Source organism: Mycolicibacterium novocastrense (assembly GCF_001499835.1).
GTDB classification, from domain to species: Bacteria; Actinomycetota; Actinomycetes; order Mycobacteriales; family Mycobacteriaceae; genus Mycobacterium; species Mycobacterium novocastrense.
In genome coordinates this window covers 1-85,083 of sequence record NZ_LQIH01000019.1, presented here as the reverse complement: position 1 = coordinate 85,083, position 85,083 = coordinate 1, and the positions used below count along the sequence as shown (strand labels likewise).

76 protein-coding genes and 2 pseudogenes are annotated in these 85,083 nt (G+C 65.4%); 52 read left to right on the top strand and 26 right to left on the bottom strand.

Annotated features, from left to right (window positions below; translation table 11 throughout):
- Window positions 1–65 precede the first annotated feature (65 nt).
- From AU072_RS15430 to AU072_RS15410, 5 genes are all read left to right on the top strand, one after another.
- Window positions 66–1,388, top strand: a complete 1,323-nt coding sequence (locus AU072_RS15430) for an MCE family protein (RefSeq protein ID WP_064414588.1) — start codon at window positions 66–68, stop codon at window positions 1,386–1,388.
- Between the two features lie 11 nt (window positions 1,389–1,399).
- Window positions 1,400–2,536 (top strand): MCE family protein, encoded by a 1,137-nt coding sequence (locus AU072_RS15425; protein WP_064414598.1) that lies wholly within the window; start codon window positions 1,400–1,402, stop codon window positions 2,534–2,536.
- Window position 2,537: 1 nt separating this feature from the next.
- Entirely contained in the window at window positions 2,538–3,989 is a 1,452-nt protein-coding gene (locus AU072_RS15420; protein WP_064414587.1) for an MCE family protein, read from the top strand.
- Between the two features lie 137 nt (window positions 3,990–4,126).
- Window positions 4,127–4,585, top strand: coding sequence for an Rv1363c family protein (locus AU072_RS15415; RefSeq protein ID WP_235629884.1), 459 nt, complete (start codon window positions 4,127–4,129; stop codon window positions 4,583–4,585).
- Between the two features lie 15 nt (window positions 4,586–4,600).
- Window positions 4,601–5,167, top strand: a complete 567-nt coding sequence (locus tag AU072_RS15410; protein WP_235629883.1) for an Rv1363c family protein — start codon at window positions 4,601–4,603, stop codon at window positions 5,165–5,167.
- Window positions 5,168–5,760: 593 nt separating this feature from the next.
- Here AU072_RS15410 and AU072_RS15405 read toward each other — a convergent pair.
- Together AU072_RS15405 and AU072_RS15400 are read right to left on the bottom strand one after the other, a co-directional pair.
- The gene (locus tag AU072_RS15405; RefSeq protein WP_064414585.1) at window positions 5,761–6,642 is read right to left on the bottom strand and encodes an alpha/beta fold hydrolase; all 882 of its coding nucleotides are present in this window, start codon (window positions 6,640–6,642) and stop codon (window positions 5,761–5,763) included.
- 541 nt (window positions 6,643–7,183) lie between these two features.
- On the bottom strand, window positions 7,184–8,659 hold the full coding sequence (locus AU072_RS15400; RefSeq protein ID WP_235629882.1) for a zinc-ribbon domain-containing protein: 1,476 nt from the start codon (window positions 8,657–8,659) through the stop codon (window positions 7,184–7,186).
- A gap of 940 nt (window positions 8,660–9,599) precedes the next feature.
- On the opposite strand from AU072_RS15400, the gene AU072_RS15395 reads away from it, so the two are divergent.
- The 4 genes from AU072_RS15395 to AU072_RS15380 all read left to right on the top strand — a co-directional run bounded on the left by AU072_RS15395 (window position 9,600) and on the right by AU072_RS15380 (window position 16,713).
- Window positions 9,600–10,622 carry an ATP-binding protein gene (locus AU072_RS15395; protein ID WP_133147294.1) on the top strand — a complete coding sequence of 341 codons (1,023 nt, stop codon included), beginning with the start codon at window positions 9,600–9,602 and terminating at the stop codon, window positions 10,620–10,622.
- 44 nt (window positions 10,623–10,666) lie between these two features.
- Window positions 10,667–13,156 carry a hypothetical protein gene (locus tag AU072_RS15390; RefSeq protein WP_133147293.1) on the top strand — a complete coding sequence of 830 codons (2,490 nt, stop codon included), beginning with the start codon at window positions 10,667–10,669 and terminating at the stop codon, window positions 13,154–13,156.
- Window positions 13,157–13,199: 43 nt separating this feature from the next.
- Window positions 13,200–16,076 carry an NACHT domain-containing protein gene (locus tag AU072_RS15385; RefSeq protein WP_064414581.1) on the top strand — a complete coding sequence of 959 codons (2,877 nt, stop codon included), beginning with the start codon at window positions 13,200–13,202 and terminating at the stop codon, window positions 16,074–16,076.
- Window positions 16,077–16,455: 379 nt separating this feature from the next.
- On the top strand, window positions 16,456–16,713 hold the full coding sequence (locus tag AU072_RS15380; RefSeq protein ID WP_064414580.1) for a DUF3297 family protein: 258 nt from the start codon (window positions 16,456–16,458) through the stop codon (window positions 16,711–16,713).
- A 340-nt stretch (window positions 16,714–17,053) separates the two neighbouring features.
- Here AU072_RS15380 and AU072_RS15375 read toward each other — a convergent pair whose 3' ends face one another.
- From AU072_RS15375 to AU072_RS28180, 3 genes are all read right to left on the bottom strand, one after another.
- Window positions 17,054–17,881 carry an SDR family NAD(P)-dependent oxidoreductase gene (locus AU072_RS15375; RefSeq protein ID WP_064414579.1) on the bottom strand — a complete coding sequence of 276 codons (828 nt, stop codon included), beginning with the start codon at window positions 17,879–17,881 and terminating at the stop codon, window positions 17,054–17,056.
- A gap of 79 nt (window positions 17,882–17,960) precedes the next feature.
- Window positions 17,961–18,530 (bottom strand): methyltransferase, encoded by a 570-nt coding sequence (locus AU072_RS27645; RefSeq protein WP_165595602.1) that lies wholly within the window; start codon window positions 18,528–18,530, stop codon window positions 17,961–17,963.
- On the bottom strand, window positions 18,419–19,048 hold the full coding sequence (locus AU072_RS28180) for a methyltransferase family protein (RefSeq protein WP_133147292.1): 630 nt from the start codon (window positions 19,046–19,048) through the stop codon (window positions 18,419–18,421). Before AU072_RS28180 ends, AU072_RS27645 begins: the two co-directional genes overlap by 112 nt.
- 315 nt (window positions 19,049–19,363) lie before the next feature.
- On the opposite strand from AU072_RS28180, the gene arr reads away from it, so the two are divergent.
- Window positions 19,364–19,786, top strand: a complete 423-nt coding sequence (gene arr / locus AU072_RS15360; RefSeq protein ID WP_064414576.1) for an NAD(+)--rifampin ADP-ribosyltransferase — start codon at window positions 19,364–19,366, stop codon at window positions 19,784–19,786.
- Window positions 19,787–19,922: 136 nt separating this feature from the next.
- On the opposite strand, the gene AU072_RS15355 is transcribed toward arr, so the two are convergent.
- Entirely contained in the window at window positions 19,923–20,390 is a 468-nt protein-coding gene (locus AU072_RS15355) for a DUF4262 domain-containing protein (protein ID WP_064414575.1), read from the bottom strand.
- Between the two features lie 296 nt (window positions 20,391–20,686).
- Between AU072_RS15355 and AU072_RS15350 the strand changes: the two genes are divergently transcribed.
- Window positions 20,687–21,817, top strand: coding sequence for a coiled-coil domain-containing protein (locus AU072_RS15350; protein ID WP_064414574.1), 1,131 nt, complete (start codon window positions 20,687–20,689; stop codon window positions 21,815–21,817).
- A 12-nt stretch (window positions 21,818–21,829) separates the two neighbouring features.
- Here the strand turns inward: AU072_RS15350 and AU072_RS15345 are convergent, their stop codons facing one another.
- A complete protein-coding gene (locus AU072_RS15345) occupies window positions 21,830–22,600 on the bottom strand; it encodes a DUF1906 domain-containing protein (protein ID WP_064414573.1) in 771 nt (256 codons plus the stop codon).
- A gap of 130 nt (window positions 22,601–22,730) precedes the next feature.
- Window positions 22,731–23,651, bottom strand: a complete 921-nt coding sequence (locus tag AU072_RS15340) for an LLM class flavin-dependent oxidoreductase (protein ID WP_133147291.1) — start codon at window positions 23,649–23,651, stop codon at window positions 22,731–22,733.
- A gap of 347 nt (window positions 23,652–23,998) precedes the next feature.
- Here AU072_RS15340 and AU072_RS15335 point away from each other — a divergent pair, with 347 nt between their 5' ends.
- Window positions 23,999–24,532, top strand: coding sequence for a TetR/AcrR family transcriptional regulator (locus AU072_RS15335; protein ID WP_064414571.1), 534 nt, complete (start codon window positions 23,999–24,001; stop codon window positions 24,530–24,532).
- 35 nt (window positions 24,533–24,567) lie between these two features.
- On the opposite strand, the gene AU072_RS15330 is transcribed toward AU072_RS15335, so the two are convergent.
- Window positions 24,568–26,706: a DNA gyrase subunit A gene (locus AU072_RS15330; protein ID WP_064414570.1), complete on the bottom strand. Its 2,139-nt coding sequence runs from the start codon at window positions 26,704–26,706 to the stop codon at window positions 24,568–24,570.
- A 9-nt stretch (window positions 26,707–26,715) separates the two neighbouring features.
- On the bottom strand, window positions 26,716–28,749 hold the full coding sequence (locus tag AU072_RS15325; RefSeq protein WP_064414569.1) for a toprim domain-containing protein: 2,034 nt from the start codon (window positions 28,747–28,749) through the stop codon (window positions 26,716–26,718).
- Between the two features lie 184 nt (window positions 28,750–28,933).
- Between AU072_RS15325 and AU072_RS15320 the strand changes: the two genes are divergently transcribed.
- The 4 genes from AU072_RS15320 to AU072_RS15305 all read left to right on the top strand — a co-directional run bounded on the left by AU072_RS15320 (window position 28,934) and on the right by AU072_RS15305 (window position 32,601).
- Window positions 28,934–30,232, top strand: a complete 1,299-nt coding sequence (locus AU072_RS15320) for a DUF2786 domain-containing protein (protein WP_064414568.1) — start codon at window positions 28,934–28,936, stop codon at window positions 30,230–30,232.
- An 86-nt stretch (window positions 30,233–30,318) separates the two neighbouring features.
- A complete protein-coding gene (locus AU072_RS15315; RefSeq protein ID WP_064414567.1) occupies window positions 30,319–31,707 on the top strand; it encodes an oxygenase MpaB family protein in 1,389 nt (462 codons plus the stop codon).
- Between the two features lie 76 nt (window positions 31,708–31,783).
- A complete protein-coding gene (locus AU072_RS15310) occupies window positions 31,784–32,110 on the top strand; it encodes an ArsR/SmtB family transcription factor (protein ID WP_064414566.1) in 327 nt (108 codons plus the stop codon).
- A gap of 2 nt (window positions 32,111–32,112) precedes the next feature.
- Complete coding sequence (locus AU072_RS15305) at window positions 32,113–32,601, top strand: SRPBCC family protein (protein ID WP_064414565.1); 489 nt, start codon at window positions 32,113–32,115, stop codon at window positions 32,599–32,601.
- On the opposite strand, the gene AU072_RS15300 is transcribed toward AU072_RS15305, so the two are convergent.
- Together AU072_RS15300 and AU072_RS15295 are read right to left on the bottom strand one after the other, a co-directional pair.
- Window positions 32,570–33,823 (bottom strand): MFS transporter, encoded by a 1,254-nt coding sequence (locus AU072_RS15300; RefSeq protein WP_064416722.1) that lies wholly within the window; start codon window positions 33,821–33,823, stop codon window positions 32,570–32,572. The two genes, AU072_RS15305 and AU072_RS15300, sit on opposite strands and share 32 nt — an antisense overlap.
- Window positions 33,807–35,108 carry an FAD-dependent oxidoreductase gene (locus AU072_RS15295; protein WP_064414563.1) on the bottom strand — a complete coding sequence of 434 codons (1,302 nt, stop codon included), beginning with the start codon at window positions 35,106–35,108 and terminating at the stop codon, window positions 33,807–33,809. The genes AU072_RS15300 and AU072_RS15295 overlap by 17 nt, the downstream gene beginning before the upstream one ends.
- 157 nt (window positions 35,109–35,265) lie before the next feature.
- Between AU072_RS15295 and AU072_RS15290 the strand changes: the two genes are divergently transcribed.
- Window positions 35,266–35,904 (top strand): sigma-70 family RNA polymerase sigma factor, encoded by a 639-nt coding sequence (locus AU072_RS15290; RefSeq protein WP_082680851.1) that lies wholly within the window; start codon window positions 35,266–35,268, stop codon window positions 35,902–35,904.
- A 70-nt stretch (window positions 35,905–35,974) separates the two neighbouring features.
- Here the strand turns inward: AU072_RS15290 and AU072_RS15285 are convergent, their stop codons facing one another.
- Entirely contained in the window at window positions 35,975–36,241 is a 267-nt protein-coding gene (locus tag AU072_RS15285; protein WP_064414562.1) for a hypothetical protein, read from the bottom strand.
- Window positions 36,242–36,298: 57 nt separating this feature from the next.
- On the opposite strand from AU072_RS15285, the pseudogene AU072_RS15280 reads away from it, so the two are divergent.
- Window positions 36,299–36,541: pseudogene (locus tag AU072_RS15280) on the top strand (ArsR family transcriptional regulator); the annotation flags it as partial.
- Here the strand turns inward: AU072_RS15280 and AU072_RS15275 are convergent.
- Window positions 36,525–37,397: an SDR family NAD(P)-dependent oxidoreductase gene (locus AU072_RS15275; protein ID WP_064414560.1), complete on the bottom strand. Its 873-nt coding sequence runs from the start codon at window positions 37,395–37,397 to the stop codon at window positions 36,525–36,527. The pseudogene AU072_RS15280 and the gene AU072_RS15275 overlap by 17 nt on opposite strands.
- A gap of 179 nt (window positions 37,398–37,576) precedes the next feature.
- Here AU072_RS15275 and AU072_RS28610 point away from each other — a divergent pair.
- The 11 genes and pseudogenes from AU072_RS28610 to AU072_RS15225 form a co-directional block, all read left to right on the top strand.
- Window positions 37,577–37,808, top strand: a pseudogene (locus tag AU072_RS28610) (hypothetical protein); the annotation flags it as partial.
- Entirely contained in the window at window positions 37,805–38,248 is a 444-nt protein-coding gene (locus AU072_RS15270; protein ID WP_064414559.1) for a hypothetical protein, read from the top strand. The pseudogene AU072_RS28610 and the gene AU072_RS15270, both read left to right, overlap by 4 nt.
- 153 nt (window positions 38,249–38,401) lie before the next feature.
- Complete coding sequence (locus AU072_RS15265) at window positions 38,402–39,772, top strand: flavin-containing monooxygenase (RefSeq protein WP_064414596.1); 1,371 nt, start codon at window positions 38,402–38,404, stop codon at window positions 39,770–39,772.
- Window positions 39,762–40,391: a TetR/AcrR family transcriptional regulator gene (locus tag AU072_RS15260; protein ID WP_064346081.1), complete on the top strand. Its 630-nt coding sequence runs from the start codon at window positions 39,762–39,764 to the stop codon at window positions 40,389–40,391. The genes AU072_RS15265 and AU072_RS15260 overlap by 11 nt, the downstream gene beginning before the upstream one ends.
- Window positions 40,388–41,332, top strand: coding sequence for an alpha/beta hydrolase (locus tag AU072_RS15255; protein WP_064414558.1), 945 nt, complete (start codon window positions 40,388–40,390; stop codon window positions 41,330–41,332). The genes AU072_RS15260 and AU072_RS15255 overlap by 4 nt, the downstream gene beginning before the upstream one ends.
- 117 nt (window positions 41,333–41,449) lie before the next feature.
- The gene (locus AU072_RS15250; RefSeq protein ID WP_064414557.1) at window positions 41,450–42,598 is read left to right on the top strand and encodes an AI-2E family transporter; all 1,149 of its coding nucleotides are present in this window, start codon (window positions 41,450–41,452) and stop codon (window positions 42,596–42,598) included.
- 223 nt (window positions 42,599–42,821) lie between these two features.
- Window positions 42,822–44,126, top strand: coding sequence for a cation:proton antiporter (locus tag AU072_RS15245; protein ID WP_064414556.1), 1,305 nt, complete (start codon window positions 42,822–42,824; stop codon window positions 44,124–44,126).
- Between the two features lie 5 nt (window positions 44,127–44,131).
- Entirely contained in the window at window positions 44,132–45,886 is a 1,755-nt protein-coding gene (locus tag AU072_RS15240; protein ID WP_064414555.1) for an NAD(P)/FAD-dependent oxidoreductase, read from the top strand.
- Window positions 45,883–51,396 (top strand): type I polyketide synthase, encoded by a 5,514-nt coding sequence (locus tag AU072_RS15235; RefSeq protein ID WP_064414554.1) that lies wholly within the window; start codon window positions 45,883–45,885, stop codon window positions 51,394–51,396. Before AU072_RS15240 ends, AU072_RS15235 begins: the two co-directional genes overlap by 4 nt.
- A complete protein-coding gene (locus AU072_RS15230; protein WP_120271019.1) occupies window positions 51,393–52,241 on the top strand; it encodes an ABC transporter ATP-binding protein in 849 nt (282 codons plus the stop codon). The genes AU072_RS15235 and AU072_RS15230 overlap by 4 nt, the downstream gene beginning before the upstream one ends.
- Window positions 52,238–53,095 carry an ABC transporter permease gene (locus AU072_RS15225; protein WP_064414553.1) on the top strand — a complete coding sequence of 286 codons (858 nt, stop codon included), beginning with the start codon at window positions 52,238–52,240 and terminating at the stop codon, window positions 53,093–53,095. The genes AU072_RS15230 and AU072_RS15225 overlap by 4 nt, the downstream gene beginning before the upstream one ends.
- A 10-nt stretch (window positions 53,096–53,105) precedes the next feature.
- On the opposite strand, the gene surE is transcribed toward AU072_RS15225, so the two are convergent.
- Window positions 53,106–53,879, bottom strand: a complete 774-nt coding sequence (gene surE / locus AU072_RS15220; protein WP_064414552.1) for a 5'/3'-nucleotidase SurE — start codon at window positions 53,877–53,879, stop codon at window positions 53,106–53,108.
- A gap of 26 nt (window positions 53,880–53,905) precedes the next feature.
- Window positions 53,906–54,892, bottom strand: coding sequence for a 1-phosphofructokinase family hexose kinase (locus AU072_RS15215; protein WP_064414551.1), 987 nt, complete (start codon window positions 54,890–54,892; stop codon window positions 53,906–53,908).
- A 100-nt stretch (window positions 54,893–54,992) separates the two neighbouring features.
- On the opposite strand from AU072_RS15215, the gene AU072_RS15210 reads away from it, so the two are divergent.
- Window positions 54,993–55,619, top strand: a complete 627-nt coding sequence (locus AU072_RS15210) for a TenA family protein (RefSeq protein ID WP_064414550.1) — start codon at window positions 54,993–54,995, stop codon at window positions 55,617–55,619.
- Here AU072_RS15210 and AU072_RS15205 read toward each other — a convergent pair.
- Window positions 55,610–56,869, bottom strand: a complete 1,260-nt coding sequence (locus AU072_RS15205) for a CynX/NimT family MFS transporter (RefSeq protein WP_082680849.1) — start codon at window positions 56,867–56,869, stop codon at window positions 55,610–55,612. The genes AU072_RS15210 and AU072_RS15205 overlap by 10 nt on opposite strands.
- A gap of 47 nt (window positions 56,870–56,916) precedes the next feature.
- On the opposite strand from AU072_RS15205, the gene AU072_RS15200 reads away from it, so the two are divergent.
- Window positions 56,917–57,591 carry a FadR/GntR family transcriptional regulator gene (locus AU072_RS15200; RefSeq protein ID WP_064414549.1) on the top strand — a complete coding sequence of 225 codons (675 nt, stop codon included), beginning with the start codon at window positions 56,917–56,919 and terminating at the stop codon, window positions 57,589–57,591.
- Between the two features lie 2 nt (window positions 57,592–57,593).
- Here AU072_RS15200 and AU072_RS15195 read toward each other — a convergent pair whose 3' ends face one another.
- From AU072_RS15195 to AU072_RS15185, 3 genes are read right to left on the bottom strand one after another with little or no spacing between them, the layout of a single operon-like run.
- A complete protein-coding gene (locus AU072_RS15195; RefSeq protein ID WP_064414548.1) occupies window positions 57,594–58,919 on the bottom strand; it encodes an MFS transporter in 1,326 nt (441 codons plus the stop codon).
- Between the two features lie 2 nt (window positions 58,920–58,921).
- Window positions 58,922–59,521, bottom strand: coding sequence for a TetR/AcrR family transcriptional regulator (locus tag AU072_RS15190; protein ID WP_064414547.1), 600 nt, complete (start codon window positions 59,519–59,521; stop codon window positions 58,922–58,924).
- Window positions 59,522–59,525: 4 nt separating this feature from the next.
- A complete protein-coding gene (locus tag AU072_RS15185) occupies window positions 59,526–60,089 on the bottom strand; it encodes a hypothetical protein (protein ID WP_133147290.1) in 564 nt (187 codons plus the stop codon).
- 204 nt (window positions 60,090–60,293) lie between these two features.
- Here AU072_RS15185 and AU072_RS15180 point away from each other — a divergent pair, with 204 nt between their 5' ends.
- From AU072_RS15180 to AU072_RS15145, 9 genes are all read left to right on the top strand, one after another.
- Entirely contained in the window at window positions 60,294–61,661 is a 1,368-nt protein-coding gene (locus AU072_RS15180; protein ID WP_064414545.1) for an aromatic ring-hydroxylating oxygenase subunit alpha, read from the top strand.
- Between the two features lie 31 nt (window positions 61,662–61,692).
- Entirely contained in the window at window positions 61,693–62,217 is a 525-nt protein-coding gene (locus AU072_RS15175; protein ID WP_064414544.1) for a hypothetical protein, read from the top strand.
- A complete protein-coding gene (locus tag AU072_RS15170) occupies window positions 62,214–62,678 on the top strand; it encodes a hypothetical protein (protein ID WP_064414543.1) in 465 nt (154 codons plus the stop codon). The genes AU072_RS15175 and AU072_RS15170 overlap by 4 nt, the downstream gene beginning before the upstream one ends.
- Window positions 62,675–62,815, top strand: coding sequence for a hypothetical protein (locus AU072_RS28325; protein ID WP_165595603.1), 141 nt, complete (start codon window positions 62,675–62,677; stop codon window positions 62,813–62,815). The genes AU072_RS15170 and AU072_RS28325 overlap by 4 nt, the downstream gene beginning before the upstream one ends.
- 39 nt (window positions 62,816–62,854) lie before the next feature.
- Window positions 62,855–63,610: an SDR family NAD(P)-dependent oxidoreductase gene (locus AU072_RS15165; RefSeq protein WP_064414542.1), complete on the top strand. Its 756-nt coding sequence runs from the start codon at window positions 62,855–62,857 to the stop codon at window positions 63,608–63,610.
- Window positions 63,607–64,236 (top strand): carboxymuconolactone decarboxylase family protein, encoded by a 630-nt coding sequence (locus tag AU072_RS15160; RefSeq protein WP_064414541.1) that lies wholly within the window; start codon window positions 63,607–63,609, stop codon window positions 64,234–64,236. The genes AU072_RS15165 and AU072_RS15160 overlap by 4 nt, the downstream gene beginning before the upstream one ends.
- Window positions 64,237–64,430: 194 nt before the next feature.
- The gene (locus AU072_RS15155; RefSeq protein ID WP_064414540.1) at window positions 64,431–66,701 is read left to right on the top strand and encodes a catalase; all 2,271 of its coding nucleotides are present in this window, start codon (window positions 64,431–64,433) and stop codon (window positions 66,699–66,701) included.
- Between the two features lie 129 nt (window positions 66,702–66,830).
- Window positions 66,831–67,589 (top strand): response regulator, encoded by a 759-nt coding sequence (locus AU072_RS15150; protein WP_064414593.1) that lies wholly within the window; start codon window positions 66,831–66,833, stop codon window positions 67,587–67,589.
- Window positions 67,586–68,743: a sensor histidine kinase gene (locus AU072_RS15145; RefSeq protein ID WP_235629881.1), complete on the top strand. Its 1,158-nt coding sequence runs from the start codon at window positions 67,586–67,588 to the stop codon at window positions 68,741–68,743. Before AU072_RS15150 ends, AU072_RS15145 begins: the two co-directional genes overlap by 4 nt.
- A gap of 59 nt (window positions 68,744–68,802) precedes the next feature.
- On the opposite strand, the gene AU072_RS15140 is transcribed toward AU072_RS15145, so the two are convergent.
- Window positions 68,803–69,534, bottom strand: a complete 732-nt coding sequence (locus AU072_RS15140) for a DUF305 domain-containing protein (protein WP_407937606.1) — start codon at window positions 69,532–69,534, stop codon at window positions 68,803–68,805.
- A gap of 287 nt (window positions 69,535–69,821) precedes the next feature.
- Here AU072_RS15140 and lpqS point away from each other — a divergent pair, with 287 nt between their 5' ends.
- The 3 genes from lpqS (at window position 69,822) to AU072_RS15125 (ending at window position 72,716) form a co-directional block, all read left to right on the top strand.
- On the top strand, window positions 69,822–70,235 hold the full coding sequence (gene lpqS, locus AU072_RS15135) for a putative copper homeostasis (lipo)protein LpqS (protein WP_064402213.1): 414 nt from the start codon (window positions 69,822–69,824) through the stop codon (window positions 70,233–70,235).
- A gap of 112 nt (window positions 70,236–70,347) precedes the next feature.
- The gene (locus AU072_RS15130; protein WP_064414538.1) at window positions 70,348–71,457 is read left to right on the top strand and encodes a PLP-dependent cysteine synthase family protein; all 1,110 of its coding nucleotides are present in this window, start codon (window positions 70,348–70,350) and stop codon (window positions 71,455–71,457) included.
- The gene (locus tag AU072_RS15125; RefSeq protein ID WP_064414537.1) at window positions 71,454–72,716 is read left to right on the top strand and encodes an MDR family MFS transporter; all 1,263 of its coding nucleotides are present in this window, start codon (window positions 71,454–71,456) and stop codon (window positions 72,714–72,716) included. Before AU072_RS15130 ends, AU072_RS15125 begins: the two co-directional genes overlap by 4 nt.
- 24 nt (window positions 72,717–72,740) lie before the next feature.
- On the opposite strand, the gene AU072_RS15120 is transcribed toward AU072_RS15125, so the two are convergent.
- Window positions 72,741–73,202 carry a rhodanese-like domain-containing protein gene (locus AU072_RS15120; RefSeq protein WP_064414536.1) on the bottom strand — a complete coding sequence of 154 codons (462 nt, stop codon included), beginning with the start codon at window positions 73,200–73,202 and terminating at the stop codon, window positions 72,741–72,743.
- 102 nt (window positions 73,203–73,304) lie between these two features.
- On the opposite strand from AU072_RS15120, the gene AU072_RS15115 reads away from it, so the two are divergent.
- Complete coding sequence (locus AU072_RS15115) at window positions 73,305–74,018, top strand: DUF1326 domain-containing protein (RefSeq protein WP_064414535.1); 714 nt, start codon at window positions 73,305–73,307, stop codon at window positions 74,016–74,018.
- A 225-nt stretch (window positions 74,019–74,243) separates the two neighbouring features.
- On the top strand, window positions 74,244–74,477 hold the full coding sequence (locus AU072_RS15110; protein ID WP_407937605.1) for a hypothetical protein: 234 nt from the start codon (window positions 74,244–74,246) through the stop codon (window positions 74,475–74,477).
- Between the two features lie 14 nt (window positions 74,478–74,491).
- Here AU072_RS15110 and AU072_RS15105 read toward each other — a convergent pair whose 3' ends face one another.
- Genes AU072_RS15105 through AU072_RS15095 form a run of 3 tightly spaced genes read right to left on the bottom strand, consistent with a single transcriptional unit; the run spans window position 74,492 to window position 76,815 of the window.
- Window positions 74,492–75,346 carry an SDR family NAD(P)-dependent oxidoreductase gene (locus AU072_RS15105; RefSeq protein ID WP_064414533.1) on the bottom strand — a complete coding sequence of 285 codons (855 nt, stop codon included), beginning with the start codon at window positions 75,344–75,346 and terminating at the stop codon, window positions 74,492–74,494.
- Window positions 75,336–75,542 carry a ferredoxin gene (locus AU072_RS15100; protein ID WP_064414532.1) on the bottom strand — a complete coding sequence of 69 codons (207 nt, stop codon included), beginning with the start codon at window positions 75,540–75,542 and terminating at the stop codon, window positions 75,336–75,338. Before AU072_RS15100 ends, AU072_RS15105 begins: the two co-directional genes overlap by 11 nt.
- 1 nt (window position 75,543) lies before the next feature.
- Window positions 75,544–76,815, bottom strand: coding sequence for a cytochrome P450 (locus AU072_RS15095; RefSeq protein ID WP_064414531.1), 1,272 nt, complete (start codon window positions 76,813–76,815; stop codon window positions 75,544–75,546).
- A gap of 155 nt (window positions 76,816–76,970) precedes the next feature.
- Here AU072_RS15095 and AU072_RS15090 point away from each other — a divergent pair, with 155 nt between their 5' ends.
- Entirely contained in the window at window positions 76,971–77,564 is a 594-nt protein-coding gene (locus AU072_RS15090) for a TetR/AcrR family transcriptional regulator (RefSeq protein ID WP_064414530.1), read from the top strand.
- Window positions 77,565–77,573: 9 nt separating this feature from the next.
- Here the strand turns inward: AU072_RS15090 and AU072_RS15085 are convergent, their stop codons facing one another.
- Window positions 77,574–78,602 (bottom strand): fused (3R)-hydroxyacyl-ACP dehydratase subunits HadA/HadB, encoded by a 1,029-nt coding sequence (locus tag AU072_RS15085; RefSeq protein ID WP_064414529.1) that lies wholly within the window; start codon window positions 78,600–78,602, stop codon window positions 77,574–77,576.
- A 155-nt stretch (window positions 78,603–78,757) separates the two neighbouring features.
- Here AU072_RS15085 and AU072_RS15080 point away from each other — a divergent pair, with 155 nt between their 5' ends.
- From AU072_RS15080 to AU072_RS15055, 6 genes are all read left to right on the top strand, one after another.
- Window positions 78,758–79,744, top strand: a complete 987-nt coding sequence (locus AU072_RS15080; RefSeq protein WP_120271021.1) for a glycoside hydrolase family 6 protein — start codon at window positions 78,758–78,760, stop codon at window positions 79,742–79,744.
- Between the two features lie 38 nt (window positions 79,745–79,782).
- Window positions 79,783–80,358: a COG4315 family predicted lipoprotein gene (locus AU072_RS15075; RefSeq protein WP_064414528.1), complete on the top strand. Its 576-nt coding sequence runs from the start codon at window positions 79,783–79,785 to the stop codon at window positions 80,356–80,358.
- Between the two features lie 57 nt (window positions 80,359–80,415).
- Complete coding sequence (locus tag AU072_RS15070) at window positions 80,416–81,246, top strand: LLM class F420-dependent oxidoreductase (RefSeq protein WP_064414590.1); 831 nt, start codon at window positions 80,416–80,418, stop codon at window positions 81,244–81,246.
- 57 nt (window positions 81,247–81,303) lie between these two features.
- Window positions 81,304–82,497 (top strand): acyl-CoA dehydrogenase family protein, encoded by a 1,194-nt coding sequence (locus AU072_RS15065; RefSeq protein ID WP_064414589.1) that lies wholly within the window; start codon window positions 81,304–81,306, stop codon window positions 82,495–82,497.
- Complete coding sequence (locus tag AU072_RS15060) at window positions 82,490–83,644, top strand: acyl-CoA dehydrogenase family protein (protein WP_064414527.1); 1,155 nt, start codon at window positions 82,490–82,492, stop codon at window positions 83,642–83,644. The genes AU072_RS15065 and AU072_RS15060 overlap by 8 nt, the downstream gene beginning before the upstream one ends.
- A 121-nt stretch (window positions 83,645–83,765) precedes the next feature.
- Window positions 83,766–84,899, top strand: coding sequence for a glycoside hydrolase 5 family protein (locus AU072_RS15055; protein WP_064414526.1), 1,134 nt, complete (start codon window positions 83,766–83,768; stop codon window positions 84,897–84,899).
- The last annotated feature ends 184 nt before the right edge of the window (window positions 84,900–85,083 follow it).

Genomic DNA, 85,083 nt, shown 5'->3' with positions numbered 1-85,083 from the left:
GCCCTGCCCCCCGCACCGAACGAGCCCGCGGCGAACTCACCGCTCCCGAACGAAGGAGACCAGTGATGAGGTCCCGAGGCCTGCGCATCGGCGCCGCCGTCGTGCTCGTGGCGGCGCTCGTCGTCGGTGGTGTCCTTGCATGGCGAACCATAAATGCGCTCAATAGATTTCAAGTAGTCGCGTATTTCGACAACAGCAACGGGTTGTTCGTCAACGACGAAGTGCGCGTGCTCGGGGTCGCCGTGGGGCGCATTATGCGAATTGAACCTCAACCGCAGCGTGCGAAGATCACGTTCTGGGTGGACAAGAGTGTCTCGGTGCCCGCCGACGCCAGGGCCGCCATCGTGTCCCCGCAGTTAGTGACCTCACGAGCCATCCAGCTGACGCCTGCCTACACGGGTGGGGACAAGATGGCCGACGGCGCCGTGATCGAGGAGGACCGCACCGCGGTGCCACTCGAGTGGGACGATCTGCGCCTACAGCTCGAGAAGCTGACCGAAGCCCTGCAGCCCACGGAGCCCGGTGGGGTGAGCACACTGGGCGCGTTCGTGGACACCGCAGCCGACAACCTGCGTGGGCAGGGCGTGAACATGCACGACACGATCGTCAAGCTGTCGCAGGCGTTGTCGATCCTCGGCGACCACAGCACCGACATGTTTTCGACTGTCAAGAATCTGTCGATCATCGTCTCCGCGCTGCACGACAGTTCGTCGCTGCTGCGTCAACTGAACGTCAACCTCGCCTCGGCGACGGGAGCGCTCGCCAGCTCGCCCGATGCGGTCGGCAATGCCGTCAAGAACCTCAACGACGTCGTCGGCGTGACCACCGACTTCATCTCCGAGAACCGGGACGCAATCGGTGTCACCACCGAGAGGCTGGCGTCCATCACGACAGCCGTGCACGACAGCATCGACGACGTCGAACAGGCGCTCCACCTGTTCCCGAACACGCTGCAGAACTTCATCAACATCTACCAACCCACGCAACAAGGCATCACGGGTGCGCTCACGTTGCAGAACTTCGCCAATCCGATCTCGTTCCTGTGCGGCGGTATTCAGGCCGCATCGCGGTTGAATGGTGAACAGTCCGCGAAGCTGTGCGCGCAGTACCTGGCGCCGATCATCAAAAACCGGCAGTACAACTTCCTGCCCCTGGGGGCCAACTACATCGTCGGAGAGTCGGCCCGTCCCAACGAATTGACGTACTCGGAGGACTGGCTGAGGCCCGACTTCAGGCCAACGTCACCGGCTGCGCAAGCTGCCTCACCTGCACCGGATCCAGAGGCGGCACCCGCACCGAACGCGCCAGCAGCCCCCGGGGCCCCCACCGATCCCGCTGCAGGCCTGCAAGGCCTGATGGTTCCACCATCTGTCGGGAGTGGTTCGTGATTCCAATCCAGATCCGGAAGCTGTTGAGGCACTCGACCGTCGGGTTAACCGCATTGACAATCGCCATCGCATCGACGGGGTGCGAATGGAACGGACTGAACTCGATGTCGCTCCCGGGTACCGAGGGCGGTGGCCCCGGCTCCTTCGTCGTGCAGGCGCAGCTGCCCGATGTCGGCTACATCCAGCAGAACTCGCGGGTTCGGGTGGGTGACGCCAACGTCGGCACGATCACCAAGATCGAGCGCCAGGGCTGGCACGCGCTGGTCACGATGACGCTCAACCCGGACGTCGACCTGCCTGCGAACGCGACGGCAAAGGTCGGCCAGACCAGCTTGTTGGGATCCCTGCACATCGAGCTGGCTCCGCCTGTCGGGGTCCCAGCGGAGGGCAGGCTCCATGACGGCTCGCTGATCCCCCTGGAACATGCCGGGACATATCCGGGCACCGATCAGACACTGTCGGCGCTGTCGTTGATGTTGAACGGTGGCGGAATTGGCCAAGTGCAGGACATCACGGCCGCCTTTGCCACGGCGTTCAAGCAGCGGGAGGGTGACCTGCGCAGTCTCATCGAGCAGATCGACCAGTTCACCGCCCACCTGAACGCCCAGACCACCGACATCCTCGACGCCACCGACAGTTTCAACGGGCTCGTCACCCAGCTTGCGGACCAGAAACCAGTGTTGGACAGGGCGATACACTCCATCCCCGACGCGTTGGCCGTGCTCGCCGATCAGCGCGAGAACCTCGTCGAGGCTTCCACTGCCTTTGGGCGGTTCAGCGCACTGGCGGCCGACACCGTCAACCAGAGCAAGGAAAACCTGGTCAAGGAACTTGAAGCGGTCGGGCCGATCCTGCAATCGCTGGCCGACACCGGACCCGACCTGACTCGTTCGCTGGACTTCATCGGTACGTTCCCTTGGCCGAAAGGACCGCTGGACAAATGGATCCGGGGTGACTACGCCAACATCACCGCCATCGCCGACTTGACGCTCAGCCGGATCGACAACAACATCTTCACCGGCACGCGCTGGGAGGGCAACCTCACCGAATTGGAGATGCAGTGGGGCCGCACCATCGGCCAGCTGCCAAGCCCGTACACGGCCACCAATCCGCTGGTGGCTCCCTACCGTCTCGATCAGGGGCCGTGACATGCGCATGACCAAGCAGGTCAAGTCCCAACTGGCGATCTTCACCGCGGTCGCCGTGATCGCCAGCGCCGTAATGATATTCGGGTACATCAAGGTGCCCACGATGCTCGGCATCGGACGGTACGACGTGACGATGCAACTGGCCCAGTCGGCTGGGCTGTACAAAACCGCCAACGTCACTTACCGCGGCACGGAGGTTGGACGTGTCACGGCGGTCAACATCACCGACACCGGTGTCGAGGCAGTGCTCTCGCTGCGCTCGGACATCCCCATCCCCTCGGATCTCGAGGCGCAGGTGCACAGTACATCTGCGATTGGCGAACAGTACGTGGCCCTACTGCCGCGCAGCGACGGTGCACGACCGCTCAAAGGCGGCGACGTCATCGCGCTCGCCGACACGTCGATCCCGCCCGACATCGGTGTGCTGCTCGACGCCACCGATCGTGGGCTTCAGGCGATACCGCAGGACAACATCAAGACAGTGATTGATGAAAGTTACGCTGCCGTAGGCGGTCTCGGGCCAGAGCTGTCACGCATCGTGAAGGGCTCGACGCAGCTGGCAAGCGACGCCCGCCAGAACCTCGATCCAATCGTGTCGTTGATCGACCAGGCCCAGCCCGTGCTGAATTCCCAAGCGGAGACGTCGGATTCGATCCGGGCATTCGCCGCTCACCTCGCCGACCTCACCGGGCAGCTGAAGACTCATGACGATTCGGTAGCCGGTCTCATCCAGCACGGCGCGCCGGCGGCCGACCAAGCTCGTCAGCTGATGGACAAGCTGAATCCGAGTGTTCCGGTGTTGATGAACAACCTCCTCGGCCTCGGCCAGCTCGCCGTCACGTATAACCCCGGTGTCGAGCAGTTGCTGGTGTTACTACCCATGGGTGTCGCGGTCATGCAGGCGGGCACCGTGGCCAATCGCGGGAGCAAGCACCCCGGATTGGTGCTGTCGTTCAACCTGAACCTCAACCTGCCGCCGCCGTGCACGACGGGGTACCTGCCTGCCCAGCAGCAACGCGTACCGTCGCTGACGGACACGCCCGACCGGCCCGTCGACGACCTCTACTGCCGCATCCCGCAGGACTCGTGGAACGCGGTGCGTGGCGCTCGGAATCTCCCGTGCATGATGCGCCCGGGCAAGCGCGCTCCGACCGCGAAGATGTGCAAGAGCGACGAGGAGTATGTGCCGCTCAACGACGGATTCAATTGGAAGGGCGACCCGAACGCAACGCTCTCCGGTCAGGACATTCCGCAGGGTCCGCCGGGTACACCGCCGGCAGCGGCTCCGATACCACCGGCGCCACCGCCTGCGGCACCGCCGATCGCTGCCGCGTACTACGACCCGGCGACCGGCAGCTACATGGGTCCGGACGGCAGCATGTACACCCAACAGGATCTCGCGCCGACGAACGGAGGCCAAACATGGCAGAGCATGTTGACGCCACCGGGCTGAACGACGCAGCAGTTCTGGACGCCGCCGATCACCAGCTCGAAGGATCGGATCAAACTGTTCGGGCGGAGGGGTCCGGAGATGTACCGGTCGCTGGCGAGAGGGCGCGTCGGCGTCTGTCTGTCACCGGCACTGCGGTCGTGGTAGGCCTCGTTCTTGTTGTCGCCCTCGGCACGCTGGTCGGTTGGCTGGGTTTGCGCCAGCACCGCGACCGTCAGTCCGAAGCGATTCGATCTGAGATGGTGGACGCCGCTCGGGTGGGCGCTGCGAACCTGACCAATATCGACTTCGCTCGCGTCGATGCCGACATCGAGCGGATCCTCGACTCGTCGATCGGCAGCTTCCACGACGACTTCCAGCAGCGGTCGCAGCCTTTCATCGACGTCGTCAAACAGGCGCAGTCAAAGTCCGAAGGCACCGTGACGTCCGCGGGTCTTGAATCGCAGGACGGCGACCGCGGCCGAGTGCTGGTAGCGGTATCGGTGAAGACGTCGAGTATCGATGCCCCGCAACAGCAACCGCGCGCATGGCGGATGCGGATTGACGTCCAGAAGGTCGATGGCGCCTTCAAGGTCTCCGACGTCCAGTTCGTGCCCTGAGAACGGAGGATCGAAATGTCGGTGCACATCACGCAGCACCCAGACGAATCAGCGAACATCGATGTCGACGCCGCCCACGTCGATGACACCGCGAAACGGATTCAGTGGAAGCGGGTGGTCGCGTACGGCGTCTTGCCGGGGCTCGCGTTTTTGTTGGCAGCCGGCGCGGGCGTCCTGACGTGGCATGACGCGTCGTCTCGCCAGGCGCAGGTAGCGTCGGCGCGGTCCGTGCAGGCGGCCACCGAGTCCACGATCGCGATGTTGGCGTATCAGCCGGACACCGTGGAGAAGGACCTCACAGCGGCTGCCGGGCGCCTGACGGGGTCGTTCCGCGACGACTACCTGAAGCTGGTGCGTGATGTCGTGATTCCAGGCTCCATCGAGAAGAAGATCGGCGCGGTCGCCACCGTGCCTGCGGCGGCTTCGGTATCGGCCAGTGCAAACCATGCCGTGGTGTTGGTCTACGTGAACCAGACGACGACGATTGCCGGTGGCGCCCCGACGAATTCGATATCCAGCGTCCAGGTGACTCTCGACAAGGTGGGCGACGCATGGCTCGTCTCGCAGTTTCAACCGATCTGACGCACTGGTGCCGATTGTTCACGATGGCCGTGGCATTCGCTTTCGCTGCCGTCGCCGGCGGTCCCATCGCTCATTCCGGGGCACTCCGCGGCGTTCATCCGGCACCGATGTATCGGGCAGCACATCAGGTCGTTCCATCAGCACTATCGGGCGGCGGGTGGCTCCCGACTTCTCGCCGAAGCTCAGGCAGTGAACGATGAGAAGACGCCTCCTGGTCAGATACGCACTTGCGGTCGTGTGCGCGGCGGCGCTTGTCGCAGCAGCACCGGGTACGGCGTATGCGACGCCGGACGACAATCCGTGCGATCTTGTCGCCGAAGTTCTATGCAAGTTCATCCCGATGGCGCCGGAATTGGAGGGGGACATCGACCTCACGAGGCAACAGCCGCCGGAGGACCCGAACGCTCCATCTCCGGATACCCGTCGGCCCGCAGATATCTGCGCCAACGGGTGTATGTGAGAACAACTTTCCCGAAACCGACACGTGGGCACTTCCGTTCGAGTGGAAGGCCGACTCGTCTTACCGCTTGCGGAACATATGGGGACCGTAGCTTCCGACAAGCTTGATTGACTGCCCGGACAGAGAATTCCTTTTATTTAAAGGCGCGGGTAAAGTTGATCACCGCGCGATTGAACTCTGCGGGAGACTCGACCATCGGTGTGTGGCCGACCCCGGCGATCACGACCAGCTCCGAGTTAGGAAGACGTGCGTGCATGTCTTGGGCGCAGTAGAGCGGCGCTACCCCGTCGTGCTCGCCCCAGACGAGCAAAACGGGGCATCCAATGGATTCGGGTTGCGTGGCGCGCACCGCGCGGCCAGCCGCGGGAACAGAGCCGACGAAGCCCGGCCCCGCGAAAGCCGGCATGATCCGCTCAGCCAGTTCTTGGTACAACACATCGGGATCACGGAACGCCCCCCGAAGCGCATACCGCCGGACCCAGGCTTTCTCGGCTAGGAGGCGACGGACGAAGCCACGGCGCATGACGGCGGCGCAGATCCTCAGAACAACGAGGGTTGCCGCCAAACGCCGCTCACTCATCGGAACGCCGCCTGCATCCACGAGCACCAGGCTTCGCACACGGTGCGGGGCAGTGGTGGCCATCGCGATGGCCACCAGCCCGCCCATCGAATGGCCCACAACGACAGCCGATTTGATGTCCAGTCCGGTCAGCAAGTCAAGCACCGCGTGAGCGTGAGTTGCCATCTCCGCGGGTGAGGGAAGGGGCTCTGAGTCGCCGCAACCGGGCAGATCCACAGCGATCACACGGTGGTGTCGGGCGAGTTCAGGAATGTTCTCGAGCCACCACTGCCAGCTTGATGCCATTCCGTGAAGCAGTACCAAAGTGGGGCCGGTTCCGTAATCGAGATACCGGAGGCGGCGCCCGTCGACGAGTGTGTCCGCGACGAAGGGTCTCCAGTCGACGGTCGTCCACGGCGGCGCGGCGTCCTCCGGTCTTGGGAGCGGGACGATCATGTGAACTCCGCGGCTTCAGTCGCCATAAAACTCACACGATTAGATTAATTTGCCAGTTCTGAGTGGTCAATCGCGCTTACGAAGTCGCTACCACAGCCGTACAGGGGTGAGAACTGCTTCGGCGGCATCGATCATGTGCTGACCTAGCGTATCGATGCTGTCGGTTGGACTTTCGCTGGACCCTCGACCGTTGCCCTGCCGAATGTCGTTTCTCGTGATGACGATTGGATGAATGGAGCGAGCGTCACGGCAGTCGTTGGGGAGGTCGCGCAATGGGTGAGTTGGTGAACACCGATTGAGCGAGTGTCGACTGTTAGCGCGGTCAAGGAGTGAGAGCAACTTCGATCGTCGGTACGTCCACGCGATGGACGTTTCAAGTAGGTAGCTGCGTTGTAGCGATCAACGAGACTCGACCGAATCGGGTGTTATCGGTAGCAGAAGATGAACATCAACTTCTATTCGCAGTGACCGATGTCGTGCGGTTAGGACAAGGGACTACTGCGCCGGCGATTGGATACCTTCACCGCCAGCGGACGTGAGCCTATGTTGGGCGCTCTGCGTCCGCCTCGATCAACTCCTTGATCCGCGCCATCGTGGCCTGCGAATTGGGCGCGGTCGCATATACGACGAGCTCTGAGTACCGAGCGTCATCGATTTCCAACGACGACAGTGGATGCTCCCGGAGTCGCACCACTCGGTAGCCTCCAGCGAGGAGATCCAGACTCTTGGCGCGGTCGATATCGGCCTTGTCCCGATGCCAATAGCCACCGTCGTACTCGATTACAAGTGTTCGTGAGTGCGGGAGCGGAACGGCTATGTCGGCCGTCCACGTCGGCCGGCGCGTGAACTCGTTCGACCGCAGCTTGACCCCGGACCGAGCCTTACCGAAAAGCGTGTTCGCGGCGGCGAAGTGATCGAGTTCGACTTTCGACTTGCCAATCTCACGGCATTCGGGGCAGTCGCTGCCGTTGGTTCGCGAACTTAGCGTCGCTGTCCAGACGTGGGTCGGGTCGAAGGAGCAGATCCATTCGGGGTCGAACAATGTCGTTCCGTTCGGCCGCACGTGCCAGGCGGTCACCGGGTTCTCGGGCGACCACTCCTTCGCTAGCAGTGGGAACTGATAAGCGAGCGAGTCCAGAATCGTGCGGCAACGTGGACACAGATACCGCTGGTATTTATTCCTGTCACGCACTGCCTCTTTCCACTCATGTCCGCATGTGGCGTCGCGCCACCACACCGAGCGCTTCGAATTGTGGACGACGCCATCGGGAGTCAGGCTGCCGTTCATCGTTGGGTGCCACTGCGCTGCGATCTCGGGGCACTCCTCTGCGAGCGTGGGTGTGGATCTGGTCTGCCGGGTCTCGGCAGATCGGCAGTGCGGGCAGCCGGATTGCAAGAACGTGTGTGGACTGATCCGTGGGTGATGTCCGTTGGAGCACTTGAAACGCCGCAGCTCCCACCCACCGGCGATGGGGACCTTCCGCGGATCCGCTGGGTCGTCCCACGCCGCGGCGAGCATCGGATGGTCGGCGACGGCCGTCCTCTTTAGAGCGTCGTACTCGTTCTGCCAGGCGGCTCGCCGCTCGTTCTCGCAGCGTGGACACTGCGGGCGCTCGACCATCTCCCTGACCGAGCAGGTGAATCGGTGGGAGCAGGCGGGGCATACCCATGCGACGATGCGTGTGGCGGCCGTCGACGCGGTGTCGAAGTCGGTGGTCGAGTTCACCGTGTAGTCCCACCACGACAGCGACCGAGCGCCGGAATCCTTGAACAGCGCCGCGCGTGTTCGCGCCTTCGTGGTATTCACCGTCGCTTTCGCAGCCGACTTCGCGTTGCGCGCGCAGGCGCAGCCGAACCCAATGTCGCCGAGCCGCTCGGCCGACAACTTCTGGCACTGCCGGCACCGGACATGGTGAGGGTCGTCGGCCAGCGACGGCGAGGTTAGCGGACCGAGGTAATCGTAGCCGCGTGCCTCGGCGTGGGCTCGCGCCTCGTCGATCGACGGTGCTCGACGCATGAGGTGGGAACGCTGCATGGCCGCCCAGTCCCGCCAGTGACACGCACGGCAGGTAGCGAGATTTGAGTTGTTGTTTCCTACGACGTAGTCGAGCTTGTGATGCGCCGGCGTTCCGCACTTCAGGCACTCCATCAAAGTGAATGTGTTGGCCTTGGCGACAGGTTCAAGAGACTTCATTCCCCCGACGCGGAGAATCTCATCGATGCACTTCGTACACCAAGACGGCTTCGTGCGCGTGGAGAACACTGCGCGGTTCGGACACCCCTCGGTGGAGCACCCTTGGTCAGTGCTGAAACTCATGGCTCATTGTGGACCGCTCGATTCCGAGAACGAACGAAGTCGGGTGTTGTCGGTGGGCCGCCCCAGCCGACAAAAGGCGAGTTATCAGCACCATCCGGCCGGTGGTCCGTGTCGGCGAGCAATCGCGTCTGGGAACCGCGAATAGCATTAATTAACTGTTGAGCAGTAGCGGTTCAGATGAGTGAGGTGCGCCGCCCCCCCAGCGCGCCGTTTCTAGAACGACTGTTGGTATGAATCGTTGGCCCAGCGGATCGCGCTCATCCGGGAGCGCTCCGCTCGTGGATGGAGGCGCCAGCCAACCAACTCAGGATTTCGCTTCGCCACCCCTCTACCCAGGCATTTCAACACTCTGTGTTATCGGATTGGTATCATCTCGTGATGAAAACGTTACTCATGGGTGCCGTCACAGCAGTGCGCCGCTGACCTGCGGGAATCGCCTCCCGGGAAACTGCTTTAATAGCAATGATCACTCCGAACGCTCTTTGGAGCTAACTCTAGTCAGCACCGAAGCGGAGCGGCGCGCGAAGCTGACTGTCCAGCTTGCTAAGCTCGCGAGCAGTCATATCGGATCGGTTAATTCCCCGGTGAAAGGGGTCGGATGCACCTGCGTTCGTTTCGGCCTTTTGGGAAGCCCAACCGAGTGAGCGGTAGTGCGGACGCCTTCGCGCATGTTAACCCAGTAATCAACGATCTCAAGAAGCGACTGATTGAGGATGCGCCATCGCCTGCCCGCCTAGCAGACACCCCGGGCATAGTCACACTTGACGCTGAGTGGGGCGCTGTTGCAACAAATGTGATCGACAATGCGTTGTCCCACAGCAAGTCAATCGCCATAGAGCTGCCAATCGACGGGACGATCGACCGCGTATTTGCGCGATCAGGTCTCTATCTCGCGCTCTCGCGGCAACGAACACTCGACTGGACGAGGTTTGACGAAAGGCAATCCACCGCGCTAAAGGCGTGGGCCACTGACTGGCGGCCCGCCGACGTGAGACAGCCACTCTTCCCAATTGGCCTGCCCGACAATTCCTTTGAGGTCGACCGTCGCGGCGACAGTCCCGAACGTGAATTAGTCGCGTTTCTTAGTGCCGACCGCGTTCCCCGCTCCGAAGCCATGGCCGATCAGAGCGTCGTCGTCTTCCCATGGCTTCGTGACATGGTGCGTCATCACGACCGGCTCAGCGTTGATACCCGGGAAACGTTGCTTGAGGAAACCGCTTTGGCGGCTCAAGAACTCTTAGACAATGTGCGTCTACACGCCAAACTTGATAGTTCGGGCTTGTGCTATGTGTCGTATTCAATTACAGGCCAAGCGAATACCAACGACCTCGAATTGCATCTAACGGTGCTCGACACGGGTGCTGGCATCCCAACGACAGCGCAGCGCCACTATGCCAGCCCTGAACCGCCCGAAGCAATCGTTAGCGCGGCGCTTGCGGGCGAGTTGCGGAAGCGTGACCGTGGCCGTGGATTGAATCGATTGGCCCACTTGGCGGAGCGTCGGGGAGGACGCCTCTTCATCGCCACTAGCGCCGAGACGGGCGGCGCGGTCATTGCCGAATGCGTGCAAACGGCGCAGGCGGTTGTCCGGCACGTCGATGATCTTGACCTCAAAGGAACGGTTGCCGTGCTCACGCTGCCTCTTGCCGATGAGCCAAACTGACGCTGCTCTCAACGACCGAGAGCACGAGTTAGCAGGACGGCGCGTTGTCTGTCATCGATAGTTCGGCCGGACCGCGGGACGGCTACATTCGTATCTCTACGAATTCCGGCCAGCAGCAACGGCAATGGTTACCGCCGGACTCGCTCGATGCCCTGACATTCGTCGACATCGACGGAAAACAGATGAGCGCCGACCAGGTTGTCGACAAATTGAAGGCCTTCGCTCATCAACTCACGAATACACAGGTCCTGCTGCTTCGCTGGCCGGAGATTATCAATGATCCGCCGTCAGCTGCTGACTTACAGACAGCCGTGGCGGAGTGGGTGGGTCATATCGCTTCTCGACTCACCGAGTCCCGCATTCTGTTGAAGCACGTTGGAGCTGTCGTATTCGGAATCGGCCATCCGCCATCGATTGTGTGGAACCAGACGGCCAATTCCGATGGAACTGTTGCGCTTCCGGCTCCGCCCGACGAATCCGCGCTGTTGCACCGCGCACTCGTGGCCGAGTTCTACGCCATGCTTGACTGGGGCCACGCGGTTTGGCGTCCAAAGCGTTACCACTATCAACTACCGTCCGGCGACCACGCCGGCATTTTTGTGCGTGTCGGCGATGCTCTTCGGACACCGCGCGACGTTCGCGCGTTGAGCACGTGGTTGACCAGCCGCCTCCGGGATGGAATGTCGATAGTCGCCGACAGCGCAACACTGCTGCCCCTTGTGACCGACCTTAGCGCCCTTGTCGTTTCACGCGGTTGGGAGTTGACCGGAGTCGAGATGTTGGATGAGTACCCCCGAACGCGCTTCGATATCACTCGGGCCGCCCGAAAACAGTTGAAGGCTAGAGGCGGGACTCTTGGCCTGTTGTCGGTCAGCGCATCCGGCACATACCGGCAACTGATGATCGATAGCCTGGCATCGTCGAGCCGGCCAGGCGAGGAGAATTGGTCACTCGTCGTACTCGTTCAGAAGGGTGGCGGCGCCGACGAGACGTTCTCGCCATCCGCCTCGGGAGCAGGTACTGAACGGACATCGATTTGGCTGGGGGTCTCCGACCAGGGACTGAACCCGCTGGATGCCGCCACATGTCAGTGGTGCAAGGACAACACCCGGGCACAGGTGGTACGTATCGACCCGCGCACATTCGAGGCGCTCGCATTACCCGGGCACTATCTGCTTACCCCTAACGTGACCGCCGCTCGGCAGTCGGTGAAGTTTTGGGATCACTGCGCCGAAACGCACGCGGTGGACGTGGAAGTTCAACCAGCCGAAAGCCCTTCGATCGTCGCACGGCCGGAAAAGCACCGCATGGGCGTCGCGATCCGCGTCGCTAGGCTGATGACGAAACCAAATGAGTTCATCGAGCGGCTAGGCAAGCGGATGGATGCCCTGGAGACCGAAGCTGCTGAGACCGCTCGTCTCGCCGGGAAAGACTACCGAAGCCCCTTCGAATACGAAGCGCTTGACGGCGTCGTCGTGTCCAAGTACGACGCCGAACTACCGAACTTTGAACAGGTTTTCGCCTACTTAAAGGAGCGGTTAGGACTGTCCGCAGAGTTGCAGCCGACGATCGCGGCGCTCGACGGCGACGATCTGCCGGAAGAGGCGTCGAAATGGCGTAATGCCCTTGTCCTGTCGGTTGGATCCGTCACCGGTTGGAATCTCCGCCAGTTGCATCTGGCTATCGAAAAGCGTTGGAAGGACTTACCTCAACGCAACGTCTCGGCACTCGTGCTGCATGCTAGGCCTTCGACCCACCGCGAGTGGGAAACACTCGGTCGATCGTTTCGAAACAATTTGGCCGCGGTGTGGTTGACGTACCTGCCCTGGCGGTCACCGATTGAAGAGGAGGCGCGCCACCTCGCTGAAGCCTCGGCGATTCTTGGCGGACTCACGCCTGAGGTGGTCGACTTTTATAGAGAGCGGGTTCATTTTTGCAACCCGCGATCATCCAGCGACACATTGAGCGAGCGTGTCGAAGCCTTTCAAGCTGGCGATGCGGAACACGATCCACTGTCGATTCTCTGGGGCGCCTCGGGTAGCCGGGGCGGCGCGTGCGAGGTTCGCACACACTCGAATTTTGGGTATCAAGTCGACTGCCTGACGGCGTACACCGCGATTGGCGCCGCGATGCAGTCGTCGCGTCAGCGTGTTGATATTCAGGATCCTCGCTGGCGCGTATTCGAGTTTCCTGCGATAACACGCGCCTACTATGACGGGATACTCGTGGCCTCGATACTGCGTTGGTGCGAACCGCAAGAAGCGTGGTGGGGTGACACGGATCGCGAAGCGGAAAATGTCATGAGCGAACTGGTCGCCAGGACTCAGGACAAGAAGGATCAGGCCGTGCTGTTTCCGGAGTTGTTCCTTGCAGCTTCGCAAGGCAAGATCCCGGATGCAGCGACGGTGCGGCTCGCTGATCTGATCGATCCCGTGATCGATAACTGGTCAGTGCACGAACGCGCACCGATAGAGCTGGGCATCGCGCTCTGGAAGAACTCGATGCTGGAACGAATTGCACCGCAAGACAACTAAGTAGGGCAGTCACCGTCGCACCCAAGTTCTGAAGGCAGCGAACATGGAAAATGATTTCGCCTACGAGCAGCTCAGCCCGCGTGCATTCGAACAGTTGGCAGTCGCTATTGCCGAATCGGTCATCGGAGCCGGTCTCGAGGTCTACGGCCCAGGACCGGATGGCGGTCGAGAGGCGACGTGGTCGGGCAAGATCAACTGGTCGCTGCACGATCCTGACGATCACGAGAGTTGGCAGGGTTACACGGTGATCCAGGTTAAGCAATGTCAGAACCCAACACAGGATCCTGAGCGCGACCTCGCGTGGTTGGTCAGCGAAATGAACAAAGAACTCAAGAAATGGATCGATCCCGAAAGCAAGCGATCTCGATTTCCCGAGAATTTGCTTCTAATCACCAACGTACGGTTGACCCCAGCTGATCCGGGCGGCACGATGCAGAAGCTCGACGGCTACCTCGCCGAGCGCCTCATCCACAACTACGGCAACAATCGCCAGGTCAGGACCCTACGGTCCCGTGGCCTCCGGAACATCAAGGTCTGGCACCGAAACAAGCTGACCAATCTCCTTACCAACAACGCTTCGGCGCGACAACGGTTCGCGCCACTTATAACTTTGGGAGACGTCCTCGCCCGCCTCGACAGACTCCCCGGCTCGGTACCAAAAGAACTCGTGACGAAGCTGTTCGTCGACCACGCGCATAATGCCCTCGAGACCGGCCGATGGGTGCGCTTCGACGACGCAGGCGATGACGACAGCCGACACCCGATCGACAAGATCGTCATCGACCTCCCCGTCGACACACCGGCGGGTCGCCGGTCGACCGCACTAATCGAATGCCTCACACGCGGAGACCGCTTGCTTCGCCGGTCTCTGCTTCGCGCCTCTCGTCTTGGTGAAGAACCGCGACCTCGTCATGTGGTGATTACCGGCGCGGCAGGCAATGGAAAGAGCACCCTGAGTCGCTACCTCGCCCATGTCTACCGAGCCAACTTCGCACGGTGGGAGACGGCGCCCCCCGCGGGTGTCGCGACATTGATCGAAGATGCCTTCGTGTCCCTCGATCGACTTCAGCTCGATTGCCCCTCAATTCCTCGCTGGCCCATTCGAATAGACCTCACTCACATGGCAGACGAGATGGGGCCAACTCCCGACGGCGGGCCTAGCATCCAACGGTACGTCTGCAACCGCATCTCGGATCGCGCTGGCGTGCCTGTACATCCCGAGACGCTTGAAAACTGGATGAAGGTGTGGCCGTGTGTCGTTATTTTCGACGGACTCGACGAGGTTACGCATCCCGCTCTGCGACATCGAGTGTTGACCGAAGTTACTCAATTAGTATCGCGCGCTGATGATCTCGACTGCGACATGTTCGTGATCGTAACCACCCGTCCAACCGGCTATACCGAACGCCTGCTACCTGAGCACTTCGCCCAACTTGATCTGGCTTATCTGACGGTGACCGAAGCCGCCGACTATGGGCACTTCGTTACTACTAAACGACTCGCAAACGACGAGCCAGAGTATCGGCAGTCGGTGCTGGATAAGTTCGATCGGGCTACAAGCACGGCGGGCGTTCAGCGACTTATGAAGACGCCGCTGCAAGTCCTCATCCTAACCGTGATCGTCGCGAGCACCGGCGTGCTCCCGACGAATAGATATCGTCTGTTTTGGAATTACTTCGACACGGTCTTTAAACGAGAGGCGAATAAACGCACCGGCGACCAAACATTCCTCAACAGCTATCGCACCGAGATCGAAGACATCCATCGACGCGTAGGCCTGGTACTTCATCAAAGGTGTGAGACTACCTCGACAGATGGAGCGAAACTCCCTCTCACTGAACTGCACGACATCGCGTTCGAGCGTTTACGTGAAGACGGACACCAAATACCCAGGGCCAACGAACTTGCCACCAAGCTGGTATCGATCGCGACGCAACGCCTTGTACTTCTCACCGCGGACGAGGACCATACCGTCACGTTCGATGTTCGCAGTTTGCAGGAACTTATGGCCGGGCGAGCCCTCGTCAGCGCCGGCGAGATCGACCATCGTCATAATCTGACCGTTGCCGCTCGAAGTCCGCACTGGCGAAATGCCTGGCTCTTCGCTGCCGGAGAACTCTTCGATGGTGGCTCATACGATCGAGATCTAGTTCTGAAAGTGGTGGAGGAATGCGATTTCGACGAAAAGTGGCCCGGCTGGCTGTATCCCATCGCCCCTGAGCTTGCCGCCGATATCCTCGATGATGGCCTCGCGGCCAACAAGCCGGTATTCGTGTCGCGCCTAGTGGATTGCGTACTCCGGTGTCTTGAGGGTCCGATGCCGACCGAACCCAAGAAGATTGCACTGGGTCTGACTGCGGCGGCAACGGAAAATGACCAGCGCTTGTCAATCCGTGAAAGACTGGCCGCGGCCCTCACAGGTACACCCGTGCAGCATGCCGTTGCATCTGCATTGATCCACTACGGGAGCTTCGGCGCACGAGTTCCGGGAGAGCCAATAAATACTGCTCGCTACGCTGATATGTGGGTGTACCGGGGGCCTAAACCGCAAGGCAGCGCAGTCAAGTTGGGACGACTGCTTCGTGGCGCGATCGAACAATACGGCGGCCCGAATCCGATCCTGTCACAACAACTTATCGATGCACTCGGCGACTGCGACAACCTGCAGCTGCAGTACAACGAAGTAGGCGAAATGCGACCGCTGACTCAAGCCGGGTCGAATCGATTCAAGTCGGAGAACCTCATGGCAGTCCTGAACGATCCCGATAACTCTCAGCTATTACAGATCGCAGTTGAAGAGCTGAGCGAAGACGATTGGCCCGCAAAATCTCTGCTCGCCCGAGCGTGCTGGCCTGTCCTTGCGCGGAGGCCAGTCGCCACCGAGTTGCGGTCTTTCGCTGATAAGAGACCCCAGGCGTAGAGCGCTCTCCCAGCTGCTGCGCGATGTCGATCTAGACGTTTGTTCGCGCGTTCCGTAGACCGTTTTCAACGGCGGATCGGAGTAGTGCGAACGCTGGAAGCGGAGGTTATGGCGGTAATCCAGCGTTTGACCAGCTATTTTGCAACGAAGATTAACAAGCTCTCGCGACACGCCCGAGTCTTGTCAAAGTAGGCAGGCGTGTCTTGACAATCTTCGTTGCATCTCTACAACTGCCCGCGGGGGCCTGCCGCGAGATCCGGTGACAGCTTGGCCTGCCAGTGTCACCTATTCCATCCAGCGGACCCCAGTACGGCTGGATCGCGTAAATTCTTTGACAGAGAAACGCAAGCACCTGACGCCGCATAAAACGAGAGCCATCATGTCCGAAGATTCAGAAGCAGACGTTCCACCGAACCACCTATCCATCGACCCGCGCAGCGCCTTCTACAACGAAGAGGTGCTTCGCCGCGACGTGGGTATTCGCTTCAATGGCGTTGAGAAGACCAATGTTCACGAATACAACGTGGCCGAGGGTTGGGTGCGTGCCGAAATCCCGACCGCGAAGGATCGCCGCGGGAATCCCATGGTCGTCAAGCTCAACGGCACGGTTGAACCTTATTTCCGCTCAACGGAGTAGCGGACTTCCCGAGCGAGCAACGCCACCCCTCGAGCAATCCCCCGTGCCCTGCCGCACGCTGTCCGACAGCACATGACAGACCACCCTGGAGGGCGAGTATGGCCAGACTCGAAGCACGGCGAGCGGGTATCCGAGCCGCGGCACGAGCGGCAGTTCGGCTCGCCGCTGAAATTGCGGTGCTTGGCGGGCCGATCTCGTCCTCGACTCTGCGAGCCAGCAGCGCGATGTCGCCGCCAGCCGCATCTACCACGCAATCAGCAGGCGCCTTTGGGACTCTCGTTAACTTCATGGGAGAGGACGGCCTTGCGGCCGTGCGAAATCTCCGCGTGGAACCGTGGAGCTACCGCTGAGACCTGTCGAGCATTTCGTAAGTGTGCTGCCACAGCACCTTTCGTAGCTCTACATCATCGGCGGCGCGGTGCGTCTTCGCGACACGTCTCTTGCGGAAGTGCTCGCCCGAAGGCCAATCAACACCGGGGGCTGAGTCCGCCAACCATACGAGGGTGTCTGCGCCCTGCTCGGGGGTGCGTAAGAGCTTCCGCAAGGGCGAGTGGAAGACGGCGCGCATGACCGCCGTCGAATCGTTGGCGAAGTTTGACGCCACCGACCCCGGTTCGAAGGATGCCGCGGCGAGCCCGGCCGATCGATACCTGCGGTGAAGTTCGCGGGTGAACAACACATTCGCGAGCTTGGTTTCCGAATAGGCATGCAATGGACGAAACCGCTTCTCCCCGTTCAGATCAGCGACGTGCAGCTGCACCAAACGCGCGGCACTGCTCGATGTAGCGATCACAGCCGCCTTGGATTCGATCAAACGATCCAGGAGAAGACGTGTGAGCAGAGCGGGCGCCAAGTGATTCACTTGGAGAGTGCGTTCGTAACCATCACGGGTCAGCTGACGCGCGCCGCTGAGTTGAAGTCCGGCGTTGTTGCACAGCACATCGATCTTGTCGTAGCGGTTCAAAAGCTCTGCCGCCAGACCGCGGACGTCGTCCAGACTGTCGAAATCACAGCAGTGATGCGGTGCCCCGACTTCGGCCGCTACTGCCTCAGTCTTCTCCCGGGATCGCCCGACGATGACCGTCGTGTGTCCACGAGAAGCCAGCACCTGGGCCGCAGCACGCCCGACCCCGTCGCTCGCGCCCGTGATGACGATCGTCTTGCCCACGGCCTCGACGATACGTCGACCACGAAGGGCGCAGGACTGTCTAACTCGGCGGTCGGTCCAGCGATATGGGCTGCACCCTTCACGCCTTCTCGGCCTCGATGAGGTCGTGCGGGACGACCGAGAACGTCCGGCCGGTCGGCCTCAGACCGGCGCCGGTGAGGAGGGCCGACAATTCGGCGAGCGAACGCAGACGTCCGCCGTCTCGTTGGGTCAACGTGTGCAGATCGAGAAGCGGCGAAAACGGGTTCGGGCGATTGGGTTCCTGAAGGTATTCGACCACCACCAGCTTGCTCCCTCGGGGCATGCTCGCCGCCACCGCGGCAAGAATCTCTGCGCAGCGTTCGTCGTCCCAGTCGTGCAGCACATCCTTGAGCAGATAGACGTCAGCGGTGGCGCTGATGGTGCCGAAGATGTCGCCCTCGACACGGTCGATGCGATCAGCCAGGCCGCGCTCGGCGAGGAAACTTTCGGCTTCGGCGATCATCCCTGCACTGTCGACCAATATCCCGCGCAGGTTCGCGCGCGATTCCGCCACGATCACCGACAGCAGCGTGCCGATGCCGCCGACGACATCGCACACCACAGCACCGTCCGGCCACGGGTAGACCCGCGCGATGGCGCGGGCGCTGATCTCGGTGGCTTGCCGCATCGTCGACGCGAAGAGCGTTGCTCGTCGGGATGGGCGGCGAACCACTCCCATACCGACATCCCGTGTACGAGCTCGAAAGCGCTTCGGCCGCTTCGCACACTGGCGGCAAGGCCGCCCCATGCATCCACGGTCGACCGCATCCCCTTGTAGCGCATCCACGCCCGCAGCGAAGAAGGATGGTCGCTGCGCAGCACCGCCCCGGTGCGGGTCAGCTTCACCGCGCCCGTGCGGTGATCCATCGTGCAAAGGCCGCATCCGACCGCGCCGCGCAGCAGGCGGTGAGTGGTGTCTTCATCGCAGTCAATTCGGGCGGCGATCTCGTGCGCGCTCTTCGGCCCATCGGCGAGCACATCGGCGATCCCGAGTTCGGCGATGGTTGCGGCGATCTGGACACCGCCGACGCCTTCGCCGAGATCCAGCATCGCGATCTGAGGCGGCACCAAAAGGTCGGCGAGCTGTTTGAGTCTGCGTCGCAGAGCCAGCGTGGCCAGCACTACGGGCAGTGGCGTCGACGGCATCCGTGCAGGTTAGCCATCCAGGCGGATTCTCAATCCCGCTTTCTAGCGTCACCGCGGGAGGGAAAACACAGGTGCCCCCGCGGACAGTTCGGCGGATGCACTGCCGGGCGTCTGCTCGGCGGCATTGCGAAAGCTGTTCTCTCAAAAGGAGATTCGGACCGACACGACCGACCGAGAGCCTTCGGTGAGATCCCGGGATCCGCACTCCGCAGAATCGCTCTCACCTCCAGGATAAGGCCTGATAGGGGGCTTGTGGCAAGGCCCGGGTGGTGCTGCATGCTGGGATGTCTCAGCAGTACGTCCGAAGGACTTCAGGTGTCCAAACAGATTGATGACGGCCCGTTCTTCCACGGCACGATCGCGAAGCTGAGTGTCGGTGAGTTCCTCACCGCGGGGCATCGATCAAACTACCGTCCCGAGATCGTGATGAACCACATCTACTTCACCGCTCTCGTTGAGGGAGCCGGCCTTGCCGCGGAGATCGCCGCGGAACTCGCCGAGGGGCAAGCACTTCCGAGGGTGTACGAAGTAGAGCCGACCGGAGAGTTCGAGAATGACCCGAACGTGACGGACAAGAAGTTCCCCGGCAACCCGACTCGGTCCTACCGCAGTACAGCCCCACTGCGGATCGTCGGCGAGATCACTGAGTGGACGCGACTGACCCCTGAACAGTTGCAGACGTGGCGCCACCGACTGTCTGCGCTTCTCTCAAACGACGATGCGGAGATCCTGAACTGAGAAGACCGCCGTCACCACTTTCTACGTCGCCGCACCAAGCCCTCGGCCGCTCACCGACGTCCTGCACGCCGGCGCTGCGCTGCGCGGTACCTGCTCGTACGCCGCTACTTCGATTCGAATCGGGTAGCCGGCCAACCTACGTCTGCCGAGCGCGCACGCCCAACACTGGCTGGCGGCGGCCGCCGGCGTTGAACTCCGGGCACCAGGGGGAGTGGCCGCGCTCATCGAGCCACGCGATCTGCAGGGCCCGCACGTCGGGTCCGTACAGTTCCACCGCCAGACACATATGCACGTCTGGTTGCGCGACCGCGACGAACTCGGCGCGCCAGCCGTCGGGCAACTCCATCGTGTCGCCGGGTGCCGGCACCCGGGAGCGGATCATGTAGTCGGCCACCGTGTTGAGCACCCTCGCCGCTTGCCGGGGTGCCAACGCGGTCACCAACAGCTCCGGCAGCCCGGCTCCGTGCAGCCCGATGGTGTAGGCGAACGGGGTCGGCTCGTCCTCGACGTATTGCACGGCCCAGCCGTGCTCAGAAATCTTTCGTCGGAGCACGTCGTGGTAGTCGGCACGGGTGGCCTCCGGGTGATCGCATTGCCAGCACATCTTGGCTCCTTTCCGTCGCTGCCCTCACCTTCCTCTCGAGGTCCGACAACCTGCCTGCGTGTCGACTTGCTGTAACCGCCAGACCCGCAAGGCGGTCATCGCCGTCGGCGGCGTCCACGAGCCGCGCAGCCATCGCGCTGACGATGCCGGTGCTCGAGAAGTGGCGGGCCTTCAGGAAGGAAGCGGCGTCAGATTGACCGACGAGTAGACATCGTCGGTGTGAGTTCATAACCTGTCCGAGACAAAACGTGGCCGGACCGACATGGTCCCTGCAACGAAGGATCGTGACAATCCGAATGGGTCGGGTGCGCCGTTTACTCCCGCGGATGGCGGGCGGCGTCGCAGCCACGGTCCTGGCGCTGGCTCTGTCACTGGCAGGCCACGTTGTGGCAGACCCGGCGGATGACGCACTGGCCAAACTCAACGAGTTGTCGGCTCAGGCGCTGGAGACCCGCGAGGCCGTCACCGCCGCCCAACACGATGTCGACGAACGAATGGCTGCCCAGACGGCGGCCGAAGACCGCCACCGCACCGACCTTGATGCCCTCGCAGCCGCGAACTCCCAGCTAGCGCCGTACCAGGCGGCAGTCGACCGCATCGCGGCGATGGACTACATGAGTGGCCGCAACGGTCAGGCAGCGGCGCTACTGACCGCATCCTCCCCGCAGCAATTGCTCGACAAGCTGACGCTGCAGCGGGTGGTCGGCGCCACGACGGCTGAGCAGATGAAGGCGTTCCACGCCGCACGCGAGCGCGCCCAGACCGCCGCCCAGGCTTCCGAAAAGTCGGCAGCGGACGCCCGCGCCGCGACCGAGCAGGCCGCCGCGGTCCGCGCGGACCTGCAGGCTAAATGGAATGACCTGCTGCGCAAGATCGCCGCCGCCGAGGCGCAGTACGCGGCGTTGACACCGCAGCAGCAGGCGGTCATCGACAACGCGGCCCCGCCTCCTGCAGCAGCACCACCCCCACCGCCCGCTGCGCCCGCACCGCCGGACCCGGCGATCCTCGCGATGCCCGGCCAGCCGCCCGTCGACCCCGCTCAAGCTCTGGCGGCTGCCCGCGTCGACGTCCCGGAGGCACTGCCCGTCGGTGTCGCGAACGAGGCTGGGCTACAGGTCAACACCGTCCTTGCCGCCCGGGCGATCAGCGCGAAATATCCTCAGATCGCCGACATCGACGGCGTCCGGCCCGACTCGAAGCCGTGGCATCCGAGCGGCCTGGCGATCGACGTGATGATCCCCAATCCCGAGAGCGCCGAGGGCATCGCCCTCGGTGACGCGATCCGTGACTTCATGCTCAGCAACGCGAGCCGATTCGGGCTCCAAGACGTCATCTGGCGCGGCACCTACTACACGCCCAGCGGTCCGGCGGGCTCAGGTTACGGCCACTACGACCACGTGCACGTCACCACGACACCGCGCCGCTGACCGCGACAACGGTCACGGGTGCAGATTCCACTGGCCGCAGTCCTGCGCCAGCACATCGTTGACGTCGACGCGGATGCCGCCGACCACCGGCCCCGGGTTCGACGCGGTGTCGATGATGCGCTGGTAAAGCACCGCGCCGGGGTAGATCTGACCGTTGGACCAGGACCGTGTCTGCCAGGCCCACACCTTGCCGGGCGAGGTCGACCTGCCGATGACACCGTCGGCCGCGGCCCACTGACACGTCCTGATACCGCCGTAGACCCCGGTGCGCAGCGCGCCGATCACCGAATTGATTCCGCGAAACCAGGGCAGCGCGACGTTGTTCCACGTCTCGCGGTCGATGTCGTCGTCGACGCTGAAGAAGATCGGCGCAGTGCGACCGCCACCCGCTGCGGTGTGCAGGTGCCAGGCCGTGCGCGCGTCGGCGACGCCGCCGGCATACCCGCGCGTGAAGTCCGACGGTGCCGTCCCGCCCGGCTTGCCGTACTGGTAGTTGCTGACGATTACCAGACCGGCTGCGGCCAGCGATTTCGCGTAGGGCAGCGTGATCGGCTTGGCGCCGAAGGACGAGCCCGGTCGTGAGGTCGAGACGTAGTTGATGACGCCCGAGTGGCCGGCGGCCCGGATGTCCTGCGCCGGAATCTGGCGCATCGCATAGTCGATCAGCGTGGGGCGGGCGGCTGCGGCGCTGGGCGCATGCGTACCCGCCGATGCCGCACCGAGTCCGGCCAGTGCCGACACCGTGGCGGCGTAGCGCAGTGCGTCACGCCGGGATAACTGCACCGCGCGATGTTATCTATGAGACGCCTGTGATTAGGGAGCCACGCGGGGTCGATATCAATTTTTGATGCCGCACCGGTACGGGCGGGTGCGGCGCCATGATGTGCCCCCGTCACCGACACCGAGCGTCGGATCAGATACCAAGCACCTCGCGTGCGCGGTCGATTTCGTCGGGGTCGGTGGTCGACGGGATGAGCCTGAGCTCGTCGAGTCCCGCCTCTCGTGCACCGTTGACGGCGGCAAGAAGGCCGGCCGCTCCGCAGTTCATCGTCCCCGTGCCCGGAGTGGTCAAGTAGGAGACGTCTTCTCCGACGGTGCCGACTTCTTCGTCCCAGAAGTCCTTCACGTGCTCCCGGAGTTGACGTTCCGGCTCAGGCCCGAGCGCGAACCAAACCGGCGCGGAGAAGTGTGGCCGATCCGTCCTGCCTGCAGCCCGCCACGCCTCGATGACACGCTCGCGCTGAGCCGCCAGCGCCTCGGGGTCGAAGTGCAGTGAATGGGCCGGGTCGCTCACTCCAGCAGCCCATCGTGCCGCTCGAGCAAGTGCCTTCGGGCCGATCACGCCGGCGACAAGCGGAATGCCGTCGCTCTGGACGGGCGCGGGCCCTACGGGAAAGTGTCCGTCGATGGGCGGCTCCTGGGCCCACACGCGGCGCATCGCCGCGACGGCCTCGTCCATTCGTTGCCGCTTTCGGTCAAGCGGGCTGTCGGCTGCGAGGTAATCCTCGTCCCAGGCGCCGATGCCGATCCCGAGCGTCAAGCGCCCGTCCGATAGGACGTCGATCGTCGCCAAGTCCTTGGCGAACAGGACGGGGTTTCGCATGGGGAGTGCGACGACGTCGGTCCAGAGTCGGACGCGCTCCGTCATCGCAGCCGCGGCGGCAAGCTGCGGGACGACTGACCAGCTGTAGGGGTAAACGATTCGTTCGTAGGTGACGAGCCCGTCCCACGGGCCCTCGTCTATCTTCCGATACCACGCAAGCTCCGTCTCGCGTCCGTGCGGGAACAGTGTCGGAAGACCCATGGAGATCTTCAACCCGAGATCAGAGCTCAACGTGGCTCCTCGGGAGGCGTGGGGCAGAGCGGAATCCGACTACTAAGCGGCGCAGCGCTATCCGTGACATATGCAGCATTCCTTTACTGAACCAGCGATCGACAGGAGGCATAATAGCAACAGACTGTTCAATTAAGATCACGGTGCCTCGGGGATCGAAAGGCCGCCCCGCGCTGGCGCGATCTAATGGGACACCGACGACGAGGAGGCCCGATGAAACCGACAGCGCGCAACGCCAGCGTCGGTCCAGCTGCAAGGGACCAAGGACCGTGAGCTCGTCAACGCACCGCAGTGCGGCGAATCATGCAGTCAGACAACGCGTTCGCCCTGGCGGACGCAGCGAGCGTGTGCGTGAATCGGTGATGCGCGTATGTCTGGAGTTGTTGACCGAAGGCAAGGTGGAGCTTCCGATCGCGGAGGTGGCGGTACGGTCGGGGGTTAACAGGGGCACGATCTATCGGTGGTGGCCCACCTCGGCGGCACTGCTGGACGAAGCTCTCGTATTTCACGCGCGTCATCGCACCGACACCCCGGACACCGGCGCGTGGGAGAGCGATGTCCGGACCCTGATCACCGAGTTGGCTTCGCTCGCAGCCGATCCCGTGGAGCGGGCAATCATGGCCACGATGATCTCGGGGCGGTACCCGTCGTTGAACGACTCCATGATGGGCTGGTTTCGAAACGACCTCTCGCAATGGTTCGGGATGGTCGAGCGAGGTATCGATCGCGGCGAGGTGAGCGCTGACGTGGATTCGGCGGTCGTGCTGCGCATGATGTTGGCACCCGCGGTGTCGGTCTCCCTCTTCGACGGACGAGCGATGACACCCGACGAGATCGATTCCCTGGTGACGTTGGTGTGTCGAGCTACGGCAGCGCGGTAGGGATCCGGTCAACCGTAAAGCGAAGTGGACTTCGGCTATCCGGCCGGCGTCACATCCAGGCCAGAGCCCTTGATCGACGCCTTGGCCCGGTTCTCGGCCCGGACCGACCTCTTCCCGCGCACGAAGCCCGTCGCCGAGATCGACGCCGCAAGTAGCGCGCTCTCACCCTTGACGAACGGATGAAACCCGACGCCGGCGCCGCCGCGGCCCTTCACCGGGATGTCGGCGACTTCGGTGACCTTCCAACTCTTTTCCGCCAGCGACAGAATGGCCTCGCCGTTGGCGCACGAGACGGGCAGCGCGGCGATGACCTCGTCGTCGTCGCCCGCCAACTTCACCCCGGCCACGCCGTTGCCGGCGACGCCCTGCGGATTCACCGCCGCCGGGTCGATGCGCAGAACCTTTCCGCGTCGCGTCACCAACGCCAGGTGGTACCCCTCGGGCAGCACACCCGAGCACACGAGGCCGGTGATGTCCGGCGCGACGGGAATCTCGCGGACCTTGTACGGCAGCCCTCCACCGGCGGTGAACTTCACCCGGCCGTCGGTCCACACCGCCCACCCCAATCCGGAGGTGAGCAGCTCGCCGTGGCGGTCGGAGAACACGCCGCGGTCGTCGAGCCGCCACGACGCGTTCACCTTGCGTTCGCGAGGCCCGTCGTCGCCTCCGCCCGACGTGACCGGCGTGGCTTCGAAGTCGAGCACGGTGCGGCGGTCGAATTCGGGGCCCTTGAACAGTTTTGCCGTCTCGACCAATTCCTTGTCGATGACCGCCTTGCGCGCCTCGGGATCCGACACCAGCTCGGTGAGTTGGGCGAACTCCGCGTCCAGTCGTTCGGCCTCGGCCTGCAACTCGATGACGTCGAGCTTGGTCAGGCGGCGCAGTTGCAACGCCAACACGTAGTCGGCCTGAACGGCGTCGATCTTGAACCGGTCCTGCAGACCCTGTCGGGCTTCGTCGACGGTCTCGGAGCCGCGGATCACCGCCACCGCGGCGTCGATGTCGAGGTGGATGGTCATCAGGCCGGCCACCAGATGACGGCGCGCGGTGACCTTCTCCAGCCGGTACTCGCTGCGGTGCAGCACCACCGAATCACGCAGGGAGAGAAATGCTTTGATCAACTCGCGCACCGACCACCACCGCGGCACCCGGTTCTCGTCGAGCGCGACGAGGCTGGCGGCGAAGGTCCCTTCCAAAGGCGTCAGAGCCAGCAGCTGATCGCGGATCTGCTCGGCGCTGTGGCCGCGTTTGGCGGTGACGACGATCCGCAGCCCGTTGCGGCGGTCGGTCAGATCGGACATGTCCGCCACACCGGGCAGCTCACCGGACTCCACCAGGGCCCGAATGCGTTCCTGCACCGTGTTACTCGCGACGCCCGGCGGCAACTCGGTGATGACGACATTCTTCCCGTCCACCGACAGCGTGCCGCGCACGGTGAACTGACCCCGACCGGTGGTGATGTACTCCCGCAGGCCGGCGGTACCGACCACCGTGGCACCGCAACCCCAGTCCGGGCCGGGGATCAACTTGACCAGGCGGTCGTCGGTCATGTTCGGTGTCTTCAACAGCGCCCGGCAGGCGGCCATGATCTCGCGCGGATTGTGGGCGGGCACCTTGGTGGCCCACCCCTCGGCGATGCCGACGGCACCGTTGCACAACAACACCGGCCACTGGGCAGGCAGCACCGTCGGCTCGATCCATTCGCCGTCGAAGGTCGAGACCATCGGCACGGCGTGACTGTCCAGCTCGGCGGTCAGCGCGGCGCCGGGAGCCGACAACCGCATCTCGGTGTAGCGGTCGGCGGCGGGGATATCACCCTGGATGCGGGGGAACGCGCCTTGCCCGTCAATGACTTTCACGCGCTGGAACTCGGCGGCCATCAGCGCGGCCGCACCGTACATCGACGTACCGCCGTGCGGGTGCAGGTTGCCGGTGACGGCCGAGCAGACCTTGGAGGACTTCTGCGGCTTGTTGCCGGGCGTCAGCTTCGAATCGTGCATCTGGTAGAGCAACCGGCGCTGACCCGGCTTGAGTCCGTCGTAGGCCGACGGGATCGCGCGGTCGCTGACGCTGTAGAGCGCGAAGGTGAGCTGGTAGCGGTTCCAGTAATCGTCGGCGCTCTGGTCGAGGACCAGGTCCGGATTCTGCTCGGGAACGTCCAGGGTGGCGGTCACGTGGCTCTCCTAGTCGAGATCGAGGGAGTTGGTGTCGACGCGGGCGGCGATCTCGGCCATCCACGTGCGACGACCCTCGGGCGGTCCGCCGAACAACGTGTGGTGCAACTTCTTTTCTCCGTCGTCGGGCAGGACACGAATGACGGTGCGCCGCTGGGGATCGAGCACGGTGTTCCAGAAGTCGTCGGCGTCCATCTCGCCGAGGCCCTTGTTGCGCTGCACCTCGACCCTGCCCTTCGAGGCGGCCTTCATCTTGGCCACCGCCGCGTCGCGCTCGGACTCGTCCTGACAGTAGATCCGCTCGCTGGCGGTCTTGACGACGAACAGCGGCGGCAGGGTCACATAGACCATCCCGGCCTCGACGAGTGGACGGTAGAAGTCGAGAAACATCGAGATCAGGCTGGAGTTGATGTTGCCGCCGTCGGGATCGGCGTCGGAGGCGAACAGGATCCGGTCGTATCGGCACAACTCGGGGTCACAGTTGTCCCGCACACCGCAGCCCAGGATGCGCTCGATGGAGTCGAACTCGTCTTTGGACCGCGCCTTGCTCAAGGCAAACCCATATACGTTGGGCGGCTTGCCTTTCAGTGGGAATGCCGCCTGGAAGGTGGCGTCGCGGGCGGCCTTGATGGTGCCGAGAGCCGAATCACCCTCGCAGAGGAACAACTCGGCGCCCGACCCGCGACCGGTCTCGCGGCTGGGCAGCAGTTTGGGCGGCAGCGACAAGTTCGTGCCCAGCCCCTTGGCCTTCGAGGCCGCGCGCGAGCGGGCCTTCGCTCCCTCCGCGCTGCGCCGCGCCCGCGCCGACTCCAGCGCCAGCTTGGTCCACAGGGTGACCGCATCGCCGTTGGCCGGATTGGCCGCCCACACCGTGACGCTGCGCGCCACATCCGGGGCCATCGCCACGTTCAGCGACCGCGACGACACCGCGGTCTTGGCCTGCGAGTCCCAGGAGACATCGGGGGCACGGGTGTCGACGGCGAGTGCGGTGACGGCGGCGAAATCCTGTGGCTCGGGGCCTTCTTCGCCCTTGGCCAGGCCGAGATCCCGCATGCGCGACGCACGATCGGCCAGGGCTTCGGACAGCCCCTTCATCGCAGCGGTCAGATGCGATCCGCCGCCGGGGGTTCGCACCGTGTTGCAGAACGCGGCCACCGTCGCCGGTTCGGCCGGGCCCGCGGTCAGGGACCAGCGGAACGGTGTCGGGCCGCGCCCGGTGGTGTACTCGCCGCGACCCTCGACCGCGGCGCGGATGTCGGGCACCGGAGTGCCGGCGGCGGTGCACATGAGGTCCAGCAGCGTGTTGGTGCCCCACGGGCCGCCGAATGGTTCGAGCAACGCCGGCGGCACCTGCTCGCCGGGCCAGCCCTCGTCGACCACAACCAGGTGAACACCGGGGGACATCCGGGCCGCGGCGTGCGCCCGCAGCAGCACTTCGCCGATGTCGATGATGGTGTCCGGGACCACCGCCGGGTCGAACAGGATACGGACGGTGGTGCCTTGCATGGCGGGCTTGCGATTGCCGTTGCCCCGCAATTTCTGCGCGTCGGACCGAGTGAACGGGGCGTCGGGATCGAACTCCTTGCCCTCGAAGGTTCCCGGGTAGCCGCGCCCGAAGCTCTGCACATAGGTCTTACCGGCCCGGTGCACTGTCACGTCGGTGCGCGCGGAGATGAACACCGCTGCGGCCGCGCCGATTCCGTTGAGACCGGCGCCGGTGCTCGTCGCATCGATATGGGCGTCGAACTTCCCGCCGGCCCGCGCGGTGCCGAGCGTCTTGACGATGCCGTTCTTTCCTGTCGCCGGATCGGTGTCGACGGGCAGGCCGCGGCCGTCGTCGGCGACGCTGACCGAGCCGTCGGCGTGCAGGGTGATCGTCACGGTGGATCCACCGTTGCCGGAGTCGGCGACCTCCTCGATCGCGTTGTCGATCAACTCACGCAGCGCGGTGTTGAGCACGTCGAGCCCGAGGTTCACCGCCGGCCGCAGGCGCGTGTGCTGGACATCATCGAGTTCGGTGATGTCGGCGGCGGTGTAACTCACTGCGGGTCCTTTGTGTCGATGCCGAATTGGGGGCCGCAGGAATCGTAGACGCGGGGATCGACATCTCCGGGGAACCTGGGTGCCTGCGGCGATAACGGTGTCGACACAGCGAGGTGAAGACTGCCTCGAACGAATCGGCGCGCCGTGCCGCAGAGTGTCGGACCCCTCCGGAAGACTTCGGCGCATGGGGAGACGAAACCGCGAGAAGCGGGCAGCCAAACAGAGGAACCGGCGCCGGGCGACACCCAAACAGGAGCGCGTCGGGTCATTCGATCAGGGACCGGACCGCGCACTCCTCCTCAAACACCTTGTCGTGGCGTTGAGCACGGCCGCTTCGGGCCCTCCCGAGCACCTGCCGCGTCGTGCCACCGAACTGCTGCGCGAGTTCCGGGACCTCGCGCACGAACTCGACGTGGCCGCTGACCTCGCCGTGAACGAGGCCATCAGCGCGGCATGGAAGCACGGTTGGCAACCGTCCGATCTGCATGAAATCGGGCGCCGCAAGCTGAAGCCGGCCGAGATCCGTTACCTCGACGAGGCGATCGTCAATGAGTGTCGGCGGTACGCGGCCGCCACGTTGCACCCGGACTGGCGCGCCGATATCGCCGGGCTCTCGGCCACCGTCGGATCGAGTGCCCAGCCACCTCAGATGTGGCGGTGGGCCGCGGCGAATGCCGTCGACCAGCGCGACGCGCTGGCCGTGGTCCTCAAACTCCTGAACCTTCTCGGCCGCCTCCCGGCGCTGGAAACGATCTTGCCGCTGCCCGGTGAGTATCGGCCTACGGCAACGGCGGTGACTGTCACAGACGAAAAGGCGCTCGGCAAGGTGCGCGCTCTGCTGGCAAAAGCCGAAGCCACCGAGTACCCGGACGAGGCGGAGGCTCTTTCGGCCAAAGCCCAAGACCTGATGAGCAGGTATTCGCTGAACGAAGCGCTCGCCCGCCACGATCGAGGCCGCGAGCCCGCCGCGATCGCGCGCCGAATCTGGATCGAGAACCCGTACGCCGCGGCCAAGGTGACGCTGGTGCAAGTGGTGAGTCAGTCCAACCATTGCCGTGCAGTGTGGGCGGAGCGACTCGGGTTCGTGACCATCATCGGCTGCGAAACCGATCTCGATTTGGTCGAGTTGCTCACCACGTCGCTGCTTGTGCAAGCCAACCGAGCCATGCTGAGCGCTGGCCGCAGCGGAACCGCGCAAGCGCGTTCCAGGACGTTTCGCCAGTCTTTTCTCCTCGCGTACGCACAGCGCATCGGCGAGCGACTCGACAGCGCGAGCGCATCGGTCACCGAGGAAGTCAAGCGCGACGTTCGACTGCTTCCTGTGCTGGCGGCCAACAGTCGAGCGGCCGAAGAACTCGCTCATCAGCTGTTTCCGTCGACGGTGCCTCGCGCGGTCTCAGGGTCCAACGGTGCCGGCTGGGGCGCCGGACGTGCCGCGGCCGACATGGCAATGCTCGACACCCACGAGTCGATAGCGGGGTAGCGAGGGCGGAATCGGCATTCACATAAGCGGGGCCGTGCGATAACGTCGAAATCAGTGTCCTGTATTTATCAGATTGGATCTGCCCGATGACCGTGACCGGCGAACAGCAAGAGATCCTGCTCGAAGACGTCGAGTTCAACCGGCGGGATCATCCCGATCGGCCGCTGCGGCCCATCCCGCCCGGCCGCGACCACTTCGCGGACCAGTGGCGGCAGATGCGCGAGTTCATGTTCGGCGAGTGGATCGACATCGACAAAGAGGTCCAACCCAACGAACTCACGCGGCTACGCGACGACTACTTCTGGCAGGGCGACGAATACATCGTCGGCGTGGTCGACGCGTTCGAGCGCCTCGGCTACGAGAAGGGCCGCGCACTGTATGAACAGGCGCTGACCCAGGGCGTCGACACGCTCGAGGACCCGCCCCGGGAGTTCGTCGAATTCTTCGAGCACCTGGATCAGCTTCCGAGCCAGTTCGACCTCGAGGCCGCCGAACGCGGCCGCATGCTGGCGATGTCGGCCACTAGGACCGCCACCATGATCATCCAGGGGTGGGCGTTCTACGAGACCGCGATGACCGGAGACATCTCCGCCTCCACCGGCGCCACCGGTCGTTTCGCCGATGACGGCCCGCGGCGCTTCATCGAGACCGCACGGGTGTTCGCGGAGTTCACGCTGCCCGACATCTTCGACCGGCACTCGGAGGCCTTCCAGGATGTGGTGCGGGTGCGGTTGATGCACGGGCTGGCCAGTCGTGGTTTGCGCCGCAAATGGGGGGACGACGTCTACCTCAAGTTCGGCGAGCCCATTCCGGTGACGTCCCTGCTCGGGTTCGGCAGCGGGATGCTGCTCGGACGGCTCGTCGACCATGCCTTCGGGCGCAAGCTGACCAGCCAGCAGCTCGAGGACCTCGCCGAGTACTCGTCGTACTCCGGGCGGCTGTGGGGTGCGCCGGAGCGGCTCTATTCCCCGACCGGCCTGGAGCTGATCAAGTCGCTGAACTATGTCCTGGCCAGGGGCGGCAACCCGTCGCCGTGGCGAGCCGAACTCGTCGATGCGATCGCGGGTCCCGCGCACCTGACGACGCTGACCGAAACGCTTCCCGGCGTCGTCAAGAAGTTGGTGGCTCGGCACGCCAACCAGCTCACCGCAACCCTCGCGCTCGTCCCGGCGGGCGCGGTGTTCGGATACCAGCAGATCGAGGCGATGGTGGCCGGCAGCTTCTTCGAGCCGCTTGGCTACAACTACGAACGCCGGGTCCGGATCTTCAAGAAGGTCGCCAGGCTCAACGTCGGCATCGCGATCGTGGCCGACAAGCTGCCGTGGTCCAACCCCCTCCGCGAGCAGAGAAAAAAGACCGGTGCGGCCGCGCGTGAGCGGATCGCGATGCTGAACAAAATCGCCAAGGGCCGGCAGATTCCGCTGACGTACACCCACCACGACCGATCGACCAAGGGAGAGGGCTTCACCGGCTGAGTCGAGCGCGCTGCGCGACCGCACGAGCAAGCGTGACGGTTGACAACGTACAACCGATTGGTTGTATATTCTGACGGTGACCGACCAGGACGAGGACAGAGCGGACGCGTTCTTCCACGCCTTGGCCGACCGAACTCGGCGAGACATTCTTCGTCGGGTGCTGGCCGGCGAGCACTCGGTCACGGCGCTCGCGGCGCAGTACGACATGAGCTTCGCCGCGGTGCAAAAGCACGTCGCGGTGCTGGAGAAGGCGGGCCTGATCTCCAAGCGTCGTCAGGGGCGAGAGCAGCTGGCGAGTGGCGAGGTGGAGGCGGTGCGGTCAGTCGCCTCGATGCTCACCGAGCTCGAGGACGTCTGGCGAGGTCGCATCGCTCGCATTGACGAGCTACTCAGCGAGGAATAACCATGCCTGTCACCGACATCAGCAAGAACATCGACGAGCGCACCCTGACGATCACCGCGGAGTTCGCGGCGCCCGTCGAGCGCATTTGGCAGATCTACGCCGACCCGCGGCAGCTCGAGAAGATCTGGGGCCCACCGGGTTACCCGGCCACCGTGGTCGAGCATGCGCTCACCCCGGGTGGCACCGTCACCTACTACATGACCGGCCCCGACGGCGAGAAGTACGGAGGCTACTGGAAGGTCACGGCCGTCGACGAGCCGCGCAGCTTCAGTTTCGAAGACGGCTTCGCCGACGAAAATCTCAAACCCGCAACCGATATGCCGGTCGCGCACAGCGTCTACACCTTCGAGGCGATCGGCGACGGTTCCACCAGGGCCACTTACGTCAGCACGTACGAGTCGGCCGAAGGCCTGCAGAAGGTGCTCGAGATGGGCGTCGAAGAGGGCACGGCGCAGGCGATCAATCAGATCGACGAGCTACTCGCGAGCTGACGCCGGGCACGGTCACGATGCCGGAACCCTCTGTCGTCCCGCCGATCTTCGGCTGGAGTGTCGCGAATGTGCCGGCAGCGGCGGTGAGTCCGCCGACCACAACGGCCCACCCGCCGGCCCATCCGACATGCGCGGCGGTGCCGCCGACGATCAATGGACCTGAGGCGCGCCCGAGGGTCGCCCACCCCTGCAGCCGCGCATTCGCCGTCGCGAACTCGCTCAGCCGGACTCGTCGGGCCACAAGGAGTGGGCGAAGCATGCTGCTGGTTCCGGACGCGGCACCACAAACCAGTCCGCCCAGATACAGCCACGGTGACGCGGTCGACGCGAGCATGCTGATCAGCGCTACCGCGTGCAACGCCGCCGCTCCGGCGGCGAGCACTTCCGGTGGAAGCCTTCCGATCCGCCCCGCCAGCACAGCCCGTCCGGTGACCTTTCCGATTCCGCTTGACGCGAGCAGGAATCCCGCGACATACGGGTCGACACCTCGGTGGCTCAACATTGCGACGACCAAAACCGTCGCGGCGACGGCACTCGCTTGTTCAAGCGTGTATGCCACACGCAGGCGCCGCATCGGGCGAGAACCAATCAGCAGGCGCGGTGCTGTCGGCGGGTTGCAGTGGGTCGGAATGTGCCGCGGCAGATACCGGGCGTGCAGCGCTGCGGTCACCACCCCGCCCGCGGCTCCGAGCACCGCGACGGCAGCACGCCACCCGAGCGTTTCGGCGAGGTACTGAGCCAAGGGCACGAACACGCTGCTGGCCAGCCCACCGGCCACCGTGACGGTGGCGATCGTTCGACGCATCCGGCTTGAATCCATCAGGGCGAGAACAGCGAATGTCGGTTCGTAGAGAGTGGCAGCCATGGCCGCGCCGATCAGCGCCCATGCGGCATAGAGCATCGCTATCGACGACGCGGACGCCCACAGCGTGGTCGCGACGATCATCAGCAGTGCGCCCCCGGTCATCGTCACCCGCGGTCCCAGCCTGGCCAACAACACGGCGACGGCCCGCGCAGACATGCCCGCCACGAGGAGTCCGACCGAGAACGCGCAGCTGACCGCGGTGACACCCCAGCCCGGTTGGCGTGTCATTAGGGGCGCCACGGCGGCGAACGCGTAGTACAGCACTCCCCAGGAGATCAGCTGTGTGATGGCCAGCGCGGCCGTCGCCCGCCGGAGTTCCGGCGGGCCCGACCGTAATGCCTCAGCCGCAGCAGGCACTCGTCTCCGCCTCGGGTTGGGGAACCGCCGGCTCAGGCTGTGCCTTGAGGCCGCAGGTCGATCCGGATGTCGGAAGAACCAGCTCCACCCGGTTCGCGGCGTCGTCGTCGCCGGCGAGTGCGGCGACCACCGAACGGACCTGCTCATAGCCGGTCGCCAACAGCAGGTTGGGCGCACGGCCGTAACTCTTCGCTCCGACGGCGTAGAACCCCTGTTCGGGATGGGCGAGTTCGGCCGCCCCGTGCGGGGGCACCGAACCACACGAGTGGATGTTGGGGTCGATCAACGGGGCCAGCGCCCGCGTGCTCTCCACCCACGGGTCGAGGTCGAGGCGCACCTCGCGTAGGAAGTCGAAGTCGGGACGAAATCCCGTTGCCGCCACGATCTCGTCGAACGGTCCGGTTTCCCGGCCCTCGGGCGACACCAACACGATGCCCGACTCGTCGACGTCGGTTCGTTCGGTGCGGAAACCCGTCAACAGCCGGACCTGACCCGAGGAGACCAACTGGTGCGCGTCGGCCCCGAGCTTGCCCCGCTCCGGTAGCCGCGCATCGACTTCGTTGCCGAAGACCCGCGTCTTTTCGCCTCTACGCACGATCCAGGTGATCGTGGTGCCGGGAGCCGCCTCGGCCAGCAGGGCCAACTCGCGGATCACGTGCTTGGCCGAGTGTCCGCTTCCGACCACGGCGACCCGTCGGCCGGCGTAGCGATCGCGTTCAGTGCCGAGCACATCGGGAATTCCGTAGCTGATGCGCCGGGCCGCTTGGTCTTCGCCGATCGCCGGAATACCCTCGGCACCAATCGGATTCGGGGACCGCCAGGTTCCTGTCGCATCGATGACGGCGCGCACCGGTGTCCGCGTGTCACCGTGCGGGCCGCTCGTGGTGATGATGAATGGCCGGGCGCCGCGGCCGTCGTCGCGCAGCTTGTCCACACCCTGGCGGGTGACACCGACAACTCGGTGACCGAGCCGCAGATGGGGCGCGATGGCATCCAGCCCCGCCAGCGGCGACAAATAATGCTCGACGATCTCGGCGCCGGTCGGGTACGCGGCCGGATCCGGCGAGTTCCACCCGTGACCCTTCAGCAGCCGTTGCGCGGCACGATCCATGTCGTAGCGCCACGGCGAGAACAGGCGCACGTGGCCCCAGCGTCGGACGCTGGCGCCAACGACTTCTCCCGCTTCGAAAACGACGAACGGCAGGCCGCGCTCGGCCAGGTGCGCGGCCGCGGCAAGCCCGACCGGACCGGCCCCGAGAACCGCGACGGGAAGCTGATTCGACATGGTGTTCCTCCTTCTTGTGGGGTTCATGTGTAGTGACGGGTGAAAGCCCGTATGGACGCGATGAGTCGCGTGGGTGCATCCTTTGGCATGAGCCACCGTCTATAGAGGTGCCGGCCGCGTATTCCGTGACCGCGGCGCAACCGATAGGGAGTCGGACATGACGTCGAACCTGACAAGCCGAGCCGAGCTGACGGTCGAGGACGTCTGGCGGCGCTTCGGCGCGGAGATCCGCACCTTCGTCCGTCGGCGCGTGGCGGATCCGCATCGCGCCGACGACCTGGTCGCGGACATCCTGCTGCGGGTCCACCGGAACTTGAGCGCACTGGACGATCACGATCGCCTGGCGGCGTGGCTGTTTCGCATCGCCCGCAATGTGATCATCGACGAGTACCGCCGGGCCGGCGACAACAGAGAAGTACTCGAGGCCGCACCGGGCGAGCGTCTGGTGAAAGACATCGCCGACCCCACAGACACCGAAGATGTGCGGCGCGAGTTGGCCAATTGCCTGAGACCGTTACTGGATGACATGTCTCCCGCCTACCGGCGCGCACTGGAGTTGACCGACCTTGACGGCGTGACCCAGGCGGTGGCGGCCGAGCAGGAGGGAATCACCGTCTCGGGCATGAAGTCCCGAGTCCAGCGCGCCAGAAAACAGCTCGCCGACCTACTGGCTCGGTGCTGCTCGCTAACCCTGGACGCGCGCGGAATGCCGCTGGATTACACGCCTCCCGCGCATTGTCACCCCAGTACGTCCGTTGACGTCGCCGACAGGACGTGCGGCTGCTCGCCCCGGTGAGTGGCACACCCTTTCCGATTCAATCGGTACGGATGTGCCACTCGGCCGAGGGCTTAGATGGCGGCACGCCCTAACAGCCCGAGCCGGTCAACTTGTTGTACGCGCGTTCGTAGTTGCTCGCGGCCTGCAACGTAAGCGCGTCGTTCGGCCCCCACTTGTCGTAAGCGTTCTTGAACGCCTTCGCGGTGAAGTCGTAGTCGTGCCATACCTTGGCGCAGTACTTGGCGTGATCGCGTTCCATCGGCTTTGCGTCCGCCATGCCGGACCCGAGGCCGGCGAGCGCGAGTGACAGCGCGACGGCCGCGGCCGCCCTTCTCGCGATTGCCCGAATGTTCATCTGAGTTCCCTTCGTAGGTGGGCGGGATCTTCCCGCTTGCACCCCGTACAGACGTGGGCCCGCGTCAAAGGACGCGCATGTTCACCGCAGTTCATTTGCGATATCACGACCGGAATCAAGGTGTCGCAGCCGACGGTGTCCCACCAGTCCGAATTGCTGCGTGACGCTGGACTTCTGACCTTCGAATGCCGAGTGTCGTGGGTGTACTACACCGTGGTGCCCGAGTTGCTGCAGCCTCTGTCCGCACTGCGCCCCGAGATTCCGATCGCCAGGACGACTCGCGTCACAGGAGGTCCGTGATGGTTTTGAGGCCCGCCTCGTAGAGCACGCCGGGTAGCATGCCACCGTCGATCTCGATGGTCGTGCCGTTGATGTAATCGGCTTGCCCGCTGCACAAGAACACCGCCACCCGCCCCACTTCGGCCGGTTCTCCCGCCCTGCGGAGCGGGATGTCCCGGAAGTATTTCTCGGCGGTCGGGTCGTCCTTGGGCAACACGAATGACCTGAAGTTGTCGGTCATCGTCGGCCCGAGCGCCAGGCAGTTCACCCGCGCCTTGGGACCCCACTCTTCGGCCAGCGACCGGGTCAGGTGGTTGAGCCCGGCCTTGGCCGCACCGTAGGACACGAGAGTCGGCGACCCGGCGGGATGCCCGGCCCCGGACGAGATGTTGACGATCGAGCCGACACCGTCCTGCTCGCGCATTTGTCGAAAGACCCTGATCGCGAACCACATCGGGCTGATCAAATTCATCTGGACAGCGAACGAGTGGAACAGGACCGTGCGCTCGAAGTCGTCGGCACCTGTCGGCGCGCCCTGTATGCGCGCGACGAGTTCGGGAACGTCCTCGACGTGTGGAGTGGGGACCGTGCCGCCCGCGTTGTTGACCAGTATGTCGATGCGCCCGTAGTCGGCAACGACGCCGGAGACGAAGTCGTCGATCGCGCGATAGTCACCCTGATCGCACACCCGCTGAGAAGAGCGGCCGAGCCAGTCGGCGTTCTGCTCGACGCCCGGCATGGCTACGAGCGGCCGTCGCGAACACCCGATGACGGTCGCTCCGGCGCGCAACAGTTCGTGCGCGATACCGACCCCGACGCCCCTGCTGGTTCCGGTCACGATGGCGACCTTGCCCTCAAGGGGTGCGTTTCCGTGCACGGGATTGTCCTCTCGTTAAGGGGGATTGGCTAGCAGACCGATTCACCTGGGAGTCAGACCTTATCGACTTACAGATCGACTCGGAATGTGTCGGCGTCGGCGCCCGTTGAGCGGCAGCGGTCAAGCGCTCATGGCATCGGACCTGACCGACGCGCAGCGACTCCACGAACTCGAGCAGCCATCTCGACGACGGGGTGATGCCGGTGCTGACGAAGTGGCGGATATTCGAGCGCGGACTTCACTGGCGAGGCCGCGAGCATGCACGACGTCGGTGTGCATTTCGAGGAGTTGGAGGAGGCCTCGCAGAAGTTCGAGGAATCCAAGCAGCGTCGCCTCGAGCGGAGGATTGCGTCGGCTCCGCCAGACCACGTGCTAACGCCGCCCGCGCGGCAGCCGATGAAAGGGACATGACGCCGTCCCGTGGAGTCGTGGTCGCACTCGCCGGTGCGGTGAGTGGGTTCTGGTTGGGGGGAATGGCGACGGCACACGCAGAGGCGTTCGCCCAACTCGATCGCGTTCCCGTGGTGGCGTCGCCGGCGTGCGGCGGCAGCGTCAGCGCCGAGGCGCAGGTGACCCCGGTACAGGTCGGCGATCGCGCCGAGAACGGGGTCCGCGTCGCCATCCACTACGACGCCGGTACCTACGACGGCTCGTGTTCTCTCACCGTCGCCGCCGATTGGGTCAACCTCGACACCGGCGCCTCGGGCAGCAGCGACATCACCGCTGTCTCGACCATCGACGGCCACTACGGCTTCATCGGCTATGCCAATACGACATTCGCGACCGGTCCCGGCACGGTGGTTGTGACGCTCAGCTCGCATCCCGATGACGAGATGCGACTCAACACCTGACTCCGAAGCGCCTGCCTACTTCAGCCTCGGCCGCCGGGACAGCGGCTGCCACCAGCGAAAACTTCGAGGTGGCCCCCCGTGCAACATTCTTTGACAGCTGTCAGAAATTTGGTACCGTAGCCGGTGACTGAGTTCACAGAAACGGTAGGCAACATGGCTACATCACCCACGGCGGCGATCATCGGCGCAGGTATCAGCGGACTGACCACGGGCAAGAACCTCGCGGACGCCGGTATCGAGTACGACTGCTTCGAATCGTCCGACCGGATCGGCGGGAACTGGGCGTTCCGCAATCCGAATGGCCGCTCCAGCGCGTATCGGTCGCTGCACATCGACACCTCGCGTGAGTGCCTGTCGTTTCGCGACTTCCCGATGCGCGCCGACCTCCCCGACTTCCCGCATCACTCGCAGGTCAAGGAGTACCTGGACGACTACGCCGAAACCTTCGGTCTGCTGGACCGCATCCAGTTCCGAAACGAGGTCAAGCACGCGCGCCGCCTGCCCCAGGGAGGCTGGGAACTCGACACCGCGGACGGACAGACGCGGCGGTACGACACACTGGTCGTCGCGAACGGCCATCACTGGGATCCGCGCACGCCCGACTTCCCGGGCGAATTCACCGGCGAGAGCATCCACGCCCACCACTACATCGATCCCACCGAACCGCTCGATCTGCGCGGGAAGCGCATCGTCGTGGTCGGCATCGGGAACTCGGCGGCCGACCTGGTTTCCGAGCTCTCTCAGAAGTCTTGGCGCAACACGGTTTATCTCTCCACCCGCTCGGGGGCGTGGATCGTGCCCAAGTACATCTTCGGCAAGACCGCCGACAAGGTCGCGCGCTCGCTGCCGGTGATCCCGCTGTCGTGGCAGCGGCGTGCGATGCAGCCGTTCGCCAAGCTGATGTTCGGCGATCCCGAAAGCTACGGCCTACCCAAACCCAACCATCGGTTCCTCGAGGCGCACCCCACCCAATCCGCCGAACTGCTCATGCGGCTGGGTTCCGGCGACGCGACCGCGAAGCCGAATATCGAACGCCTGGAGGGTAATTCGGTGGTGTTCGTCGACGGCTCGACCGTGGAGGCCGACGTCATCATCTACGCGACGGGATACAACATCACGTTCCCGTTCTTCGACCGCAGCTTCATCGAGGCCCCCGACAACCGGCTCCCGCTGTACAAGCGCATCCTCAAGCCGGGCATCGACGACCTGCTCTTCATGGGATTCGCCCAGGCGGTGCCCACGCTGTTCCCGTTCGTGGAGTGCCAGGCCCGGTTGGTCGCCGCGTACCTCGCAGGCACCTACCGGCCCCCGTCGGAGGCCGAGATGTGGCGCGTCATCGCCGCCGACGAGCGCAAGTACGTCGGTCACTTCGCCGACAAACCGCGGCACACCCAGCAGGTGGACTACTGGGATTACGAACGCGATATGCGCAAGCGTGAGCTGCCGGCAGGTCGGCGCCGCGTCGAGAAGTTCGGTCCGGTGCAGCTGGCCGGCCGGGCACGCGAGGCAGCCGGTGTCGCCTGAGTCGACGCAGACGTCGCGACGCAACGCGCGCCGGCCGCAACCGCGCGGGGACGAGAGCCGACAGCGGCTCCTCGAAGCCTTCGAGCAGCAACTGCAAACCCAGTCGCTCGCCGAGATCAGCGTCGCCGAGGTGGCTCGGGCAGCGGGGCTGAAGCGGCCGGCGTTCTACTTCTACTTCGCGGGCAAACACGAGGTCGTCACCGAACTGCTCACCGACATCTTCGCCGACGACGTCTTCACCATCGGCGGCTTCCTGGCCGGCGGCGGTGACCCGCGGGCCTCCGTGACCGACGCGATGACGCGGACGTTCGAGTCATGGCACGCCCATCGGACCCTGTTCCGTGCGATGCTCGACGCCCGCGACTCCGACCCCGAGGCCAAGGCCATCTGGGACCAGTGGTTGGCGCGGTACGAGGAGTTCGTCGGCGACTTCATCGCCACTCAGCCCACCATCGACATCCCGGACGCCAAAGCTCTTGCCCACGCGCTGATCTCGATGAACGAACGGGTCCTCGACCGTCACATCCGCTCGGATGACGGACCGGAGGCCGCCCGTCCGCTTCTCGCGGCGATCATTCACGTCTGGCACACAGCGCTTTTCGGAGAGGCTGCACAGTGACATCCCACCAGATCCAGATTCGCGTCGACGGCGGCATCATCGCGGCGCGGCGCTTCCCGGCGACGACGGACGCGCTGACCGGCCCGGCGGGACGGCCCTGCGTCGTCATGGCCCACGGCCTCGGCGCCACCCAGGACTGCGGGTTGTTCGCGTTCGCCGAGGCGCTGGCCGACACCGGCGCGGAGGTCGTGACATTCGACTACCGCCACTTCGCCGAATCATCTGGACAGCCAAGACAATTGGTCTCACTGGCTGGACAGGTCGCGGACTACCATGCGGTGATCGACCACGCCCGCCGCCTCGAAGATTTGGATCCGGCGCGAATCGTGGCGTGGGGGGTGTCGCTGTCCGGCGGGCACGTCATCCGCGTCGCCGCGGACGACCCGCACCTGGCGGGAGTCATCTCGCTGACGCCCGCGACGGACGGGCTGTCCGTGACGGCCCACATGCTCAGGACGCTCGGCCCGCGCTACGTCATGCGCCTAATGCGTTACGGAATCCGGGATTTCGCGGCGAAGTTGCGCGGCCGCCCGCCGGTGCTCATCCCGGTGGTGGGTGCACCGGGGGAGGTGGCCGGTCTGAGCGCCGAGGGCGCCGTCGAAGGGATGCGTCGCATCGCGGGGCCCACCTGGCGTAACGAGTTCGCCGCCCGACTCGTGCTGGTCATGGGTGGCCATCGGCCGATCGCGCGCGCCGGACGCGTCACGTGCCCGGCCCTCGTGCAGATCGGTGATCTGGACCGTACCGCCCCGCCCGCACCGGCCACCGTGGCTGCGACGCGGATGCGGGCGACGGTTCATCACTACCCCTGCGACCACTTCGACGTGTATCCCGGCGAGCCTTGGCATGAGCGCGTCGTCAGCGATCAGATCGCCTTCCTGAAACGCATCCTCGCACCGGCCGAGTCCACACGGAGCGCGCGGCCTTCGGCTACTGCGTGATGTCCGACGGATCACGTTGCCGCGCGGTCGAACTTTCGCCTGTCAGGCCGCACAGCCAGCGTTCTGGTACAGGACCGGCTGCGGTTTCGATATGACCTTCCGGGGTAGAACGCTCGCGTGAGCGAACACAGCCCCGGTGCAACATCCAAGCGGGACCGTGGAGCCCTGATCGGATCCGGCGCGTTCTGGCTGGCGAAGTGGTCGTTGGTCATCGTGGCGATCGCCGCGGGCGCGGTGGTACTCGGTTGGCTCGTGGCCCAGCTGTGGGTGATCTTCCTGCCGGTCTTGCTCGCCGTCATCCTGTGCACCGTGCTCTGGCCACCGGCGCGCATCCTGATGGACCGCGCCGGATTGCCGCCGGCGGTCGCGGCGCTGACGACGCTGTTGCTGTTCCTGGCCATTGCCTCGGGTCTGATCGCGCTGATCATCCCGCCACTGCTGAGCCAGATGCCTGCGCTGATCGACCAGGCAACCGAAGGCATCAACCGGCTGCAGGACTGGATCGCGGGACCCCCGCTCAACCTGCGGCAGGAGCAGTTGGAGCGCTTCACCGACTCACTGGTCAACGCGATGCGGGAGCGTTCCGCGGCGATCGCGACCGGTGTCGTCAGCGGGGTCAGCACGGTCGGCAGCGTTCTGGTGACGCTGGTACTGACGATCGTGCTGTCGTTCTTCGTCCTCAAAGACGGACGCAAGTTCTTGCCCTGGCTCGTCGGGTTGACCGGCCGCGCCGGACGGCACCTGGAAGCGGTGCTCAGCCGGATGTGGGACAACCTCGGCGGCTTCATCCGCGCGCAGACGGGGGTGGCGCTGATCGACGCGGTCTTCATCGGCGCCGGCCTGCTGATCCTCGGTGTCCCGCTGGCGCCCGCGCTGGCTGTGCTGACCTTCATCGGGGCGTTCGTTCCGTTCATCGGCGCCTTCGTCGCCGGAGCGCTCGCGGTGCTGATTGCCCTGGTGGCCAACGGTTTCGTCAACGCGCTGCTGGTGCTCGCGGTCATCATCGCCGTGCAGCAGATCGAAGGGAACGTACTGCAGCCGTTGCTGCAGAGCCGCGTGATGAAGCTGCACGCGGCGGTGGTGCTGCTCGCGGTGACCGCGGGCGGCGCGCTGTACGGGATCATCGGCGCCTTCCTGGCCGTGCCGACGGTGGCGATGCTGACGGTGCTCGCGCGCTACGTCAACGAGCAGATCGATCAGCGGGCCGCAGACAATGCGAACGGTGCCGAGCCGGGCCCCGACACCGCAGGCCGGGCGATCGATTAGCCCGCCGTCATCATTCGGAAAGAAATTCGCACGGTTAGCGACCGCAGAATGTGTCAATACCCCACTGCATCGAAAATGCATCGTCTCCGGCGAGACGTGCATACGTCTAGGTCGGAAGCGATGAGGTGAGTCATAGACGGACTGGTGGAGCCCGCCCGCCCCGCGCTGCGCTCCGTACACAGCTGCACCCCGATGGTCTGCACCGCGGGCCGTAGGACCTGACATGCCCGCGGCAACGGCGGTTCACTTCTTCCTCGCGCTGGCGGTCATCCTCGCGGCGTGCCGCCTCGCCGGTCTGCTGGCGCAACGCGTGGGCCAGCCGCCGGTCGTCGGCGAGATGATCGCCGGGGTGGTCCTGGGTCCCTCACTGCTGGGCAGGGTCGCCCCGGGTGTGCAGGAGGATCTGTTCCCGGCCGGCACCTCCAACGTCGTGCTCTACACCGCCGCGCAGATCGGCCTCGTGCTCTACATGTTCGTCGTCGGCTTGAACTTCGACGTCGACCACGTCAAACAGCGCGCCCGCACCGCTGTCGCGGTCTCCACGGCCGGAACGCTGGCTCCCCTGGTGCTGGGCGCGGCCGTCGCGGTGCCGCTGCTGTCCTCGGGCGGATTCTTCGGTGACGGCGTGAGTCTTCCGATGGCGATGATGTTCATGGGGGCGGCCATCGCGATCACCGCCTTTCCCATGCTCGCCCGGATCATCTTCGAAAAGCGGCTCACCGGAACGTCTCTGGGCACTCTCGCACTCGCATGTGGCGCCACTGCGGACGCGATCTCCTGGTGCATCCTGGCGGTCGTCGTCGCCGTACACCGTGGCACCCCGGCGACGGCCGTCACGGCCATCGTGGGCGGGCTGCTCTACACCGTGTTGGTGCTGACGCTCGGGCGGCGCGCGGCACGGGTGCTCGGCTCCAAGTCCGAGGAGCAGCGGACCATTCCCGGGTGGGTGTTGAGCACCGTCCTGATCGTGCTGATGAGCGGCGCCTGGCTCACCGACACCATCGGAATCCACGCGATTTTCGGCGCATTCATCATCGGTGTCGCCATGCCGTCGGGACTGTTCGCCCGGCGCCTCACCGAGACCATCGAGCCACTCACCACAAGGCTCTTGTTGCCGCTGTTCTTCGTGTACTCCGGACTCAACACCGAGATCGGACTGGTGAACACGCCGGAACTCTGGGCGCTGACGCTCGGCGTGCTCGTCGTGGCGATCGCGGGCAAGGGCGTCGCGTGCGCCGCCGCGGCCAGATTGAGCAAGGTACCGCTGCGTGAATCGGTCGCGCTGGGATCACTGATGAACGCGCGCGGATTGATCGAGCTCATCCTGCTCAACATCGGTCTGGAGGCCGGCATCATCACCCCGACGCTGTTCACCATCCTCGTGCTGGTCGCCATCGTCACGACGCTGATGGCAGCCCCGATCTTCGAATTCGTCTACGGGCGTCACCGGCCTCCACTCGACGCCACACCACCGTCAGCGGATCCCGTCGAGGCGACCTCCGCCGTTCCGGCGACCGAAGGAAGGTAACGCACGTGCGATCGAAGCTGTCCCAACTCGACCCCGAGGCCCGCGCCACCCTCGCCCGCAAGATCCGGAACCAGCTGTCCTCCAACGGATCCGCCCCAACGGACCACGACGTGGCGATCATCGGAGGAGGCGCCGCGGCCCTGACGTTGGCATTGGAGCTTCGCTCCGCACGACCCCGCACCCGGATCCTGATCATCGAGCCGACCGCACGTCCGGTCGCCGAGATCACCCACACCGTCGGCGAGTCGACGGTCGAGGTGTCCGCGCATTATCTCCGCGAACGCCTCGGTCTGGCCGACCATTTGAGCACCGCGCAGATCCGCAAGATGGGCCTGCGGATGTTCTTCTCACACGACGGCAACACCGACATCACAAGCCGCGTCGAACTCGGCAGCTCGTCGTTCGTACCCCAAGTGACCTACCAGATCGACCGCGGCAGGCTCGAGAACGAACTCGCCCGCAGGTGCGCAGCCGCCGGGATCGACATCGCCCGCGGCCGGGTCAGGACCGTGGACTTCGGCGACGACGCGCACACCGTGTCATACCAGGGCGACGACGGGACCAGCCGCACGACGACACGCTGGGTGGTCGACGCGTCCGGCCGCAACCGGGCGCTGTCGCGCCAGCTGGACCTGAAGCGGGCCACCGACCACCACTGCAACGCCGCATGGTTCCGGGTCAAGGCCGAACTCGACATCGGACAGTGGAGCGACGACCCCGACTGGCACGGCCGGCTGGTCGAAGGCGACCGCGCACTGTCGACGAATCACTTGATGGGCGAGGGTTATTGGGTCTGGCTCATCCGGCTGGCCTCCGGCGCCACCAGCGTCGGCATCGTCGCCGACCCCGAGTTCCACCCTTTCGACGAGTTCAACACGCTGGAGAAGGCCAAGGCGTGGATCCGCCGGCACGAACCACAGTGCGCCGACGAGATCGCCCGCCATGACGACCTGATCATGGACTTCCGCGTCATGAAGCACTACAGCCACGCCGCCACGAAGGTCTTCGACGGCGCCGCGCGCTGGTGCCTGACCGGCGACGCAGGCATCTTCCTGGACCCGCTGTACTCCTCAGGGCTGGACCTGGTGGCCATCGGCAACGGTCTGGTCACCGACATGGTCACGCGCGAACTCGACGGTGAAGACGTGGTCGCCCGCGCGGGCATCAGCGACTCCCTATTCCGGTCACTGGCCGACATGTGGCTGGCGGTGTACGAGAAGCAGTACACGCTGATGGGCACGCCGACGGTGATGTCGGCGAAGATCATCTGGGACATCGCGTTCTACTGGGGCTTCATCGGATTGCTCTACCGAAACGGCCGATTCGTCAGTGTCGCAGACGATCCCGCGGTCGTTCCGCACCTCGACGGCCTGATCGCACTGAGCAACCGGGTGCAGCGGTTCTTCCGCGAATGGGCCGCCGTGGAAGGCCGCCGATCGCCGGTTCGATTCGTCGATCTTTATACGCCGCTGAACTTCATGGCGACACTGCACATGGCGATGATGGAACCCGCGCCCGACTTCACCGACCGGTTCGAGGCCAACGGCCGGTTGTTGCGGCAACTGGCGGGCCAACTGGTCGAGACCGTGCTCGCCGACAAATCCTCGCTGTTCGACGACGATGCCGCCGTGGCCCAGGTGCAGGCGTGGCAGCGCGACCCGCTGCTGAGGGAACTTCGCGCCGTGTATCGCCGTGAACAGCAGACCAATCCGGTCAGCTCCGACTGGATCCACACCGCTATCCGTGAGTTGCAGGTATGAACACGCACGACAACCAACACCGGCCCGCACCATTGGCGATCGTCGGGATCGGATGCCGACTACCCGGCGGGGTCGGCTCCGCCGAGGACTACTGGCAACTGTTGAGCGATGGTGTCGACGCGACCCGCGAGGTTCCCGAATCACGCTGGAATGCCGACCGATTCCACGACGCCAACCCGAAGAAGGTCGGCAAGATGGTCACCCGGCGAGGCGGTTTCCTCGACACCATCGACCAGTTCGATCCGCAGTTCTTCGGAATCTCGCCGCGGGAGGCGCATTCGATCGACCCGCAGCAACGCCTGATGCTGCAGACCACATGGGAAGCGCTGGAGGACGGAGGGCTGCGGCCCGACCATCTCGCCGGAACCGACGTCGGGGTGTTCATCGGCGGCTTCACCCTGGACTACCAACTGCTGCAGAACCAGGGCCGCGGCAGCCGCTACCAGTTCAAAACGCATTCCGCCGCCGGAATGATGATGACGATGCTGGCGAACCGCATCTCGTTCGCCTTCGACTTCCGCGGACCGAGCATGACGATCGACACGGCGTGTTCGAGTTCGCTGGTCGCGGTGCACCTTGCGGCCCAGAGCATTTGGAACGGTGAGAGCGAGCTCGCGCTGGCCGGGGGCGTCAACATCATGGTCGGGCCCAACACCGCGATCGCCGAGTCCAAGAGCGGGTTCCTCAGCCCCGACGGGCGCTGCAAGGCCTTCGACCAGTCAGCCGACGGCTACGCGCGCGGCGAGGGCGGCGCCGTCGTCGTCATCAAACCCCTCGAGCAGGCGTTGCGCGACGGCGACGAGATCTACGCCCAGATCCTCGGCACCGCGGTGTCCCAGGACGGCCGCACTGACGGCATCACGGTGCCCCGCGCGCAGGCACAGGCCGCCGCGATCACCTCGGCGCTTCGCCGGGCCGGCGTCCGGCCCAACGACGTCGGATACGTCGAAGCGCACGGCACCGGCACACCCGTCGGCGACCCGGTCGAGACGCGCGCGCTGGCGTCGGCGCTGACGTCGGACCGCACCGATCCGTTGCCGATCGGATCGGTCAAGACCAACATCGGTCACCTCGAAGCCGGCGCCGGGGTCGCCGGGTTGATCAAGACCGCGTTGGTGCTCAAACACGGATACATCCCGGCGCACCTGCATCTCCACAACCCCACCAGCCAGGTGTCTCTCACCGAGCTCAAGCTCGACGTGCCGCGCGCCGGCCGCCCCTTCCCCGCCGGACCGCGGATCGCGGGGGTCAACTCGTTCGGATTCGGCGGCACCAACGCCCACGCGGTGCTCGCCGAACCACCAGCCCCGGCCGATGTCCGAACCTCGAACACCGTCGAGCACCTTCCTCTCACGCTGCTGCCGATCTCGGCGCGCAGCGAGGAGGCCCTGGTGGCGTCGGCGCGCCAATTGGCCGACCACCTGGAGGCCGAACCGGACATCGGCCTGCCCGACCTGAGATTCACGCTGTCGCAACGTCGCTCGCACCTGAGCCACCGCCACACCCTTGTCACCGACAGCGTGTCCGATGCACGAGAGCAACTGCGCGCCCTCGCCGACGGCGGCCAGATCGCCTCCGCGCGCACGTCGTCATCGACGCCCAAGCTCACGTTCGTCTGCAGCGGGATGGGCCCGCAATGGTGGAAGATGTGCCGCGGGCTCCTGGGCGTCCTGCCCGCGTTCACCGAAAGCATCGCGCGAAGCGATCGCGAGCTGGCGCGCCACACCGACTGGTCCCTGATCGAGGAACTCCTGCGCGGCGAAGCGGATTCCCGCATGGGTGAGACAGAGTTCGCCCAGCCGGCCAATTTCGCGATCCAGGTCGCCCTGGCCGCGCAACTCGAACAATTCGGCATCCGGCCCGATGCCGTGATCGGCCACAGCGCAGGCGAAGTCGCCGCCCACCACCTCGCCGGGCTGCTGGACTTCGAGCAGGCGATCGAGGTCATCTACCACCGCAGCAGGCTCCAACAACGAACCAGCGGACAGGGCCGCATGCTGGCCGTCGGCTTGGACACCGACTCGCTGATGGCCGCCCTCGAGGACACAATGCGCGAGGAATTCGGGCAGCGGGTCTCGGTGGCGGCCGTCAACAGCCCGTCCGCGGTGACCATCGCCGGGGACGGTGAGGTACTGGACGACATCGCCCGCCGATTGGAAGACGCCGAGGTCTTCACTCGGTACCTGACCGGCAAGGTGCCCTATCACACCCATTACATGGACGCGATCAGAAGCGATCTCCGTGAGGCCCTCGACGGGTTGGCGTCGCGGCCTGCGCAGCTTCCGCTCTACTCGACGGTGACCGGCGACCTGTTGGACGGATACCGCTCCGGTGCCGCCTACTGGTGGCAGAACACCCGCGCCACAGTCCTTTTCGAGCCGGCGATCCGCCGCATGCTCGACGACGGCTACACCCACTTCGTCGAGCTCGGACCGCACCCGGTGCTGGCCTCGTCGATCTTCGAGATCGCCGGCGCGCAGAAGACCCTCGTCCAGGCCACGCAGCGACGCAACGACGACGACCTGCGCACGTTCATGACCGCCCTCGGGGCGCTTCACGACCACGGACACGACATCGACTGGGAGGCCCTGTATCCGCGCGGTGGAGCGCGGCTGCTGAAGCTGCCCCGCTACCCGTGGCAGTCGCGGCGCTACTGGAACGAGACCCAGGAGGCCACCGAGGCGCTGCACTATCACCCGGTGCACCCGCTGCTCGGCCAGCCGGTCAGTGCCGCACACCCCACCTGGGAAATCGAATTGAGCACCGCCCTCGTGCCGTTTCTCTCCGACCACCGGGTCCAGGGCAGCGTCGTCGTGCCCGGCGCGGCCTACATCGAGTTGGCGCTGGCCGCGGCCAAAGAGACCTACGGAGTGGACCTCGCCGTCGACAACCTGGTGCTGCACCGCGCACTCATCCTCGACGACACCTGCGATCCCATCCTGCGGACCACCCTCAACCAGGACACCGGGGCCCTGGAATTCGCCGCGCACACCGCGACCACCGACGGCGAACTCAAATGGACGATCACCGCGACGGCAGAACTCGCCACGCTCCCGAAATCGGGCGGCACCCCGCCTCCGATGGCCGAGGCGGCGCCCGCCAATGCCATGAGCGGCGACGAGTTCTACGCCCTCACCGAAGCCATCGGGTTCGACTACGGGGACGCGTTCCGATCCGTCACCGGCCTCACCGCCGGCGACGCGTGGGTGGTCGCCGAGATGGAGATTCCGGCCCGGATCGCCGCCGAGCTCGACGACTACCGGTTCCACCCGGCCCTGATCGACGGCGCCTTCCAAACGCTGTTCGGTGCACCGCTTCCCGGTGGCAGCGCCGCCGAAAGCCCATACCTGCCCGTCCGGATCCGGCGCAGCGCCGTGTACGGCACACCCAAAGGCGATATGACCGTACGGCTGGCCGTCAGGTCGGCGACCGCCGAGGAGATCGAGAGCGACATCGCGATCTGCGACCATCGCGGGGAGCGACTGGCGGTCTTCGAGGGCTTCACGGTGCGGTCGCTGAGCGCCTCGACGCGCATGTCGCCGGAGCGAATCGACAAGGGACTCTACGAACTTCAGTGGGTTCCCGCGGCCGAGCCCAGCAGTGAGGACTGCGTGGAGCCGACCGACACGGCGTCATGGCTGGTGTTCGTCGACGACACCGGATTCGGTGAAGCGCTCGCCGATCTCCTGCGAAACCGGGGCCACCGCGTACACACCGTCACCCACCGCATCGTCGATGCCGTAACCGCGGTCGACGGCGGATACGCGATCAACGAACGGCGTCCCGAACAGGTGGCCCAGCTGTTCGAGCGGCACCTCGCCGAAGACGGCGACCTCACCGGTGTCATCGACTGCTGGCCAATGGATCTCGACGCCGACGCGCAGGCCTGCGACCCGGACGGCGCCGACCACCTCGGTGTCCTCACGCTGTTGCGCATCACGAAGGCCCTGGCCGCACACGACACTGTGTGCCCGCGCCTGTACGTCATCACCGCGAACGCGCAGCCGGCGCTGGGCACCGAACCACTGGCCGTCGACCAGTCCACGGTGTGGGGGCTCGGCAGGGTCGTCGGCCATCAGGAGTTCGTCGAGCGGTGGGGCGGTCTCATCGACATCGACGACACCGATGACGTCGGCGACACCGCCGCGCGTGTCTGCCGGCACATCCTCGATTCCACGTCCGAGGATCAGGTGGCGATCCGCGGCGAGGTGACGCTGGTTCCGCGGCTGCGGCACAGCACAAACCTCACAAAACCGTTTCCCACCAAGCTCTCTCCCACCGCGACCTACGTCGTCACCGGCGGCACCGGCGCGCTCGGTCGCACCGTCGCCACCTATCTGGCCGAGCACGGCGCACGACACATCGCGCTGCTGAGCAGAAGCGGCCTGCCGCCGCGCCACCGGTGGCCCGGCATCACTCCCGACGACCCGCAGTTCACCGCCGTCGACACCGTCCGGGCCGTCGAACGCCTCGGCGCACAGGTGAGCGCCGCGAGCGTCGACATCACCGATGCCGATGCGGTGGCGGCTTGGCTGGCCGACCACGACCGCAACACAGACCGGCCGGTCCGCGGAGTCATCCACGCCGCAGGCGCGGTCCACGACCAGCTCCTGGTCAACGTCAGCGAAGACGACTTCCGCAAAGTGCTGGGTCCCAAGGTCACCGGCACCCGGGCCCTGCACACCGCGTTCGCCGGCCAGGAACTCGACTTCTTCGTGATGTTCGGCTCCGCCGGCTCGGTCATCGCCTCACCCGGGCAGGGTAATTACGCTGCTGCCAACGCGTACCTCGACGCGTTCGCACATCACCGGCAGGCGCAGGGACTTCCCGCCCTCACCGTGGGCTGGGGACCGTGGTCGGTGGGGATGGTCGAAGACCTCAACCTCGAAAACGTCTACGCCATGCGAGGAATCGAGTTGATCACCCCGGCGGCGGGAGCGCTGATCCTCGACCGCCTGATCACCCAGACCACCCCGAATGTCATCGCCGTCAGCGCCGACTGGAACCGTGCTCGCCAGCTGCTGGGCGGGCACCTTCCGAAGATGTTCGCCGACCTCGACGCGGCCACCGCCGCTCCGACGGACCCCGGGACGGACGGATCGTTGCTCGAGCTGCTGGCGAACACCCCGGAACCCGAACGCCTCAACGTGATCACCGATCACGTCGAGCGTCTCGTCGCGGCAGTGTTCGACTGTGCCGTCACCGATTTCGCGAACGACGACCTGCTCGACGACATCGGCCTGGACTCCATGATGGCGATGGACTTCCGGGTCAGGATCAACACCACGTTCTCGATCGACCTGCCGGTGTTGGAGATCCTGAAGGGCGTCAGCGTCGGCTCGCTGGCCGCCCGTGTGCTCGACGAACTGCACACGATCCACGGTGCCACCGAAACGGCCGCGCCCCCGACCGAACCGGCCGTGGGTGACGTCGATCAGCTGATCGACGGGATGTCGGAGGACGATCTGCGAGAACTCCTGGCCGAACTCGAAGGCGGCACCGCGCCGTGACCGAGGCGGCTTCGACGGCGGTGCACGTGCGGGGGCTCTCGAAGGCCTACGGACCGATCCAGGCGGTTGCCGAACTCGACCTCGACGTCGCCTACGGTGAGGTCTTCGCCATTCTCGGCCCCAACGGCGCCGGCAAGTCGACAACCATAGAAATACTGGAGGGCAACAGAAGTCGCGACGCCGGACACGCGCGGGTGCTGGGCGAGGACCCCGCGGCGGCGGGACGCACCTGGCGGGCCAGGATCGGCATCGTGCTGCAGGAGGTCAGCGACGCCGGGATGCTCTCGGTGCGCGAAACCGTGCAGATGTTCGCGAACTGTTACGGCACCGCCCGCGAACCCGAAGACGCGCTCGAACTCGTCGGTCTGGACACGGCCGCGGACTCGCGGGTGCGCACGCTTTCCGGCGGTCAACGCCGTCGCCTCGACGTCGCGCTCGGGATCATCGGCAAGCCCGAGCTGCTGTTCTTGGACGAACCCACAACCGGTTTCGACCCTGAGGCGCGTCGACAGTTCTGGCAACTGATCAAGTTGCTGGCCGCCGACGGCACCACAATTCTGCTGACCACCCACTACCTCGAAGAGGCCGCGGCGCTGGCCGACCGGGTCGCGGTGATCGCAGGAGGCAGGGTCGTGGCCGTCGATTCGCCGGTGCGGTTGGCCGAGCATGTGAGCTCGGCCGCCACAGTGCAATGGATCGAGAACGGCCAGATAAAAGTCGAGACAACGGATTTCCCGACCGAGCTTGTCCGTCGCCGCAGCAGGAACGGTGTCGAACTGGAGCAGCTGACGATCAGTCGACCGACACTCGAGGACGCGTACCTACACCTGATCGGTCGGCCATGACGGATATCGAACACATCACCGCCGCCTCACCGCCGCGACACCGCACCACTGCGCAACCGGCGCTGCCGTCGCCGCTGCGGATCGGGCTGTCGCGGGTCGTTCCCGAACTGAAGATGTTCTACCGCCGGCCCGAGCAGATGGTGCTGACGTTCTCCATGCCCGCGGTGATCTGCCTGCTGCTGGGTTCGATCTTCTCCGAGGAGCTGCCGGGCAGCCAGACCAGCACCGGTGCGGTGATCGCCGCGAGCATGCTCGCCTACGGCATCCTGTCCGCGTCGTTCGTCAACCTCGGCACCAGCATCGCCGCCGACCGTGACACCGGGGCCTTACGCCGCCTTCGGGGCACTCCGACGACGGCGTCGTCGTATTTCATCGGCAAGATCGCGCTCGTCGCGGTGGTCAGCCTCGCCGAGGCAGTTCTGTTGTTGGCAGTGGGTGTGCTCGCCTTCGGGTTGCGCCTGCCGGCCGACGGATTCGGATGGTTCACCCTCGCGTGGGTATCGGTCCTGGGCATCGTCAGCTGTTCGCTGCTGGGCATCTTGATCAGCAACCTCGCGAGCAACGCCGTGTCCGCCGCCGTCATCACCAACGGCCCTTCGGTGGCACTGCAATTCGTCTCGGGCACCTACGTGCCGCTGATGATCCTGCCGACGTGGATGTTGGTGATCGGCTCCCTGTTCCCGGTCAAGTGGATGGCCCAAGGATTTCGTTCGGTGCTGCTGCCCGCGGAGATGGTCGCGCTGGAACCGGCAGGCAGCTGGGAACATTGGCGCATCTTCCTCGTGTTGGCGGCGTGGAGCGCCGCCGGGCTGATCGGTTGTCTCGCGATGTTCCGATGGTCGGACCGGAGCTGATCGCGCCGGGCTAACTCTCGTCGGCCAGCCACTTGCGTACGAGATCGCCGTCGTGGGCCTCGACCGATCGCAGCTCCGTCAGCGTCGGATGCCCGGCATCCAAAAGTGCGCTGTCGGTGTCCTCCTCCGGTTGGTCGGGCACCTCCACCTCGGTCAGGCGCACGCCCCCGTTGCGTACCTCCTCGACTTTCGTCTGCACCGCACCGCCGCGGGCCAACCGCGCGTGGCGGATCGGTCCGATCTCATCGGCGGGCCGGTCCGGGACGTTGAGCGAGAGCACGGTGCCCTCGGGTGCGTCGAGCAGTAGATCCAGCACCGGCGCCAGCAGACCGGCGGCGGTCTTCCAGTGCCGCTCCCCGGTGGGGTGCAGCGCGACGTCCAGCGATACCGCCAGTGCGCGGGTGTCACTGATCTTCGCGGTGAGTGCCGCGCCGACGGTTCCGGAGTGCAGGATGGCCCGGCCGACGTTGGCGCCGTGGTTGATTCCGGACAGCACGAGGTCCGGCCGAGGATCGAACCAGCCGTTGAGCGCGGCGGCGACGATGTGTCCGGGCTGGGCCTGCACCGCCCACGCCTCGACACCGTCAAGGGCGGCCAGCTTGCGTTGCTCGACGACCGTTCGGCCATCCCGGCGGACTGCGCTCAGCGCGGCGCTGGCCCCGCTAGCCTGTTCGGCCGGGGCGGCCACGATCACCTCCAATCCCGCCTCGAGCGCCGCACCCACCAGTGCGTGCAGGCCGGGGGAGTCGATTCCGTCGTCGTTGGTCACCAGTGCGCGCGGCACGTTCCACCTCCTCCAGTTCGATGGCCCTACGTCAGCGGGCGCAACTCCACGCGTTCGGCAAGCGTCTCCACGGCGCGCGCACCGCCGGTGCCCAACCCGTGCCGCACGACGTTGAGCGCGCCGCACGCCGCCCCGATCTGCAACGCCCGGCGCAGCGGGCGGCCGCTGGCCAGTGCGGCGACGATGCCGGCGGTCATCGAGTCCCCGGCACCGGCCGAATCGGCCGGTTCCAGCGTCGGCATCGTGATCTCGAGAACGTCACCGTCGTCGTCCTCCTCGCCGAGCAGCGCCAGGGCGGGGGCGTCACCGGAGCGCGACACGACGATCGTGTTCGCGCCTTCGTCTCGCATGCAGCGCATGGCCGCGACAAGATGCTTCGCGTCCTCGGATTTGGCCCTGCCGTCGTCGAGCAACTCTTCGTGGCTGACCTTGATCAGGTCCGGTCCGCCGGCGAGCACCGCCTCGAGTCGCTCGCCGGACAGGTCCGCCGCCACCTTGCAGCCGTTGGCGCCGAGGTCGGTGGACAGGCGCCGGTACAGGTCGGCGGGCAACACGTCGTCTTCCTGCGGGCCCGACAGCAGGACCCGACCGTGGGTCAAACCCTCGGTCAGGGTGAGCTCGTAGAGGGAGTCCAGTTCGTGGCGGTCCAGGGGGCTGCCCGCGGCCTCGGCGACAACCTCGCGGCCGCCCGAGCGGCGGTCGTGCACATAGGATCCGTTGCGTGCGCTGACCGGCACCGTCTGCACGGTGACGTTCTGTGCGGGCAGAAGGTGGCCCAGGACGTCGCCCGTCTCGCCGCCGAGGGCCGAGCACAGCACGACCGGCACGCCGAGCGAGGACATCATGCGCGACTGCCAGACACCCTGGCCGCCGGCGTGGACGTGGATGTCGGCGTCGCCCGATCGGTTCTCGACCGTCACGGTGAGCACGGGCAGCGGGGCGAAAATGACCACGGCGGCCGGTCCGGATGCGTCGCCGTCGGATTCGTCGCCGCGAGATTCCCTGTCTGTCATGGGTTGCGGAGTACCCAGCCTGAGCGCCGACTACCCGGCGACATCACGGAGGGCTCCGCGCCGACCAACGTCGAGCGCGCCGCGACTAGAGTCCGTTGGCATGTCACTGGCAGCGCAGTTGTGGACGGAGAACGCCGATGTGGTGGCCGAGGTGCTGGCCAACCCGTTCGTTCGGGGCATCGGGGACGGCTCACTGGACCGCGATCTGTTCGCGGGCTACATCGCGCAGGACGCGTTCTTCCTCGAATCCTTCGCTCGCGCATATGGTCTGGCGTTGGCCAGGAGCTCGGACACCGCCACGCTGCTGACCTTCGCCGACCTGCTCGCCGGCGTGCGTGAAGAGCTCGGCCTGCACGCGTCCTATGCCGCGTCGTGGGGGATCGACATGGCCGGCGTCGAACCCGCCGCGGCGACACTGGCCTACACCGAGTTCCTGCTGGCCACCGCCGCCACCGCCGACATCGGCGTCGTGTGCGCGGCGATGACACCCTGCATGCGTCTGTACGCGCACATCGGGGTCACGCTCGACGCCGACGCCGCCGGGCCCTACGCGCAATGGGTGCAGACCTACGCCGATCCCGGTTTCGAGGAGGTGGCGTCACTCTTGGAGCGACTGCTCGATCAGCAGGCCGACGACGTGTCCGCCGCACGGATCGCCTATCGGCGCGCGATGCGGCTGGAGCTGGCGTTCTTCGACGCGGCCTTCAACCGCGGGGATCAGACGTAGCGCGGGCGACCGGCCAGCGCGCCGAGCGCGATCTGCGCTACGTATACGCCGAGGAACATCATCCACGGTACGGTCCACCCGTGCGTCACGTCGTGCAGTAGCCCGAACAGGAACGGGCCCACACCCGCGATCAGATAGCCGAATCCCTGTGCCATGCCGGACAATTGCGCGGTGTCTTCGGCGTTTCGGGCCCGCAGCGCGATCACGGCGAGCGCCAGGGCGAACACACCCATCCCGACTCCGATCAACACGCTCCACAACACGGGCTGCGCGGCAGGCGCGAGCATCAGGCCGAGCGTGCCCACCAGCCCCACGGCGCCCAGGCCGACGATCCATGCGCTCTGCGCGCGACTGCGCGCGGCCAGCGGGGCGATCACCAACGCGATGGGCACACCGACCAGCGAGGTGAGGCCGACGAGCAGACCGGCCTGGGTCTTCTCGACGCCGTTGTCGATGAATACCTCTGGCAGCCAACCCATCACGATGTAGGCCATCAACGACTGGCAGCCGAAGAACAGCGTGACCGTCCACGCCAACCGGTTTCGCAACAGTGAGCGTCTGCCCCCGGCGGGGGCGGTGCTCGCTGCCCAGGTGCCTGCGTGTCGTCGCGAGGTGGGTAGCCACGCCATGAGCGCGACGAAGGAAACCGCCGCCCACGCCGCCAGCGCGGCGCGCCACCCGCCCAGCGGATCCTCGAGGCCGGGTGTCACCGCCGACCCCAGCGCGCCGCCGCCTTGCAGTGCGGCGGTGTAGATCCCGGTCATCAGCCCGACCCGCGCGGGGAAGGATCCCTTGATCACCACGGGAATCAACACGTTGGCCAACGCGATCCCCGCGCACGCGATCAGCGTCGCCGCGATCACGGTGTGCGGGCCGCCGACGGTGCGGGCGAGCAGGCCGACGGTGAGCGCGGCCAAGGCGGCCGAGATGGTGCGACCGAGCCCGATGCGGGCGGCGAGCCGGGGCGCGGTGAGTCCCGCCACCGCGAAACACAGCGCGGGCACTGTGGTGAGGAGACCGGCCCACGTCGCCGAGACCCCGAGTTCGGAACGCATCTCACCGAGCAGGGGCGCCACACTGGTCACGGCCGGGCGCAGGTTGAGAGCGGTCAGGACCACCGCAAGGGCCAGCAGCGCACCGCCGGCCACCACCGAAATGGGAGCCTGATCGGCCTCGGCGGGATCCTTGACGCCCACGGCCAGCCGCGTCGGTGACACGTCTTCTTCATCATCCCGCCGGCCGACACGCATCCTGCTAATCTGCCATACATCCCATGATTGGTTGAAAGGATGTCTCTGTGCCGTTGGTCACCGCGCACCGGTCGGGCCTCGTCGATCAGGTCATCGAGCAGTTGCGGGACACGGTCGCGCGGGGGGAATGGCCGGTGGGACTGCGCATCCCCAACGAGACGGTCCTGGTGGCGTCGCTCGGGGTGGGCCGCAACACCGTGCGCGAGGCGGTCCGGGCCCTGGCCCACGCCGGCATCCTCGAGGTGCGACAGGGCGACGGCACCTATGTCCGGGCCACCAGCGAGGTGTCGGGTGCGCTGCGCCGGCTCTGCGGCGCCGAGTGGCGCGATGTGCTCGCGGTCCGGCGCGCGCTGGAGGTCGAGGGTGCCAGGGCCGCCGCCGTCCGCCGAACCGACGACGATCTCGCCGAGTTGCGCGCCTTGTTGGCGCGCCGAGACGCCTGCCTGGCCGGCGGGGACACCGACGAATTCGCCCGCGCCGACGCCGAATTCCACCTCGCGGTGGTCCGCAGTTCGCACAACGCCACGCTGACGGAGCTGTACCGGGGGTTGATGGAAGCCATCACGGCAAGCGTCGCCAGCGGCCAGGACGCCGCCGTGGAAGTCGTCGACCACGGTGTGCTGCTCGAGCACATCGCCGCCGGTGACGTCGAGCAGGCCGCACTGACCGCAGCCCAGATCATCGACGGGGCTCTCGCCGGCCTTCCCCCGACCGACGGCTGATCTCACCCCCGGGCAGCGGGGCGTGGCCTGCTACCCAGGGCGACGACCAGAGCGGCCGCGGCCAGTGACAGGGCGCCGACCACCCACAGCGCGACCCTGCTGTTGCCGGTCAGATCGGTGAGCCAGCCGGTGATGTATGGCCCGCCGAAACCGCTCAGATTTCCGAGGGAGTTGATCAGTGCGATCCCGCCGGCGGCCGCCGCTCCGGTGAGGAAAGACGATGGCAGGGACCAGAACACGGGTAGGGCGCACATGACGGCGCAGGTGCACAACGTGACGGCCAGCATCGCAAGGTAGGCATCGGTCATGTAGAGGGCTGCGGGGATGGCGACACCGCCCACGATCGCCGGGATGGCGACGTGCCAGACCCGCTCGCCGGTCCGGTCGGAGTGCCAGGCCCAGGGCACCATGACGATCGCGGCCACGGCGTAGGGGATCGACGTGACCAGTCCGCGCTGGATCACGTTGAGATGGACGCCGTACTCCTCTTGGAACCCGGCGACGATGGTGGGCAGGAAGAACCCGACCGCGTACAGCCCGTAGGTGATGCCGAAGTAGATGAACGCCAGGGCCAGTATCCGCGGATGGGTCAGTGCCTTCTTCAGCGGCCAGTGACCACCACTACTCTCGGCAACGGCCCGCTCATCGTCCAATGTGGTTTGCAGCCAGCGCTTTTCGTCGTGGTTCAGCCAGCTCGCGACGGCGGGCCGGTCGGTGAGATAGAACCAGCAGATCACGCCCAGTAGGACGGCGGGAAGCCCCTCGACCAGGAACATGAACCGCCAGCCGGCCAACCCGAACAAGCCGTGTCCCCAGTCGATGATCAACGACGAGACCGTCGCCCCGACCGCGGTCGAGACCGGTACGGCGACCATGAACAGCGACACCGCCCGCGACCGCTGCTTCTCGGGAAACCAGAACGTCAGGTACAAGATGATGCCCGGGAAGAAGCCGGCTTCGGCCACGCCGAGAAGGAAGCGTAGAACGATCAGCGTCTCCGCGTTCGGTACGAAGGCGATTGCCGCGCTGATGATTCCCCAACTCACCATGATCCGCGCCAGCCAGCGCCGGCCACCGAACTTGTGCAGGGCGATGTTGCTGGGCACTTCGAGCAGCAGGTAGCCGAGGAAGAAGATCCCCGACGCGAAGCCGAACATCTTGGCGCTCATCGCGAGGTCGTCGTTCATGCCGTTGGGCCCGGCGAAGGCGATGTTGACCCGATCGAGATAGTTGACGATGTAGAGCAGGACGAGGAATGGAATCAGGCGCCTGCTGACCTTCGCCAGCGTCCTGTCCTCGAGGGCGCGATCCGGCAGGTAAGTGCTCACGCCTACTGCGAGGTCTCGATGCTCGACATCACCAATTGCAGATACGGGCGGTAGAGGTCTTCGCCGTCCAGATGACTGTCCAGGGTGATGCCGTCATTGGCGGCCAGAATCACTCGGGCCAGGGTCTCGGCCTCCATGGTGAGGGCCCCGCCGATCCGGGCGACGTTCTTGCTGATGAACTCGCCGAGCGCGCGAACTGTTTCAAGACGCTGAGCGGCGACGCGTTCGCCGGCATCGGGGTTGCGCAGCAGGAACAACTTCAGCTCCAAACCGAGTGCCGCCCGGTCTGTTCCGCGGCTCAGTTGGCGCCACCGGTCGGCCAACTCGTCGAGGTCGACGTCATCGAGTCGATGGAACGACATCATCACCTCGATGAACCCGTCGAGGAAGCGCTGCCGCTGGCGGTCCACGACCGCCAGGAACAGCTTCTCCTTGGCGCCGAACTGCGAATAGATGGCGCCCCGAGTGAATCCCGCGGCGTCGGCGATCTCCTCGAGCGCTGCACCGGTCAGGCCCTTGCGAGCGAACACCTCCTCCGCGGCATCCAAGAGGATCTGCCGGGTGTGCTCGGCACGCCGCTCTTTCGTCCACCGCTCGGCCACGGGGTCATCCTCTCACCAAACTGGCCGACGACGGCCGAGCCACGGACTCGACGGTTCGGATCTGCGAGTCGAGGAGGAGGTCGGCGAACAGGTCTGCATCCACGACATCGTTCGACCAGAACTGCTCCGATGGCTCGACGTGAGTGTCGAGCCCAGCGGCGTGCAGGGCATAGCCCTTGAATCTCCGGGCCGCCGGACTCAGCTCATGGCGGACGGGGTATTTGGGCTCAGCCGGCTCGCAGTCGGCACGCGGTCCCCAGAACAGAAACTGCGAACCCAGCCCGGCCCGTGGCAGCGTCACCCCCGTCGTGCGTCGGTTCACAGAAGGCGAATCGCCAGGCAGGACTCGGATGTGCATCACCCGACCAGCCTTCGCCGGTATCTCCTCGGGTTCCCCAGGCGACCGGGTGCGGGTTCCGAGAATGGTCAGCGCCGTTGAGTGGGCGGTGTCTTCGGTGACGACGACGACGCGCCATCCCGCACGAACGCGGTCGAACATCAGCCCGCCGGCGTGACGCACCGCATCCGCGACGGTGGCGCTGACCACGTCAAGTCGGTAGTTGCTCAACGCCAGCCTCCTTGGTCGTTCCGAAAGGTGTGATCCCGACCACCTTTATACACGGTTGTATCTTCAATACGTTCGTGTATATGGTGAATCACGTCACAGGCGGTGGACGCTCGGATCCATGCCACAGCCCAGGCGGGCCAAGCCTCGTCCGGCATGGGATTCCGGCACCCCGCGTGCTCTCGCCGACTGAGGAGGACTCCCTTGATGCCAGCAACGCGGCCAGGAGAATGGCTCGACCCGGACTCCGGGCTGGGTCTCGGACTGGAAGACGTCCAGCCGGGGACGTTCAACACGACGATTCGCACCGACCGCTACACCTGTCCCGAATACGCCGCGGGTGAGCGGGAGAACATCTGGATGCGCGCGTGGCAGATTGTGGGCCGGGTGGACGAGCTGCCAAAACCCGGCGACTGGAAAAAGTACGACATCATGGATCAGTCGTTCATCATCGTGCGCGGAAAGGACGAGAAACTCCGCGGTTTCGTCAACGCGTGCAGGCACCGCGGCAACGCGCTGTGCATCACCGAGACCGGAAATGCCAAGCGCGGCTTCCTGTGTCAGTACCATCTCTGGTCGTATGACCTCGAGGGCAGGCTCAAGGGATTGCTGCGCGAGAACCTCGCCGGGCCGATCGACAAGACCGAGAACTCGCTGCTTGCGGTGTCGGTCGACACCTTCGCCGGATTCATCTTCCTCAACCCCGACCCCGAGGCGCAGCCGCTACGGGAGTATCTGGGCGAGGACGTGGTCACGTTGCTCGAGCCCTACAACATCGACAAGTTCACCACTGTCATGGATGTCACCGAGGCCATCGAGTGCAACTGGAAGGTCGTCATGGACGCCTTCGAGGAGGGCTACCACATCAACGGCATCCACCCTCAGCTGTTGCAGGTGTTGCACATCAATCCGAGGACCGCGCGTTACCGGTTCTTCGAAAACCACAGTGTCGCAATGGCTCCGTTCGAGGTCACGGGTGCCAGTGCACAGGAGCAGGTCGAAGGCATGCTCGCGCTGCCGGAGACCTTCCCCGGGACTGTTGCGGTGATCCCGCGATTCCAGGAACTCCTCGCGCCGTATCAGGACGAGGACGGAAAGGTCACGTTCCCGGACGACGTCACCCCTCGCCTCCTGCTGCAACAGGCCACCCGGGAGGTGTTGACCGGCATGGGCCTCGACGTCAGCGCTCTGACGGACAGCCAGATGGTCGACAACCAGGGCTGGGTGTTGTTCCCCAACTACTTCATGACCGTTCGCGCAGGCGAATGCCACGTCATCATGTCAAGACCGCACCCCGACGGCGACCCGAACCGCTGCATCTGGCACGTGGCCAGCTACATGTACGTCCCGGAGGAGTTCCGCGAAGCCGTGCGTGCCGAGGCGATCGTGGTGGACACGCCAGGCAGCTACAAGTACTTCGAGGCGCTCCAGCAGGACTACGAGCAGATGCCTCGCCAGCAGAAGGGTTTGCGCAACGACCGGCTCGACCACATGTCGCTCGTGAAAGAGGAAGTCGTCATCGCGCATTTCCATTCGGTGATCGACCGCTACATGGCCAACACCGCGACCAATTGAGGGATCCAAAATCAAATCGAAAGAAGACACAATGACTCTCGAGGAGCGCATCGCGCACCACATCCGAATGGCCGAGGCCTACCGTGATGCCTACTTGCGCCAAGGTGTGCAAGACGGTGAAGCCTTCGCGGACACGTGGAAATTCGCTCCTGACGGGGTTTACGTCTCGCCGTACTTCACCGGCGATGAGGTGTTCAAGCTCAGCGAGTTTCCCGCGGACACCGCTAAGGCCTCCACGATGGAGGCCAAGGCGTATTCGCTGAGCTTTCCCGACTGGAAGCCTGCCGATTTCGCCTACTGGCCGGCCGACCACGGCTTCGTGATGAAGACCCGATGGGAGGGTCACACGACTGACAACGTCAAGATGGGCTTCTACTCGTACAGCTTCGTCGATACCGACGAGCACGGGCAGATCACCCGGTGGGAAACCCACGTCAACGACGAATACAACGCCTTTCTGGACGTCGCCATCGGTGTCCACGGTCCGTTCCACGGCACTGGCGAGTACCTGGACGCGCTCGAGCGCCGCCTGGCTGAAGCGGGGGTGACGGTATGACAACCATCGACGACCTCCTCACCACGACAACCGGTCGGTCGCGTGCCGTGCTGGAGTACAGCCAGATCACCAAGCGATTGGTCGACAGTGCGAAGCGGCCCGGCTTCACCGTCGAAAGCTGGGCACCGCTCGGAGAACTGATCGCCATCGATGAGTTCGTCCGCGTCGGTCCGTTCAAAGAGGTGATGGACTGGAACCAGTACACCGAGTTTCTGACGAACTGGGCCATGTCATCGGACTGGGACTGTTCGTTCCAAAGGATAACCGAGACACCGGATTTGGTGTTCCTCGAACTCGAAGAACGTAGCCGCATCGGTGACTTCAGCAGCGTGGTCAATTCCCTGTCGGTCTACGAGTTCGACGCCGACGACAAGGTGCGGCGCATCGCCGTCTATCTACAGATGGAGATGCCTAGCGGCGCGCCGATGCCGAGTTTCGACGACGGCGGGGCAGGGGAGTGACCAAGCCGGAGGCCGCGGCCAGAGCAGCTGATCTGGACGAGGTGGACTTCTTCACCGACAACGAAATACTGCGTGATCCCTACGATTTTCTCGCCGCCGCTACTCCTACCTACCGACCTTCATCCTGCGCGGGCTGACCCGCCTGCACATCGAATTCTCCTAAGGGCTCTACCAATATGCCGTTCGAAGACACCACCGCCATCGTCACCGGCGGTGCCGCCGGCCTTGGCCTTGCCATCACCGAGGCGCTCACCGCACGTGGCGCGAAAGTCGCGATATTCGACATCACCACCGATGAAATCGAGACCCAGGTCGACCGCTTGCGCCGCGACGGCGCGAAGGTCGCCGGTTACGTCGTCGACGTCTCAAACCGTGCCGCAGTGGAGTCCGCAGTGGCCCAGGTCCGAGCCGACCTCGGCCCGGTGTTGATGCTGATCAACAACGCCGGCATCGAGCAGTTCGGCAAGTTCGCCGAGATCACCGACGAGCAATGGGACCGGGTGATGGCGGTGAACCTGCGCGGACCGTTCATCTGCACCCAGGTGGTGCTGCCCGACATGCTCGACGCACAGTGGGGTCGCATCGTCAACATCTCGTCGTCGAGTGCACAGGGCGGACAGTCCCGCATGGCGGCGTACGTCAGTTCCAAGGCCGGGGTGATCGGATTCACCAAGAGTCTCGCGTTGGAGCTGGGGCCGAAAGGCATCACGGTCAACACCATTCCGCCCGGCATGGTGGTCACTCCGATGTTGGAAAAGGCGATCGAGGAAGGGCGGTTCACCGCGTCACTGGAGCATTTCGCCAAGATCACCCCGGTCCGCCGCGCGGGTCGGCCCGAGGACATCGCCAACGCCGCGATCTTCCTGTGTCAAGACGAATCCGATTACATCACCGGCCAAGTCATTCCCGTCAACGGAGGACGCCGGACATGACGGGCACCCAGAGCACACCGCCGCTGCTGACACCGCTGACGGCCGAGGAATGGGGTGACGACGAGTACGCCGCGTTCGGTGCACTAATGGGCCTTCCGGGGCAGAAGGTTCCCCGGGCGGGTTCCGGCCATGCCGCCGACCCCCTCAAGTTCGACATCATCGGCCTGCTCGCACGCCACCCCAAGATGGCCCGCCGATTCCTGACCTTCAACGGTTGGCTGCTGCAGCGCGGCGAATTGCCGCTGCGCCTGCGCGAACTGGCGGTGCTACGGGTGGCGCTCACCCGGCGGTCCGCCTTCTTCTGGGGGGAGCACTTCAAGGTCGCGACGGATGGCGGCGTACCGCAGGAAGACATCGCGCGCCTCGCGAAGGGTAACGAGGGTTTCGCCGGTGCCGACCGGTTGGTGCTCGACGCCACCGACGAACTGATCAGCCAGGGCCGCGCCGAGGAAGCTACGTGGCAACGCCTCACCGACGAACTCGGCACGCACCAGGCGATGGAACTCATCTTCGTCGTCGGCACCTACGCGATGCTGGCAATGGCGTTCGACACCTGGCGTCTTGCCCCACCCGCCGGCAGCCCGCCGCTACCCGAGCTGCCCGCGACCAGCACCAGTCAGCTCTAGCCGCAGCGACATTCAGGTCGGCGCCTGTCCGGCAACAGCTTTGACCCCGAGCCGATCGTCGGCGGCCCTGTGATCCGCTCCGGCCGCCCTGCGAGACGTTTCAAGTGGCTCCCGAATGGAAACCCGCCGCCGCGAGCAGGCCTGCCGTCAATGACGGTTATCGGCACCGAGACAGTCGCGATAGGGAGACATCGATGGCGGACGACCGCGCACCCAAAGAAGCCGTCAAGGGCATCGTCGAAGAGGCCAAGGGCAAGGCCAAGGAGGCGGCCGGGACGCTACTCGGCAACGAAGAACTCAAGCGCGAGGGCCAGGCCGACCAGCACAATCCGTCTTACATTCCCGGCGCGCCCGGTCCGGAGGCGCCGTCGTTCGACGAGCCGACCGCCCCGCGCGAGCCCCTGCCGCCGAAGCCCGATCAGACTGCACCGAAACTGCGCACGGCCACGGGGGCTTCCGCCGAGGGACCGATGACCGCCCGTGGGCAGCAGGGTGCGTACCTCACCACCGCGCAAGGCGCGCGGCTCTACGACACCGACCACTCCCTGAAGGCCGGCGAGCGTGGGCCGACTCTGTTGCAGGACCACCACCTCCGCGAGAAGATCACCCACTTCGACCACGAACGGATCCCCGAGCGGGTGGTGCACGCCCGCGGCGCGGGTGCGCACGGTGTGTTCCGCGCCAACGGTGCCGCCGAGAAGATCTGTAAGGCGGGCTTTCTGAAGTCCGGCGCGGAGACCGAGGTCTTCGTCCGCTTCTCCACCGTCCTGGGCAACCGCGGTTCGGCCGACACGGTGCGTGACACCCGCGGCTTCGCCACCAAGTTCTACACCCACGAAGGCACCTTCGACCTCGTCGGTAACAACATCCCGGTGTTCTTCATCCAGGACGGTATCAAGTTCCCCGACGTCGTCCATGCCGCCAAACCGCATCCGGATCGCGAGATCCCGCAGGCACAGAGCGCACACGACACCTTCTGGGACTTCGTCTCGCTGCACACCGAAGCGCAGGCGCACACCATGTGGAACATGTCCGATCGCGGAATTCCGCGGTCCTACCGAATGATGGAGGGGTTCGGCGTCCACACGTTCCGGTTGATCGGGACCGACGAATCCACGTCACTGGTGAAGTTCCACTGGAAGCCCCGGCTCGGTGTGCACTCCCAGGTGTGGGAAGAAGCGCAGATCACCGGTGGGGTGGATCCGGACTTCCATCGACGCGACCTCGCGGACGCGATCGAGAAGGGCGTCTACCCCGAGTGGGACCTCGGGGTGCAGGTGTTCCCGGACACCCCGGAGCAGATGTTCGAGGGCATCGACTTGCTCGACCCGACGAAGATCGTGCCCGAGGAATTGGCCCCGGTGCAGGTCATCGGGACGCTTCAGCTCAACCGCAACGTGACGAACTTCTTCGCCGAAACCGAGCAGGTGGCATTTCACCCCGGCCACCTGGTGCCCGGGATCGACATCACCGACGACCCGCTGCTTCAGGCGCGGCTGTTTTCCTATCTCGACACTCAGATCACCAGGCTGGCGGGCCCGAACTTCAGCCACATCCCGATCAACCGGCCCCACGCTCCGGTCAACGACATGTTCCGCGACGGGTTCCACCAGTCCGGCGTGCATCCCGGCGTGGCACCGTACAAGCCGAACTCGCTGGACGGCGGTTGCCCGTTCCTCGCGGGCGCGGACACCGGTGCGTTCATCGAGGTGCCCACCGTCGTTCCTGAATCGACGAAACGCCGCGACGCACCGGCCACCTACGACGACCACTTCAGCCAGGTGACCCTGTTCTACCGCAGCCTGAGCGCGGCCGAACAGGAGCACGTCGCCGAGGCGTACACCTTCGAACTCGGCAAGTGCTACGAGCAGGCGGTCAAGGAGCGCCAGTTGGTGGCCCTGGCGAACATCGACGCCGACCTGTGCGCGAAGGTGGCCGAGGGGTTGGGTCTCGAGGCGCCGGCTCCCACCGTCGCCCCCGTCGATCCCGTGGTGCTCAGCCCCGCGGTGTCACAAGTCGGTGAGGAATGGCCCGTCGAGGGCCGCCAGATCGGCATCCTCACGGGCCCGGACTCCGACCTCGCCGGCGTGGCGGCCGCCGTCACCGCGATCGCGAACGCCAAGAACGTGCCGTTCGTCGTCGCCGCGCACGGCGGCACGCTCGAACACGACGGCGCCCCCATTCCGATATCGCGCACCTACGCGACCGCCCGCTCGGTGGAGTTCGACGCGATCCTCATCGCGGGATCGCCGACCAATGCCAAAGCGAAAACGATTGTCGACGAGACGTTCCGGCACCACAAGGCGATCGCGGTGCTGCCGGAGGGGGCCGAGCTTGCTGCCGCTGCGGCGGTTCCGACCGACGGGCCCGGGCTGTTCTCCGGTTCCGATTCGGCGACGCTGGCCCAGTCACTGCTCAACGCGCTCGGCCAACACCGGGTGTGGGACCGGGTGGTCGTCGCCTGACGGTTCTGCCCGGGCGGCGACACCGCCACCTCCGCCTGCGGTCTGGTAGTGGCAGGTCGGCTTGATGATGGTTGTGTGAAGATTTCGGCAACAGCCCAGAAGCGGGCGGTTGAGCGGCACGATGAGGTGATGGATACCGCCGCGCAATCGTCTGCCTGCAGTGCGGACTACAGTTACCGCGCCTTGGTGGTCGACGATGAAGCGCCGCTGGCGGAAGTGGTGGCGAGCTATCTCGAGCGGGAGCATTTCGACGTCACGGTGCGGCACACGGGGGGTGAAGCGCTCGACGTTGCACGTGAGGTCGATCCGGATGTGGTGGTGTTGGATCTCAACCTGCCCGGGATCGACGGGGTCGAGGTCTGCCGGCAGCTGCGGACGTTCTCCGACGCCTATGTCGTGATGTTGACCGCCCGCGATACCGAGGTCGACACGATCGTCGGCCTCTCGGTCGGCGCCGACGACTACGTGACCAAGCCGTTCAGTCCACGGGAGTTGGTCGCGCGGATCCGGGCCATGCTGCGTCGACCTCGCACAGTCGGTGGACCGGACCCGGCAACGGAATCGACGAGCGCCGATGTGCCGGCATCGCGGGTGTTTGGTCCATTGTCGATCGATGTCGCCGGTAGGCAGGTGTATCTCGGTGACAAGTTGATCGCGTTGACGCGCACCGAGTTCGACATTCTGGCCGCGCTGTCGTCACGCCCCGGTGTGGTGTGGAGCCGCCGGCAGCTGATCGAAGCGATTTGGGGGGAAACGTGGGTCGGCAACCGCCACCTCGTCGATGTCCACGTCGGACATCTTCGGCGCAAACTCGGTGACGACCCTGCCGAGCCCAACTTTGTCTTCACCGTCCGCGGGGTGGGGTACCGGATGGGGACCGGGCGGTGAGTGCGCCGACGGGTACCGGGATGCTCCGCCGGTTGCTGTTGGCGCAGGGACTGGTGTTGCTTGCCGTCGGCGTCACAACGTGGGTGGTGGCGTCGCTGGTCGGTCCGCCGTTGTTTCGTGAGCACCTCCATCAGGCGGGTGTGCCACATAACTCCGGTGAGCAGTTCCACGCCGAACAGGCCTACCGCCACGCCACGGCCATTTCGGTGGGGACCGCGATCGTCGTGGCGGCCTTGACCGCTCTCGCGGTCACCGTCTACCTGAGCCGGCGCGTACAGCGCTCGGTCGCCGAGATATCCGCTGCGGCAGCGACCGTCGCCGAGGGCCGCTACGACATCCGGGTGACACCACCGCAACTGGGCGATGAATTCGACGGGCTGGCAGCCTCTTTCAACCAGATGGCGCAACGGCTTCAGGCGGTCGAATCGACCCGCCGCCGGTTGTTCGGCGATCTGGCCCACGAAATCCGTACCCCGGTGGCGGTGCTCGAGGCTTATCTGGAGGCCGTCGAGGACGGCGTGAGAACCCTCGACACACAGACCGTCGCGATGCTGCGTGAGCAGACCGGGCGACTGGTGCGATTCTCGGCGGATGCCGCCGCGCTCGCGCAAGCCGAGGAGGCTCACACCACCATCGCACCCGAATGGGTCGACCCCGGCCAGCTGATCGGCACGGTGCAGGCCGCATTCGCCGATCGCTACACCGAAGATGGTGTGGCCCTGGAGGTTCGGCTCGACGACGCGCCCCGACTGTGGGGTGACCGCCAGCGCCTGACCCAGGTGATCGGGAATCTGCTCGACAACGCTCTCCGGCACACTCCGGCGGGCGGCCACGTCACCCTCGCTGTCGGAACTGTCGGCACTGATGTGGTGTTCACCGTTTCCGACGACGGCGAGGGCGTTGCCGCCGAACATCTGCCGCACCTCTTCGAGCGCTTCTACCGGGCAGACACCGCCCGAGACCGTGACCGGGGCGGTGCGGGGATCGGGCTGGCAATCGCCAAGGCGCTGACCGAGGCCCATGGCGGCCACATCAGCGCGACCAGTCGCGGCCCCGGAGAAGGGACCACCTTCATCGTGACGATGCCCCTACGTCCAACGACCGGCGCGTACGCCTTCGACAAGCATCAGGCCGCGCCGACGGTGACCTCGTGACCCGACGCGCAGCACGCCGTCGAATGATCAACAGCGTCATCCGGTGGCGGTGCGGACCACTACAGCGACTTGAGTATCTCGTTCATCGTGTCGATCTCCCTCTGCTGGCTGCTCACTATTGACTTGGCCAGCGCGACGGCGTCGGGATACTGACCGTTGTCGATCTCGTTCTGCGCCATGGTGAGCGCGCCCTGGTGGTGCTGAATCATCTGGGTGAGAAAGAGCTTGCTGGCCTCGACACCTTCAGCGTTCTGCAGGGCCTGCATATCGGCCGTCGACATCATCCCCTCCATGCCCGGCATGTTTCCCATCCCCGGCATCCCCGGCATCATCGACCCGCTCGGTGCGGGTGATCCTGGGGGAGAGACGGTTTCGGTTCCAGAACCATGCATTCCGCCATGACCGGGGGGCATGTTGCCACCAGTGCCTTCCGGCCCGGGCATCCCGCCCGGTCCGGGCATACCCCACTGGTCGAGCCAACCCTGCATCTGTTCGATCTCGGGGCCCTGCGCATCCTTGATCTGCCTCGCCATGTCGGCCACTCGTGAGTCGATGCCCTGCTTCTCCAAGATCATGTCGCTCATCTCGACCGCCTGTTGGTGATGCGGAATCATGTGGTGGGCGAACATCACGTCGGCATGATTGTGACTTTCAGCCGGCGCTGCACTCACGCTTTGAGTGGTAGCACGAGATGTCGTCTCCTGGTTGGTACCAGAGTCACTACACGCTGCGACCACCGACGCTGCGGCCAACACCGCCGCTGCGACCGCAGTGGGTCTGTTCACCTTCACCACACATCCTCCACGTCCATCACGAACCGATTCGCTGTAAGTCTTCTCGAAGGGCTGTAGGGCTGCTGTAGTCGTTCCCTCAAGATTTGATGAAGAAGCCCGGCTCTCAACAGCGGATGGACCAGATTCTGACGCCCAGTTCCCGGAGTCGCGGATCCCCTGCACACGCTCTGATCAGGGCTTCAAGCATGCGCGGAAGCACTGATGTCGCGACCCGATAACGAGATGGCGTCAAGTCCTTGGGCGAGTAAGGCGATCGCCATGCCGCTGCTACCCTCGGCAACATTGTGAGATACCAGATGGCCGTCCCGGCGTCGCGGATCCGCGCGGCGCTCGCGCTGGGCGTGGCGCTGTGGCTCGTCGCCGTCGCCGCCCAATGGGCGCTGCCAGTCGACGAGGTCACCCCGGCGCACGGGCCACACGCACTTTCGTCGGCCCTCGTCGGTGATCACCCGATAGTCCTTGATCATCAGCACATCGGTGATGCGTCGCCCACCGTGCCCCCGGATACGCTCGCCGAGGCGGTTCTTCCGCGCGCGTCCACCTCACTGGTGCTGTTGGGGCTGATCGCTGCGCTCGCGGTCGTCGCGGCGTGCTGGCATCAACCGGCACTGGCCGCCATCCGAGGCCCGCCCAAATCACGACCGTCCGTCCTGTCCGGCCGGGTGCTGCTCACCCGGCTCTGCATCGCGCGACGCTGATCCGGCGGCGTCAGACCACGCCGCCTGGTTGCGGCACGGTCGGAGACCGTCGCCCCCTCTTCAGCTGCCGCGTGTTGATTTCCGCGGCTCGACGCAGAAGCGATGCATGTAGATGAATCACGTTCTGTCCCTTCATAATCTGAAACCGCACACCCCTGGTCAGAGATGCCTGGGCCGCTATGACCGGCCGGGCACGATGGTCGGCCACACCCCGGTGTTGCGCATTGCAGAACCCTTTGCGCCGGCCCATCGAGGCTTCTGGGCCAAGCTCGAGGGTTTCAGTCCTGGTGGCATGAAGGACCGCCCGGCCATGTACATGGTGGAGCGGGCGCGGGCCAGCGGTACGCTCCGCCCAGGTGGCCGAATAGTCGAATCGACTAGCGGTACTTTGGGTTTGGGCCTGGCGCTGGCCGGCACCGTCTATCGGCATCCGGTCACCCTGGTGACAGATCCCGGCATGGAGCCGATCATCCAGCGAATGCTGCGGGCGTATGGCGCCGATGTCGACCTGGTGACCGAGCCGCATCCCGACGGCGGCTGGCAGCAGGCGCGTCGTGACCGGGTGCTGCAGGTGCTGGCCGCCGACGAGAGCGCGTGGTATCCGGATCAGTACAACAACCCCGACAACGTCGATGCGTACCGCGGGCTGGCCTTGGAATTGCACGCTCAACTCGGCACCGTCGACGTGCTGGTTTGCTCGGTCGGTACCGGCGGTCACTCTGCCGGCGTGGCGCGGGTGTTGCGGGAATTCAACCCCGACATGCAATTGATCGGGGTCGACACGGTGGGTTCCACCATCTTCGGCCAACCGGCCTCGACACGGCTGATGCGCGGCCTGGGGTCGAGCATTTATCCGGGAAACGTCGACTACGGGGCCTTCAACGAGGTCCATTGGGTCGCCCCTGCCGAAGCCGTGTGGGCGTGCCGCACGATGGCAGCCACCCATTACGCCAGTGGCGGTTGGAGTGTCGGAGCGGTGGCTCTGGTCGCCGGCTGGGCGGCGCGCCGCTATCCAGCTGATATGACGATCGCGGCGATCTTCCCCGATGGGCCACAGCGCTACTTCGACACCATCTACAACGACGAATTCTGCCGCGAGCACGGTCTTCTGGACGGAACACCTTCCGCCGAACCGGAGGTCATCAACGATCCAAGACAACGGGTGGTGTCCTCGTGGACACGGTGCGCAACGATCGTGGACCCGGTAGGGGCAATGCGATGAGGGGTCTCGTCGCCGAGTTCCGCAGTTTCGGATGGCCGAGCCGACTGCTGATGATCAACCAGTTCGGTATCAATCTCGGCTTCTACATGCTGATGCCGTATCTGGCCGGCTACCTCGCCGGGCCGCTAGGGCTGGCCGCCTGGGCCGTCGGCCTGGTCCTGGGGGTGCGCAACTTCTCCCAGCAGGGCATGTTCATCGTCGGCGGAACGTTGGCCGACCGTATCGGATACAAGCCGCTGATCGTCGCCGGTTGTCTACTGCGCACCGTCGGCTTCGGCATGCTGATCATCGCCGACTCGTTACCCACCGTCCTGATCGCCTCGGCGGCAACAGGTTTCGCCGGGGCATTGTTCAATCCGGCAGTGCGCGCATACCTCGCCGCCGATGCCGGCGCCCGTCGTGTCGAGGCTTTCGCCCTGTTCAACGTCTTCTACCAGGGCGGCATCCTCGCCGGTCCGCTGGTCGGCCTGGCGCTGATGGTCCTCGACTTTCGTATTGCAGCCGCTGCGGCGGCCGCGATATTCGCGGCTTTGACAATCGCGCAACTTTTCGCGCTCCCGCAGAACAACGCCACCCAGCCCCGGGAAGAGTCCTCGATACTGGACGACTGGCGAACCGTCGTGGCCAACCGGTCCTTCCTGTTGTTCGCGGCGGCAATGATCGGCTCGTATGTGCTCTCCTTCCAGGTCTATCTGGCGCTACCGCTACAGGCAAAGGCCCTGATGCCGAATTCGGAAGCGTTCGTGGTCGCGGGTGTCTTCGTCATCTCCGGACTGGTCGCGGTCGCCGGCCAGCTGAAGATCACACGGTGGTTCGCGGAGCGGTGGGGGCCCGGGCACTCGCTGGTTATCGGCTTGCTGATTCTCGCGTCATCATTCATCCCGATGGCCGTGCTGCCCGACGGTAGCCGTGCCGGCGAGATCGCTGCGGTGGTTGCACTTCTCGTCGGTGCCGCAGTGCTGGCAATCGGATCGGCCGCGGTGTTCCCTTTCGAAATGGACACGGTGGTATCGCTGGCCGCCGGCCGGTTGGTCGGAACGCACTACGGGTTCTACAACACCATCGTCGGAATCGGGATTCTCCTGGGCAATCTCGCCACGGGAACGCTCATGCAGAAGACCGCCGAAGCCGGAGCGCCAGAGCTGACGTGGCTCGTGTTGAGCGCCATCGGGGTGGCGGCGGCCTTCGCGCTCTACCGGCTGGACCGCACCGGCAGACTTCAGCCTCAGGCGGTCCGTACTTCGATCACACGGCCGTAAGGCACTGCGCCTCAGAATGATATGTCAGACGCCCGACACCAGACGGCCGTCGGCCTGCCACGCGCGCATGCCCCCGCGGAGTTCGATGATGTCGATGTAGCCGAGCTCGCGAAGTGATTGGGCCGCAATCGTACTCATCGGTCCAGAGCGGCAGTAGATGGCCAGGGGGGCGCTGCGATCGGCGGGAAGGAGCGCAGTTCGCGCGGCGATCTGATCGAACGGGATCGACAGGTCTGTGCCCGGGATGTCGCCCTCGAAGGGCACGTGCACGTTCACGGTCACACGATCGGGCTCGGCGATCGCTGCGGCGAACTCCCCCGGGTCGACCAGCCGCGCGGCACTCGCCGGCTCGAGTCGCGAGGTCGCGGTCGGGAGAACATCATCCGACGCGCACGCGCTCAAGCCCATTACGCCGGCTGCCGTCAGTACCGAGGCAAGCAGGCGTGACGATCGGGTGACCACTGTGGATCGAGATGCTTCGAACATATTCCGAAGATACCCCCCTGGGGTACTTGCGCACCAGTGCGGCGAGCAGCTATCGTCCCACCATCAGATACCCCCCTGGGGTATGGAGGAGAGGATCGGATGATGGCGACGACAACCCCGACAGTGGTCGACTGGCACCTTCGCGGCGACTGGTTCGACGTGTGTAGCTGCAAACTGCCCTGCCCGTGCAGCTTCGCTCAGGAGCCCACGCACGGCGACTGTCTGTTCACCCTCGTGTGGCACATCCGTGACGGGTACTTCGGCGACGTGGATCTCGCCGGGTTGAACGTCATCTCTCTGGGGGAATTCACGGGGAACATGTGGGTCGGTGATCCCAACGCGATGATGAGGTTGATGTTCTACATCGATGCCCGTGCCGACGCCGACCAGCGTCACGCGCTGAAGCGGATCTTCACCGGCAAGGAAGGCGGCTGGGCTGCCGAATTCGCATCTCTCATCGCCGATTTACGCATCGAATACGCCCCCATCACGTTTGAATCTGCAGATGACCTGGCCTACTGGCGCGCCGAGATTCCTGGGAAGGTCGATGTGCGGGTCGGCGCGCTGACCGGCCCCACATCTGATCCGAATCGGCGCGTCACCACCGTCAACGCGCCGGGAGCGGAGGTCGGCCCCGGGCAGGTCGCCACGTGGGGCGTTGTCGAGCGTGATCACGCCGCCGGGTTCGAGTGGTCTCACGAATACCACGGCGGCTCGAGCAAGCACTTTCCCTTCGACTGGCGGCCCGACGGCGGCGACGCAGACCTTCTGGAGGCCACCTCCACCAGGGCGTCGCAGTGTGAATGCCACACCTGATTTCTGACGGCCCTGGCGCCGGTCCTCGGATATACGCGCGGCTCCTTGTGGTGGGTCGGCAACGTCGACGGTATTTGCTGATTTCCTTCCGAGCGGACGCGCGCGAAATTACCATCGAATCAGCCGACCACCAGATGTCGTCCCTGGACCTCGGACGACTGACTCAAGGGGGTTCGAATGCGTTACCTCTGCGTTGCCGCCTCGGCGGTAGGTCTCATGGTTGCCGTGGCGGTAGCGGCACCCGCCGGAGCGACCGAGGACGAGTTCCTGCGTGACCTCCAACCGCGGTATTCATTCCTGACGGCCGAGGAACTGGTCACGCAGGGCTACCGGGCCTGCGCCGCCACCAGCGTCGGTGTCCTGGCGCCGGACGCGGTCAACATGATCAGCGCGGACCTCGGCATCTCGACCGGTGCGGCGATGGACATCGTCAGCCGCGCGCTCCTGCGGCTCTGTTGACCCCGTCGGTGGTGTCACCGGACCAAAGTGGCGCCACCGTCCAGGCGGATCTGTTGTCCGGTCATGAACCGCGATTCGTCGGCGAGTAGATAGAGCGCGGCGTACGCCGATTCCCAGACGCTGGCGCGGCCCATCTTGAGCTTGACGACGTCGTTGTGCCGTTCGGTCGCCTCGTCGGCGTCCACTCCGAACAGCGATTGCGAATCCCGATTGGCCAGTACGGAGTTGATGGGCCCCAACATCAATGCGTTGACCCGGATTCCGGCCTCGGCGAACTGGACGGCGGCCAGTTCGGTGATGTGGTTCAGACCGCATTTGCCCAATGCGTAGGGCATGATGCCGATGTTCAGGCCGAGCTCGTTCTTGACGCTGGCGATCGACGAGATGTTGACGATGCTTCCGGCGGTGTCGCCGTCGTTGCGCTCCATGCACTGGGCGGCAAAGAGATTGCAGTGATAGCAGCCCAGCATGTTGACGTTGATGCCGTGGTTGAAGTTCTCGACGGTCATCGAGTTGGTCTCAAAGTCGAACGGGGGATTGGTCGCCACGCTGTACACCATCCCGTCCACGTGACCGCTGGTCGACATCGCGGTGTCGAAGATCCTCTGGCAATCGTCTTTACTGGCGACGTCGGCTTCGATGGCGTAGGCGTTTCCACCTTCGGCGACGATCATCTCGACCGTTTCCTTCACCGCTGCGGGGTTCACATCGACGGCGACGACCTCCGCGCCATGGCGCGCCGCCAGAAGCGAGATGGCCCGCCCGTTGCCCATGCCGGGGCCGGGACTCTGTCCCGCTCCCACCATCACGACGACCTTGCCGGACAGGTCGAAGGCCTTGCGTCCCTTGCGATCGAAGTCAGTTGACATGGTTCTCCTTGGCGACGTGTATGGCGCTTTCGGGACAGCTCTGCGCGGCGTCGATCACCGAAACTTCCAGAGCGGCGGGTATTTCGGGATCTGTCGTCTCCGCATAGCCGAGGTCGGCGATGACGAACACCGACGGACACAGCGATACGCAGACTCCGTGTCCGCGGCACGCATCGTCGTCGACGGAAACCCTCATCTCAGGCCACCTTCACGTGTAGATCGGTGAGTCCGCGCAGGATGTAGGTGGGGACGTAATCGAAGCGCCGACTTCCGGCGGGGCCGTGTGCGGCGTCGTCGATGCGCACTTCGGCGCTGCGCTCGAGCAGCCGCCGAAGGAGCACTCGGCCCTCCGAACGCGCCAGCGGAGCACCGATACAGCTGTGCACGCCACGTCCGAATCCGATGTGCCGGCGCGCATTCGACCGATCAGGATCGAACACATCCGGGTTCTCGAACTGGCGGGGGTCACGGTTGGCGGCGCCGAAGTGCACCATCAGGGTCGTACCCGCCGGAACCTCGACCCCGCCGACCGTCGTCGCGGCACGGGCCAACCTGAAGTCGCCCTTGATCGGGCTTTCGAACCGCAGCGCCTCCTCGATGAAGTTGGGGATCGCCTCCGGAGCCTCGCGTAGCCGCTCCGTCAGTCCCGCGTCCTCGGCCAGCATCTTGAGCGCAGAGGACAGGAGTCGGACCGTCGTCTCCTGGCCGGCCGAAAAGAGGTTGGCCGCAACGCGAACCACGTCGATGACCTCGGGCACCGATCCGTCCGGAAAGGTGGCCAAGGCCATCTCGGTCATGACGTCACCGCGCGGTGACTGGCGTCGCTCGTCGATGTAGTCGGTGAAGCGCGCGTAGAGGTACTCGAGCGGCGAGTGCGCCATCACGGTTCCCCCACCGGCGCTGCCCAGGGCGACGTCACGGGTCAACTCGGCGGTGAGCTCGGCGTGGTCCTCTTCGGGAACACCCAACAAGTCGGCGATGACCAGGAGCGCGAACGGGTTGGCGACTTCCCTGATGAACTCGCCGCCGCCGGCCGCCAGGAAGGGGTCGAGCACTCTGTCGGCGAGGCGCCACATGAACTCCTCGTTCTCTTTGAGGCGCTTGGGTGTGATCAAACGCGAGAGAAGTGACCGATGGGCGGTGTGCTTGGGCGGGTCGAATGACGGCAATTGGTCACTGAACGGCAGCTTGTCGCGATGGGCTTCGATCAGCGCGCGGACCTCCGCGCCGTCAAGACCCTCCAGGGAAACCGGGAAGCCGGCCAGAAAACCCGTCGTGGAGTTGCACGAGGAGAACGTCTCCGGATCGCCGACGACCGACAGCACTTCGTCGTAGCCGGTGACCACCATGACGCCGTGCACCGGCTCGCGCAGCACCGGGCTTGTCTCGCGCATCCGGGCCAGGACGGGATACGGGTCCGCGATCAACGCGTCGTCATGGAAGAAGTCGAGCGTTTCCAGCGTGGTCAACAGCGCTCCTCGGGATATGCGGTGACGGGATGCTGCGACAAGCTCCTTGTCGCCTGACCAATCGTAAAGCTCAGTCCTGACCAACCGTACAGCATCGCCCTGTACGACTGGTCAGCTAAGGTGAGCGGTGTAAGCAATCCGACAGAGAGAATCCCGTGAGCGACCCCTTGACGGACGCCGGTGCCCCGACCCGGCAGCGCCTCATCGACGTAGCGATCGACCTGTTCAAACAACACAGCGTCGCCGGAACGTCGCTGCAGATGATCTCCGACGAGCTCGGCCTGACCAAGTCCGCGATCTACCACCACTTCCGCACCCGCGAGGAACTGCTCACCGCCGTCATGGAACCGCTCATCGAAGAGGTCGCCGCGATCGTGGCTGCCGCCGAGACCCACCGCGCCCGTCGCGCCCGTGCGGACCATCTGCTGCGCGGCTACGCAGCGCTGGCCGCCGCGAACCGCGAGCTGATACCGCTGTTCACCGGCGACCCCGGTGTCGTCGCACTGCTGCGGACCCGACCGGATTGGGCCGCGGTCGTCGACCGTCAGATGCGCCTGCTCGCCGATGTCGAGCCGGGGTTGGCCGGCCAGGTGAAAGCGGCGCTCGTCATGTCGGGGGTCGCATCCGCCGCGGGCCTCGACTATGGCGACGTCGACGAGGAGACGCTGCGCGATCAACTGATTGCGGCCGGGCGCCGCACGCTCGGATTGCGCGCACCGCAATCGCGTGACGGGCGGGCCGACGGTTGAGGACGGCGGTCAGCGGAAGCGGATGTTCATGGTCGCCAGCCCGAAGATCTTCTTCCCGGCGGATCTGGCCGCCACCACGATCACGCCCGAGCGGGTCGCAGGATCCAGCGACTTGACCCTGCCGCTGAACTCGATGTCGGCGCCCTCTTGGGCGGAGACGATCGCCGGTGCGGAGAGCCGCACCGCGTAGCGGGTCACCGCGCCCGGGTCGCCCGACCAGGCCGACACGAACCCTGCGCCGAGGCCCATGGTGAGCATGCCGTGGGCGATCACGTCGGGAAGTCCGGCCAGCTTGGCGATGTCCTCGTCCCAGTGGATCGGGTTGGCGTCACCGGCGACGCCGGCGTAGTTGACCAGGTCGCCGCGGGACAACCGCGTGTGGCGCACCGGTAGCTCGTCGCCGACGTTCAGCTCGTCGAACGACGGCGTGCCCGGTGGCCGGTCCGAGCCATCGGCGATCCGGGCCTCGCTCTCGGGTCGCACGGTCTTTTCGTATGTGCCCTCAGCCTCGCTGACCGCGAAGATGTCCACGTCGTGCATCATCTTGGCGTGGACGGCGGTCATGATGTCCGGATCCACGTCTTCGCTGGTCAGCCCGACGACCGTGGTGTGCAGGGTGTGCACCCGCTCGCCGGCGGTGTCGGTGAAGGTGTTGGTCACGGTGATCAGATCCCGGCCCGCGATCCGGCGCACCGACGTCAACTCGACGTCGATGACCAGCTCGTCGCCGGCCACGATCGGGCGGTGCTGCTCGAAGACCTCTTCGGTCTGCAGGTAGGTGTCGTAACCGACGACCACCTGCTCGAACATGTGCCGGTTACACGACATGGCCGGGGCCGACGTGAACGTCAGCGGCGCTACCAGACCCGAATATCCCAGCTCAGCGGCGGCAGCGACGTCCCAGTGCGCGGGGTGGTAGTCCTGCACCGCTCGGGCGTATTCGCGCACCTTCTCGCGGCCGACGAGGTAGGGGTCGGCCATCTGGTACCAATGGCCGACCCGCGCTTCGATAGCCGACGTCTCAGGTGCTGCGGTCATGGATGCTCATCTTTTCTGCCGGTTTGTCGGTGAGCCCGACCCCAGCACACTAACGCGCGCAGCCATGAACCCTCGCCGAGCATGGCCGCAGGCTGCACGGTCGGTTACCAGGGCCGAATTGGCGGGCCCGATCGCGAGCCATTAATTTCCCTGGGGTGATGTCCTCAGCTGCCCGCGCGGTCGCGCGATTGACCGCCCCCGTCCTCACCTTGGCGGTCGTCGCCTCCGCGACGCTCCTCGCCGGCCCGGCGCCGACAGTGCGCTTGGTCAGCGAGGCCAACCCGTTGGCGGGCAAACCCTTCTACGTCAACCCGACGTCGAAGGCGATGCGCGCCGCACAGGCTGCGGACCCGCCCAGCCCCGAACTGAGCGCGGTCGCCAACACCCCGCAGGCCTACTGGCTGGTGCCGGGCTCGTCGGCGTCGACGGTGGCCAAGTACGCGGGCGACGCGGCCGCCGCCGGCGCCATACCGGTGTTCGCCATTTACGGGATCCCGCACCGCGACTGCGGAAGCTTCGCCGCGGGCGGTCATGGATCCGGTGAGGCGTACCGTCAGTGGATCGACGGCATCGCCGCCGACATCGGTCCGGTGCCCGCAGCGGTCATCGTCGAACCCGACGCGCTCGCCATGGCCGACTGTTTGTCAGGAGATCAGCGTCAGGAACGCTTCGACCTGATCCGCTACGCGGTGGACGCCCTGACCCGCAACCCGTCGACCGCGGTGTACGTCGACGCGGGCCACCTGCGCTGGCACAGCCCCGAGGAGATGGCGTCGCGCCTCAACCAGGCCGGTGTGGAGCGTGCGCGAGGGTTCAGCCTCAACGTCGCGAACTTCTTCACCACCGAAGATGAAATCGGTTACGGCGAAGCGATTTCGGGCCTGACGAACGGTAAGCACTACGTGATCGACACGTCCCGCAACGGCAACGGGCCCGCCGAGGGCGAGCTCTATTGGTGCAACCCCAGCGGAAGGGCGTTGGGTGTCGCGCCGACCACGGCCACCGCGGGTCCGCACGCCGACGCCTATCTGTGGGTGAAGCGGCCCGGCGAATCCGACGGGACATGCGGTAAGGGTGACCCGCCTGCCGGTGATTTCGTCAACTCGTACGTGATCGAGTTGGCGAGCAATGCGGGTCGTTGACACGTTTGAGCGGTGAGACCGAAGGAAATGGATTGATCATGCCCACGCCACGAACGTCGCCGATGTGCGCGTCGATCCTGATGGTCAGCCTCACGGCGCTGTCCGGGTGCGCCGCGCTCGAGAACAAGGAGACCCACAGCACGGCGACGGCCGCGGCGTCCGGCACCCAAACTTCGTTGGCCGCACCGCGCACCGAGCCGCGTACGCCGGCGCCCAATCCGCCGCCGTCGATCGAGCGGAAGCCGCCGATCGGGGACGTCTCGCTCGGCATCGACGATCGCGGTGACCTCGGGCAGATCATCGTCGACAGCACCGGCCGCACGCTGTACGTCTTCTCGGAGGACGGTCCGAACGAACCCACCTGCTACGGCGAGTGCGCCGACACCTGGCTGCCCCTGTTGGCGGACGCGGATCCGGCCGGCGGTATCGGCATCGACGTCGCGGCGGCCAAGATCGTTCCGCGTCGCGACGAGGGCGAGCAGGTGACGTACCGAGGCCACCCGCTCTACCGGTATGCGGGCGATCAGACCGACAGGGACGCCCACGGGCAGGGTCTCGATATGTTCGGCGGGGAATGGCATGTGCTGACCAAGTTCGGTGAACCACTGGCCTGAGGAATAGCCGCGTCGCGCGCCGGCGTTGGCATGCGCATCGACGAAAGCGAGGGCGGCATGGACTTCGGGATCTCAACCTTCGTCAACGCCGACACGATCGACACCGTGTCGTTGGCCCGCGCCGTCGAGGAGCGCGGCTTCGACGCGCTCGTCGTCGCCGAGCACACCCACATCCCGGCGAGCAGGCAGTCGCCGTATCCCATGGGCGGGGACCTGCCGAAGATCTACTACCGCACCCTGGATCCGTTCGTCACGCTGGCCGCGGCAGCGGCGGTGACCTCGAAGATCGAGCTGGTCACCGGCATCGCGCTGCTGATCCAGCGCGATCCGATCATCACCGCCAAGGAGGCCGCCAGCATCGACCTGATCTCGGGCGGCCGGTTCGTGCTCGGTGTGGGCGCGGGGTGGAACATCGAGGAGTTGCGCCACCACGGCACCGACCCCAAGACCCGCGGGGCCTTGCTGGACGAACGCATCGAGGCCATCAAAGCGTTGTGGACCGATGAGCCCGCCGAGTATCACGGACGTTTCGTCGACTTCGAATCGTCGTTCCTGCGGCCGAAGCCGGTGCAGAAGCCCCACCCGCCAATCGTCATCGGCGGTGACTCCGACGCCACGGTCAAGCGGGTGATCCGCCATGGCGCCGGCTGGATCTCCAACCCACTACCGGTCGAGAGGCTGGCGAAACGAATCGAGCAGATGCGGGAGGGCGCGGGTCACGACGTGCCGTTGACGACGTTCGGCACGCCCGCGGATCCGGACTACTGGCGCGCTCTCGAGGACCTCGGCTACCGGCAGGCCAACCTGCTGCTGCCCACCAAACCGCGCGACGAGTCGCTGCGGCTTCTCGACGACTACGCCGCCAAGATCGCCGAGTACCGCGGATAGTCGCTCAACCCGGTACCGCTGTTCCTCGACGCGCGTCGAGTTTCTATGGTGACAGCCATGAGCAATGACGCTGATGCCGGTCGGGTCGCCGAACTGGCGCGCGGGGTCGTCGCCGACCACGACCCGAAGAACGTGCCGATCCCCGAATTCCTCGGCGCCTGTTACGACGCAGGTCTGACCTGGGTGCACTTTCCCGAAGGCCTGGGTGGGCTCGGAGTGTCCCGCGGTCTGCAGGCCGTCGCCGACCGCATCTTGCAGGGTGCGGGCGGCCCCGTACCCCTCGGTCTGAACCCGATGGGCTACGGCATGGCAGCGCCGACCATCCGCGAACACGCCCAGACCGAGGACGTCAAACGAAAGTGGTTGCGCCCGTTGGCAACCACAGACGACCTGTGGTGCCAGTTGTTCTCCGAGCCGGGCGCCGGCTCCGACCTCGCCGGTCTGGCCACGTCGGCTGTGCGCGACGGAGACGACTGGGTCATCAACGGCCAGAAGGTGTGGACCAGCCTGGCGCATCGAGCCCGCTGGGGGCTGCTGCTCGCGCGCACCAATCCCGATGTGCCCAAGCACAAAGGCCTGACGTACTTCGTCATCGACATGCACGGCGACGGCGTCGAAACGCGACCGCTGCGCCAGATGACGGGTCAGGCGGAGTTCAACGAGGTCTACTTCAGCGACGCCCGCATCCCGGACAAGCACCGCCTCGGCGAGGTCGACAACGGCTGGGCCGTCGCGATGACGACGCTGATGAACGAACGCACCGCACTCGGCGGCAGCGGCAGCAGGCGCGGCGCCGGCACCATCGCCGACGCGACCGGACTGTGGGCATCGCGGCCCGAACGCCACACCCCGGTGCTGCGCGACCGCCTCACGCAGCTGTGGCTGCGCTCGGAGGCACAACGGCTCACCTCCGAACGGTCACGCGCGGCCGCGACGGTCGGCGGACCCGGCCCGGAAGGATCGGTCGGCAAGTTGGTCGGGGCCGAGCTCAACCAGGACATCTACCAGTGGTGCATGGATTTCCTTGGGCCAGAGGGGATCCTGTACCACGGCTATCAGCAGGGCGCGGCGACCGGCGAAAGGGACTGGCAGGGCCCCATCCAGCAGCGGTACCTGCGCAGCCGTGCGAACACCATCGAAGGCGGGACGTCTGAGGTGATGCGCAACATCCTCGGTGAACGCATCCTCGGGTTGCCCGGCGACCTGCGTGCCGACGCCGGCATGCCGTGGAAGGAGATCCCCCGTGGCTGAGTACAAGTTCACCGAGGAACAGGGTCAATTGCGCGACGCGGTGCGCAAGTTCAGCGCCGAGCATTTCTCGGAGGAGACCGTCCGCGGGTTGATGGAGTCCGACCTGCCGTTCGATCCCAAGGTGTGGGCACGGCTCGGCGGCGAGCTCGGCGTGCTGGGTCTGTCGGTGCCCGAGGCCGACGGCGGAGTCGGCGGAACGCTCGTCGATCAGGCCGTGGCCATCGAGGAGCTGGGGGCACGGTTGGCGTGTGGGCCGCTGTTCGGGACGGTTTACCTGGCGATTCCGGCTCTGGTGGCCGCCCCATCCGGGCCGGTGCGCGACGAGCTGCTCGGTGACCTCGTCGAGGGTCGACGCACCGCGGCCTTCGCCGTGGTGGACCGCGGCGGCGCATTCGATCCCGACGCCGTCACGGTGACCGCTGCGGGAGATGCGTTGTCGGGCACGGTGAGTCAGGTGGTCGACGGCGGCATCGCCGACGTCCTGCTGGTCGCCGCGCGGAGCGACGACGGCGTCGTCCTGTATGCCGTTGACGGCACCGCCGACGGAGTGCAGCGCACGCCGCTGGCCACGCTCGATCTCACCCGCTCCGAGGCGAACGTGACGTTCACCGAGGCGCCCGCCCGCGTGATCGCCGGGGCCGAGGAAGCCGCCCGGGTCATCGACCATGCGCTACAGGTCGGTGCGGCGCTTCTCGCGGTGGAGCAGGTGGGCGCCGCCCAGCATCTGCTGGACCTGTCGGTGGAGTACGCGAAGTCGCGACTGCAGTTCGGCAGGCCGATCGGATCGTTTCAGGCGGTCAAGCATCGGCTCGCGAACCTGCTCGTCGACGTCGAGCACGCGAGGTCGACTGCCTATCACGCGATCTGGGCGCTGGCGGACGGATCCGATGATCCGGCGCTGGCCACCAGCATCGCCCAGGCGGTCTGCTCGGGCGCCCTGAGCCACGTCGCCAACGACACCATCCAGGTGCACGGTGGCATCGGGTTCACCTGGGAACACCAGGCGCATCTGTATTACAAGCGCGCCGCGACGAACGCGGTTCTGCTGGGCAGCGCCGAACAACACCGGGACCGGGTCGCGGCGATGGTGCTCGACGGCGCGGAGGCGGAGCGGGTGCCGCGGGTGGCCGACGGGCTCGCGGTCTGAGCCTGTCTGGTCGGCAACAGGGTGACTCGGCTCACCCTATTGATAACGATTCGAAACCCGTTGCGTTGCAAGATGAGACACGAGGACCGATCGCAACGGTCGTGAACACTATGTTCACAAGGTGCGCCGGCGAACCGCCCTCAAACTTCCGCTGTACCTTGCAGCCGCCGCGGCACTGACCAAGCTGCCCTCCGCCGCTGCGGCCGAGACGGGGCGATGGTCGGTTGACCGCGCCAACGCCTGGTATGGGGAGCAGGGTTGGCTGCTCGGCGCCAACTATGTCACCTCGAACGCGGTCAATCAGCTCGAGATGTTTCAGGCGGGCACCTTCGACCCGCGTCGCATCTCCGGCGAGCTGAGCGTGGCCAGGCGGATCGGGATGAACACCATGCGGGTGTTCCTGCACGACCAGCTGTGGGCGGCGGACCGAGCCGGATTCAGCCAACGGCTGTCTCAGTTCGTCTCGATCGCGGCCAGTCACAACATCAAGCCGCTGTTCGTGCTGTTCGACTCGTGTTGGGATCCATTGCCCAAGGCCGGGCCTCAGCGGGCTCCGATCAAGGGAGTGCACAACTCGGGCTGGGTCCAGAGTCCCGGTGCGCATCGACTGCAGGACCCGGCCTACACGCGCGTACTGCAGAGCTATGTCACCGGCGTGGTCGGCCTCTTCCGCAACGATCCCCGGGTGCTGGGGTGGGACGTGTGGAACGAGCCGGACAACCCAGCGAAGGACTACCGCAAGGTCGAGCATCCCGACAAGCAGAAGCTGGTGACGGCGTTCCTGCCGCACGTGTTTCAGTGGGTGCGAGCGGTCAAGCCGATCCAACCGTTGACCAGCGGGGTATGGCAGGGGCATTGGCGAGACCCCGGCAGCCGCAGTGAGATCGCCAGCCTGCAGCTCGAGCTCTCGGACATCATCAGCTTCCACAGCTATGCCGAGCCGTCCGAGTTCGAGGACCGCATCGATGAGCTCACTCCGCTGGGCCGGCCGATCCTGTGCACCGAGTACCTCGCCCGTAATCTCGGCAGCACCGTCGAGGGCATCCTGCCGATTGCCAAGCGGCGCAACGTCGGCGCCTACAACTGGGGATTCGTCGCCGGGCGGACGCAGACGTACCTTCCGTGGGACTCCTGGAATGAGCCCTATACGACGCTTCCGGACACGTGGTTCTCCGACCTGATCCACCCGGACGGCAACGCACACAACAACGATGAGATCCGCTTCATCCAGAAGCTGGTCGGGGTGAGTACCTGAAGACGTCGCCACACGCGACGGAATTCTTGCCTTCTCTTGAAATCTGACGGCGAAAAATGCTGCTCGCCAGAGTGTTTAGGCCACAAGCCCTAGTTATCGCTTGGTGGTGGTTGGGGTTCGTAGGGGTCGTACCATTTCCATTCGGCGCGTTCGCCGCGGGGGCCTGGGCAGGGTGGGACCGTTG

What these genes read in the sequence shown, in the direction of transcription:
- AU072_RS15180 (WP_064414545.1), top strand. Translation starts at nt 60,294, where the DNA reads ATGCCAGCAACGCGGCCAGGAGAATGGCTCGACCCGGACTCCGGGCTG.
- AU072_RS15175 (WP_064414544.1), top strand. Translation starts at nt 61,693, where the DNA reads ATGACTCTCGAGGAGCGCATCGCGCACCACATCCGAATGGCCGAGGCC.
- AU072_RS15355 (WP_064414575.1), bottom strand. Translation starts at nt 20,390, where the DNA reads ATGTGCTGGCAATGCGATCACCCGGAGGCCACCCGTGCCGACTACCAC.
- AU072_RS15125 (WP_064414537.1), top strand. Translation starts at nt 71,454, where the DNA reads ATGAGGGGTCTCGTCGCCGAGTTCCGCAGTTTCGGATGGCCGAGCCGA.
- AU072_RS15235 (WP_064414554.1), top strand. Translation starts at nt 45,883, where the DNA reads ATGAACACGCACGACAACCAACACCGGCCCGCACCATTGGCGATCGTC.
- AU072_RS28180 (WP_133147292.1), bottom strand. Translation starts at nt 19,048, where the DNA reads ATGCCGTCGACGCCACTGCCCGTAGTGCTGGCCACGCTGGCTCTGCGA.
- AU072_RS15120 (WP_064414536.1), bottom strand. Translation starts at nt 73,202, where the DNA reads ATGTTCGAAGCATCTCGATCCACAGTGGTCACCCGATCGTCACGCCTG.
- AU072_RS15320 (WP_064414568.1), top strand. Translation starts at nt 28,934, where the DNA reads ATGGGGAGACGAAACCGCGAGAAGCGGGCAGCCAAACAGAGGAACCGG.
- AU072_RS15155 (WP_064414540.1), top strand. Translation starts at nt 64,431, where the DNA reads ATGGCGGACGACCGCGCACCCAAAGAAGCCGTCAAGGGCATCGTCGAA.
- AU072_RS15150 (WP_064414593.1), top strand. Translation starts at nt 66,831, where the DNA reads ATGGATACCGCCGCGCAATCGTCTGCCTGCAGTGCGGACTACAGTTAC.
- AU072_RS15295 (WP_064414563.1), bottom strand. Translation starts at nt 35,108, where the DNA reads ATGTCGAATCAGCTTCCCGTCGCGGTTCTCGGGGCCGGTCCGGTCGGG.
- AU072_RS15400 (WP_235629882.1), bottom strand. Translation starts at nt 8,659, where the DNA reads ATGCGTCGAGCACCGTCGATCGACGAGGCGCGAGCCCACGCCGAGGCA.
- AU072_RS15070 (WP_064414590.1), top strand. Translation starts at nt 80,416, where the DNA reads ATGGACTTCGGGATCTCAACCTTCGTCAACGCCGACACGATCGACACC.
- AU072_RS15270 (WP_064414559.1), top strand. Translation starts at nt 37,805, where the DNA reads ATGACGCCGTCCCGTGGAGTCGTGGTCGCACTCGCCGGTGCGGTGAGT.
- AU072_RS15350 (WP_064414574.1), top strand. Translation starts at nt 20,687, where the DNA reads ATGGGTCGGGTGCGCCGTTTACTCCCGCGGATGGCGGGCGGCGTCGCA.
- AU072_RS15265 (WP_064414596.1), top strand. Translation starts at nt 38,402, where the DNA reads ATGGCTACATCACCCACGGCGGCGATCATCGGCGCAGGTATCAGCGGA.
- AU072_RS15085 (WP_064414529.1), bottom strand. Translation starts at nt 78,602, where the DNA reads ATGACCGCAGCACCTGAGACGTCGGCTATCGAAGCGCGGGTCGGCCAT.
- AU072_RS15285 (WP_064414562.1), bottom strand. Translation starts at nt 36,241, where the DNA reads ATGAACATTCGGGCAATCGCGAGAAGGGCGGCCGCGGCCGTCGCGCTG.
- AU072_RS15075 (WP_064414528.1), top strand. Translation starts at nt 79,783, where the DNA reads ATGCCCACGCCACGAACGTCGCCGATGTGCGCGTCGATCCTGATGGTC.
- AU072_RS15105 (WP_064414533.1), bottom strand. Translation starts at nt 75,346, where the DNA reads ATGTCAACTGACTTCGATCGCAAGGGACGCAAGGCCTTCGACCTGTCC.
- AU072_RS15205 (WP_082680849.1), bottom strand. Translation starts at nt 56,869, where the DNA reads ATGCGTGTCGGCCGGCGGGATGATGAAGAAGACGTGTCACCGACGCGG.
- AU072_RS15380 (WP_064414580.1), top strand. Translation starts at nt 16,456, where the DNA reads ATGTCCGAAGATTCAGAAGCAGACGTTCCACCGAACCACCTATCCATC.
- AU072_RS15100 (WP_064414532.1), bottom strand. Translation starts at nt 75,542, where the DNA reads ATGAGGGTTTCCGTCGACGACGATGCGTGCCGCGGACACGGAGTCTGC.
- AU072_RS15305 (WP_064414565.1), top strand. Translation starts at nt 32,113, where the DNA reads ATGCCTGTCACCGACATCAGCAAGAACATCGACGAGCGCACCCTGACG.
- AU072_RS15315 (WP_064414567.1), top strand. Translation starts at nt 30,319, where the DNA reads ATGACCGTGACCGGCGAACAGCAAGAGATCCTGCTCGAAGACGTCGAG.
- AU072_RS15065 (WP_064414589.1), top strand. Translation starts at nt 81,304, where the DNA reads ATGAGCAATGACGCTGATGCCGGTCGGGTCGCCGAACTGGCGCGCGGG.
- AU072_RS15225 (WP_064414553.1), top strand. Translation starts at nt 52,238, where the DNA reads ATGACGGATATCGAACACATCACCGCCGCCTCACCGCCGCGACACCGC.
- AU072_RS15115 (WP_064414535.1), top strand. Translation starts at nt 73,305, where the DNA reads ATGGCGACGACAACCCCGACAGTGGTCGACTGGCACCTTCGCGGCGAC.
- AU072_RS15405 (WP_064414585.1), bottom strand. Translation starts at nt 6,642, where the DNA reads ATGATCGTCCCGCTCCCAAGACCGGAGGACGCCGCGCCGCCGTGGACG.
- AU072_RS15165 (WP_064414542.1), top strand. Translation starts at nt 62,855, where the DNA reads ATGCCGTTCGAAGACACCACCGCCATCGTCACCGGCGGTGCCGCCGGC.
- AU072_RS15430 (WP_064414588.1), top strand. Translation starts at nt 66, where the DNA reads ATGAGGTCCCGAGGCCTGCGCATCGGCGCCGCCGTCGTGCTCGTGGCG.
- AU072_RS15245 (WP_064414556.1), top strand. Translation starts at nt 42,822, where the DNA reads ATGCCCGCGGCAACGGCGGTTCACTTCTTCCTCGCGCTGGCGGTCATC.
- AU072_RS15290 (WP_082680851.1), top strand. Translation starts at nt 35,266, where the DNA reads ATGACGTCGAACCTGACAAGCCGAGCCGAGCTGACGGTCGAGGACGTC.
- AU072_RS15160 (WP_064414541.1), top strand. Translation starts at nt 63,607, where the DNA reads ATGACGGGCACCCAGAGCACACCGCCGCTGCTGACACCGCTGACGGCC.
- AU072_RS27645 (WP_165595602.1), bottom strand. Translation starts at nt 18,530, where the DNA reads ATGCGGCAAGCCACCGAGATCAGCGCCCGCGCCATCGCGCGGGTCTAC.
- AU072_RS15170 (WP_064414543.1), top strand. Translation starts at nt 62,214, where the DNA reads ATGACAACCATCGACGACCTCCTCACCACGACAACCGGTCGGTCGCGT.
- AU072_RS15385 (WP_064414581.1), top strand. Translation starts at nt 13,200, where the DNA reads ATGGAAAATGATTTCGCCTACGAGCAGCTCAGCCCGCGTGCATTCGAA.
- AU072_RS15130 (WP_064414538.1), top strand. Translation starts at nt 70,348, where the DNA reads ATGAATCACGTTCTGTCCCTTCATAATCTGAAACCGCACACCCCTGGT.
- AU072_RS15410 (WP_235629883.1), top strand. Translation starts at nt 4,601, where the DNA reads ATGTCGGTGCACATCACGCAGCACCCAGACGAATCAGCGAACATCGAT.
- AU072_RS15420 (WP_064414587.1), top strand. Translation starts at nt 2,538, where the DNA reads ATGCGCATGACCAAGCAGGTCAAGTCCCAACTGGCGATCTTCACCGCG.
- AU072_RS15210 (WP_064414550.1), top strand. Translation starts at nt 54,993, where the DNA reads ATGTCACTGGCAGCGCAGTTGTGGACGGAGAACGCCGATGTGGTGGCC.
- AU072_RS15215 (WP_064414551.1), bottom strand. Translation starts at nt 54,892, where the DNA reads ATGACAGACAGGGAATCTCGCGGCGACGAATCCGACGGCGACGCATCC.